We start from the raw sequence: 86,494 nt of genomic DNA, 5'->3' as shown, positions 1-86,494 counted from the left end.
CCTCCATAGCAATAAGGCTACCTTCGGGGAATTGTCTAATTTTATCGAGCAGCTTGTTTCTGTTAACCTTTTTGTTACTCATGACAGAGTTATCCATAAGACAAACACAAACTTGAAAAACATTTTTGGCTAAATCGATACCAATAACTTTAATATCCATGATGGAAACCTCCAGAACTATTTGTCAGCTTTAAGCTTGGCATAATACTGCAAGCTTAGGTGCTGAGGCGTCCATCACATCACTACACAATGAGTGGAACTACATAGATGTCATGTATAGAAAACTTGAAAAACGATACGTGTTTTCTCCGTCATGTATATTTTTTGTGGAAAATTATACATATTGAATCTCTTAAGTATAAAAAAGAGCGAAATTTATCTATATAAACTCGTTTGTTTTACTTACTACTGGCGCCACTAAATATTTAGAGCAACTGGTCGAGTGCGGATTTTTAACTAAACAAAAAGTGGGGAGCGCTAATTATTACATTAACGTCCCCTTGTGGCTGTTGCTGATTGCCCACAGCTAAACTGAGTTGAACCAATAGCGGCACTGACTATTTTTCAGTGCCTGCCTGCCTTCCAACCAATCTCTTTAACCAATCGCCAGTTTGGTTTCTGCGTAGCGCAGTTTCTTGGTCCTTGGGCTGGCGAGGAAGTAGGCGAGTACGAGTGGGCCGAGGCGACCCATGAACATTATAAAAATGATGATTGCTTGGCCTAGAGTCGTTAAGTTGCCTGTCAGACCTCGGGACAAACCGACTGTGCCCAGTGCTGATACTGCCTCAAAGACGATATCAATTAACGGTGCGTTTTCACTTAATACCAGTGCGAAGATGGCTAGCCAAGTGACGCCAATGGAGATCATGGTTAGCGCCAAAGCTTTGCTGACAGTGTCTTTGGGGATCTCGCGCTTAAACACATAAATGGCTTCATCGCGGCGTAAGTAGCCATAAGTTGCCAAAATCAGCACCATAAAGGTGACCACCTTAATGCCACTGGCGGTGCTTAATGAGCCGCCGCCAATAAACATCAATACCAGCATGAGTAGCGTTGTACCATCTTCGAGTTGGTCAATTGCTAGTGTATTAAAGCCTGCGGTGCGCGGTGTAACGGCTTGAAACCATGAGGCTAACCATTTACCGAGTTCGCTTAAGGGCGCCAAGGTATTGGGGTTGTTGTACTCAATAAAGTAAATCGCAATCACGGCGACGGCGTTGATAATCATAGTGCCTGTGATCATCATGCGGCTGTAAACGCTGAGTTTTGACCAACGTTTGTTCCTACGAAGATCTATCCACACCGAGAATCCAAGGCCACCTATGATGAGCAGGCCCGTGATGGTGAGATTAATGACAGGATCGGCAACATAGGGCATTAGGCTGTCGGCACTGAGGGCAAAACCTGCGTTGTTAAAGGCGCTGATGGTGTAGAAAAAACCGTGGAATAAGCTGGTTTGCCAGCCGAGTTCCTGACTCCAGTACACGGAAAGAATGGCCATGCCTACGGCTTCAACCAGTAAGGAAAACACTAACACTGATTTTGCCGTTGACACTAGAGTCGATGTATCTGTTTGATTAAAAGCCTCTTTTGCGACTGTTTGGTGTAAAAAACCAATTCTGCCGCCAATGGCGATCAAGGTGACAATGGCGAAGGTCATCAGCCCAAGTCCACCGCATTGAATTAACAGCGCTATGACGATTTGCCCAAAGGGCGTAAAAACAGTGCCAGTATCGACAACAACCAGCCCAGTTACTGTTACTGCCGAGGTGGCCGTGAACAGACTTTGTAGCCAAGTAATAGAAGATTCGGTTGCTACCGGCAGTTTGAGTAAGCAAGTGCCTAAGATGATCAACAATGCAAAGCTCACGCTTAGGATAAAGGGCGGTGCGCCTAACAACTTTTTACTCGATTTGGGTTTATGCTCAATCGCCATGATGGAGGGATGCCATTGAACCAAGTTACACCAACCTTGGCGCTAGGTATTTGAGCTCAGTACGGCTACCGCAGAGCAGTAAGGCGTCATTCGTTTGCAGGATAAATTGACTATCAATTTTGCTGAAAACCGTCAGATCCCGCTTAACCATAATGGCGGCGACTTTGCCTTTAGGATTGCGTATCACATTGCTTTTTACATCATCTTTAACATCATCCTGTGCAGCGCCGAGGAGTTGGCTGACAGTGGTTTGATTAAGGTGAGGCTTGATATGGATTTCGACCACATAGAGACCATCACCAATCGGCAGGAAATTGTTCACCATAGGATAGTTGAGTGACTGGGCGACACGTATGCCCATTTCTTCCTCTGGATGTATGATGCGGGCGACGCCGAGTTTAGAGACGATAGTGTGATGGGCTTTAGTGCTGGCCTTGACCCAAATGACTTCTACGCCTAGATTCTTGAGCGCCAAGGTGCACAGCAAACTTGATTGCATATCTTCGCCAATTGCGACCAGTACGGCTTCACTGTTTGCGAGGTCTAGCTCACGTAGTGCGGCTTCGTCGGAACAATCACAAATAACCGCTTCGGTTAAGTCTTCTACGTATTTTTCCACCATTTTAGGGTCACTATCCACGCCAGTGACCGTGTGGCCTAAGTGGATCAATTCTAGGCTAGCGGCGACACCAAATCGCCCTAAGCCAATAACGGTAAAATGTGCCATTAAAATATCCTTTTCTAATTTATAACAGATGCTTATCTATTGTTTGTTAAGCGATAACCTAGGCCCGCTTCTGTCTTAATGAGCTGCTGCTCGCTGCTGTCATTGAGTTTTTTACGTAACTGACTGACTAAGATCCGCAGATAATGACTGTCTTCTTGATGGGTTTTACCCCAAATATCCCGTAGTAACTCAGTTTGTTTAACGAGCTGACCAGGGTGAGACATTAAGGTCTCCATCAGGGCAAACTCCTTTTTGGTTAAGGCGATTTCTTGCTGATCGAGCCAAAGCTGGTGGGTACTTTTTTGCAACTTAAGTGCGCCAAACTGCAGTAAATCACTTAATGGCGGTTCATCGACTAAATCGCGGACTAAAACCTTGATGCGCGCGATTAACTCCCTGATCCCAAATGGCTTGCTGAGATAGTCATTGGCGCCTGCTTCCAAAAGACGAATTTTTTCTTCCTCTTGATCGCGGGCGGTTAAGATAAGCACCGGCACTTTGTCACTCTGACGTAGGGTTTGCAGCAAGCTGATGCCATCACCATCGGGTAGTCCAAGATCGAGCACTAACACGTGTGGCTGCTGCGCATGATATTGCGCTAGGGCTGACGCAATCGAGGCGGCGCCATGATATTCGAATCCTTCCGCTTCTAACGATATCCGCATAAAAGTGTGGATTTGCGCTTCGTCATCGACGACCAGCACCTTATAAGCCATTTATTCCTCTCCCTTTTTTATCGGCAATGCGATACGAATAAGGCTGCCATGAGCGACAGGTTCGGCGCTGATCTGGCCACCATGGGCGGTAATTATGCCCTTAGCAACAGCAAGCCCAAGGCCCGAGCCGCTATCGGTTGAGGGATGCTGGCGATAAAAGAGTTCAAAAATTGCCTGCGCCTGAGCGGGTTCTATGCCAAGACCCTCATCTTGGATATCTAACAGTAACGCATCGCCCTGCTGATACGCCTTTACTATGACTTGCTTATCAGAAGGCGAATAGCGCAGCGCATTATCCAATACATTAAAAATAGCTTGCTCAATCAATGAGCTGCAGATCATCAGTGACGGTAGATCGGCCTCACTCTTGATGATAATGCGCGGCTGCGTGGCTGGAAAACGGGCAATAGCTTGATGCAATACATTCATTATTGCGTCTTCACTCAAGCTAAACTTGAGGGCGCCGTGTTGTAACTTAGTGGCTTGCAGCAGGTTTTCGATATATTGGTGCAGGCGATGGCTTTCGGCGGCCGCGCTATCAATCAGCTCATCCTTTTGGTCTGGGCTGAGCTTAGGCATGTATTCCTTTAAGGTGGTGAGCGTGCCTATGATAGTGGCGAGTGGGGTGCGTAAATCGTGGGAAACCGACAGCAAAATACTGTTGCGTAACTGAGCTTGTTCGAGAGCATCTTGCTGACGTCGATAGTGTTCGGCTAATTTGCTGGTGGTGAGGGCGACAAGCAGAAACACACTGAGATTGAGAATGTCCTCAAGATTAAACATCTGTAGTGAATAACGTGGTGTGGTAAATAGAAAATTAAAGCTGGTCGCCTCAAACACTGCTGCAAAATAGGCCAAGTTGGCGTTGCATTGTAGGGCTACGGCCACTACGGCCAATTGTAAAATCAGCAGTACGGCGATAGTCGAGTTTGAAAAGTGATCGATAAAGGCGCTGCTGAAAATGGCCGTCACTAGCACTATGAAGGTAAATAAAGTCGGGTGCGAGCGCCAGTATTGTGTCATGGGAGCCGCTATGGATGAAGTCATGAATAGAAAGACGCATATAAAGAAAGTGCCTGTACTTTAGCAAAGGCATTTTAAGATAGCGCGTAAAAATGTCGTAAAATTTGTAACCTTGTGAGTGGTTTAGCTTGCACTTAGCTTAGGCAAATCGAGCTTGTTCACATCACACTTTGGGTGAATGATAAGGCTTACCGCATACACTTATGTTGTAAGCCTTAACCCTGGCGCAGGCCATTACGTAAGATGCCAAAGCGCTTATCCACCACTAACCCAGAGTTATTGACCTGCCTGTCATTGAGTTGTCCGTCATTGAGTTAAGCATCACCAAGGTATTGGTGGGGGCACTAAGCGTTTGCCACTATAGCCAGTAACAGCGGCGAAGCGGGGATCTTCGGCTTCCCAATCTGTCTGTGCTTTGACTATTTCATCTTTGCTATGGCCGACAAAGTTCCACCAAATGCTGACAGGCTCAGCCAGTGGCGCACCACCAATCAGCAGTATTCGACAACCCGCCTCGAGTTTTATGGTAATGGTTTCGCGTAGCATGCCAAGGTAGGCGAGGTGGTTATTATCAAAACTGTCATCCTCGATTTGGAAGCGGCCTTCCAGTGGCATGAGGGCATATTCGAAACTAGGGTCGAGATTCAGAGTGAGTTCAGCGTCATGGGCGGCAAACAGATCGATAGCAACGATAGGTGAGAAGTGTAATGTGGGCGCCTGTTTATGATGCCAACTGCCAATCAGTAGGGTGAATTCGACGCCTGACTCGTGCCAAGTCGGCAGCTCTGGGTAGTGATCGAATCTCGGAGTGGTATCTTTGTGTTCCAGTGGTAAGGCTATCCATAGTTGGGCTGCGTGCATAGTGTGATGACCCGCTATCGACTCTTCGGTGTGGGCTATGCCGTGTCCGGCTGTCATCAGGTTAACTTGTTTTGGGCGGATCACTTGAGCACTGCCGAGGCTGTCCCTGTGCATGATTTCGCCTTCGAGCATCCAAGTAAAGGTTTGCAATCCAATGTGTGGATGTTGGCCGACGTTTAACTGCGGGCCGTCGGTGATTGGGCCAATATGGTCGAGAAAGCACCAAGGGCCGATAAGGCGGCGCTCTTTTTGTGGAATAGCCCGTGCGACAGGTATGCCGCCGACATCACTGATTTTAGGGGCTATCCGTTGAGCTTGAATGCGGCCATTTTCAATAGGACATTCCTTAGGGCCACCATAAAACTGTGCTTGTAGTTCACTCATGTTCGCTCCTTATTCCATTACTAGGGCATGCTCAGTTCAGTTTGGCTCGGTTCAGCGCAGCTAAGTGTGAACCTAGAATCTCGCATGGGGGTGATCTCATATTGCATTCGAGCCGAAGGTTTTAGCTTCGGGTATTCCAGTCGATTTTGCAAATTGTGGCAGTGACCTGATAGAGGGCAATTGCACTTTTTAGTGGTTAACTTAACGTGTTTTAGGATCTTCAAATTGTCCTTCGATACACTTTGATAGCCTAATTCAAGTACGAATGTGTGACTGAGCCCGCGTGAATGGGACTTTTATCTGTCCTTTACTTTAGCAAGCCTGTATTTATGTGGGCATTAGCGTTTGATGTTTTACTCGAGCCTAAATACGAGTGTTTGACAAGTTTGGGGCTCGGTGATTTTTATCATCCATGTCTTACGTTGGATCTGCAAAATCGAGTCTATCTTTTATGGGAGCTTGTGTTGGCGGCAAAGCCTGTCTTCACCCTAATCCATTCAGCGTACAGGCTTAACACTCATAAATATATCATTGGTAAATATAACGTTGGGCTGTGATTCAGCGTGATAGATCAAGGGGAAAGCGTGCTCGAAAATCAAATGATGTTACTGGCGGTATTTGAACGGGCGGCCTTGATGCTGATGACCTTGTTCTTTTTAACCCGCACTCGACCGTTCCAGCGTTTATTCCAAAAGCGTAATCACACCCCCGCAGAGCTGGTCTCTGTGGCGGCGATATTTTGCTTATTTGCGGTGTTCAGTACTTATACCGGTATTGAGGTTGAAGGCGCGCTGGTTAACGTGCGGATTATTGCGATTATTTCCGGCGGGATTTTATTTGGCCCTTGGGTCGGCATTTCCGCGGGCGTGTTGTCGGGGCTGCATAGATATCTGATTGATATGGATGGCGATACTTCTATCCCGTGTTTAATCGCCAGCATTATTGCCGGTCTAATGGCTACCTGGATTTACTACAAATGCCCCAAATCTAAGTTATGGATTTATGGCATTGTGGCTGGCATGTTGTGTGAAACACTGACCATGTTGTTGATTTGGCTGCTGACAGAGCCGCACCAGGTGGGTGTAGAGATTGTGAGTCACATTGCCTATCCCATGATTGCGGGCACTGTGTGTATCGGACTGATTATCAAGCTAGTGCAAGACCTCGACGATGAGAAAGAGCTCATTGCCGCCAAGCAGGCCAAGCTCGCGCTGGATATTGCCAACAAAACCTTACCCTTTTTCCGCAAGATTGACCGCCATGCCTTAGAGCAAGTTTGCGCTGTGATCCGCAATGAAATCCATGCCGATGCTGTGGCTATTACCGATACTCGCGATGTGTTGGCCTATATGGGCGTTGGCAAAGATTACTACGAGGTCGATGGTCATCAAGCGATTAGCGAAATGACTCAAAGGGCGATAGAGCAAGATCAAAACATTATTAACAATGACTTACGCCAATATCATTTATCGGATTTTCATTCGGTCATCATAATCCCGCTGCGCGAAAACGGCACTGTGAGTGGCACGCTGAAGATTTACTATCGCAATACCTATCGTATCACTAGCTCGTTGCGGGAGATGGCTGTGGGTTTGTCGCAGCTGATTTCGACCCAGATGGAAGTGTCGCGTATCGAGCAACTGCAAGAGATGACCCGCAAGGCGGAGTTTACGGCGTTGCAGAGCAAGATTAATCCACATTTTTTATTTAATGCCCTCAATGCGATTTCTTCTTTGATCCGTATTCGGCCACAGCAGGCGCGACAGTTGATTGCTAATCTGGCCGATTATCTGCGCTATAACTTGGCTAAAGGCGATGAGCTGATTGATATCCAAGAAGAAGTGAAGCAAGTCCGTGATTATGTGGCGATCGAGCAGGCGCGTTTTGGCGACAAGCTTGAAGTGATCTTCGATGTCGACGATGTGCATTTTTGTGTACCTTGCCTCTTGTTACAGCCGCTGGTGGAAAACGCGATTTTGCATGGCATTCAGCCGCGTAGTGCACCGGGCAGAGTGACGATAGAAGTGAAAAAACTCGATGCAGGCATTCGCGTCGCCGTGCGCGATACTGGCTATGGGATCCGCCAAGAGGTGATTGATGGTGTAGCTGCTGGCCGTGTAGAAAGCAGCAGTATCGGGCTGATGAATGTGCACCAGAGAGTGAAGTTATTGTACGGCGAAGGTTTGCAGCTTAAACGGCTCGAGCCGGGGACTGAAGTCAGTTTTTACTTACCGGAAAATGAGGCGCAAGTATGTTAAAAGCCATCATAGTTGAAGATGAATATCTCGCCCGTGAGGAGCTAGAGTATTTAGTGAAGAGCCACAGTGAGATAGACATAGTGGCTAGCTTCGAGGATGGCTTAGAGGCCTTTAAATATTTGCAGGATCACGAGGTCGATGTGGTGTTTTTGGATATCCAAATACCGTCCATTGATGGCCTCTTGTTGGCGAAGAATCTGCATAAATCGACCCATCCTCCCCATGTGGTGTTTGTTACTGCCTATAAAGAATTTGCAGTAGAAGCATTTGAGCTCGAAGCTTTCGATTATATTCTCAAGCCCTACAATGAACCGCGGATCATCAGCTTATTGCAGAAGATTGAACAGGTGGGACGACAAGCACCAAAGCCGCAACATGAGGCCGCGAGCAACACCAGTCGAACCGTGAATTTAGTCAAAGGTGAGCGGATTATCGTCACGCCCTGCGAGCAAATTTATTATGCCGAGGCCGATGAAAAACTCACTTATGTGTACACCCGCTCCGACCGTTATGTGATGCAGATGACCATCAGTGAGTTTGTCAGCCGTTTGCCTGCTGAAGGCTTTTTCCGCTGTCACCGTTCCTATTGCGTCAATATCAACAAGATCCGCGAAATCGTGCCTTGGTTCAATAGTACTTACCTGATCCGCTTGCATGATTTGTCGTTCGAGGTGCCCGTTAGCCGTAGTAATATTAAGGCTTTTCGACAGCTGATGAGGCTGTAATTGTCATTCATTCCTGCAGATCTGTATTTCATGCCTTAATTGATCGGCGCGAATCGCATCTCTCTTATAGTGGACTCAATTCCTGATCCCCTAAAGCGAGATGCATCATGACTAAAGAGATGAACCGTACTCGGTACCTGACCTTAGTTGGTACTATTATCACCCAGTTTGCACTCGGCTCAGTTTACACTTGGAGCCTGTTCAATGCGCAGTTGGCCGTTAAGCTCGACGAACCCGTCAGCCAAGTGGCATTTGTGTTTGGTTTGCTGAGTTTGTCTTTGGCCGTGGCATCTTCCATGGCGGGCAAATTACAGGAACGTTTTGGCGTACGTAATGTCACCTTAGGCGCAGGCCTGTTACTCGGCGTTGGATTCTTACTCACTGCCCAAGCCAGTAACTTGATGATGCTTTACCTGTGCGCAGGGATTTTAGTGGGCTTTGCCGATGGCACTGGCTACTTGATGACCTTGTCTAACTGCGTGAAGTGGTTCCCCGAACGCAAAGGGCTGATTTCGGCGTTAGCGATTGGCGCTTATGGTCTAGGTAGCCTCGGATTTAAATACATTAACGTGCTGTTACTCGAAAACACTGGCCTTGAAACCACCTTCCAACTGTGGGGCCTGATCGCCATGGCGCTGGTGTTATGTGGCGGTATGTTGATGAAAGATGCGCCTGCACAATCAGCCGCAAGTCAGCAGGCCGAAAGCCGCGACTTCACCCTCGCAGAAGCCATGCGTAAGCCGCAATACTGGATGCTGGCGCTGATGTTCCTGTCTGCCTGTATGAGTGGTTTGTATGTGATTGGTGTGGCTAAAGATATCGGCGAGAAGATGGTCGACTTGCCTGTACTGGTCGCCGCCAATGCTGTTGCTGTGATTGCTATGGCGAACCTCAGTGGTCGTTTAGTGCTGGGTATTCTGTCGGACAAAATCCCCCGCATTCGGGTTATTTCGCTGGCGCAGATCATCACCTTAGTCGGTATGGTGTTACTGTTGTTCATTCCTTTGAATGCTAACCTGTTCTTCGTCGCGGTCGCCTGCGTTGCCTTTAGCTTTGGTGGCACTATTACTGTCTATCCATCACTGGTGAGCGACTTCTTCGGCCTGAATAACCTGACTAAAAACTATGGCGTTATCTACTTAGGTTTCGGTATCGGCAGTATTATCGGTTCGATTGTCGCCTCGTTATTTGGTGGATTTATTGCAACCTTTAACGTGATTTTAGTGCTACTGGTGGTGGCGTTAGTCATGTCATTAACCATTCGTATGCCAGAGCCCAAAATTCCTGCGTCAGCTAAGAGAGTGACTAAGAGTACATCTCGCTTAGTGAATATGACGGCTGAATCTGCATAGGCGCAAGCTAAGCTTTTCTTCTTTAGCCAAAAGCTAACATAAAAAATCCGCAGCCAAATGGCTGCGGATTTTTTACTGTTTATCCCGTATTTTATGGGCGAGGTTGTTACTCACGTTTAGGCTCGCTGACTTATCTATGTGATTACACTTTTGATGTTAGCTCAGTGCAGCCTCTTTTTTATCACACCAACAACAGGTAACTTGATAGCCTTAAAGCGTTATTCAGGATGTGTTGATGTTAACGGACCCTCTTTTTTGGTTGGTGGCGATACCTGCAGTATTGATTACTGGGATTTCTAAATCAGGTTTTGCGGGTGGCGTGGGCGGATTAACTGTCCCGCTATTGGCGCTGGCCATTAGCCCTGCTACAGCGGCAGCAGTCATGTTACCACTGCTGATTTATATGGATTTTTTAAGTGTACGATCATGGTGGGGGCAACATAATCCGCGTCATTTATGGATACTATTGCCCGCGGCGGTTGTGGGGATTTTTATCGCTTATCTGTTGTTCGATCGATTAAACGAAGATTACTTACGGGTGATTCTAGGCTGTGTGTCCTTAGGTTTTGGTTTGTATGGTTTGATCCTTGGGGATAAAACTCAAGCATCACCTTCACCTCTGGTTGGGCGCTTGTGTGGCTTAACCGCCGGATTTACGAGCTTTGTTGCCCATGCGGGCGGGCCGCCACTCAACGCTTATTTGTTGCCGCTGCGTTTGGCTAAGGCAGAATTTTTAGCCACTGCCGTGGTGTTTTTTGCTGTGGTAAATCTGGTCAAGCTTATCCCCTACAGTTTGCTTGGGCAGATTAACCAAGAGAATATTTTAGTTTCTCTGTTACTGGTGCCGCTGGCATGGCTAGGGGTAAAGCTAGGTTTGTTTATTCAAGATAAAGTTAACGACAGGTTATTTAAGCGCATCATCTTGATTTTAATGGTGCTGGTGGGCGTGCGTTTATTGTGGACGGCGTTATAGTTTTAAGCTTTGGGTTACATTAGTCTGCTAGAGTGCGCGGGTGTTGGGGCATTTTGATCCCCAGCCGCCCTGAATTTACCTGATAAAAACTCAAAATTACGTTACTGTGAAATCTGCCTGCAATGAGTTTGAAGCTATGAAACGATTACTGATAGTTATCTTAGCCTTAGGCCTTGGCGCTTGTGCTAGCGCGCCAGAACCTAAGCCTGTGGTAAAGCAAGTTGAACCCGCCACGGTTTGGAACGATAGCAATATCTCCGAACTGCATTCTGAGTGGCGCGGTGTGCCCTATCGTTTAGGCGGTGGCACTAAGCGGGGCATAGATTGCTCGGCCTTTGTGTCGGTCGCCTATCAGAAGATGTTGGGTATGACACTGCCGCGCACGGTTGAAGAACAGCAAGCCCTAGGGAAACCTGTGCCGAGAAATCAACTGCGCAAGGGCGACTTGGTATTTTTCAAGACAGGTTGGAGCACACACCATGTCGGCATTTATGTGGGAGACGATAATTTTCTCCATGTTTCCACTAGCCAAGGGGTGAAGATTTCGAGCCTGCATAACAGTTATTGGGCGTCTAAGTATTGGAATGCACGGCGAATTTAGCACATCTTCTTTATGCACTTTCTTTTTGCACTTGGGCTGATGAGTTAGCGGAGACAATATGTCCTTAGAGCCTGCGTTATCCCAGAGTGACCCTTTACCTACTTCTGTTTTCCTCGCCATTTTCTCCGCCGTATTCTTGCCCATGTTTTTGGCCGCGGTTGATCAAACCTTACTCGCGACGGCGACGCCAGCCATAGTTGAAGATCTTGGCGGTCTGCGCCAAGCCTCGTGGATCACTATCGGCTATATGCTGGCGATGGCTGCTTCTGTGCCGATTTATGGCTGGTTAGGAGATAACTTCGGTCGCGCGAAAATCCTGATGATCGCCTTAGTGATTTTTGCACTGGGCTCTATCGTTTCGGCGAGTGCAGGCACTATGGACCACATGATCGCCGGACGTATCTTGCAGGGCATGGGCGGTGGCGGTTTGATGAGTTTGTCCCAATCCTTAATTGGTGAGTTAGTGCCCATTCGGCAGCGGGCGCGTTTCCAAGGCTATTTTGCCGCTATGTTTACCCTCGCGAGTGTCGGCGGCCCTGTGATTGGCGGGATTGTGGTGCATGCCTATTCGTGGCATTGGCTGTTTTGGGCGAATATTCCACTGGCTATGCTGGCCGTATGGCGGCTCAATGGCTTACATAAGCGCAGCGTTAAACCCGTTCGCCAAGGCAAGTTTGATTTAGTGGGCGTGGTCTTGTTTCCGGCTATTATCACCGCGCTGTTGTATTGGTTATCTATGGCGGGGCAAGAGTTTGCTTGGCTTTCTGCGACCAGCTTAGGTTTTGCCGTCTTTGTGGTAGTTGGCATTTTAGGCTTGTTATTGTGGGAACGGCGATTGGCGAGTCCGTTTCTGCCGTTAGATTTACTGGCGAAGAAGGCCGTGTATATGCCACTGCTAACGGCGGCGCTGTTTGCGGCCTGTTTGTTTGCGATGATCTTCTTCCTGCCGATTTATCTGCAGGTGGGCTTACATACTAATCCCGCTAAAACTGGTTTACTGCTCTTGCCTATGACCTTCGGTATCGTCACTGGCTCGACGATAGCAGGCCGACTGTTAAGCAAAGATGTGGCGCCTAAGTGGTTACCGACCTTTGGCATGAGCTTAGCTTTTATCGGCTTGTTATTGATTAGTTTTGTTCCGCCCAATGCCAATGTGATCGGCGGCTTAGGTGTATTGGTCGGAATAGGGCTAGGGACTGTGATGCCGAGTGTGCAGCTCGTGGTGCAGAGCGTGTCGGGCAAGGCGCGACTCAGCCAGATCACGGCTATGGTGTCGCTATGTCGTTCTATGGGCGCCGCTATCGGCACTGCGTTATTTAGTGTGCTGCTTTATAGTCTGCTGCCACTCAAGGGTTCAGAGCTTGGCATCGCCACCATTAAAACTCTGCCGACAGAGGTGGTGCATCACGCCTTCCAATATGGATTTATGGCCGCTGCGGGTGTGGCATTGTGCGCCGCGATAGTCGGTTTTTTATCCCCTGCGACGGCATTAAAAGATCATGATAGCGAAACTGCGCAGTAAGCCTAGATTTGCAGGTGCACGACCCATTTAAGCCGTGTACTATTTGCGCTGAGCCGTATTTTTGTGGCCTTATTCGATTCCAGGACATAAGCATGACAATAACAAAACACTGGACCCTAAAGAGCATAGCCAACGAGTTGGGTGTCTCTAATGCCACTGTGTCTAACGCGTTTAATCGCCCCGATCAATTATCGGAAAAACGTCGTAATGAAATTTTAGCGGCTTGCACTAAGTTGGGTTATTTCGGACCAAATAAAGCGGCTCAATCCTTACGTAAGGGCAAGTTCGATACTGTCGCCTTGGTATTGTCGGACAGCGTGGAATACATGGTGTCCGATCCCGTCGCCAGTAAATTTATGAAGGGCGTGGCCTCTGTCTTGGAGCAAGAAAAGCTCAATTTGCTGCTGTTTTCGGGCAGCTCAGACAGTGTGAATGCGGTGGCTGACTTTGTGGATGGTTTTATCTGTTATGGTCGCCCGCGCAATGCCCTGTTAGCCGAGCAGTTAAAGCAGGTAAAGAAAAAGGTCGTCACCGTCGATTTTGATATCCACCGCAATGCATCAGTGAGCATAGACAATAAGTTAGCCGCCTATGAAGTGGCAAAACTGGCATTGCAATCGCCCGCAGACAATGTCGCCATTTTAGGGTTACGTTTGCTCGATACCCACTTAACTTGCCGCGTGTATGATTTAAATTTGTTAGAAATCGATACCTCTGTTGCCCATCAAAGATTACAGGGTTACTTGCAAGCGATTGAAGAAGTGGGCGTTGTTCTGGGGCCGGACCGCATTTGGAATATCCCCGAGAGCAATGCCGACTATGCGGCGATAGCGGCAAAAGAAGCGCTGAACTCGACTCCGCGGCCGAATGTATTTTTATGTATGAGTGACTTAATCGCCTTGAGTGTGCTCGGTGAGGCGCAGGCCATGGGGCTGAGTGTTCCCGAAGATGTGCGAGTCGTGGGCTTTGATGGCATAGATGAAGGCACACGTTCAAATCCGCCGTTAACGACCGTCTATCAATACTCTGAGCAGAAGGGCCGAAAAGCGGCGCAAATGTTTGTCAGTGATGCCGTGCATGCGGAAGTTTTGGGCTATGAATTACGCCTCGGTAAGAGCTGCTAATCGCTACATCTTTTAACTAAAAAAGGCGCATTCAATGCGCCTTTTTGCTATCTAAAAACTATGTCGCTTAGCTTGAACTTAAACCTAAGCTCAAGCCCGAACAGGAACGCAAGCTTATGCTTGAGCCAGCAGTCTTGATAACGACACTTGTGTCTCTTTACCTTGCTTATCTAAAAGGATGATTTGGCCATCTTTATTGGCAAAGTCGAGGGTGAGGCTCGCCTGCGAATCGGCCGCTGTCCAAGACAAGGTTAATGTGCGTTCTGCCGATGCCATTGTAAAGCGGCCATCGAAGGCTGAGCTGCTATTGCGCAGTTTAATCAGCTTCGTTAGCGCCTTAACGACAGGTTTGTGCATGGCTTGCTGCACTTTTTCACGATTCAAATAAGGGCGATTAATATCGCGGCCGACGTGAGTCCGGTTAAGCAGCGCCATATCGTTCGGGATTGCCAGCAGACCCGCGTAATACACCTGCGGAATCCCTGGTGCGAAAAACTGAATCGCCCGCGCCATCAAATAATCGAGGTCATTCTGGCCGAGTGCATCGTAATAGGTGCAGTTGATTTGATACAAATCGACGTTGCTGGCGGCCGCGCCTGTGGCCTGTAGACTCTCGCCCTTGCTATTGCCATGTATGGTTTCAACCAAATTATCGATTTGATTTTCGGTCAATAATCCGCGCAAGCCATCCATAGGGCCGACGTCGATAATGCCGATACCGTCGTGGGTGTCGAGTACGGTAATGCAGTTGCGTGGCGCCATTTCCAGCCAATGGGTCAAGGCTTGGCAATCTTGGCTAAACAGCGTGTGCAAGATGAGCGGTGGCAGGGCGAAGTCGTACACCATGTCGACCCGCTTGGCGATCTCGACCTGAGTCATGTGGTGCGAATGAATTTCGGCCAGCGTTGTCATACCTAACGCATTGGCTTGCTGGGCTAACTTATCCACAAACTCGAAGGACTCTTCAATCATAAAGCAGCTAGTGCCGGGCTTTTTAATCGCATAGCCCGCCGCATCTAAGCGGATCAGATTCACTTTACTGTGGTCGAAACGCGCCAGCACTCGGTTTAAATAATCTTTACCTGCGGTGGAATGAACGTCGATATCGATTTGATTGCGGGTAAAGGTGGTCCAAAACTCTTCGGTCGAGCCATCGGCTAAGGTGTAAGTGCTAAAACAACTTCCCGGACGTGGGCGATAGATAGCGGCTTGATCTTGCTCGCTTAATCCATCAGGGAATACCTTGTCTTTGGTTAAAAATAAATCCCAGTAAGCCGATTGCTTACCGTGCTTGAGTACGTCTTTAAATTCGGGTGACTCGGCGGACATATGATTAACGATAAGGTCTGCCATGATGTCGTAATCATCACCAATGCGTTTAACGTCATCCCAATTGCCTAAGCGTGAATCGACTTGTACATGGTCTATCGGATCGAAGCCCGCATCACTGCCGTCAATGGGAAAATAGAAAGGCAAAAGATGCACGCCGCCGAATAGACCTTGCAACTCGTCATCGAGTAGTGCTTTGAGCTCCTTGAGCCCGGCATTGGTAATTCTGTCGACATAGGTGATCAGTTGCACTTGGTTTTTCATACTTTGCCCACGCTTGAGTTGTCTTTTTAGAGTAAAGGTTTATGGCAATCCTTTAATTGATTGCACAACTAAACTTAATCGATTAAGTTGTATATTTAACCAATATGAAACATTATTCAAGTGGTTTGTTGGATTTTTGAGTTAGTCTCAAGTTTTGGGGGAGGCTGGCTCACTGCTGTACACAAAAGCCGAAACCTTTTCAGCATGCTGTCACTGAGCTGCTGAGAGCGAGTAGGTATAATAACGATAAGGTGAAATGGTATGGTAAGTGATTCAAAAGGTTGCGATAACCGCAATCATACCCGTATTCGGGTACTCACATATTTAATGTTTTTCATGTTCGCTATGACCTCTGATGCCGTGGGCGTCATTATTCCTGAGTTGATATCCCAGTTTGGTTTGTCCATGTCGCAGGCCAGTGCCTTCCATTATATGCCGATGATTTTTATCGCGGTGAGTGGACTGTTTTTAGGCTTCTTGGCGGATAAGATAGGGCGTAAGTTAACCATTCTATTGGGGTTATTGTTATTCGCGCTCGCCTGCTTCATGTTCGCGCTGGGGGAATCGTTTTACTATTTCTTGTTCCTACTCGCCTTTGTCGGCACGGCGATTGGCGTCTTTAAAACCGGCGCGCTGGGGCTTATTGGCGATATCTCGACTTCCTCAAAACAGCATTCGAGCACTATGAATACGGTAGAGGGCTACTTTGGTGTCGGTGCCATGATAGGGCCGGCCATCGTTAGTTATTTACTGATCAGCGGCGTCTCTTGGAAGTATCTGTATTTTGGCGCGGGTTGCTTCTGTTTAGTACTGTGTTGGTTAGCTTATCGGGCGGATTATCCGCAAATCAAACGTTCCTCGACGGATGCCATTAACCTTGCCAGCACCTTTAAGATGATGAAAAACCCTTATGCATTAGGGTTCTCGCTTGCGATAGGTTTATACGTTGCCACCGAAGTGGCGATTTACGTGTGGATGCCGACCTTGCTGCAAAGCTATCAAGGTGATTACACCACACTGGCCGCTTATGCCTTGACGATCTTTTTTACCCTGCGTGCGGGTGGGCGCTTTTTAGGTGGCTGGGTGCTCGATCGCTTCCCATGGCAGCAAGTGATGTTCTGGTTTAGCTTCGCGATAAGTGCTTGTTATCTTGGTTCTATGATCTACGGCATTGAAGCGGCAGTCGTCTTGTTGCCCTTGTCTGGGCTGTTTATGTCCATGATGTATCCCACGCTTAATTCTAAGGGGATTAGCTGTTTCCCCGTGGATCAGCACGGCTCTGTGGCTGGGGTGATTCTGTTTTTTACTGCCGTGTCCGCCGCCGTTGGGCCCTTGTTGATGGGGTTAGTGGGCGATATTTTCGGTCATGTTAAATATGGCTTCTACCTCGCCACTGGTTTTGCCATTTTGTTGTGCTTTCTGAGCGGATTTAATCTCGTTAAAGATCCTGCCCGTCATTTGTTAACTTTCGATGCGCACTAATTTGGGCTGTGACAGAAAATATTTTTCTGTCACATTTATTCAATTAATCAATATGTTGATATGTTACACCCAGAGTGCGAACCAAAATTGTGCAAAAAACACACTTGCTTTTTGTTATTAAGTTGCTAACTTGCTAACTTAATCGATTAAGTTGATTCGAGGTTCAGTTCAATATGACCTTGAGCAATCACTAAGATGGTTCTTCGATTAATCACAATTCGGTAGATGTAGCTATGGGGAGATAGGGCTGCATCTCAAATATGGGTGGGGACATAAAAATGATAAAAAGCACATCACAGAAATTCTTGTTAAGTACATTGGCCGTGTTGGTGAGTTCTCACCTTTGGGCAGCCGACGCACCACAACAGGAAGAAGCCAAGAAAGACGCGTTAGGTTTAGAAAGAATTACCGTGACTGGTGTTGCCCGTGGCACTCGTGTTATGGATTCGAGTGTGTCAGTCAGCAGTGTGTCACTGGCTGAGCTTGAAGTGAGTACGCCGCGTTCATCGGCCGAAGCATTCCGTATTATTCCGGGGATGAAGGTCGAGTCTACTGGCGGTGAAGGTAACGCTAACATAGCTGTGCGTGGTTTACCTGTGGCGTCTGGTGGTGCTAAGTTCCTGCAAATTCAAGAAGATGGTTTGCCAATCCTACAGTTTGGCGATATCGCCTTTGGTAATGCAGACATCTTTTTACGCTTAGATTCAACAGTGCAAACCATTGAATCTATCCGTGGTGGCTCGGCATCGACTGCGGCCAGTAATGCGCCCGGCGGCATTATCAATGTGATCAGTAAAACGGGCACCTCGGATTCGGGCAGTGTTGCTACTACTTTAGGGCTGGATTACGACACTTTCCGTACCGACTTTGAATACGGCACTAGCATCAACGACAGCCTGCGTTTCCATGTGGGCGGTTTTGTGCGTACGGGTGAAGGCCCACGCGACGCTGGCTATAACGCAAACAAAGGCGGCCAGATCAAAGCTAACTTAACCAAAGAATTTGATAAAGGTTATGTTCGTCTGTATTTCAAACATTTAGACGATAAAAGCATTGGTTACTTACCTATGCCTATGTACTCGGATGGCAGTTCAATCCCAGGTTTTGATGCGAAATCCGATGCGATTCAATCCGCGTATTTCCAGTCAACTTTGAGCTTAGCTGCCGATGGCGAACGTCGCCGTGGCGATATGCGCGATGGCATGAATCCAGTGGTCGATTCTGTCGGCTTAGAGGCATCCTTCGATTTAGGTAACGATTGGCAGGTTGAAAACCGTTTCCGTTTCTCCGACGTGAGCGGCAACTTCATCGCGCCATTCCCAGCCGAAGTGGCTAACGGTAGCGACATTGCCACCAGTATTGCAGGCACTGGCGCTAAGTTGATTTACGCCAATGGCCCTAATGCGGGTAGTCAGATGGACGGTTTAGCCATGCGTATCAATACCTTTGATGTGCAGATGAATGACTTTGGCTCAATCGTAAACGATTTTAAATTGACTAAAACCTTCGACGATACCAGCGTGACCTTAGGCTATTACAATGCCACCCAAAACATCGGCATGAGTTGGATGTGGAACTCTTATCTGATGGAAGTTAAAGGTGATAATGCCGCGCTATTAGATGTGGTTGCCACCGATGGCACTGCCTATTCTGACAATGGCCTCTATGGTTATGGCGTGCCTTACTGGGGAAATTGTTGCCAACGCAATTACGATACCGACTACAGCATTAAAGCGCCTTACCTCGCGTTAGCCTCGAGTTTTGGTGACTTATCGCTTGATGCCAGTGTGCGTTATGACAGCGGTGATGCGAGCGGTAACTACGCCGGTAGCGTGCAATCGCAAGTGGATATGAATCTCGATGGGGTGATTTCAATCCCTGAGCAGAGCGTGTCTTCTATCGACAATGCGAATCCTCAGCCAGTAAATTACGATTGGAGCTACACCTCTTACTCATTAGGCGCTAACTATCAATTTGCCAGTGACTTAGCCGCCTTCGGTCGCTTGAGTCACGGTGGACGCGCCAATGCCGACCGTCTGTTATTTGGTAAAGTGCGTGCCGATGGTTCAGTGGCGAAGGAAGATGCGGTTGATATCGTTGACCAGTACGAGTTAGGTGTTAAGTACCGTTACGATGATTTGTCTGTATTTGCGACGGCATTCTACTCAGAAACCGAAGAGCAAAACTTTGAAGCCACGAGCCAACGTTTCTTCGACCGTAAGTACAAAGCGAAAGGTATTGAAATCGAGTCGGCCTATTTCATCGGTGACTTCGATTTTAGAGGTAACCTAACCTGGACCGATGCTGAGATTGCTAAAGATGCATTGACGCCAGAAGTGGTGGGTAACACCCCAAGAAGACAGGCTGACTTTATCTACTCTTTGATGGGCCGTTACAACTTTGACCAAGGTTCAGTGGGCGTTAACTTAATCGGTACCACGGATTCTTATGCTCAAGATAATAACGACTTAAGTTTCGACGGCTACAACCAAGTGAATGCCTTTGCAACTTACAATCTGACCGAAGCCATGAGTGTGTCTTTAAACGTCAACAACTTGTTTAATGTCACAGGTATTACTGAAGCGGAAGAAGGCTCAATCCCTGATAACAATATCATCCGTGCCCGTACCATAAATGGCCGCACCACGAGTGCGACGCTTAAATACGAGTTCTAAGCGGATCTTGCTACAGAAACTGTTTTTACAGAAAAAATGCTAAGCCCAAAACAGCCCATGAAAGTGGGCTTTTTGCCTGCTACAGAATGCAGAATATAGAATACAAAGTTGGAGTGGAAATGACGGTATTACTCAGTTTTGGTGAGGTGTTAGTGGACTTGCTGCCAACCGATGCCACGGGCAAACATCATCAGCCGATTGCGGGTGGCGCGCCCGCCAATGTGGCCGTGGGTTACGCTAAACTCGGCGGTAAGAGTTATTTTGCCGGCGGCATCAGCGCGGACCATTATGGCGTTATGTTAAAGCAAGCCTTAGCGGTTCAGGGCGTGGCGACCGATTATCTTGCCGAAGTGCCTGGCGCTGCTACTGCGACTGTGCTGGTCAATTTAGATGAACAGGGTGAACGCACCTTTGAGTTCAATCGAAATGGCACCGCCGATATGCGCTACAGCAATCAGCATTTCGACCATATTCCATGGCAGGGTATTGATATCTTTCACCTTTGCTCTAATACCTTTACTGAAACTGCCATCTTTAACACTAGCCTTTATGGTGCGCGTTGTGCCAATGCATTCGCGACTTTAGTGAGTTTCGATGTGAACCTGCGTTTATCCCTGTGGCAGGACACGTCCTTGTTGGCCGAGCGGGTTGAGCAGTGTTTTCGTTACACCCAAGTGCTGAAAATGAGCCGCGAAGAAGCGGACTACTTAGCGTTAGCGCGGGATAAGAGTTTTGAAGATTATCTGCAGTTTTGCCTCGCCCAAGGGGTTGAGGTGATTTTGGTCACCGATGGTGCCAATCCAGTACAATGCATCACAGCGCAGCAAAGGTTTAGCGTACCCGTTCCCAAAATCTCAGCCGTCGATACCACGGCGGCAGGCGACAGTTTTATCTCAGGTTTTCTGTTCGCCTTAGGCTTAGATCTGGAATACGATTTAAGCCATTTGACCTTGAAACAAAGGCTAGAAAGCAAAGAACACTTAGAGGTGGCGGTAGTGTTTGCTACTCGCTGCGGCGCGATTACCTGCGGGCAAAAGGGCGCGTTTCCCTCCTTACCTACGTTGGCGCAGGTTAGCTAAACTTTACTGCATTAACGATAAAATCCAAGGCGAGCCTGTTGAGTTTGCCTTGGATTTTTTATCTTTTAGATTTTCCGCCCACCATTTTTCAATAGCATAGCGCGAACCCCATCACGTTTTAGTCGCCCCCTTTTCCGAGCATTTATGCTATTTTAGCTGCGGCTTAAGGTCGAAGCTGTAGCGGCTTCTTCCATGCTTGATGTCGACAATTTTCACTTCGGCATGTTTCATTTCAACATCACTGGGGATTTCCTATGAGCAAAGCAAAAATCGGTATTGTGACGGTAAGCGATCGCGCCAGCGCGGGGATTTATGAAGATATCTCAGGCAAGGCGATTATCGACACACTCAACGACTACCTCACCAGCGAGTGGGAGCCGATTTATCAAGTGATCCCCGATGAGCAGGATGTGATTGAAGCGACGCTGATCAAAATGGCTGACGAGCAGGATTGCTGCTTGATTGTCACTACCGGCGGCACTGGCCCAGCGAAACGCGATGTTACCCCAGAAGCCACTGAAGCCGTCTGCGATCGCATGATGCCAGGCTTTGGCGAGTTGATGCGCGCTGAGTCATTGAAATTTGTCCCCACTGCCATTTTATCGCGCCAAACCGCAGGTTTGCGTGGCGATTCTTTGATTGTGAATTTACCCGGCAAGCCAAAATCGATTCGCGAATGTTTAGATGCCGTGTTCCCCGCCATTCCTTACTGTATCGACTTGATGGAAGGCCCGTATTTAGAGTGCAATGAGTCGGTTATCAAAGCATTCAGGCCTAAGGCTAAGTAAGCTTCTATCTAGCTTGTAAAACAATAAGGCCACTGAAATTCAGTGGCCTTATTGTTTTGTTCGTTTAGGGCTCATAACTGATTAATCTGTTGCTTTAGCTCGTACTCTGGCTCTGTCACTATTTTTTCAAGTACTTGTACTTGTACTCGCTCGATCAGTGCTTGGTTTTGTAGGCTGAGTTGAGTCACTTTATCCTTAAGATGGCTATCGTCTGCGGCGCCTACTCCAAATTGGCGCGCTTTTAGATAGTGCTTAAGCATCTCAGTAGCACTCATTCCTATGATGAAGGTGACCATAATCACCATTAAGACATATTCGTTTTCCATAACAAACTCCCGTAGTTATTGAGGTTTTCAACTTGGAGACGATTTGGTGATCGCCGCCAAGTTGAGCAATCGATTTACCTTACAAACCGAAGATTACTTTTTCACTCTTGAGCGACCTTTCCATGCCAAACGCCAGCAATACCGCGATGGCGAGTGTGCCTAAGGTCGAAACCAGTAACTGCAACATGGGCAAGTCTTTACCTTTGATAAAGTCCATTAATGCCTGTTGCTGACCCGAGACCGGCAGCCACTGCAGCATATCTGGCGCTATGTTGTAACTTGCGGCCATCGACAGGGCTAAGGGCACAAACAGCACCATAGTCAGATAGGACTGAGCTTCCTTAAAGGTTTTCGCCATAAAAGACACAAAAAGTTGCAGACAAGCGGCCATTAACGCGACGGGGATGCCGACCACTAACATCAGCAGCATAAATTCTGTGGTGATGTTGACGCTAAAGCCTAATTCCTGCCATGGCACAAAGGCGTAGGCGATTTTAGACACTAGCAAAATCAGCACTAAACCGAGCAGAGCGAACAGGCTCACCGCAATAATTTTTGACAGTACTAATTGGCGAGTGGTCAGCGGATGGCTCAGTAGCAGGGCCAAGGAGTTACGTTCGCGCTCACCGGCACTGGTGTCGATCGCTAGGTTCATCCCCGAGATAAATACCGAGTAGATCATAGTGAAAATGGCGATACCTAAGATCATCCCACCTTTAGAGTCTGTAGTGGCTTTGTCTTGCACATTCACTTTAAGCGGTTGCACCACGCGCGGGTCAATACCGCGGGCGATTAAACGTAAACTGCCCATTTCAGCGCTGTAGGCCTGCAGTTGCTTCTCGAGTCTGCGAATCGAGTTCTGTAATTTCTCTTCAGAGTTATCGGCCACGATAGTGATTTCGGCGCTTTTGCCTTGGTTCATCTGCGCGGCATAGTCGGTGCTGATGATCAGTTCTATTGCTTTAAGGTCTTTGGCGTCAGAGCCATCGGCTGCGCCTTGAGTGATGCCTTTATTCGATAAAAATCTTACTAAATCCGGTGCTTTATCGGGATTTTTAATAGTGATTTTCAAATCATCGGGGCTGGTTAGCTGGCCAATTAACACCATAAATAGGCCGCACATGATCAGCGGCGTGCCTATGGCGTAGTAGAGACCCGCCATCACAGAGCGCTTATCGCGGGCGGCATCGATGAGTTCTTTACGAACCATAGCCATTATTTTATTCATGCTGTCATTCCCTTATCCATGATCTTATCTATCTGAGCTTGTACATCATTGATGCTGCCTGCATTGTTGTTAGTTTGAGTCATCATGCCGCTATCCCTTCATCCGTGCCGATAAGTTGAATAAAGGCTTCTTCGAGTGAGTCTTTGCCAGTTTGAATGCAAAGCTCAGTTGGGCTGCCAATGGCGACGACTCTGCCTTGGGCCATGACGATCACTTGGTCACACAGCGCGGCGACTTCCTGCATCACGTGGCTAGAGAACAGCACGCAATGTCCTTGATTTTTAAGATCGATAAGAATGTCACGCAGTAGGCGAGTGCTCATCACATCCAGCCCACGTGTCGGCTCGTCGAGGATAATATTGCTCGGGCTGTGGACGATTGCCTGTGCGAGGGCGGTTTTCATTCTTTGTCCTTGGGAAAAGCCTTTGCAGCGGCGATCGCTAGTGTCCTCGAGGCGCAATTTCGCAATCACTTGGCTGGTGGCTTCCTTGGCCTCCTTGGATGATAGGCCGCTTAGCTCGGCAAAATAGCGAATGTATTCCCGTGGTGTTAAGCGTTCGTACAGACCAAAAGGGTCGGGGAATAGCCCGAGTTGCTGTTTAGCGCCAATAGGGTCGATGGCGACATCTATGCCTTCGATTTCAGCCTTGCCGTTATCGGGTTTCAGCAGGCCAAAAATCGTGCGTAAACAGGTGGTTTTACCTGCCCCGTTCGGGCCGAGTAGTCCTGTGATTTGGCCGTTTTGTGCGACGAAACTTAAGTCATTCAGCGCCTGCACGTCACCGATGCGCTTGGAAAGATGGGATACTTTAATCATGGCTTATTCCTTAGCTCCAGTGCTGGCGTGATCATCTGTTGTCGTGGTTTTTGTGCTGGTCGCATTAAGCGGTTCTACCGAGCTGGCATTTAAATAAAAGCTGCGGCGCACATCTTTGTTCAAACATTCGCCGTCGAGATCGTTGACTGAGCCCGAGCGAACGAGATCGGCAATCAGGTTATTGGCGCAGGATTGATAGGCCACACCGTGGGTCGCATAAGGAGCGACAAAGTGTTTGGCATTGGTGAGTTTTTCCATGGCTAACTCGCCCCAGCTTGGTGGGGTAGCGGGGTCGATTTCGCCGGATAACAACAAGGTCGGAATGTTGCTGTTAATGGGCTCGCTAAAGTTGTTATCGACCGCAGGGACTTTCCATATTGAACAAGTCGCCTCTAAGCCTTCGAGCATGGTTCTGCCCATAAAGGATTTTTTGGCCTGCTCGTGCATGGTTGGGGTAATGCGGTGCATATCTTCGCCACAGACCACAGAGGCGTGCATGCCCATCGCCATGCCTGCATTGTCGATAGTGAGGGCATAGAGGCCGAGTATAGGTTGGAAGTTGTTTTTCGATGCTTGATGAATCGCATGGGGCAAGAGGGCGCGCACATTGGCTTGATACAGCGCCATGCGGATCGAGCCAGAGAATTTACCGCGCGTCATGGTCAACATGGTTTTTTCTCCCGTGACGGGATCGTAAACGTTTTCCATCACAGGGCCAGTGGCGAGCTTAGCGTCGACTCGCTCAAAGTCTGCTTTTAACAGGGGAAATTGACTGTTACAGGCGGCGGTTGCTTGGCAATCCTTAAACAATAAGTCGAAGCCACGATCAATCGCCGAGCCAATTTCTAATACGCTTTGCTGCATGGGCACTATGCCGTCTAAGGTCACTGTGGCTAAGTGCTCTGGATATAAACGCATGTAAAGTTGCGCCATGCGAGTGCCGTAGGAGATGCCGTAAATATGCAGTTTTTTATAGCCTAAGTGCGCACGTACGGCTTCGAAGTCTTTAATCGCATTGAGGCTACCGTATTGGGTGACGTCGGCATCGATTTTGGCTAAGCATTTTTGTGTTTCGGCTAAGGTATCGGCATTGTCATCATCGAATGACAGTGGAGATTGCGCGCCTTCATCGCAGGCCAGCACATTCGAACGGCCTGTGCCCCTTTGATCGATCAGTAAAATATCCCGCTGTTGGCGGACTTTGCTCAGCATGGCATCGAAACCTGCCGCATTCTCTATGGCCGATTGTCCTGGGCCGCCTGCAATTGCCAGCAAGGCTTCTTCATGGTTGTCATTTTTCACCGCAGGCAAAACAACGTAATGCACTTGGATCTGTTTGCCATCGGGTTTGTTAGGGTTTTCTGGCACAGTCACAAAACCGCAGTTTAGGCGATCGGAAACGCCTTCTACATAACAAGTTTCGATCTTATTAGCGATATCTGCCGTCGCTTGTGTCTCTTGGCTTTTCACATCACTCGCCCACGTCGCCGTACTTGCCATTGCCAGTATGAGGGCGCTCATTCTCAAAGTACGCGTGCGCCATGTGGCACCATGCCGTGGCTGAGTTGGCACAAGGCGTTGAACTGTGTTGCTTAACTTCCTGTGTGTCATGCTATGTATCATGCGCGCTTTCCTTTTTGCATTTCAGGACGAGTGTGTTAATTTAAATACCAGTGTATCGGTGTATCAATGTATTAATACAGTGTGTAAAGGCTAATGTTAGAACTTTTAAATGTCAACCCCAGCAGTGGTGAACCCATTTACAAACAATTACACGAACAAGTCGTGCGTTTAATTGTGGGCGGTCAACTGCAAGTGGAAGACGTATTACCCTCAGTGCGCCAGATTGCCGAGCATTTAGCGGTAAATCCCATGACAGTTTCCCGCGCCATTCAACAGTTGGTTGACCAAGGTTGGCTCGAACGTCGCCGCGGCCAAGCGACAAAAGTTGCGTTGCGAACTGAGACTATGGCATCGGGTATTAGCCTGCTCGAACCCCAGATCTATGCCCTGTTGTCGCAGGCAAAGCAGTTAGGTGTCAGCTTGCCCGAGTTGCTGCAACTGCTAAATGAGCGCTGGCAAGATTAGAAAGTAATGTACCGATAAATAGCATAAAAAGGATGAAATTCGATGGACCCAAAGCGCACGCCAATACTTGAATTTAACCGAGTGAATAAAGTCTTTCGCGGTAAAGGCGCAGGTGAAAAGTGGGCGCTTAAGGATTTATCGTTAACTTTGTCGGCGGGTATGGTGGTGGGGTTATTGGGGCAAAATGGGGCGGGTAAATCAACCCTAATGCGCTGTGCCTTGGGTGTGCTCACACCGGATTCTGGCAGTATTGTTACCTTAGGTGAAACGCCCGAAAATTTAACCTCAAAGGCAAAGGAGCGTTTAGGTTATGTACCGCAGCAACCTTTTGGTTATGAAGGTTTTACCATTGAACGCGCCCTCGATTTACACCGCAGCTTTTATCCCAATTGGGACATGCAATTAGAGCAAGATTGGTTGGTACGTTTCGAGTTAGATGTGACCCAACAGGTGCAACGTTTATCGGTTGGGCAAAGGCAATCATTAGCGTTAATTATGGCGATGGCCTATCGCCCTGAGTTGTTAATCCTCGATGAACCCGTTGCCAGCCTCGACCCTATAGTCCGGCGCAAGTTTATGGTCGATTTGTTCGATCTTGCCCTCGAATCTGGCTCTGCCGTGCTGTTTTCATCCCATATCACCTCTGATTTAGAGCGAGTTGCCAGCCATGTGGCATTGATTAAACTGGGTGAGTTAGTGCTGTTTAAGGAAATCGATGCCCTGCGTGAAGAAGTGCGTTTGTTAACACTCGCGCCCGAAACTGTTTTGCCCGAGTCAATTACAGTGCTGAGCCGTGTTGGCGATTCGGTGCTGGTGGATTTAGGTGAGCACAGCGCGTCAATATCAGGTGTGTTAAAGAATGAAGCTTTAAACTTGGAGCAACTGTTTATGGAGCTACACAGATGAGTGTGGCGCACCATAAGCAGATACAAGTCGCGAAGGGCGAAAGAACGAGTCCACGAATGAATCCTTTCAAGGGCATGCTGCGCTTTTGGTGTTTTGATATCGGCAGTGTGAGCTTTTTAGGTACGGCTATACTGGGGGTGATCTTAGCTTGTATCGCCGCAGTTTATGGTAAAAATGATAGTGCTGAACTGTTATTTTCTATGGGGATTATCTCAAGCTCGGCGGCGGTTGCATGGCAACTCATACGTCTGATGGCGAATGAATGCGCACCGTTAATTCCCCATTATCGTCGCCATATCTACATTCAAAGTGTCACTGTTTTAGCTAGCGTTTTTGGCATAGGAGTCTTGTTCTGTTTGGCTTTAGGTTTGACGGCTAGCCTAGCGAGCTTAGTGCTGGCTTTGGTGATGAGTTTAACTTTTATTTGGCTTTGTTTACTCTGTACTCAGTGGTTTTATGCTTCGTTTTTGCTCTTTGTCTTAATGCCATTTATCCCATTGATTGCAGAGCACATTCCCCTTTGGCTAAGTGCTATTGCCCTGCTGATTTTAGGTATGCTGATTGCGCGTGCATGCCGTGTTTTACCTTGGCGTGCTGAGGCGAGGACGGTATATCTTAATGGTCTCGAAATGGGGTGGTTTTGGCTGCCGAATCTGCAATCGATGCGTATCTTGAGTCGCTTCGAGCGTTATTTGCATCCCACCAATTTTTTTATCGGCCCTATGTTGACGATTTTACTGCTGCTATTGCCCGTAGTCTGCTTAGTGCTTGGGCTGTTGTCGCATCAATTTCATTTGAATATCCCTGTATTATTGTTTTTGGCGCAGTTCAGCGTGATTAGTTGTTCGCTGGTGCATTGGAGCCGAGTGCAACGCTCGCGCTCGACAGAAACCTTATTGTTGATGCCAGGGTTTGATGGTCGAAAAGGACTCATAGCAGCATTTTGCCTTGGACAGCAAAGACTCCTGAATGTGGTCGTCGGCATTATGCTGGCGTGTAGTTTGCTGTTGGGCTGGCTCAATGGTGATCTGAATATGCAGTTAGTGGGTCATCTGGTGCTCAGCACTTACTGGGCCTGCGCCTTGACGTTAGGTTTTGGCTGTATGTGTCGCCGAGTTTTGCATATCACGCTCACTATGATGGTCGTCGCGGGGCATTCCCTGTGGGTGTCCATCAGCCTTACGTCTTTAAGTGATGGCGGCAATTTAACTAATTGGTTGCTATGGGATCTACTCTTAATACTGCTTGGGCAAGCGGTGCTGATTTGGGGCAAGAAAATCCTCTGGAAGGGCGATGTTATGAGGGCATGTTGACGTTTCGAAATTAAATTTTGTTCGCTCTGGCAAGTAAGTGAAACCAAGAGTGGTACGCCGCTAAAGGCTATTTACAGCGTGATTTGGGCGACATTTGCACAACATTAGAGCAAAAACTCTTAGTTTTTATTTGGCCTTCAGGTAGAATGCTGCAAAAGCGGTACACTTGTAAGCTAAAAAGGTGAGTCTCTTATGTCTCTCGATCAATATCATGTTATTCGACTACTACAGCAGCAGAGCGAGTCTTTAAAAGACGCAGTAGCGCTGGAAGGTTTTGAAATGGCCGCTCCTTGGTATCAGGTGAGTTGGCAAGCCTTCGACCAAATCAGCAGTAAAATTGCACAAGTGTTGATCGAACTTGGCGTACAAGTGCAAGACCGTTGCGTTATTCTGGCGCAAAACTGCCCGCAGTGGACTTGTGCCGATGTCGGCACTCTCAAAACTCGTGCCGTTGTAGTGCCAATTTATCCCACCAGTACAGTCGAACAGGCGAGCTTTATCGTTAACGACGCCACCGCTAAAGTGATTTTTGTTGACGATGCTAAGCAATACGCCATGGCGTGTGAGTTGCAAGCCTTATGCCCAAGCCTAGAGCATGTGATTGTATTCGATGCCAGCGTGACACTCTCTGCCGATAAGGCCAATCAGCATTGGCATCTAGATACCCTACTGGCGGTTGACACTCAGTTAAACATTGAGCAAGAAGCCGAGCTTAATCAGCGTTTACATGCTGCAAATCTCGATGATTTACTGACCTTAATTTATACCTCCGGCACGACGGGCGATCCTAAAGGCGTGATGCTGGATTACCGTAATATGGCGTCTACCATACGCCAGCACGATCAAAAATTGGCCTTCCATTCTGGCGATGTGTCTTTGGCATTTTTGCCATTGAGCCATGTATTTGAGCGCAGTTGGAGTTTCTACGTCTTGTGCCGTGGCGGCCATAACGTCTATCTGCAAAATACCCAAAGAGTGAAAGAGGCGATTAGCGCCGTGCGTCCACATACCTTGTGTGTGGTGCCGCGTTTCCTCGAAAAAGTGTATAGCGCCGTACAAGATAAAGTCGCCAAATCTGCCGACGGTCGTAAGAAGTTGTGTGCTTGGGCGATGCGCGTTGGCCAACGTCAGTTCGAAGTCGGCCAAGGTCGTGCTAAGGGCGGATTGTGGTTGTCGCTGCAATGGCGTTTGGCGCACAAGCTGGTATATAGCAAGCTGCAAGCCGTGCTTGGTGGCCGTTTGAAGTTTATGCCTTGCGGTGGCGCAGCCTTAGATGTGAATGTAGGTAGTTTCTTCCATGCGATTAATATTCCAGTACTTTGTGGGTACGGTATGACAGAAACTAACGCGACTGTGACCTGCAATACCTTAGGTAATCGAGTGCCGGGTTCCAATGGACAACCTTTGCTGGAAACCGAAATTAAGCTAGGTAAGGACGATGAGATTTTAGTCCGCGGCGCGACTGTGATGCGGGGCTATTACAATCGTCCTGAAGATACCGCCGCTGCGTTTGAAGATGGTTGGTTAAAAACCGGTGATGCAGGGCGTTTCGATGCGAATGGCAATTTATTTATTACCGATCGTATTAAAGAATTGATGAAGACCTCCAACGGTAAATATATCGCGCCGCAAAGGGTTGAGGGCGCCGTTGGCTGTTGTCCTTTTATCGAGCAAGTGGCGATTATTGCCGATGCGCGTAATTATGTGACCGCTTTGATTGTGCCAGCGTTTGAGTCACTGGAAGCGTGGGCGAAGGACAAAGGGCTGAAGTATGAGTCACCTTTAGAATTGCTGCGCCATAGTCATGTGGTTGAGCATTTTGAGCAACGCTTAAAGCAGTTACAGCATGAGTTGGCCGGTTTTGAACAAATTAAAAAGTTCACTCTGTTGCCTGAAGCGTTTTCGATGGAAGCGGGTTTAATCACCCCAACGCTCAAGCTGCGCCGCAAGATGATTTACCATAAATATGCCCATGAAATAAATGCTATGTACAACAACTAATTGTTAACTTGTTGTTGCTAAAGGGCCGCAGAAGCGGCCTTTTTTTTATCTACTACTTCCTGAAGTGCTTTTCTTCGCTTAAAATTCGCCCCGTTTACTGGTGCGCATGAGGCGCGAGGCGTCGGTATAAAAGGTGTAGTTAAATGGAACTTTCGATTCGTAGTTTATTCACTGCAGCGAGTGCGGTGTTGTTATCTTCTTTAACTGTCATTCCTGCAGCTGACGCTGAGGATCACGACAAAATCGTCCATGGCCCAGTGGACTTGCCTAACGGGCAATGGCTCAATTTCTATCAAAAAGATCATAAAGTGTGGGGCGAAATGCTCTATGGCGATGCGCCCGGCGTGCGTCTTGATGATTATGGTTCTGCTGAAGTGGTTGCGGTTTTTTACCTCGATTTTGATAAAGGTGGCACCAAAGAAGTGGTTGTCATGCTTAAAGATGCCGATGGTCAGCATTTACGGGGCTATGGTTTTGAAGGAGATGATCTCACAAAACTCCCCCGTCTACAGGTTGTGCTTGATGAAGTGGCACCAACCTTAACCTCGTTTACCGTGGGTAGCGTTCGCAAAGTGTTAAGCCAAATTCCGCCGCAACAATATCGTATGACCTATGATGTTGACGCGATTGAAGATCCCGCCATTAAAGCGATTGTCGATGGTTCTACTAAGCTCAAGCCGACCTTAGTGGGTTATCGTAATTCCGAAGGTTCCCCCGTCGATGTGAAGACAGCCGTCGAATATAAATTACGTTATCCACTCACTCGTAAAGATAAAGATGCCCAAGGTAATGAGCATCAATATAGCCTTGTGACCACCTTTGATCGCAGTGGATATAGTGAAGAAGATGGCAGTTTTGTATTGGTGAGCGTGGCCTTTGAGGCCGATGACTTTGATTGGCTTAAAAGTGGTGGTGCCGTGATCCCTAAAACTGGCCCATCCTACGATTTTATGAGTATGAGCATGGCGAGTACTTGGGCAGGGCTTGCCAGTGAAAGTCATTATGCCCAAGGCGTGCTTGATGGCCCGTATGCGGCCTACGATGGTCGCAATGGTAGCGTGGTTTACTCTGGTAACTACAAACAGGGCAAAAAAGTCGGTAAGTGGATGGAGACAGAGAACCAAGCCATTTATTGGGAAGGCGAATATCTTGACGGTAAAAAGCAAGGTAAATGGATTGCACAGTCGATGTTCGATGAGGCCGATAACTTTGGTTTTGCCCATTACAATCAGGATGTGCTCGACGGCCCCTACGAAGTCTATGAGCCCGATTATGACTCCAGTGCAGAAGGCGATAAGCGATTAGTGGCAAAAGGTATTTATCTTAATGGCGTAAAAGATGGCGAGTGGCTTGAGGCTGATGGCAGCAAAGGCCAATATCAAAAGGGTGTCAAACAAGGTCCTTGGGTCGATAAAGTGACGAGCGGACATTTCCGTGATCAAGTTGGTGAAGGCGCCTATCTTGCCGGAAAACGCACTGGCCTTTGGGTATTTAAAGCCGAAGATGGGACTCGTACCGAAGTGAACTATGTCAATGGCTTACGTCAAGGAGAGTCTAAATCATTCGACAAAAATAATCTGATGTTTAATACCCGTCATTATGAGCAGGGTCGCCTTAATGGTCAGAGTATTTGGTATTCAAGTCCTAATGTCGTGGTGGATATCGCTAATTACCGCCAAGGAGAGTTGGATGGCCAGCAAATGCGCTTTAATCCCCAGAACGGTGAGCTGACTGAACTAACGAGTTATAAATTCAATGAAGCGGTGACGCTTAAGCCTTCGCACGATGAATGTAGTATGCGTGAGAATCCCTACTCAGATGATTGTGAAGGGGTGATTAATGGTAAAAATGAAGCAATTTCATCGATAAAACACGGTGAGCAGCGCGAATATCATAGCAGCGGCTCCTTGTATAAATTGGCTTATTACACCAATGGCGCTGTAGATAAAGAATATCAGTTTGATTCCAATGGCCGTTTATTAAATTTAAAAACGTACAAAGCGGGTAAGGAATACGGCCCAAGTATCAGTTATTCCACTGATGGTGGTTACTCACTCTCCCGATATGGTCACCAAGTGAATAACCGTGTCTCTGGCCCCCATTACAGTTTCTATCCCAATGGGCAATTAAGAAGCCTGTGGAACTACTGCCAGCAAGAAGGCGAAACCTGGAACGGTGAACCTTACTACTGGGATAACGCCATTGCGCGCTGCGGTATACAGCGCGAGTACTTTGATAATGGTGCCGTGAGTTGTATTGAAGACCTCGATAGCAATTATGCCGTGGACAAAGTGTGTTACGACATGAATGGCAAGATAGCGAATGAAATGCTGCGTATCGATGAACAGCATGTGATCCACAAGCGCTACATTAACGGTGTCATCTATTCCGAAGAGCCGGGTTTTGCCGATTACTCACATATCACTAAGGGCCGTAAGATTTATCACTTAGAGAACCCAAAAACTCATGGGGTGTATAAGTCTTATAAAAATGGCAAGTTAGAATACGAGAAAATGTATGATATGGGTAAGGCTGGATGCCTTAAAAAGTACGATGCTAACGGCAAGCAAACCCCAGAAACGGCGAGTTGTCAGTTTTAAAATGCTAGGTTTGGGCTAGTGGCTAGAACCTGTTTGGCTTAGGATAATGGATGAGTTTGGTGGTTGGTTTCATTGCGATAATCACCACGCTCTTCCATTCATAAAATAATAAAAAGGAAGTTTGCATGTCAGCCACAGAATACAGTCTCGAAATCAATCCCAGATTTACTGAAACCGACGGCCTCGGCCATATCAACAACACTGTTATCCCCGTATGGTGCGAAGCGGCGCGCACGCCAATCTTTGAGATTTTTAATCCCGAGTTAGATTTGCATCAGTGGAACTTAATCGTCGCGGGGTTTACCGTGGCATTTATCGCGCCGACTTACTATGGCAAGAGTGTCACAGTAAAAACCTATGTCAGCCGTATCGGTAATAGTAGCTTCGAGCTGACCCAAACCTGTTGGCAAGCGGGCAACAAGACCGCCGAAGTAAAAACTACACTCGTACATTACGATTACAGCAGTGAAAAAAGCCGCCCGATTCCTGAAGATATCCGCGAAATGCTCGCGAATCTGAATGGTGAAAGTGCTTAGTCTGCTTACTCTTTCGGTCAGCGTAATTGCAATTGCGCTGCTGAAGGGTTAATTTGTCGACCCGTTAACTGTGATGCAGATCACTTATCTGTATTGCTTAATTTTTATCGGTTCGGATTAACCATGAGATTCTATTTTACCCGCATGCGATCGAAGGACATTTGTCCACCAAGACAACCACTTAAAAAGATTGTGTGGTCATGGGTGGGGGCTTTCTGTGGCATTTACTTGGTTGCGAGTCTCGCAAATTATATGAGTGAAAACCTCGTCGACACTATGTTTGTCATTGGCTCGTTCGGCGCGTCGGCTGTGCTAGTGTACGGTGCACCGTTGGCGGAGTTTTCTCAGCCGCGTAACTTGATTGGTGGCAGTGTGTTATCGGCCTTAATTGGGGTCGCAGTGTACCAAGTGTGTGGCGATTATGTGGTGCTGTCGAGCGCCTTAGCGGTATCCCTGTCTATCGCATTCATGTACCTGACTCGCACTCTTCATCCTCCGGGCGGCGCAACGGCATTGATTGCCGTGATTGGCGGTGAAAACGTGCATCAACTCGGCTTTCTTTACGCGTTAATGCCAGTGTTCCTCGGCTCAGTATTACTCTTACTGGTCGCGCTGGTGGTCAATAATCTCTCCACCGATCCCAAGCGCCATTACCCTGTTTATTGGATTTAGCGAACTCGTTTTTAAATCTGCCTATTTTAAAAACTTCTGTACATACCAGCAGGTGGCTTGGATAGTAAACTCTTGGCCTTTAGCCCACTTTAAGCCGTGGCGCACTAAGCGTTCGGCAAGGCCTTTACCGCGCAGTTCGTTGGGGACAAAGGTGCGGCTAAAATCGATATCCTGGCCTGATAATCGGTATTCCAACACGGCTTCATAGCCATCGACAGGGATAATAAAACGCTGTTTATCCTGTTGATGTTCAATGGCTATCTCGATATTTTCGTTATCTGACATACATGCTTCCCTCAAGGTATGGCCTAAAGTGTGCTGGCAATTCGTTATCGATTTGAATAGCTTAAGCGACTTCGTGCTGTTTGAGAATCGCCAGCAGTTCTGCCGGTAACTCGGCTTTTTTGCCCGTTGTAAAGTTAAACATCACCGCGACTGAAGTGCCTAAGGTGGTTACTGCCTGCTGCTGTTTACTAAAAGCCTGATAATGCATGGTAAATCTATCGCTGTGAATATCGCTAATACTGACACTCACCAATAAAGTATCGGGGAAAGTCACTGGGCGTTTATAGCGAGCCTGATTTTCGCTGATTACGGGGCCAATACCGGATTTATACAGAGTATCTAGTGGGAAGAGGCGATTAAAAAAGTCGATACGTGCCGTTTCAAAATAGCGGAAATACACCACATTATTCACGTGTTGCAGGGCATCCATTTCGCCCCAAGCGACGGGGATTTCGGTGACTATAGGATGCTGTGCGAGAAACTTTTCCATTGCCTGTTCTTGTACACCTTCTTGCAACTGTTGTTTAAATCCCATGATAAAAATCCCAAGTTAAAACGCTCGTTTAAGCGGCCAGACTAGCAGCATAAGATTGCTGCGACAAGTCTTGGCCTAAGCTGATACTGTGGCTGATAATGGCAAGCAATGCCGATATGAGTAATGTCTTTAAAGGGTTAGGTTGAGCTATGTATATTGGACAAGCGGCAAAGCAAACAGGGCTGTCGATAAAAGCGATTCGCTTGTATGAGGAGTGGGGGCTCATCGACACTCCCGCACGTCAGGGGCGTTATCGTATTTATAGTGCGGCGGATATTAGGCTGTTGTTGCTGATCAAAGAGGCCAAAGCCCTCGGCATTAAGCTTGCCCAACTAAAAGATTTACTCGAACAAGGCGATAAGCATGCTCAGTTAGCCACAGTGCAGACTTTTTTGTTGGGTATTAAAGCGGATTTTTTACGCCAGATAAGTGAGTTAGAACATAAAGTCACTCAGTTAGATGCCTGTATTGATGGGCTCACCTCCTGTGAGTCGCAGCTGTTACCTTAGGTCTTGACTCTCCCCTTAGGGGCAGAGTTTATGCTATTTGCCACATTGACAGTTATGGAGTTTCATCGTGGCAAAAAAGATTTTAGTGATCTGTGGTAATCCTAAGGCGCAGAGTTTTTGTGATCATCTGGCTCAAACCTATGCCCAAGCGGCGGCAGATAAACACTCAGTGAGAATCGTCAAACTAGCTGAGCTGAATTTTGACCCGAATCTGACCTATGGTTATCGTCAACCTCAGCCACTCGAAGCCGATTTGCTAGCGTTTCAAGCGAATATCCAGTGGGCGGAGCATGTGGTGATTGTCACACCGATTTGGTGGGGCGGTATTCCTGCTAAGTTTAAAGGCTTAATCGATAGGACATTTTTATCTGGGTTTGCATTTCAATATGAGAAAGGTAAATTGATACCCGCTAAGTTGCTGCGCCATAAAACTTCGCGAATTATCATGACTATGGACACGCCGCCTTGGTATTACAAGTGGTTTCAAGGCGCTCCCGCGCTCAAACAGCTTGATACTACCACCTTAGTATTTAGTGGTTTTAAGCGGGCTAAGTCCAATATGTTGGGGCCAATGATGAGTGCTAAAGAGCCGCAATTGCAACAATGGCGAGCGTTGGTGCAGCGGCTGGGGAATTTAGGTTTATAGAATTTAGCGAAACAAGGAGTGGGGCGTGATTAAACAAGTGGGCAATACTCTTATTCAGCCAAAACACAGAGCGTCCTGCCATTGTGGTGCCGTGGTATTGGAGTTGTCATTGCCTAATGGCATCGAAAATCCACGCCGTTGCGATTGCTCTATTTGTCGCCGTAAGGGCGCAATGGTTGGCTCTGTGCCGCTGGCGGGGATTAAGATCCTCAAGGGTGAGGATGCGCTGAAACTCTATGAATTCAATACAAAAACTGCCAAACACTACTTCTGCTCTATCTGCGGTATTTACACCCATCACCAGCGACGTTCCAATCCCCATGAGTATGGTTACAACATTGGTTGCCTCGAAGGGGTTAATCCATTCGATCTCGAAAATGTGCCCACGAATGATGGCGTTAACCATCCTGCGGATCGTTAGATTATGAACATAGGTCAGTTTGCTGCACTCACAGGACTGTCGGCGCATACGCTCAGGTATTACGAGAAAATTGGCCTACTGCAGTCTGTCGTGCGAAATGGCAGCGGGCATCGTGATTATGCGGCGAAAGAAGCGGAATGGATTGGGTTTATCAATCGCTTAAAAGAAACGGGCATGCCGTTAAAGCAGATATTGACCTATGCCGAGCTGCGTGCCCAAGGCGATGTAACCGCTGGCCAGCGACAGCAGTTGCTCGAGCAACATGCAACACAATTGGCTGAGCGTATTCGCCAAGAGCAGGAGCATTTGGCTGCCCTTAAGCAAAAAATTCACTATTACCAAACTCATTTTTAGTGGCTAAGCTCAGTCGCTAACATTTGTGGTTAAATGCTAAAAAGCTAATAGTATTTACTTTTCTATTTGCTTGCTTGTGCCTCTAGTCGGTGAGTTAAGTAGAGGGGCAGTTTTACTGATCCGTATTGCCTGTGTCATCCATCAATGAACCATTGACTTAGAGTTAACTCTAAGGTTTAGGCTGCTTGCTGTGATTTAATCCAACAGGAGCTAAAAATGAGTAATCAAAGATATGTGCAGGGCCTCGCTAAACTGACTGAAATCGACGGTGAGGCGGGGGAGAAAGTCATCCGCAGTCTTGCCGATATTTGCCCTGACTTAGGCAAGTACATTATTGAATATCCTTTTGGGGATATTTATCAGCGTGAAGGGCTCGACCTTAAGACGCGGGAGCTAGTGACAGTTGCCGCACTCACGGCGCTAGGGCATTGTCAGCCACAGTTAAACGTACATATTAATGGCGCATTGAATGTGGGTTGTACGCCGCAGGAAATTGTTGAGGTGATATTGCAAATGTCGGTTTATGCTGGCTTTCCTGCTGCACTTAATGGCATGTTTGTCGCTAAAACCGTATTTTCCGAGCGGGAATTAAGCGTCGTTTAGTTAGTCCTGAGTCAGGTTTATCGATTTGCAAAAGTGACCATAAGGCCGCTTTGATTTCCTCTCTCAAGTTCATTTTAGTTGGATTTAAACGGGCGATGGGGTGTTGCAGAGCTTTCATTCGACTCTAAACAGAACGTTCGACTTTGGCTAGAGAATAGCCAAAGTGACCAATATACCGAGATTGAGTGGCACAGTTGCCAACACTGTGCTTTGCACATTACAGTGGCAAATGTTGCCCGTCTTACTATTTCAATGGAATGTAAAATAATAATGAATTTAATAGGTTACATTGGGTCAGCTCGCCAATACTTGCGAAAGCTCAGTTTACCATCACTGAGTGAAATCCGTTTAGGTTTGGGCAAATTTTGGCGCTGTCTTATCCAAGGGGTGGCTAAGTTATCCTTTGCGCAAAAGCTGTATCTTATTGCTTTGATATTGGCTTTTAGTAGCGAGTTAATGGGGTTGGTCGCTGTGATTGCCGTAATCGCTATGGCCATCGAGTTTTGGCCTGTGTTCGAGCGGGTTTGGCACAGTTTGGCGGGCAAAGCTGTGTTGTTGCTGTTTTATGCGATGATTGCCAACTTTGCTTTGGGCTGGTCTGGCGCGATAGTTAACGAAGTGGTTGGGGTCTCAGCAAGCGATCTCAATTACACCCATAACTTAGCGATTCTACTCTATATGCCCGCTTGGTTTTTGATGGTAAGCGCGATTGTGCTGCTGGCATTGCAGTTGATTATTCCTATCTATTTAATATTGATCTTTTTGCTTAAACCTTTAGGCGTCAAATCGTTACGGCTTACCTCGCATACTTCATTCCGTAAAACGACTTTTTTGATCCGTATCGTGCTAGCGACTGTGGTTTTGTATCACTTGAGCCTGTTAATTGATTTAGAGACGCGCATTGAAACCTCATTTGGCAACTTTATTACCTCTCCCCAAGAAGCCGCTAAGCATGCGCCTCGCGAGCCTAAATCGGGACGGTTGCCGGATGCGACCGATGTGTTGACGGTACCGATTGTAGAGCTAACTCAGACTGCTCTTGACTCTGAAAGCGATAAATCGAGCAAGGCTGAGAATAGTAATGATGACAGCGAGCTGGAAGAGGAAGATCGCAAAAAGGCCTACGCCTCGGTGCGAACTCAATATCAGTACTTAGTGCGGCAATGGCTAGCTACGTTCGCATTTTCACTTGAAGCCAATGGCCGCTCGCGTTGTAAAAAGCCTGCCGAGTCGAATGTGATTGAATTAAATGATTACGAGATTTTGCTGATCACACCCGATAAGAATGCGGATTATGGTTATCGTTTTGAGGTGGAAAAATGTATCTCGGCCGCGTTTCCGCTGGCGGTGAAGGGTAATTGAGTCAATTAATAAAAAAGCGACCACAAGGTCGCTTTCGTTTTATCGGCTAAATCAGCTTGAGCTGACTGAGTCGACTATCGTGTTATTCAACCATCACGTTATTCAATAATCGCATTATTCAATCAGCAGCTCATCGAAGCTGCTGATTTTGCGGAACTCGCCAGTGCGTTGCTTGCTGTCGCGAACCATTTGGCAGGTCATCATACCCGCAGCGTCAGCAGCCTTTAATTCTTCAATAACATCAGACACAAACAGCACTTGTTTGGGGCTTAAGCTGATAGTGTTGAGGATATTGCAGTAAGCCTGCTTATCTAATTTGTTGCCCGTACGGGTGTCGAAATGGCCGTTAAACATTTCAGTTAAATCGCCGCCGTCACTGTGGCCGAACAACAGTTTTTGCGCGTCGACTGAGCCGGATGAAAAACTGTAAATACGCAGGTTTTGTGCGCTAAAACGTTTCACCGCTTCAATAAAGTCCGGGAAGATATGGCCCTTAAATTCGCCATGGGCATAGCCTTGCTTCCAAATTAACCCTTGTAAGGTTTTAAGTGGCGTAGCTTTACGGTCTTCGTTGACCCACTGTTGCAGTATCTCAGTTACACGCGCTAAGTCAGCCTCGGGCTCTAGGGCGATATCTTTAGTGTCACAAATACAGTTTTCAACCAATACATTGTGTTGGTTCTGTTCTAAAAAGTCTGGCAAGGCTTTGACAGAATAGGGGAATAGTACATCTTGGATAAAGTTTAGGTCTGTCGTGGTGCCTGCTGTGTCTACGACTATGGCTCTGATACCCATAATGTTTTGATACTCCACAATATGTTGGCTAAAAAATGCAACTCCGATCCTAAGCGTTATTGGTGAAATTGGCTAGTCTATTTCACCCAAACACATGGGCAAATTGTGGGTGATATCACTAAGCGATAAGATTGAAATTTGATTAATCTAGTAATTTTAAAAGCTTATCCACTGATTATCCGAGAAAACACTAACTTGTTACTGGATTTCATCTCGTTTATTGCGCATAAGTTTGTGGTAGACATAAGACTATGGTCTTAATAGCTAAGGGAAATTTAGGCTGCTATTGTAGCTAATGTCTCTTTACTCCTTTATACCTTGCATGCTGTGGTTTTCGGGAGACGAGATAGCATATTCACCTGCGAATAGAGAGACCTTACATGAAATATTTACCCGCACTTGGCTTTGGTATCCTATTAGCCTTATTGAGTTTTATCAGCTTCTCATTGGTCGCCAGCGCAGGTTATATGTTGGACATGTTGAGTGCGGTGCCTCACCTCTCGCATAACAGTGTGGAGTATCTTTTGTTGGCGGCTCATGATGCGAGTTTGCTGATATTGCTTGCAGGTTTAGTGCTTTATGCTTACCACAGGATCTTTCCTAAACTTCCCTTCGATTGGTTTACCGCTGTGCTTATCCAAATGCCCCTTGGCTTGGCGGTACTGGTATTAGATGGTTTTACTTTAAACCTGTTTTCATTCAAAGGTTTTGCACTAACGTTGACCACTTTAGCCGCTTCATTTGGGGTGTTAAGCCTCTTTTGGTTGCTCCAACGCAGAGCTAAGCGCTTCGAGGCGAGGTTGAGTAAATAAGCAGAATTTACAGAACATAGCGTAGGCGCAGTGCCGTTTGTTCAACAGGGGATAACGCGAGCCACTGTTCTCGGATTTCCACTGCTTCCTGCGGATAGTCGGTAATGAGTACATCGGCTCCCAGCGCCAACATGCGCAGCATTTGCCGTGGATTATTTACTGTCCATACATGCACTTGCTTACCTCCTTTGTGTGCTCTGGCGATAAATTTTTCGTTAGTAATCGATTGATTGACCGCTAAGAATTGTGTATTCGCCTTAATGGGATCGCCAATGGATTGAGTGACGATAAGGCCTGTGTGAATGGAAGGGTCGAGTCGTTGCACTTCTTCAATGGCTCTTGCTTCGAGCGATGTAATCACCACTTGTTGTGTCATTTTCTCTTGTTGCAATAAGGCGACAACGGCCTGCGCCAAGCTGGGATCGGCTTGATTATATTTAAGCTCAATGTTCAAACCGATTTTGTTGCGTGCCTCATTAAGCATCTCTAGTAGTGTTGGTACGGATTCCCCTGCAAAGGCAGCACTGTGCCAGCTCCCCGCATCAAGTTGTTGCATTTCGCTCGCACTGAGGTTGGCAACTCGCCTGGGATCGCCCGCTATGCGCATCAAATCAGCATCGTGCAATACCATTAAGGTGCCATCGGATGCCGTTTGCACATCGATTTCGGCATAATCCGCCTTTTCTGCAATCGCTAAACGCAAAGCCGCAAGGGTATTTTCTGGTGCCCTAGCAGCGCCAGCACGGTGGGCAGTAATCAGGATTTCATCCCTTTGTGGTTCACTATTGAGGGCATATACCCCTAATCCCAACATGATTAAAAAAGTGCCGACCAACATCCCGCTTATTGTATAAAGCGACAGTTCAGACGTTCTTTTTACCGTTTGTCGCCCAAGGCGTTCTAACCCTGCGGGTTTTTCTCCCAGCTGGCGGTATAGCAGCAATATGATAAAGGCTTCCCCAAACATTCCGAGTAAGGACCATGCCGCACTGAGCATAAAAATCAGTGCAGAGACGAGGGCCAATATGGCTAATTCTGCCGAAAGTGTCAGCGTAACCCTATCGAGTAAAATATCGGCTCCCCAGGAGATCAGCAGCATTAAGGGATACACCAAAGCACCTATCCTCAACCACCAACCCGCAGCGTGCCACATAATCGGGCGTTCATTGCCTGCGCTTAATTGCCAACTGCGTTTGAGTGCCGTCAAAGCATCGGTCGTTTCACTCACAATAATCGTCAGTGAAAAGGCCGCTTTGGCCCACAGATATAAGGCAACAAGGACATAGATTATCGCTAAGAAGGCCATACTCGTTAAGGCGAGATACCAGTCTATAGGCTTGAAATACAAGTAGTAATTGATGTCGTGTCCCTGTAGAAACACGCTGAAAATCAGATATCCTAACCCGATAAAAGGTACGCTGAGCAGCAATAAGCAAGCCGCATAAATGCTACCAAGGCGGATAAATACGGGTAAGCGCGCTGTCGCGAAAATCAGCGCCCGCACTGGGCCAATGGGAATATCGTATAACCCAGATGCTGCGAGAATCGTGACTCCAGCACGTTGGGTAAAAAACACGGTAAAGCTGCTGAATAGAGTAATGACCATAAACAGCAAGCCATAGGGAGACATGGCGAAGGCGATTAAGTCGTAATTGGTGATGGTGACATTGCCCGTTTTGGCAATCAGATGGCGCAGTAGCCAACCAAAAGACGGGACGATAATACCCGCCGACACTAAGGTGAATAACAGTTCAAATTCAATGAGTTTTCTACCGCAGCGACGAATGGCTTTAAGCGTGTCATGCCAGTAACTGTGTTCAGGATTGAGCATGCAGCTTCCTTAATCGTGCGAGTTTAGGACTGTAATTTAGCAGCGTTTCTGGTTGACGGTTAGTCATTCGTGCAATGTTTTAGGTGTGGGTAGTTCGTTAAAGTCTTCTTCTCAATGATTTTACAGAAGACCTATGGGTACCGGATTACATTCGACAATGATTAACAGTTCTGCTGAGTGGCTACTCAAAGCGTTGAATATCTCTTGGCCAACCAGATTCTAAGGTGGCAACTCTTCAGTGGGGCGTTGCATAGTTGACATGCATGTCAATAGTGTCGATAATGTTGGCAACAACTAACCCTTCTGTCACGCGTGGCATTGCGACCCCTGATGGTTGGGAGATAAAGCCGGCGAAAGCCGGTTTTTTCATATCTAAAGGAATATACTAGTTTGAAAACAAGGGTTTATGTCGATGGATATAACTTGTATTACGGTTGTTTAAGAAATACTAGCTATAAATGGTTAGATTTAAAAAAATTATTCCTTACCTATATTCTCCCCAGTTCCGTTCCGTTTCCATACACAGTAGATCCTATTTCGATTAAGTTTTATACTGCGAAAATTTTAGAGAAAGCTGGGCGAGCCCATGATTCTGTCGCTGATCAAGATGCTTATCATAGAGCATTGCGCATGGCCTATTCTGATAAGAGTGTTGAGATTATCGAAGGATATTATTCGATAGATCAAGTTTCTGCTTATTTGATTGATTCTAATAATCCTAATGTCTGGCCGAGAAATTGCCAGCGTGCGAATATTTGGAAGTTAGAAGAAAAACAGAGTGATGTTAATTTAGCATTGGATTCAGTTGTAGATGCAATACTCGATCCTGAACTTGAACACATTGTTTTTGTAACGAATGATACCGATATCGTCCCCGCATTACGTAAACTAAAGCAAGTAACAACAGCTAAAATTGGTCTGATTATCCCAACTCGAAAATTAGAAAGAAGTCCAAATGCAGATTTAGCCGAGCTTGCTGATTGGACGAGGACTCATATTACTACTGATGAATTGAGTCTTTCACTGTTACCTCGTTCGATTACTGGGTTAAAAAAATCTGTGAATAGGCCTATTTCATGGTTTGGTCAACCAGCCATTGTTAATGATATTTTACATGTTTTAGAAGAAGTCATTCCTAGTCCTGCAAAAAGATGGAAATGGTTAGACGAGGTAAAACCTAGTCCAGAGGGATTACCTGTTTTAAGTGATATCCCAAGTAATTTATTAGACTTTGAAGAAACTGCTTTGGATGTTTTAATACATGCAAGAGCTTATGTTGAATACCGAAAAAAAAGTAACTGATTCACTCTGTACCAGACTGACTCATCACACCGCTAAAACCCGCCATTGGGCTCTACATTTGCTATTAGAACGCATTTTTTTACCCTAAAATGAATCAAATTCCTTAAGAACGGATTCAAGTAACTTTGATGACGGCACATTATCAACATAACGAGTTTGTGATGGTGGCGCAGTTTCCTGTAACGCAAATTGCATCAGGCTAATGGCCAAACTAGGTCATCAATATGCACGGGAGTTGATTAGATTAAGCACTGGTTTGTAAGTGACCGTTCGTGACAGGGAGGTCACGGTCGAGCCCTCAAGGATGAGTTTATGGCGCGTCACTGGAAAGCCAGTGCTTAATCATTTTCTGATTATTTGCACATTGCCGCACACTCAGTACAGGGCTGCTTAGTTGACACAATCAACTAATCTCGATATTGTTGATACAGTCAACTATATCGAGAGCCTTCTATGTCGTCATTGTCACTCAGTGAAACCTTACACAGATTAGTGCATGCCTACAAAAAGCAATTGCGTAGTGATATTGCTGCACAAGAGATTGATTTACCTGTCACTCATATCCGTGCCTTGAAGGGGGTTTGTCGTAATCCTGAATCGACGGCCCAGTCTACCGCCCTGCGTATGCAGCGGGATAAAGCACAAATTACCCGTGTTCTTAATGAGCTACAGCAGAGCGGGTTGATCACTAAAATCGATAACCCTAAGGATGGCCGCAGCCAGTTACTGCGACCCACGGCTGAGGGGGAAAAGATCATGACTCAGATCAATGCCTCAGAACGTAAAACCGTGGCGCGCATGACACAGGCGCTCAGTTCAGCCGAAGTTGATACTTTTATTAAACTTGCCAATCGGATCAGTAAAAGTGTGGATGATGCCGCTGCCGCCAGAAGTGAAACTGATTGCCTTACTCAAAAAAGACCATCTAGTAAGCCAAAAGATACGGCTGGAAAAGGAGCCATTGAGTTGCGCTTAACGGCAGAAAACGCAATAGGAGAAAATCATAATGAATAAACCTGCACCACGTGAGCTAGAAGTGATCCGCTCCACTTATATTACTCCGCATATGTTACGCATCACCTTAGGCGGTGCGGGATTGGCTGGATTTCCTGCCGATCAAGAGAGTGCCTATATCAAGTTGTTATTCCCACAAGCGGGTGAGCGTCCATTAATGCGAACCTACACAATTCGCCAGCAACGCAATGATGAAATTGATGTGGATTTTGTACTGCACGATACTGACGGCCCCGCATCGAGTTGGGCGAAATCGGTGCAGGTGGGCGAACTCATTCAAATTGGCGGACCCGGACTTAAAAAACTGATCAACTTTGAGGCGGATTGGTTTTTACTCGCAGGTGATATGACAGCCTTACCCGCAATTAGCGTGAATCTGGCAAAATTGCCAAACAATGCAGTAGGTTACGCTGTGGTAGAAGTGCTAAGTGAAGCAGATATTCAACCTTTAGTGCATCCTGAACGCGTCGAGCTGCATTGGGTGATCAATCCTGAAGCCGATCCCGAAGGTCGCCCTTTGGTCGAGCGAATTGCCCAATTACCTTGGCTTGCTGGCGAGCCAGCCGTGTGGATTGCCTGTGAATTTAACAGCATGCGCGCGCTAAGAAGACACTTTAAGCAAGCGCATTCACTGCCCAAGAGCCATTTTTACACATCGAGCTATTGGAAAATTGGTTGTAATGAGGGCGAGCATAAGCTGGTAAAACAAGAAGATGAACAGTTAGAAAATGGGACTAGTGTTTAAATCAAGATAAGGTCGCCAAGTTTGATTTAGCGACCTTATCTAACCTTTCGCTTATGCCGTTTTTGCTGCTGATGCACCTATTATTGATGCATTTAGGCTACTGGTGAACTAGCTTGCCATTCTTCACCACATCTTTGCAGGGATTGACGCCGTAGCTGTAGGCCAACTGTGCAGGCGTGGCGATATCCCACAGACAAAAATCGGCTTGTTTGCCAACGACTAAACTGCCAACAGTGTCTTCAATTCCTAGTGCTTTGGCGGCATTTAAGGTGAGTCCTGTTAGGGCTTCTTCTGGTGTTAAGCGGAACAAGGTGCAGCCCATATTCAGCATCAACAGGGTTGAGCAAATGGGGGATGAACCTGGGTTGAAATCGCTGGCGAGCACCATAGGTACGCCGTATTGGCGCAGTAAATCGATAGGTGGTTTTTGGGTTTCCCGCAAAAAGTAAAACGCGCCTGGCAACAGTACGGCGCAGGAGCCGCTTTCACTTAAGGCTTTTACGCCTGCCTCATCTAAATATTCGATATGATCCACAGACTTAGCACCAAGACGTGCGGCCAGTGCGCTGCCACCCATATTAGTTAACTGCTCGGCATGGAGCTTAATCTCTAAGCCCGCCGCTTTGGCTGCGCTGAGTACCCGTTCGGTTTGCTCAAGGTTAAAGGCGATATTCTCGCAGAACACATCTACCGCATCGGCGAGGTTTTCGGCGATCACTGCGGGCAGCATCTTATTGATAATTAAGTCGACGTAGCCGTCGCTATTGTCTTTATATTCTGGCGGAATCGCATGGGCGCCAAGGAATGTGGTCTTCACATCTACGTGGTGATGCTTGCCGAGCTCGCGGGCGACACGGAGGATTTTCAATTCAGTTTCAGTATCTAAGCCGTAACCCGATTTGATCTCAACCGTAGTCACCCCTTCTTTGGCGAGCGCATTTAAACGCTGACGGCCGAGTTCAAATAATTCTGCTTCATCCGCTTCGCGGCAAGCTTTAACGGTTGAAATAATGCCGCCACCTGCACGAGCAATTTCTTCGTAACTGGCGCCCTGTAGGCGTAACTCAAATTCATTGGCGCGATTACCGGCAAAGATTAAGTGGGTGTGGGCGTCAATTAATCCTGGGGTGATCCAACCGCCTTTGCCCCTGTAAACGGGAATTGACAAAACATCGAAGGCGGGCAGTTCGCTGCGGGGGCCAAGCCAAGCAATTTTGCCATCTTTTACTGCGATGGCCGCGTTGGTGATCGCACCATAAGGTGCTGATACGGAAGGGTCCATTGTGGCTAAGTTAACGTCTATCCAAACCTGATCCCAAGACATGTATTCCCCTCGCTGTGCTGGCAGATGTTAACCAAGTGATTAACGGTTTATTAAATTTATGTGAGCTGGCTTGTATTTACTTGTATATACAAGCTAGGATTGTAGCCGCAATTTTGAACGTTTGAAAGAGTGAATAGCACCTAGATTCTAGGGCTTTATATTGAGGAAATGTTTTGGCTACCCCTAAGTTTGCAGAAATTAAGCAATACATTATCTCCTCTATCGAGTCGGGTGAGTGGGAAGAGCATGCTCGCGTGCCTTCTGAGAATCAGCTTGCCGATTTGTTTACCTGCAGCCGAATGACGGCGCGACGTGCGCTAACCGAGCTGACAGATAGCGGTGTGCTTGAGCGTTCTCAAGGGCTAGGCACCTTCGTCGCAGGGTGTAAATCCCAGTCGTCTATATTGGCGATCCGCAATATTGCCGATGAGATAAAAGACCGCGGCCACGGCTATAGCGTGCAGCAATGGGTGTTAGAACAAGTCGTGGCGAGTACGAGTATCGCAATTTCCCTTGGGCTTGAGCACGGTGCGACAGTCTTCCATTCGATCTTAGTGCATTGCGAGCAGGGCTTACCGTTGCAAGTTGAAGAGCGTTATGTGAATCCTGAGCTGGTACCCGATTATTTATTGCAGGATTTTACCCAGCAGACACCCCACGAATATTTGTCCCAAGTGGCACCGCTGACCGAGGCGCATCACACGATTGAAGCGATTATCGCCAGTGAAGCATTACAGCAAAGGCTCGAAATCCCCGCCACTGAGCCCTGTTTACAGATTTTACGCCGCACTTGGTCACGCCAAGGCGTCGTGAGTTTCGCAAAATTAGTTCACCCAGGTAGCCGCTTTAAACTCGGCGGCCACTTAACCTTTAGTAAGTAACGCCAGTGGCGTGATCAACAGATGTAAATCAGTAACTTAAATAGCTGCACCCTTATAAGTTAAAAGATAAAAACACAATAAAAATAATAGTGCTAACCCGTATTAGCGAGTTCGAGTTAGTACCACAGGTTGAAAGAGGAAAATTCAATGGATAAGCGCCACGACCCAAGCCGCCGTATTATTGCACCGCATGGCACACAATTAAGCTGTAAGAGTTGGCTCACCGAAGCGCCAATGCGTATGTTAATGAACAACTTACATCCCGATGTCGCCGAGCGCCCAGAAGACTTAGTCGTCTACGGCGGTATTGGCCGCGCCGCCCGCGACTGGGATTGTTATGACAAAATCATCGAAGTCTTACAACGCCTCGAAGACGACGAAACCTTATTAGTGCAATCGGGCAAACCTGTGGGCGTATTTCGCACCCATGCTGATGCACCGCGCGTGCTGATTGCTAACTCAAACCTAGTGCCACATTGGGCTAACTGGGAACATTTCAACGAGTTAGATAAGCTAGGTTTGGCCATGTACGGCCAGATGACCGCAGGTTCGTGGATCTACATTGGTACTCAAGGCATAGTTCAAGGCACCTACGAGACTTTCGTTTCTGTAGCGAAACAGCACTTTGAGGGTATCTCCAAAGGCAAATGGATCCTCACTGGCGGGCTAGGTGGCATGGGCGGCGCGCAAACGCTGGCGGGCACTATGGCGGGCTTCTCGGTGTTAGCCTGTGAAGTCGACGAGACCCGCATCGATTTCCGTTTGCGCACCCGCTATGTCGACAAGAAAGCCACTTCGCTCGATGAAGCATTGGCGATGATTGAAGCGGCAAACCAAGCTGGCAAGCCAGTATCCGTTGGCTTACTGGCAAATGCCGCCGATGTGTTTGCCGAACTGGTTAAGCGCGGCGTTACTCCTGATGTCGTAACCGACCAAACCTCGGCCCACGATCCATTAAACGGTTATCTGCCGCAGGGTTGGACTATGGCAGAGGCCGCAGCTATGCGTAAAACCGACGAAGCTGCTGTGGTTAAGGCGGCAAAAGCCTCGATGGCGGTGCAAGTACAAGCCATGCTCGATTTGCAAACTGCCGGCGCAGCAACGCTCGATTACGGCAACAACATTCGCCAAATGGCGTTTGAAGTGGGCGTTGAAAACGCCTTTGATTTCCCAGGCTTTGTGCCTGCATACATTCGTCCGCTGTTCTGTGAAGGCATTGGCCCGTTCCGCTGGGTAGCACTGTCTGGCGATCCAGAAGATATCTATAAAACCGACGCTAAAGTGAAAGAGCTTATTCCGGATAATCCACATCTGCACAATTGGTTAGACATGGCACGCGAGCGCATCGCCTTCCAAGGTTTGCCTGCGCGTATCTGCTGGGTCGGCTTAAAAGATCGCGCCCGTTTAGCGTTAGCCTTTAATGAAATGGTCAAAAATGGCGAGTTGTCGGCGCCCGTGGTGATTGGCCGCGATCACTTAGATTCTGGCTCTGTTGCCAGCCCGAACCGCGAAACCGAATCTATGCTGGACGGCTCAGATGCGGTATCCGATTGGCCATTATTGAATGCATTACTCAACACCGCTAGCGGCGCAACTTGGGTGTCTTTGCACCACGGTGGTGGTGTCGGCATGGGCTTTAGCCAACATTCGGGTGTGGTGATTGTGTGTGACGGCACAGATGCGGCGGCCAAACGTGTTGGCCGTGTGCTGTGGAATGACCCAGCGACAGGCGTGATGCGCCATGCCGATGCGGGCTACGAGATTGCGAAAAACTGCGCCAAAGAGCAAGGCCTCGACTTACCTATGCAAGAGTAGCCGATGCTAACTTCTTAAAATAACAATAATAACTAAAAGCTTGGAGCTAAAAATATGAAATCTGTGAATCACTTAGTGTTAACGCCGGGTAGCTTGAGCCTAGCGCAATTACGCGAAATCAGCCGCCATAAGCTGACACTCGAACTCGCGCCAGAGGCCATTACCGACATCAACACCAGTGCGCAAATCGTGCAAAAAGTGCTGGATGAAGGCCGTACCGTTTACGGCATCAACACGGGTTTTGGCTTGTTGGCCAATACCAAGATAGCGCCCGAAGATCTGCAATTGCTGCAACGCTCAATCGTGTTGTCGCACGCCGCAGGTACGGGCCAATACATGCAAGACGCCACAGTACGTTTGATGATGGTGTTAAAAATCAATTCATTAAGCCGTGGCTTCTCGGGCATTCGTTTAGAAGTGATTAACTTCTTAATCAGTTTAGTGAACGCCGAAGTGTATCCCTGCGTGCCAGAAAAAGGCTCTGTTGGCGCCTCGGGTGACTTAGCGCCACTGGCGCACATGTGTTTGCCTATGCTGGGTGAAGGCGAAATGAGCTATCGAGGCGAGTTAATTTCTGCCGCCGAAGGTTTAGAAATCGCTGGTCTCAAGCCAATCGATTTAGCGGCCAAAGAAGGGCTGGCCCTGTTGAACGGCACTCAAGCGTCGACTGCGCTGGCGCTGGAAGGGTTGTTCCACGCCGAAGACTTGTTCGCAGCAAGTTCAGTGATCGGTGCCATGAGCGTCGAAGCTGCTATGGGCAGCCGTAGCCCGTTTGATCCTCGCATCCATGCGGCGCGTGGTCAGAAAGGTCAAATCGATTCGGCCATGGTCTTCCGTCATCTACTGGGTGAAGAGTCTGAGATAAGCTTAAGTCATGCTAACTGTGAAAAGGTGCAAGATCCTTACTCACTGCGCTGTCAGCCACAGGTGCTGGGGGCTTGCTTGACCCAAATTCGTCACGCTGCCGATGTGTTAGGCACAGAGGCCAATGGCGTAACCGATAACCCACTGGTGTTCCAAGATACAGGCGATATCATTTCTGGCGGTAACTTCCACGCCGAACCCGTGGCTATGGCGGCGGATAATCTGGCGATTGCGATTGCTGAACTGGGCTCCATTGCCGAGCGTCGTATTGCACTGCTAATCGATTCTAGCCTGTCGAAACTGCCGCCATTTTTGGTGAAAAACGGCGGCGTCAACTCAGGTTTTATGATCGCTCAAGTCACTGCGGCAGCTTTGGCGTCCGAGAACAAAACCTACGCTCATCCGGCATCAGTTGACAGCTTGCCAACATCGGCTAACCAAGAAGATCACGTCTCTATGGCGACCTTTGCTGCCCGCCGCTTGCGCGATATGAGCGAAAATACCCGTGGTGTACTGGCAATTGAATTGTTAGCGGCGGCTCAGGGTTTAGATTTCCGCGCTCCTTTAGCCCCAAGTGCTGCAGTGGCTAAGGCTAAAGCCGAATTGCGTGAAGTCGTCGCCTATTACGATAAAGACAGATACTTCGCGCCAGATATCGAAGCCGCGACAGATTTGTTGTATACAGCGAGCTTTAACACTTATTTGCCAGCAGGAACGCTAGCCAGCTTTTAGGCGTTTGTTTTAGTTTAATGGCTGAACAGGTGTTTACTCCGCGGGAATAGGCTGCACTGAGGTGCTTTTGTTATCGCGCCCAGATTTTGCACCTCAATGTGCTAAAAATAAGCGTTAAAAGGCAAAATTTAAGGTGCAGGCAGATTGCTTGTGCCTTTTTCTTTGGTTTTTATCTGCTTTTCCTCGATCTTTGTCTTTGCCATTTTGGTGTGTTTAACACCGCAGACTCTGCACTTTTTGCCCTAATCTTTACATTGTCAGTTTTTGTGGCTGTCTATCCCTCTAGAAACCGTTACCTTTGTGTTTTTATCCGCCATCATTATGCATATTTGAATGCATATAATCATTTTTAATAACCATAACCCTATGATGTGGGACAATATGGGGTTGTCATGTTGGACAAATTGTCTTTTACAGTTTATTGGTTTTTAATTCCTATTTTTGTGCTTTTATCATTGATAAATGGTCTTTGATGCTTTGTTGTTAATGTTTTTTGGAGTTAAGTTCTGTGGTTGTTTATTTGAGATCTTGATCTCATGTCATTATTTGTTATCTATTTCTTCTTTGGGGATAATCTTAAATTAAGTGTGGTCTTTAGTAGGACTCACTCAATCGGTTGCCATTTTTACCACAGCAACCACTAGACTCATAACGACAAGAGTGTGAGAGGACGCAATGAACAGACGCCAGTTTTTTAGACTGTGTGCTGCCGGAGCTGCCACCTCAGCAATTTCAGCGTTGGGATTGATGTCCGAAAAGGCCTATGCGGCCGTTCGAGAATTCAAACTCATTAGCGCGAAAGAAACCCGCAATAACTGCTGCTATTGCTCAGTGGGTTGCGGATTGCTGATGTACAGCAAAGGAAGTAACGGCAAAAACGCCGAACAAAGTATTTTCCATATCGAAGGGGATGCAGACCATCCAGTTAACCGCGGGGCCTTGTGTCCTAAGGGTGCTGGTCTAGTGGATTATGTGAACAGCCCTAATCGTCTTAAATATCCTGAGTACCGTGCGCCAGGCAGTAATGAATGGACTCGTATCAGCTGGACTGAAGCTTACCAACGCATCGCCCGTCTGATGAAGAATGACCGTGATGCTAACTTGATTGAAAAGAATTCTGCTGGGATGACGGTTAACCGTTGGCTTAGCACTGGGATGATGACCTCGTCGGCGATGCCGAATGAAGGCGGCTATATCACCCAGAAATTTGCACGGGCACTGGGCCTAGTTGCAATCGATACTATTGCGCGTAACTGACACTCTCCAACGGTAGCAAGTCTTGCTCCGACATTTGGACGTGGTGCCATGACCAACCACTGGATCGATATTAAAAACTCTAATTTGATCATTATTATGGGCGGTAATGCTGCAGAGGCTCACCCTGTCGGATTCGGCTGGGTTACAGAAGCTATGCAACATAACAACGCTAAACTTTTGGTGGTCGATCCTCGCTTCACCCGTAGCGCCGCTGTAGCCGATTACTATGCGCCGATCCGCTCGGGCACAGATATCGCCTTCCTGCTCGGGGTGATCCGCTATCTTATTGAAACCAAACAAGTGAACTACGACTATGTGAAGGCTTATACCAATGCCAGTTACATAGTGCGCGAAGACTTCTCTTTTAGTGAAGGTCTGTTCAGTGGTTTCGATGAAGAAACAGATAGCTACAATAAAGAGTCTTGGTACTACGAGTTAGACGAACAGGGTTACGCGAAAATCGATCCTAGCTTCGAACATCCACGCTGTGTGTGGAACTTAATGAAGCAACATGTAGAACGCTATGACTTTGAAACAGTAAGCAATATTACCGGTACGCCGATTGCGGACTATGAGATCGTTTGCCAACAAATTGGTAGCACTCATACCCACGATAGAGCCGCGACCTTTATGTATGCCTTAGGTTGGACTCACCACAGTAAAGGGGCGCAGAACATTCGCTCTATGGCCATGGTGCAGTTGCTGCTGGGTAACATTGGGGTGTTGGGCGGTGGTGTTAACGCTCTGCGCGGACACTCGAACGTGCAAGGCGCGACCGATATGGGTTTATTGTGTCAAAGCTTGCCCGGTTACCTCAAGTTACCGAACGAAAAAGACATTAATCTTAAAACCTATCTCCACAACTATACCCCTGTCGCTCTGCGTCCGGGTCAAACCAACTATTGGCAAAATTACCCTAAATTCTTTGTTTCACAAATGAAGAGCTTTTGGGGCGATAACGCTACGGTTGAAAATGACTTTGGTTATGACTGGTTGCCGAAATGGGACAAGCAGTACGACTTTACTAAACACTTAGATATGGCTTTCCACGGCGAAGTGAATGGCTACATTATCCAAGGTGTTAACGCCATTAACTCTATGCCAAACCGTAATAAGGTACTCAAAGCCTTGAGTAATCTTAAGTACATGGTGGTGTTAGATGCCTTGGCAACGGAAACTGCAACCTTCTGGCAAAATGCCGATGGCTTCAATGAAGTCAATCCCGCTGAAATCATGACTGAAGTGTTCCGTTTACCTACGACATGTTTTGCCGAGGAAGAAGGTTCCATCGTCAACTCTGGCCGTTGGATGCAGTGGCATTGGAAGGGAGCTAACCCGCCGGGTGAAGCCAAGCCAGATGCTGAGATTCTCTCTGGCGTCTTAATGGCAATGCGTGAACTGTACAAACAAGAGGGCGGTAAGCTGCCTGAACCAGTGCACGCGATGAGCTGGAATTACCACAATCCTCACTCACCGCACGCTGAAGAAATCGCTCGCGAGCTTAACGGTAAGGATCTCGTGACTCAACGTCAGCTCAGTAGTTTTGCTGAACTGAAAGCCGATGGTAGTACCGCCAGCGCCTGTTGGATTTATGCGGGTTCTTGGACCGAAGAAGGCAACTTGATGGCTCGCCGTGACAACCATGATCCTTCCGGTAAAGGTGTTACTCCGGGTTGGGCATTTGCTTGGCCAGCAAACCGTCGTGTGCTGTATAACCGCGCTTCTTGCGATATCAACGGCAAACCTTGGGATCCAAAACGCACTATCGTCGAGTGGGTTGACGGTAAGTGGCACGGTATCGATGTGGGCGACTTCAATATGAAGTTAACACCACAGGAATCCGCTGGCCCCTTCATCATGCAACCCGAAGGTGTGGGTCGTTTCTTCGCCCTTAAATTATTGGCCGAAGGTCCGTTCCCTGAGCACTACGAGCCGATGGAGTCGCCTATTGGGTTGAACCCGTTACACAAGGTCACCAGTAACCCTGCGGTACGTATGTTACCGGGTGTGAAGGAAACCTTAGGCTCCCATAAGGACTTCCCTTATGTGGCAACTACTTACTGTGTAACTGAACACTTTAACTTCTGGTCTACGCATGCTCGTTTAGCTGCGATTTCTATGCCTGAAACCTTCGTCGAAATCGATGAAATGTTAGCGGCAGAAAAAGGTATCGCCAATGGGGATTGGGTCACTGTCAGCTCTAAACGCGGCAGCATTGAAACCAAAGCCTTAGTGACTAAACGGCTACAGCCGTTAAAGGTAAATGGCCAGTTAGTCCATACCGTCGGGTTACCCCGTCACGGCAGCCATAATGCACTCACTCGTAAGAGTTACTCCTGTAACGTACTCACCACGGAAGTGGGGGATGCAAATACACAGGTGCCTGAGTTCAAAGCATTTTTGGTTAACATCACTAAAGCGGAGGGGATCTGATTATGGCATCACAAGACATTATCCGCCGCTCCGGTACTTCAGCGGTGACGCCTGCGGCAAAGGGGCGTAATTCATCAGAAAAGGTCGCCAAGCTGTTCGACGCCACTAAGTGTAATGGCTGTAAAGCCTGCCAAGTGGCGTGTTCTGAGTGGAATGATTTACGGGAAGAGGTGGGCACCTTCCAAGGCAGTTACCAAAACCCTATGTCGCTATCGGGCCAATGTTGGACCCTGATGGAGTTCCATGAGGTGATGGAAAGCAACAAGCTGCGTTGGCAATTTACCCACTCGGCCTGTATGCACTGTGCTGACCCTGCCTGCTTAACGGCCTGTTCGACCTCGGGCGCGATTATCCAGCACGCCAATGGTGTGGTGGACTTCGATTCGGACAAATGTATCGGCTGCGGTTATTGTGCCAGTGCTTGTCCCTTTGATGTGCCCAAAATAGATCCTAAGGATAACAAGGCCTACAAGTGCACTATGTGCTCTGACCGTTTGGCTGTGGGATTGGAACCTTCCTGCGTTAAGTCCTGTACCACAGGGGCGCTGCGTTTTGGCACCCGTGAGGACATGTTGTTCTACTCGCAAAAACGGGTCGAAGAACTGAAGAAAAAGGGCTTTGCTAAGGCAGGACTGTATAACCCTGAGGGTGTAGGTGGCACGGGTATGATGATGATATTACACGATATCAATCAGCCCGAAAGCTACAACATGCCTGATAACCCGCAGATCCCACTGTCACTCACTCTGTGGCAGGACTGGGTCAAACCTTTAGGTACTATGGGCATTCTTGCCACTGCCGCCGTCGCTTGTCTGCATAAGATCACCGTCGGTCGCAACATAGTCGAAGAAGACCAACCGGGTTATCAACCGCCAGAGGAAGAGGCTAAGCAGGAAGAGGGGGCCGACAAATGAGCAAGCATGATAAGCAAGAAATGATAGTGCGTCACAAGCTGTTCGATCGCATCTGTCATTGGTTCATTGTGGCGGTTGGCCTAGTGACATTTCTCACTGGCTTTTCCTTCTTCTATCCGTCGTTTCAATGGCTTGGGGCGATAGCGGGCACACCGCAATTGGCGAAGTTTATTCATCCCATTGCGGGCTTGATGATGTGCTTACCTCTGATGTTGATGTTGGTGCGTTACTACAAACACAACAAATGGGAAAAGCACGACCTCGCTTGGATGCTCGCCATTAAGGATGTGATGTTCGAGAACGAGGAGAAAATCCCGCCTATCGGCCATTACAACCCTGGGCAAAAGGTATTGTTTCGCGCCTTCGTGCTGACATCTATCACTTTAACGGTGACGGGAATCATCATGTGGCAGCCTTACTTTGCGCCCTATTTCTCAGCCACTGTGGTGGGTTGGGCCATTCTGTTGCACGCCATTTGTGCGCTCATCATGTTGATTTTTGTGATGGTGCATTTCTGGATGGCGACATGGGTGGAAGGGTCGGTTACGGGCATGCTTTACGGCAAAGTCTCTAAGGCTTGGTGCCGCAAACATCACCCTGTGATGTTGGATGAACATTCGGACGTGGAGAAACATTAATGAGTCATACAGCCGAGATACCTCTGGCCCAAGGCAGCGAATCACCGCTGGAACTTAAACCGTTAAAAGCGGCAGATCCCCAAGCTGTGTATCACAGAAGGGCGCAGCGTTTGCTGTCATTGGCCAAGGACTCGCCGCTGGCTGACTACTTTGAGCTATGTCGCCGTTTGGTCTCTATACAGGCCAGGTTAGCGCAGGAGGCTGACTTCGGTAAGCTTCTCGCTTGGGGGAAAGATGAGGCGACTCCGCTTTCCCTTTTGGGCTCAGAGGCAGATAGCTATTGGCAAGGACTGCTACAGCAACTGTTAAGTGATTTGTTGCCGCAGGTGGATGAATCCATAGCTCGGGTAGTGCGTTTGCTGATGCAGCAATCGCCCAAGCAACTGAGTTCGTGGGGGCGTTCACTACGCCAAGGGCATGTCAGTGAAGTGCCTGCCCGTTTTAGCTTATTCATCTGGGCGGCGATGGGCGTTTATTGGTCGCATTGGGCACCTATGGTCATCAAGCGGATGGATCAGCGCAAGGTGGCGCAGCAGAGTATGTGTCCCGTGTGTGGATGTCATCCGGTGGCGAGTGTGATTGTCGATCAGCCTCGAGCTGGTTTGCGCTATCTGCATTGCAGTCTGTGCGAGAGCGAATGGCATTACATTCGTGCCCATTGCACCAGTTGCGGTCAGGACAAAGAGATGACGATTTGGTCGCTAGATGATGCCAAGGCTCAAGTGCGGATCGAAAGCTGCGATGAATGTCATGGCTATACCAAGATGATGTTCGTCGAAAACTCGCCGTCTATGGATGTGGCGGCAGACGATCTCGCAACCTTGATGTTAGACAGTGAGCTAAATGCTAAGGGCTTTGGTGCAACAACACTGAACCCACTGCTACTGGCCCACGAAACCACGTAAGCCACATAGCTTAAACAAATGCGGGAGGGAGTCGGGTTGCTGATCCCTTCCTGCTTTTTATAAACCAATGGCAATAATATAAACAAAATGACACAGATGATGACCCAAGCACCTGAAACACTACAAGTTCTGTACCGAGCTTTGCCTTCAATGGATAGCCTACTTGCAGAGCCTAGTTTTGTGGTATTGCAGCAGTCCTACGGCAAAGCGGCAGTAAAGGCCGCACTGGATACCCAGTTAAAGGCGGCGCGCAGCTTAATCGGCCGCGAGCACCGTTTGCCGACATGGTGTGGCGATCTTGCGCAATTGCACAGATGTTTGGTTGATCAACTGTCTAATGATTACAGCCACAGCTTAAAACCTGTGTGGAATCTCACTGGCACCATATTGCATACCAACCTTGGCCGAGCGCAGCAGTCAGAAGCGGCAATTCGAGCTGTCACTTCTGTTATGCGCTACCCCACACCGCTGGAGTTTGAGCTTGCGGCTGGTGAACGTGGTCACAGGGATAATGCAATCAGTGCTTTAATCCAGCGCTTAACGGGTGCCGAGGCTTGTTGTGTCGTGAATAACAATGCCGCAGCTGTGTTGTTGATGTTGTCAGCGGTGGCTGCGGGGAAAGAAGTCATCGTCTCCCGTGGTGAGTTGGTGGAAATTGGCGGCGCGTTTCGTATCCCTGACATTATGCGCCAAGCGGGCTGCACCTTAGTCGAGGTCGGCAGCACCAATCGGACTCACCTTAAGGATTATGAGCAGGCCATTACTGAAAATACCGCTGCGATAATGAAGGTCCACACCAGTAATTATCATATCAGTGGTTTTACTGCCGCAGTGGAGGAGGCAAGGCTGGGTCAGTTATGTCGTGAGCGTGGCATATCACTCATTTCGGATCTTGGTAGCGGTTCACTTACTGATCTGCGCCGCTTTGGTCTAAAGCAAGAACCTACGCCCCAAGCCATGCTAGCCGATGGGGTCGATTTAGTGAGTTTTTCCGGCGATAAACTATTGGGTGGCCCTCAGTCTGGTTTGATCGTTGGCAAACAGTCGCTGATTAAGCAGTTACAGAGTCATCCACTAAAGCGCGCCCTGCGTTGCGATAAGCTGATTTTGGCGGCGTTAGAAGCGACATTGATCCACTATCTTCACCCTGAAACCTTAGACATTGAGCTGCCTATTATGGCGAAATTTGCCCGTAGCCAAGAGACGTTATGGCAGATTGGTCGTCGCTTACAGCAAGCTTTGGTTCCACATTTTGAACCTTGTTATCGCATTGAGTTAGTCGAGTGCCAAACACAAGTCGGCAGTGGCTCACAGCCCGATACTTTTTTACCCTCAGTGGCGTTGTGTTTTACCGCACTCAATGGCGGTAGTTTAAGTTTGTTAGAACAACAATTTAAGCAGGCGGCACGGCCTATCATAGGTCGCATGAGTCAGGACCAACTCAGGTTAGATCTGCGCGGTCTTGATAGTGAAGCCGAACTCCTCGCCGAGTTGAGCACTTTAGGTGTGCAGTTGTGATCATTGTTACTGCGGGTCATGTCGATCATGGCAAGAGTACGCTTATTCGCGCTTTTACTGGGATGAATACCGATCGTCTGCCGGAGGAAAAACGCCGCGGTATGACGATCGATCTTGGCTATGCGTTTATGCCACTTCGAGATGGTTCGCGCCTTGCTTTTATTGATGTGCCCGGCCACGAAAAATTTATCAACAACATGCTGGTGGGCGTGAGTCATGCTCGACACGCCCTGTTGGTGATGGCCTGTGACGATGGCGTAATGCCGCAAACCCGTGAGCATTTGCAAATTCTTGCGCTATTACCTTTGCACAGTTTGACCTTAGTGCTAACTAAGCGGGATTTAGTTGATAGTGGCACGGCGGCACAGCTTGTCGCCGATGGACTCACTTTGCTCGCCGAGTATGGCATTGAGGCCAGTGGTGTTTTTGAAGTGTCGGCGAATGGCACCGCCGACTTAGCATCCAATGGTGTGGCGGCGCTGAAGGCGCATATTCTTGATTTAGGTAAGCAAGAGTCAAAGCGGGCGGAAGATGCCAGCAGCTTTAGGATGACGCTCGATCGCGCCTTTAGTGTGAAAGGTGCGGGTTGTGTCGTGACGGGCACAGTGATCAGCGGCAGCGTATGTGTGGGGGATAGTCTTTTTAGCTCAGGGCAAAAGGCCAAACTCAGAGTGCGAGGCATACATTGTCAGGGACAAGAAGCACAAAGGGCTGTCACGGGTACACGCGTAGCACTCAATTTAACGGGTGTCGATAACCATAGGGAGCCAGAGCGTGGCGATTGGCTGAGCAGTTTACCTCAAGCAGAGCTTTGTAGTCGCCCTGTAGTGCACATTCGAGCCTTCGATTTTTTAGGCTGTGAGCCATTAGTGCATTGGCAAAATGTCCACTGTCACCATGGCGCCGATCATACTTTAGGTCGAGTTTCCCTGTTAAATGAAGCTGATGAAGAAGGCTTCTGTCTGGCGGAGTTAGTACTCGAAAAGCCACTACTCCTATGTCAGGACGATCGAATTGTCCTGCGACACATTGGGGGTAAACAGACTTTAGGTGCGGGGCGAGTGTTGGCGTTGAAAGTCCCTAATCGTAAGAAACGTACGCCTGAACGAGTCGCGAGATTACTGCAATTAGCACGCTTGGATAATCCTGCCCATGTGGTGGCTTTACTCGGCCAAACTCAGGCGCTAGAGCTTGATGAAATCGCGTGGCGTTGGCAATTAACTGACGAAGGGCTGGCTATGCTGTTAGCCCAAGCGGGTTTAGTCCGTTTTGGGGCATTTGCTATAGCGACAAGTTTACTTAAGCAAGAAAAACAACAGTTTATTACTTTACTTCACGAGTTCCATCAACAGCATCCTGACCAACTTGGGCTTGGGCGTAATCGCTTGCAGCGCATGAGCCACAGCGCTTTGCCGCCCGAATTAGCCAATAAAGTGCTCGACACGCTTTGCCAAGAAGGTCGCATGGTGCTGCGTGGTGCCTTGTTGCAGCTCGCTGAACACAAAATAGTGCTAGATGCTGAGGCTCAGCATTGTTGGCAGGCGCTTGCGCCTTGGCTGGCACAGCAAACAGCCCCTGTATGGGTCACCGAAATGGGCGAATACCTTGCGCTAGAACCTGCCAAATTAAGGCTGCTGTGTTTCCAGCTGGTGCAGCAGGGATTTATTACTGCTGTGGTGAAGGACAGATATTTGCTTAGCGAACAAATCTGTTACTACGCCAGCTTAGTGCGTACTCATATTGCAGAACACGGCAAGCTCGAAACGGCAGAATTTAAAGACATGGTTGGGCTTGGGCGTAAGGTGAGTATTCAACTGCTTGAGTTCTTTGACAGAAGTGGTTTTACCCGTAGGAAGTATCGCAGTAATAGCCGAGAAGTTCGGGATGCCGAGTTGTTTTTTTCCCATGAGAATTGGCGGAAGAACATAGGAGTCGAACCTACCCAGGACTGCTGGCAGCCCTACCCGGATTTGAAATCCGGACGCCTCACCGGAGACGACGTTCTTCCAATAGAAGACCTAGGGATAGTAGAAAATGCGTAAAGATGATTCAAGGCGATTCTTATTTAGTTTATGGGTTTGTGATACAAGTCTTAAATTGTCATCAAACTAATTGTTTTTATTTGGTTTTATAGTTTTAAAGGGGCGCTATGGAATATCATTCACATGAAGTGGTGACAGAAAGAAACGTGATCTTGTTAGAACATGGGCACGCATCTGAGCTGACAGACTACTTAGCTAATGAAGTGCGGGTCGCACTGGTCTATAACGGCATAGCGCATACCGTGATGTTAGCCAGCCCTCAAGATTTAGAAGCCTTCGCTATTGGTTTTACGTTATCTGAACGTATCGTTTCCCATATCAATGATATCAAAGGGGTGGAGCTCGAGTTCACCAGTGAAGGCGTGTTGATCCAAGTGGAAATCAACCAACGATGCTTTATGGAACTCAAGCAACAAAGGCGCAATATGGCGGGGCGCACAGGTTGTGGATTGTGCGGTGTTGCCCAGCTCGAAGAGGCCGTCAAGCCTGTGATGCGGGTGGACTCAGATGCTAGATTCGATATCGAACACTTACAGGTCGCACTTGGGCAAATTAAAGATAATCAACAACATTTTAAGCTGACGGGCGCCACTCATGCGGCCATGGGGCTTAACCATCAAGGACAGATCATCGCCGCCTATGAGGATATAGGCAGGCATATCGCACTAGACAAGCTAATTGGCGCCTTTTCCGCTCACAATGTGGAGCGTCCAGTGGCCGTATTGCTCACCAGTCGCGCGAGTTTTGAGATGGTGCAAAAGGCCGCTAGTGCCAATATCCAAATTCTGTTTGCTATGTCCGCCGTGACTTCACTGGCGTTGGAATTAGCAGAGAAAAGCAATATCACGCTTATCGGTTTTTGCCGTAATGGCAGGGCAACGCTTTACACCCACGGTTATCGCCTGTTGGGGCAGCAGTGTGTCAGCTTAGCTAAAGCCATTTAAGCGTGAGGCCACTTGTGATTGAAGTTGTCGAACGACTTCAATCACACTGGCACACAGGTTATAAGCGCATTGCGCTTATTTTTTATAGTCTCGTTCATTAGGGTAATGACATGACATGGCAACAATTTAAACAAGAATATTTAGTCCGTTTTTGGGCGCCTATGCCAGCGGTTATCGCTGCGGGTATCCTTTCTACTTACTATTTTGGTTTGACCGGAACCTTCTGGGCCGTTACTGGGGAATTCACTCGTTGGGGTGGTCATTTACTGCAGTTTTTAGGTGCAGATCCAGAAACTTGGGGTTATTTCAAAGTCATAGGTCTGCAGGGCTCTCCTCTAGATCGTATCGACGGCATGATGATTATCGGTATGTTTGGGGGTTGTATTGCTGCTGCGCTTTGGGCCAATAACGTCAAACTGCGTATGCCACAGAGCCGTATCCGTATTGCTCAGGCACTGATCGGCGGCATTATTGCTGGCTTTGGTGCCCGTTTAGCTATGGGTTGTAACCTTGCCGCCTTCTTCACGGGTATTCCGCAGTTCTCTTTACATGCTTGGTTCTTTGCTTTGGCGACCGCAGCAGGCTCTTACTTTGGTGCAAGATTTACCTTACTGCCGATGTTCCGTATTCCGATAAAACTGAAAAAAGTCGATAAAGCGACTTCAATCAAGCAGGACGAAAACCAAGCTAGACGTCGTTTCCGTATCGGTATGTTGGTGTTTGTAGGCATCGTCGGTTGGGGGTTATTGACTATGTTCAATGCACCAAAACTCGGCATTGCTATGCTCTGTGGTGTTGGTTTTGGTTTATTAATCGAACGGGCCCAAATCTGCTTTACCTCAGCGTTCCGCGATATGTGGATCACTGGTCGTACTCACATGGCGAAGGCGATTATCTTAGGCATGGCGGTCAGTGCGATAGGTATTTACAGCTATGTGCAACTGGGTGTGCCACCTAAGATCATGTGGGCTGGCCCTAATGCGGTGATCGGCGGCTTACTGTTTGGTTTTGGTATTGTACTGGCTGGTGGTTGTGAAACGGGTTGGATGTATCGTGCAGTCGAAGGTCAAGTGCATTTCTGGTGGGTGGGCTTAGGTAACGTGTTGGGTTCAACCTTACTGGCGTATTACTGGGATGATATCGCTCAGCCATTAGCAACGAACTGGGACAAAGTTAATTTACTGACCAGCTTTGGCGATAAAGGCGGATTATTGCTGACCTATGTGCTGCTGGGGCTCTCCTTTGGCGCTATGTTGCTGTGGGAGAAACGTTTCTTTGCTCGTAAGGCGAAGCGTGATGAACAATTGCTAGCGGAGGCGGCGTAATGGCTCAATATATTCCAGATTATCAACTCGATATGGTGGGTGAACCTTGCCCTTATCCCGCAGTGGCTACCCTTGAGGCTATGCCAAAGTTAAAGCCCGGTGAAATTCTCGAGGTGATTAGTGACTGTCCGCAGTCTATTAACAACATTCCCCTCGACGCTAAAAATCATGGTTATAAAGTGCTGGAAATTGAGCAGAATGGTCCGACTATTCGTTATCTTATCCAGCGTTAATCACTGACCTTCGCGATTATGAAAACAAAAAAGCACAAACTTATGTTTGTGCTTTTTACTATTTCCTCAGGAAATACAATTAGCTTCTTCAGTAAAAGTTTCTTTCAGCTAATTGGGCAAATTCAGGATTAGCCTTGGCAATCTACTGGCAGATATTCATCCGGAATACCGTTGCTGCTGCAAACCCAAGTGATATTATTTTGCTCATCAACTTGAGGCGATAGATAGACTTCATAGCCTTGATAATCCCCGAGTGCTTCGCTTCCTATAAAACCGACTATGCCATCTGTGTACAGATTAAATGTCGCAATCTGCTCGTCCGTGAGTCCAAGCACATCCAATTCGGTTGGCCAAGCTTTGTTGGTTTGATAGTAACCGACTAAGATGTCAGTGATCGGTGCCAGTGCTTGATGTTGCTGGTCGATACTGGCAATAGCCAGTGCCGCATCGGGTACATTCAATGCTGCTGGTGTGGCTTCGGTCGTGGTTGGCGCCTCATAACTCGTGGCGGCACCCATTTTCTCTTGATAGTCCTTATACGCTGGCAACGCGACTGCTGCAGCAATACCAATAATCGCAGCGAAGATTATCAATCCACCGCCTGCTGTGCCTAAACGTGGCATAAAGAAGCTGAGTACATAGGCCCATGCACTGCGTGATGGCGGTGCATATTCCACTCCTTGTGCTTTGGCTTGGACTCTCGCCATGCGCTTGGTCAACCAAGGATAGCTGCCATTAAGCTCGTGCAGCGACATCCAAAAACCACTCGACTCACTGGCTTGGCGGATATATTGATCCACATTCATACGTTTCCATTGCTCGACACCAGCGGCTAACACAGCAACGGCATTTGTGGCTGAACGTAAGCTGTTGCAGCAACGTAATCCGTGGAGATCGCAGGTATATTCACAGGCGCGAGAATAAGCCGCACCCACTAAAGGTAACCAAGTGGCGAAGACTAAGAAGGGCGCTTTACCTATATGATTGCGGCGAATATGGCCTAACTCGTGGCCGATATAGAAGTTGAGCGCATCTTTATCTGACTCAAGCGCATCCACAATCGATGAAAATAGCACTATATAGTTGCGACCGAGGAAGCGTGTCGCCAGTGCGTTTAACATGCCATCAGCTGCCAATAAGTAAGCGCGTGGTGGCTCGCGCATTTCTAAACGTTCGCAACACGCTAAATATTGTTTATGTAATTCAGGAAATTGCTCTGCATTGATTTCGACAGCCGTGCCTTTTAAGTAGCTGATAAAGGCGGAGTGGCTAAAGAGATAAATAATGAAAAACATCAACACATAGAGCAGCGCCATGCCAAAAGTGCCTATGATCAATGCCGCCCAGACGATCCCAGAAATAATAGCTAACAGAGTGAACAGCGATTTTTCCTTCGAATAGACAATATCTGTCATTTGAATGGGATTCTCGTTCCCTGCGGTAATAACTTGTTCCATGTTGATCCTTTTCCTTGTGAAGAGACAAACGGCGTGAAAGTAGTCAATTTTACTCGAAAATTCAACCACTATCGTGTGCAAAGCAAAAAATTAACCGTTTTGACATTCAGTTTAATCAGCTATGCGCAAATTGGAGTAGGTCGATTTCATCAGGATTTTGTGGTTTTTTGGCGCTAGAGAGTCCGATTATGCAGGCGGACACAGATTGGTAAGTGGCTCTTAGTCTCTGGGCATTTTCCTCGCAGCGCACTAGAATTAGGTGTTTTCGCAGCATATCGGCTGAGGGTTAAGTCTTAAGTTAGAACCGAGATAAAAGTAAATCACATCACTATGAGTGCACTTTAAGGCATGGTTCTTCAAGGCATAGTGCTTTGAGTCAGGCTCGGTTAAGCCTATATAGGGTTAGCTATGGTAAGCGTTAAAACAAACCACAGAAATACAAAGGAATTGAGATGGCTAAGTTAACAAATAAGATGATAAGTAATCGATTGGGTTTCAAATGGTACTGTGCCGCAGGCGTGATGGTTAGCGCGTTAAGTGCGGGAGTAATGGCGGCTAATGCACCTTCTTTTGACTGCACGAAAGTGAATGCTGGCAGTATTGAAGACATGGTCTGTAAGGATGCGGGGCTGAACCAACTTGATAATCAGTTAGCTAAGGTTTATAGCCAAGCGCTTGAAAAAGCGAAGAATGAACAACCTCCTACTTTAAAGGCGATGCAACGTGGTTGGGTGAAAGGCCGTAATGAATGCTGGAAGAGCGACGATAAGCACGCGTGTATTGAATCTAGCTATCAAACCCGCATTGCCGAACTGCAGGCACAATATCGTTTAGTCGACATGACCGGCCCAGTGTTTTATGCCTGTGACGGCAATCCAGCTAACGAAGTGGTCGTGACTTATTTTAAAACCGAACCTGCAACCCTGGTTGCTGAACATGGTGATAGTACTTCATTAATGTTTGTGCAACCCAGCGGCAGCGGCGCTAAGTATCAAGGCCGCAATGAAAGCCTATGGGAACATCAAGGCGAAGCTAAAGTAGTTTGGGGCTACGAAGCACCAGAAATGACCTGTAAACTGGTGACCAAATAGGATTGATTTAAGGTCGCCATGAAACAAGCTCTCGTGCATATCGCCTTAGTCGTAAGAGATTACGATGAGGCGATTGATTTTTATGTGAATAAATTAAAATTCGAATTAGTTGAAGACACTTATCAAGCCGAGCAAGATAAGCGCTGGGTCGTTGTTGCCCCACCGGGTTCTAAGGGCGCTTCTATCTTGTTAGCGCGGGCGTCTAAACCTGAGCAGTTCGATTTTATCGGTAATCAGGCGGTGGTCGGGTGTTTTTATTTTTAAATACCGATGACTTTTGGCGTGATTATCGCCGTATGGTCGCCGATGGCGTGGAGTTTGCGCGCGAGCCGCAAGAACAAGACTATGGCACAGTCGCTGTGTTTAAAGATCTCTACGGTAACTTATGGGATTTACTGCAATTGAATGATGAACATCCTATGGCTCACAGGTTAGCGTATCGGGAGCCAGGATTAGAAGTTAACCCCTAATCCTAAGGTGTAGCTGGTATCTCTCGTATTGCCTATCACTGTTTTAGTGTCATTGAAGTCATATTTAAATGACAAATAAATCCGCTGAGTTAACAGATATTTAAGTCCTACTGTCGAGTTTGAGATGTAATCAATCGAAGGCATATCTGGGAAGGCAATTTGCAGATCGGCATAGGACTCTAAAATGCCACCAAACCAATATTGTTTATAGTTAAGTGAGGCCGCCCAAGCATTTAGTTCTAGTTTAAAGGACTGTTGTTCAAGCCAAAAATGGTTGTAGGTTACGACGAAGTCTAATTTATCGCGCCCAGCACCCCAAAAGCGATAACCAGGACCGAGCCCTGCATAATAGCTATGGCTATCGATGCCGAGTTTATCTTCTTCATAAAAATCTTCCTGACGTAACAGCCAATGCTCATTGAGCAGATAGTCTAATGAATAATGTCCTTCGAGGGTGTTGCGCTTAGTCACGTCATCTTCGGTTTCGTAGCGCACTTCGGTCTTGATATTATGTCGCCATTGCAAGGTTTCCGCTGTGATATCGCCTTTGATATGTAGCTTCTGACTATTTTTCTTGTTTTTGGTGACATCAAGTGTGGTTTCTACACTACCGTTAAAATTCCAATCTGAGTTTGCATAGTGCTGCGAGAATCTCAACTCACTCACGGGAGTGTGCTGGTTATTAATTAATACCATGCCATGTTCATTAGAGGCTTGAATTCTTATGTCCTGTATGGAACGACTGACACTCCAAGGTCTAGTCTCTGTGACTTCGAGGCTGAGAATGGCACTGCGTTGAATGGTAATTTTAGGGGCATAACTGGTGTTGATGATGAGATTTTGATCGTTAAACTCTTTAATTTCACCGCTAATTTTATCGCCATTGAGCAAAAAAACTGTGTCGGCATAACACAAGGGGCTGACACTGCAGAGCGTAGCAACAAGGTACAATGCTGGATTGGATATCAGATTATGCATCTTGCTCGTGGGCTCAAAATAAAGGGAGAGTAAGTGTTGTCATTCTACTCGAACACAGGCTCTACAAAGCAATAACATTTGATAAAAGTGTTGATAAGGGATTGAAAACGGGTTCGCAATCCCTTACTTCTTTGCCCGTTAGCGTGAGTTAATTTCGGTGATTTTGAGGTTAATGAGCTGCTTCTGCCATTGGGATTTATCTATGCCTTCGACCCAAATGACGCTGCTTTTACGCTGTTCGCCTTTGCGTAGATAGGTTTCAGGCATGCGGAAAATGGCTTCCCACACTTCGAGTTTTTCGGTTTTGAGCAAAGTACCATTATCGGCGAAGAAGCTAGCTTCAACTTCAACTAAGGTAACGTGTTCATTGCTGGTGCTGGCGAGATCGAAGCTGAGTCCGAGTTTGTCGCCTTTCCATTGACCTTCAGCAAAGCTGACTTTGATCCCATCTTTTGCCGTTGAGCCTAATAGCTCAGGTTGGGTAATCGCAGTGGCGGTCAATGTGGTGACTGGCGCAGCAACAGTTTGAGTGGTAACTGCGGCACTTGGGACACTGGCAACATTGCTCGATGCACTTGCTACGGCTGCAGCGGCTAGGGCATTGGGCGCGGCTTTGGTTTCAGTGATCACGTATTCCCAGGTAAAGTCGTCTTTGAGTCTGACTTGGGCGCCATTTTCTAGGGTGATATTGGCTACGTCGGCCGCCATAACCGATGATGTTAGCAATAACAATGAGCTAAGTGCGCTAAGGCGTAATGAAGTGTGCATTAATTTTCTGGCTCCGATATCCGTCTGAGTCAATATTCTGCCCTAACATAAACAATTTGCCGCATGTTAGTCACTGTCTAAGTCGTGTTTTGATGAATAAAGTGGATTAATGGCGAGATTTTAACGCTAGTACAGATTGAGCTAGCTGACTGTGGCACTATTAGATAGGTGTACATGAGCGGTATGCTCAATGAATAAAGTAACAGGAGATTAAGATGCAGATGAAATATGGAATTTATGGCTTAGTGATTGGATTGGCATTTAGCACTGTCACTTTGGCTGCTGAAGCACCGAAAGTAGGTTGCGCGGCGAAATTAGATGCCATTAGTGCCGAACTTGCCCAAGCAAAAGCGGCAGGTAATAAGCATAAAGTCGCGGGACTTGAAAAGGCCTATGACGAAGTTTCAACACATTGCGACGATGATAGCTTATACGCCGAGCGAGTCGCTAAAGTTGAGGCCTTAGAGGAAAAACTCACCGAGCGCCAAAACGAATTGGCCAAAGCCATAGAAGAAGGTCGTTCTATGGATAAAATCAACAAGAAACGCAATAAAGTCGCCGAAGTCGAGGCTGATCTTGCTAAGGCGCGAGCCGAGCTAACGCAATAAATAGCTCAAGCCCAAGTTCAAGCTCAAGCCCAATCGCTAGGAGCTTAGCCCGCGTAACCTATGCTTAAAATAGTGGATTCTGTGCTGGAGTTATAACCGGCACTCAGTATGAAGTGTTCAGTGATTCGATATCTTAGCCCAGCTTCTGCGCCCCAATGGGTTGTTTTATCTTCTTCCCATGTGGGTTTGCCATCGACAATTTTGGGTGAAATGTTATTCGTGTAAGACACAGTGCTGATATAGCCGCTGCCGCCGGCATAAAAGCTTAAATCTGCCGTTAAGCTGTAGCTTAAGCCTAAGCGGAAGAGGCTTTCTTGGCGATAGGACTGCGCGGGTTCTGGCACGATAATATCGGTTTCACGACTGCGGGCATAGCCTAGGTAATAACCCCATTGCTGGTAATTATTATCGAAATGATAGGGGGCAATTGTAATGCCATAGAGATTATCTGTGGCAGGAATATAATCGAGCATAAGGGCAATATAAGGTGCATTGGCAGTTTCGTCTGATTTATCTGGCCTAACTAATTGCTTAGAAGTGCTATATTCGGCCGCTTGAAGCGGTTGGCATAGGCTCAGGAGTCCAATGCTAAGACAGGCTAGCGTATATGAATGACGACACATGGGATGGTTTCCTTAGGGATAGGGGAAATATTGTTCATTTTCCTGTGTGCGGGGTCAATTCAAAATGCTAAAATCTCTTTTAAAATAAGTATTTGTAAATATTTTGTGTTTTGATTTGAGTGTTTTCTAGGGTGGCATTTAACCGAGGTCAACTCGGCAGTTACCTTTGTATGGGTTTGTTGCGCTAGCACCTACGTTGGAGTGAAATTGTGGATCAGGAAATAAGGCTCGAAATTTCGGCATGGTTAGCGGGCTTTGGGATTGATAGCCAACCCTCTGATGGAATATCGACCACAGTTATGGTCATTGCTTGCTTACTGTTAGCGAGCATCGCTTATTTTATTGTCCGACGCGTGGTGATTCGGGCGGTGAATATGGTGATCCTGCGCTCTAAGGCGACGTGGGACGATGTATTCATGCGTTATAAGGTGCTTGAAAAGCTGGCCATGCTTGTGCCCGCTATCGTACTTAATCTATTGGTGCCCATCGCGCTGACTGAGCATCCATTGTTAAGCGGGCTAGTCGACCGATTACTGAGTATTTGGTTAGTGGTGCTGATTATCCGCGCTATGTATGCAGGTATGGATGCGGTTGATGAAATTTCAGATGTGAATCTGGTGAGTCGGCGCTTGCCTGTTAAGAGTTTCGTACAGTTAACTAAGCTATTTTTATTCTTTGTTGGGATTATCGTTTCTATCTCAATCTTGGCCGATCAATCACCTGTGTACTTCCTCAGCGGCTTAGGTGTGGCAACGGGTTTTGTGATGTTAGTGTTCCGCGACACTATCTTAGGTTTTGTGGCGGGCATTCAGTTAGCGGCTAACCGTATGGTGAGTAAAGGCGACTGGATCCAGATGGATAAATACGGCGCCGACGGTGCGGTAGAAGAAGTCTCGCTGACCACAGTGAAAGTGCGTAACTGGGACAAAACCATCACTATGATCCCTGCTTATGCCTTAGTGTCGGATGCGTTTCGCAACTGGCGGGGTATGTCTGAGTCGGGCGGTCGCAGGATCAAACGCGCGATCAATATCGATATCAACAGCATAAAGTTTTTGACCGAGGAAGAGCGCGAACGTCTCAGTAAGATCAATTGCTTAAAAGAATATTTTCCCGCAAAAATAAACGAAATTCGTGAGTCGAATGCCAGAGTGTCGGATCTCGATATGAAAGTGAACGGCCGCCATTTGACTAACGTCGGCACTTTCCGCGCTTATCTGCAGGAATATTTACAGCGTCATGATAAAGTCCACAAGGATATGACTTTAATGGTACGCCAATTAGCGCCGACTACTGAAGGGTTACCGATCGAGATTTATATCTTCACCAATGATACTCGTTGGGCGTTTTATGAGGCGATACAAGCGGATATTTTCGACCATGTGTTTGCTGTATTACCTGAGTTTGGCCTGCAGGCGTTCCAAGCGCCCACCGGCAATGACATTCGCAGTTTAAAGTCTGTTAAGGTCGACTAGTTTGATGGCTGTCGATGATTATCGATTTAGTTTCGAGAGACAAGAATCGCGGCTAAGGTGATAAATACACCGCCGCTGGTTCTGTCAAACCAATGCAGCTTGTTGCTCGCCTTTAGGCTGGGCGCAAGTACATTGGCCATGCAGGCATAAACCATCACAAAGCTAAAATCCACCACGGCCCAAGTGACTGCAAGAATGGTCAGTTGCGGTAATTGCGGCGCGGCAAGATTGATAAATTGCGGAAATAACGCGGCAAAAAACAGTAAATCCTTCGGATTACTGATCCCCACTAGAAACGCCTGCTTATAAAGCTGCCAAGGCGTACCTTTGCCCTCTGACGGGCTAACTTCAAGGGCTTGAGCTTGGTTTTTCGTCAATAACAGCTTAATACCTAAAAATACTAAATAGGCCGCGCCGCACCATTTGAGCAGGGTAAAACCGTATTCTGAGGCGCTAATAATCGCCCCCAGTCCTGCCGCTGACGCCATCATTAAGATTAAAGCGGCGCTAACACTGCCAAGGCCTGTGGCTATGCTGCGCATCTTGCCGAAGTGGATCCCATGGGACATAGACAACATAGCGATAGGACCGGGTGAAATCCCAATCAATACAATGGCAAAGAGATAGAGTAACCAAGTTTCGGGTTGCATATTTGCTGCTCTAAATGGAATAAATGTTAATGTTTAGCACTCGCGATAAAATCAGGGATCACCTTGGGATGACGGCCTTTAATGGTGCGATAGAAGCTCAAAATCTCTTGCATGTCGGTCACGATATCGTCACTGGGTTGCAGTGGTGTGCGGATAACGACAGTGCGGCGGCTAAAATCTAAGCCAACGGGTGTAATGGGTACTTGGGCCTTGCTGGCGATATGATAAAAGCCGCACTTCCAGCGCGTCACTGGGCCGCGGGTGCCTTCTGGCGCTAGCGCTAACTTGTAATCGGATTTTGACTCAAACAGCTGCACGGCGGCATCGACTAAGTTGTTATTCTTGCGCCGATCCACCGGACTGCCGCCAATGGCGCGGAAAAACCAGCCCCAAGGCGGGATAAAGAGTTGGTGTTTGCCGAGAAAGTGAATGCGGATACCTAGGGCGGCACGGGCTAAAATGCCGACAATGAAGTCCCAGTTACTAGTGTGCGGCGCAACTATGATGATGTATTTAGCACAGTCGGGCAGTTGGCCTTCTATCTGCCAGCCTGAAGTTTTAAGTAGCCAACGGCAAAGTGGTGTAAACATAGTTCGGTGCCCAGAGTCGAAAAATTAATAATATCATCAGCTTTTTTAGATTTTAAACTGGCTTAAACAAGATAGTCTGTACTGAATTCGGTATAGTACAGTTTAACCTGATTGATTGTGGGGGAATGATACTATGTTGAAAAATGGACTATTAAACAAGGTTATCTGGCAGCGTGTTTTTGCGGCGCTGTTACTCTTGCTGACTTGTCATGTTAATGCGGTGCCGACGGATGAAATTACGCAGATGCTTAAAGGCCAAGAAGACGCCTGGAATCGCGGCGATCTCGATGCTTATATGCAAGGCTATTGGAAGAGTGATCAACTGCGTTTTGTCTCTAATGGTAAGTTTCGTTTTGGCTGGGAAGAAACTCTCGCTGCCTATAAGAAAAATTATCCAAATAAAGAAGCGCTTGGTGAACTGAAGTTCACTATCAAAGAAATAAAAATGCTCAGTAATTACGCCGCTATGGTTGTTGGGCGCTGGGATTTACGGCGGATAAAAGATGCCCCAACGGGCGTGTTTACTCTGTTGATTGAAAAAATCGACGATCGTTGGGTGATCACTATGGACCACAGTTCAGACTAAACCGTGTCCTTTACACTCAGTGCTGCACAGCAGTTCAAATTAGATTTGCGATAATAAACAGTCTGGTTTGGTGGGCGGCTCGGCGGGCAGAGTTAAATGGAAATCCTGCTGTCCAAGCTGTCTACCTTTGCCATCGTATCTCACTTCGGTGAAATGCATACCGCCCTCAGCATCTTCAAGCAGAATGCTGGTGGAGCGGGTGCCATAGTCGGGGTGACGAATATAAATCGCAGCTAAACGCCGTTCCCACTCGATCCCGACTCCCGTATTCGGCAGCTCATTATCTTGCGGCTGGGAATCGTCTTTCATTAGTTGTAACAGTACTTGCACTTCTATACTGCTGGACTGGCTGATTGCCGCTTCTAATGCCTGCTGTCCCTTCGCCATTTTCGGCCAAATATCATCGAGTGCACCATTGCTAATGGCATGAAATCCATCGGCAAGTTTTACTGTGTCTTTATTGATACTGTTAAAACAATATAAGTCTGTACCTTGGCCGAAGATGAGATTGAACGGCTGATAATTGTCGCTATGTTCAACGAGCCAATTAGGGCACACGAGCGATCCTGAGTTGAGCGTCATAGTAATCAGCTCGCCACGACTCCGCATGGCTTCAGGGTTCTTTTGCGGAACGCGCAGATTGGTTACGCCTGCGATTTGTCCTTGTCTATTGATGCCAAACCAAGTGCCACCGGCCTGCAGATCTTTACCCGCGAGTATGTTTTCTTCCGGCGGCCAAAAATGCGCTGGCACAGTTGGTCTATGATGAAACTCATCGCGGTTGGCACAGATGATTAAGGGATACTTAGGATGGGCATTAATGGCGACAAAGAGTATGCACATAGCAGGCTAAATTAATCCAAAGGTAGATTAACTTAGCCTGTCTGCTCACAAATGAACAGCGTTAGTGGTGCGAGTGCTTATCCGTTTTTGCGTGTTCATGTGCATGTTTATCAGCACTAGGTGTCACAACAGATTTCTGCTCGTCTGTGTGCGAAGCGCTAGATTCATGAGTATGTGTATTCTCGTGGGAATGGCTATGGGCGTGGCTGTGCGAATGACTATGCGCATGAGCTACCGGTTTGCTGAGCATTAAGCGGCGTAAAAATTTACGTGGACCTAAGCGCAGTAAGCTGGCAGCAAACAACCCTGAGAGGATCAGTAGTGCAATTAAGTTCACGACTTCAGGCAAGGTAAATAAGGAGAACCATAGTGGTAAGCGTAAGGCTGCGGCTAAACTCAGCGCAATAATACTCAGTAATATCGCCCTTTGCGTCCATGTCATTAACTTAAGCTGAGCTATGTTGAGCACAGGTGCTGCAATCAGCGGCATCATAATCGCGATAGGATTCCAACCACTATAAGCCAGTGCAAGAGCGAGTACGGCGGCGCCTAAGTTGCAGAAACGCATTGGTAAAAATACAAGCAATAGCACAACAACCTGTAGCAATGGATTGCTTAAGGGCATTGAAGGGTGGCCAATTAAATTCACTAATACTAGGCTAAGTAAAATCCAAGGTGCGCTGCGATCGACTAAATGAGCAAAGCCGAAACGCAGTGAATTGCTGGGTAATTTAGTGTGTGGATCGGTAATGGTGACGTTAGCATGGCTTAAATATGCACTCAGAATAAACACTACAAGCAATTGGAATAACGCTAACCAAGGGCCGAGAAGTAGAGCTGTGATCACTAAGGCTTCAGGCCCTGCTAAGCGTTGGAACCAGCGACGGGCTAAACTGCCATCCTGCGGCGTCAAACCTAATTTAAAGCGCAGCGCAGCCGCACCATAGCTTAGCAGCAACACGGGTGCGAGCTTTAATAGCCAAGTCATTAATTGCTCTGTGCTGTGATCATGGTGGGCATGTTCGTGGCCGCCTGAATCCATTAATAGCAATATCACGAGTAAACCGATGCCGAGCAAACTACCTATGCCAGCTTGGTATTCATATTTGCCTTGCGTATCACTTTCATGCTGACCATGGGGTTGATGTAGTACCACATGCAGAATTGTGCCAGTAATAAAGGCTTGTAAGTAGACAGTGTCATCGATATTTAAATAAGGAAGTAGTTGCTCACCGGCGAAATAGCCTATGCCTGTAAATAGCATCTGGGCTGCAAAGATCATGAGTGTCCAACGTGTTCCGAGATGGGGTTTAAGTATCCACCATACTGCAAAACCGACGGGTAATTGGTGGAGTATGACACCAAGAGCTAGCAGAATGGAGTTATCGTCTTGCTGCGCCAAAACCATAGCGGTGCCATCGGTGATGGTATGCAGTAATAAGCCACCAATACCCAAGAAAAGCGTAAAATTATGGGTGACTTCTGAATAACGGTGAAATAGGCGTTCGCTGGCGGTAGGCCCCCAGATGCCGAGGAGTACAAAGATGATCGCAAGCATGCCACCATGCTCGAGTAATTCTGGCAAGATGTGGATCAGCACTAATCCGCCTAATGAGACGAATATAAAACCATCGAGACCCTTTTGTAAGCCACTACTCGATGAGAAGTAGCGATAAAACAGAGGGCCAATTAAGAGTGCGATACAGCTAGCAAGAAGATAGAGCATGGATTCCACGGAAAATTTGCTGAAAAAACGCCATAGTATACCAGCTGTAAAGCAAAGTGAGCAGTGACTTGCAGGCAATTTACTCAACTGACATTTTATACTGTGTTTTGAAGGGGAGAATTTTATTCACTTTGGCCATTCTGCGGAGAAATTTTCAGATCTAACTCGAGAAAAGGTACTATACCCAAGCTACCTGAAGATACGAGTTTCAGAGCGCCTAGGGTGCTTCAATTCAAGGCGCATCAATGACAGAATGTCGGCCACCTTTTGAATTGTTGCAACACGGAAGTGGAGCTCCCTAGGCGCTCCGTTCCGGCGGGTTGTAACGTACTTTATGCCGTGTTGGTTATTTTTAACTTAGCCCACTAGGTCCGCAAATAACCGCCTTGCCTAAAGTGCGTTACATTCCCGCTGAATCCTGCATCTTCAGGTTGTTTGGGTATATAATATCGGCTTATGTTGGCTTGGGTGTTGATACGTTAAATGGATATATTTTCTGCTGCGGTAATGTTGTTTCTGATCATGGACCCTTTGGGGAATTTGCCGATTTTCGCATCGATTCTGCGACATATCGATCCCAAGAAACGTCGTAAGGTACTGATCCGCGAGTTACTTTTCGCCTTAGTGATCATGCTGTCTTTCCTTTATGCGGGTGAAGCAATTTTAAGTTTCTTAAATCTTCGTTCCGAATCTGTGAGTATTGCAGGCGGTATTATTCTGTTTTTGATCGCGATTAAGATGATTTTCCCCCAACCCGGTGGTGTCGTTGGATTAGCCGCGGGAGAAGAGCCTTTTATCGTGCCTATGGCTATTCCCTTGATGGCGGGCCCATCGATTCTTGCAGCCTTGATTTTACTGGCGCATACCGATAGCTCACGTATGGGCGATTGGACCATAGCGTTAGTGTCAGCTTGGGGGGCGAGTGCGGTGATCTTAATGTTTTATAAACTTTTCACCCGTGTGCTGGGGGAAAAGGGGCTCACAGCAGTCGAGCGTTTGATGGGTATGGTGCTGGTCATGATCTCAGTGCAAATGTTCCTCGACGGTATTTCAAACTATCTGAAAACCGCTGGCTAACTTTATCTAGTTTGATCAAAACGAAACCGTATTAACGTTGTTAATGCGGTTTTTTTATGGCTGAGATTTGGCTTGGAATTGAGTCAGCACAGAGGTTTGCTGAATATTTGCTGACAAAAGTGCAAATCTTACCTGCGAACAGGTGTATCAAGTTGTTACTGAGGTGCAGTGCTGCTAATGTCGAAAACTCTGTCTCTATCACTTGAAGACGGATAAACCCTGAGTAGGTTACTAATTAAAGGCAATTTGTCTTAATACAAAGAGACACTAGTCTTAATAAATAGAATGGCGTAAACGGCGTTAGCTGTTACAGAAGGATGTTAAAAATGCGAAGTACAAAAGGCGTAACAGCGTTTGGACTGATGTTGGCATTGATTAGCGGCGCGAGTATTGCCGCTCCGAATCATACGCCTGCAGATGCGGGTGTGATTAATAAAGATCGAATTTTATATTGGTTGATTAAGCGTGGCGAAGTGGCCGCCGATGCCAGTGATAGCGTAAAGCAGGAGGCGATAGAAGCTTATATTCATCGCGCCACTTTGGCACAACCCAAAGCGCCGCGCATCGAAGTTGAAGCTGAACATGCGCGTCTACAAAGAGCTAAGTCATCGCAAATGATGCGCTCATCCGCACAGCGTTTACAGGCCGATGCGGATGTAAAGAAAACCGTAAAAGTGCTCACGGTATTAGTGGATTTTGCTGATCTAAAACATGATAACAATGGCTTAAAAGCGGGGGATACAGACATGTATTACCCGAGTTATCCTGCGTCCCACTACAAGGAATTACTCTTTTCGCCTACGGGCTTCAAAGGTCCACAGGGGCAGACGTTAGATTCGGGGTATCAATATTATCAAGCGGTTTCTGGGCAAACCTTCTCCTTTACTGGGGATGTGAAGGGCTGGTATACCGCCTCGCAAAATGCTGAATACTATGGTGTTAATGATCCAGATACCCGTAGTGATTCACAGGTCGAACAATTGGTAAAAGAAGCCGTATCTCAAGCTGTTGCAAATATGTCTGCAGCTGAGTTGGCGAGTTATGATGTTGAAGACCAAAATGATTTGAACAATAACGGTAATTACGATGAGCCCGATGGCATTATCGACCATGTGATGATTTTCCACTCTAGCGTAGGCGAAGAGGTCGGCGGCGGAAAACTAGGATCGAGTGCGATATGGTCGCATCGATATTATGTCGACCAAGCAACCAATGGTTATGCGCTTCCTGGTACGAACAAAAAAGTATTCGGTTATACAATCCAGCCTATCGATGCGGCAACGGGCGTGTGTACCCACGAGTTTGGCCATGATCTAGGTCTGCCTGATGAGTACGATACCTCTGAAAATGATAAGAAAGACGGCTCGCCTGTGGGGCTATGGTCTTTAATGTCTGGTGGTAGTTGGGCTGGTGCTATTCCTGGCGCTCAGCCGAGTGGTTTTAGTCCTTATGCTCGATCTTATCTACAGAAAAGATACAAAGGTAAGTGGTTGAATGAACGTGAAATCACCTTAGATAGCATTCCCAAATCAGGCATGGAAGTGACGTTGAATGAGGCGGTTAATCATCAGGCGGTTAATCAGATCTCTATTCCGCTCCCTCTTGTGTTAATTCCTTTTAAAACACCTTATCAGGGCAGTTATCAGTACTATTCTGGCCAAGGAAATATGCTGAATAACAGCATGAATTTTAATGTTAATTTACCTGCCGTAACCACAGATAAACTGATTCTGAGTATGAAGGCTAGTTGGAGTATTGAGCCTAACTATGACTACATGCAGGTGAAAGTGGATGGTGTGGCCATTGCGGGTAATTACACTAAGTCGAACAATGCAATGAATAGTGCTCGTCATATCATCACTGGTGAATCGTCTGCGCTTGCTCAGGCGGAAGGTCGCGATGCTTGGGTAACATTAGAATATGATTTATCAGCATATTCTGGAAAATCTGTTGCTGTCGAAATCAACTATGTCACTGATGATTATACCTCTGAGTCAGGGATCGCTATTGATAACATCAGCATTAAACAAAATACCACTGAGTTATATAGTGATAACGCTGAAGTCGCGGATAAAATGACGTTTTACGGCTATAGCCGGATTAAGGATTCTCGTCCGGATCCCAAATCTCAGTCTCGTTATATTATCCAGCTGCGTAGCCATAATGGTGTCGATGCGGGTTTGAAAGCAAAAAGCTTTGATCCCGGAGTTTTACTCTGGTTAGAAAATTTTAGCTACAGTGACAATAACGTTTCAGACCACGCTGGCCATGGCTTGATTGGCGTGATTGATGCTGACCAAAATATGATTGGCACTCGCTCTACCGACGTACAAATTCGTGATGCGGCCTTTAGTACAGTAAATCAAACCTTCTATTTGGAGGACAATCATCGCGATGCTGTCAGCCTGTTCGATGACAGTTTTGATTACAGCGCGCCACTACAGCCACAGTCAGGTATGGTGTTGCAGCAGCTAGGGTTGACAATGCAGGTACTATCTCAAGCCAGCAACAATAGTACTGCGGTTATTCGTCTTGCTAATGCGAACTCTGATGCTATAGCGCCGTTAACTGTCAGTTTTGGTAAGACAGTTAGTCAATTAGCGGTGAACTTCACCAGTAACGTTGATGGTGGTATGGGAGTATTAACCTACGCTTGGGATTTTGGTGATGGCACGACAAGCACTGTCACGGCGCCAACCCATACCTATGCGAAGGCGGGCACTTATACTGTGAAGCTTACAGTGACAGATGCGCAAAATACTAAGGCGATTAGCAGTTCGACGGTAACGGTTGTTGCACCTGTTACGCCTCCAGTAACTCCGCCGGCCAGTGAGAGTTCAGGTGGCGGCAGCTTAGGTTGGTTAAGCCTTGCTTTCCTTAGCTTATTGACTTGGCGCCGCCAGTTAAATGTGCACTAAGTTGATTGTTTGAAACACGAACAAAAATGCCTCTGATCTAGAGGCATTTTTTATCTGTCTTGAGGCTAAATTCTGACTAAGCTTTGGATGAAGTCTAAAGTTTACAACTGACGGATAGCTTGCTCGGCCGCTGGCAGAAAGATTTCGCTGACGATCATTTCATGCTCACCGTGATGGAAATAGCGGCGGCGTCCCCAGAGTGCATGTTCGACACTTTGATCTAAACTTTCAGCTAAGTGGGCAAGGCGACTACAGGTTTCGAAACTGGCAACTTCGATTCTACCGGGGATGAAGTTATCTTGGCTAAACAGTAATTCACCTAAGGGGCGAGTACCCAAACTAAGGAAATCCATTTTGCGCTCGGCCATTAATTTTTCAGGGATTAAGGTTCTGGCAAATACCCAAGGTATCGAGTCGAGGCAAAGCAAGACTTCACGGATCCATACAGCACCTTGCTGGGGATATTCGCCCTCTAAGGGAGCATGCAGTCCTTCGCCTAGTACCTTTACTTCAAATTGAGCGCAGCAAGTTTTGAGTTTTTGCGTTAGGCTGCCAGTGGCAAGCAACCATTCTTTCAAGGGCGATTTGGGGAGTTTGTCGGCTAGATCGGCTGAAAACCACTGAATAGATTCACCATAGGGAAAGCTTAAGCTAGTCACATTCATTAAATACTCGTTACAATATAAACAAACGTCGGCAGTCTAGCATGTCGCGACGCGAGCATATATACCCAAGCTACTTCCAGATACGGATACTGCATCTTCAGGTTGTTTGGCTATATAGATTGGGAAGTTTCTTCCATTACCATTATTGTTTTAGGGAGCCGTAAGTCGCTATGAAAAAATTACTCTCAGTCTGTCTTATCCTGTTTACAAGTGTTTTCAGTGTTTATGCGGCCGATGAAAAAGAAGCTGCACCTGCAGCAGCAACCCCACCTACGGGTGAGTATGCCTACTATGGTTTCGAACCCGAAATTGTCACTAACTACATTTCTAATCGCAAGAAATTGGGTTTTGTGAAGATTAGCGTTGAGTTAATGGTAAAGAGTCCAGATGATCTAGTGACAATTGAGCTCCATAATCCATTATTGCGAGCCGCAATTGTTGAAGTGTTAGGCAATCAATCGGAAGAGAAGATTAAATCACTCACGGGTCGTGAAGAGATTCGTCGAGAGTGCTTTGAAATGGTCAACAATTTGATCACCAAAGAAGCTGGCAAACCCTTGATCGTAAACTTATTGTTTACCTCTTATCTGTACGATTAATTTACTGCCCCATTCCATGGGCTGACTTAGATCGGCCCACTGCGTTACAAGAGCTATTATGTCAAAACCTGCCGTTAAACCCGTCCAATTAGTGACTGCGAAACGCCTAACGAGTACAGCCAACATTGGTCATGCAAAAACTAAAGCACCAAAGCAGGCTAGAACTGAGGTGAAAGGCAAAGTGAAGTCGGTCAAAAACAGGCCTAGTGCTGAGATCAAAAAAGCTTTGCATCCTCGAAATGTACACTTGAACGGCTATGATTTTCCGGCGCTGATGAGTTCATTCCCTAAGCTAAAAGCCTTTGTTCGACCCACGCCTTATGGGGCTTTATCGGTCGATTTTGCCGATCCGTTAGCAGTTAAAATCCTTAATGCGGCGCTACTGAAACACCATTATGGGATTGAATCTTGGGATATTCCTGATGGAGCGTTATGTCCTCCTATTCCCGGTCGAGTCGATTATTTACATTATTTAGCAGACCTTCTAGCCGAAGGCGATGATGTATTTGCTTTGGATAAAACTAGGGTATTAGATATCGGCACTGGCGCAAACGGTATTTATCCCATATTGGGTTGCCAAGTATACGGTTGGCAATTTGTCGCCTCGGATATTAATGCCCATTCACTCAGTAATGTGCAGAGTATTATTGAGCAAAACCCAGTGCTGCAAGGGCAGATAGGTTTACGATTACAGCCAAATGACAAGGCGGTCTTCAAGGGAATCATTCAAGCCGGAGAATGTTTTGCGTTAACCCTGTGCAATCCGCCATTTCATGCCTCTATGGCTGAGGCGAGCGAAGGTACAAAGCGTAAGGTGAATAATCTGCAGCTCAATCGGGGTGGCTTGGTAAAGGCTGCGCCTAAGCTGAATTTCGGCGGTCAAGCGGCTGAGCTTTGGTGCCAAGGCGGTGAACGACAGTTTCTAGCGACTATGATCCGTGAGAGCCAAATATTTGCAGATCAATGCTTATGGTTTACCAGTCTAGTGTCGAAGAAGGAAAACCTGAAACCTTGTTATCAAGCCTTAGCGCAGTTGAAAGTCGATACTGTGAAAACGATTGAGATGCAGCAGGGTAATAAAATTACGCGGGTTTTAGCGTGGAGCTTCCAGTCAGCAGCTAAGCGCAAAATCTGGCGCGGTGAACACTTAGCCCGTTAAGACTGTTGGGTATGACCCAATTAAGTACAGCTAACAAAACAGGCGCTAATGGCGCCTGTTTTTATTAAAAGTAAAAATAGCCACAGTTACTGTGGCTTTTCTTCCTTATGATCGCGACGGAATAACGCCCACTCTTCAATTGCTTCACCGCTGGGTAAGGTGCAGATCCCATGTTCACCTTCAGCGGTTTTCTCAATTGTTAAGTTGCCGCCAATGGAGACACAATACTCAGAGGCGGGATTGGCTATTTTTGCTTGTTCAGTATCACTGCATCCGACTAATACCAGACTCGCCAGAAGTGGAGCAGTAACAAGCAGGAATTGGATTTTCATAGACACTCCTTGGTGAGTTATTTTCGCCCTAAAATCCGCAGGATCCGTAGGAACAAGTTGATGATATCCATATACAAAGCGGCGGCGCTATCGATGGCATTATCTATGGTTTTAGGGATTTGATTCGCTCGTCCCCAGTCATAACCAATATAACCGCAGAAAATCAGCACGACTATCCAATCTAAAATGCCGTGGTGAGTATTAAAGATAAACACTTCAATCAGTTCGACGACGATAACGAGCAATAAAGCAATCGTGAGTGCGCCGGAAATTTTTTGGAAAAAGGCGGGGAAGAGTGTGCCTAAACACATCATGGCTATGGTCACTAGCCCTGTGATACGAATGGCTTCAGTCACCAATTCGGGATCGTATTGACTGACCACCATATTGATAATTAAGCCGAAGGGCACGACCACAAAGTTGTAGCCAATAAAACTGACAACGGGGTTAGTCGATTTTTGGAACAGATAAATCCCAAAGAAACAGGAGGCGAAATAGCCGATAAAGAAAATCCAAGGATTAACACTGGCAATCGCCTCTGGGTCGATATTGGTGACCATCCAATAGTTAACGGCAAAACCCCAAATTAGCGTGAGGCCGATAACGAGGTTGTAAATACCTGCACCAACTATGGGGTCGTCTGTGGTCATGCGGTCAAATACACTGTTTTCCGAATCCATATGTTTTCCTTGTGATTTCCTTATTTTAACGGGCCATTAAGCGTCATCAGTGTTGAGTTATATGACGGCAAATTAAGCGGTGGCAATTAAGCTAGTGTAAATAAAGCCGTTTTTCAAGCGAGAACAACCTAAGCCCCTTTAGTGCCACAAACACTGCAGCGGACTTGTTTTGGTAACTTCATCTCGCGAAACTCCATCGTCATCGCATCTATCATCAAAATGCGTCCCGCTAAGGTTTTACCCATGCCAGTAATCACTTTGATAGCTTCAACCGCCTGCAAACAACCTATCATGCCGACGACAGGGGCTAGGATACCCGATTCAACGCAGCTCAGTTGTTGCTCGCCAAATAGGGCGCTAAAGCAATGATAACAAGGCGTTTCGCTGTGATAATCGAACACAGTGACCATGCCTTCCATCCGAATTGCCGCGGCAGACACTAAGGGTACTTTATACTTAAAACAACTGAGATTAAGTTGCTCGCGCACACTGACATTATCGGTACAGTCGAGCACTAGGCCGTGATCGGCGACTAGGGCGTCAATCTCATAATCATCTAATACGGCATTGATAATATTGATCTTAATAAAGGGATTGAGCTGGCTGAGGCTCTGTTTAGCCGATTCGACTTTAGGCTGGCCGACATTGGCATCTTGATGAAGCACTTGGCGCTGCAAGTTGGATAATTCAACTGTATCAAAATCGACCAGTGTCAGTTCACCAATACCCGCAACTGTCAGGTACTGGCTGGCGGCACAGCCCAAACCGCCAGCGCCTATCATCAGCACTTTGGCTTGTTTTAAGCGTTCTTGACCGTCGATATCCATAGCCTTGATGGATATTTGGCGGCTGTATCTTAAGAGTTCGCTGTCGCTGAGAATATCTTTTGGCACATTCATTGGGATTTTCCTAGCAAAGCACGCTGTTAAATGGCTCGACAGTCACTTGGGTGCCAGCGGGAGTATCACCTTGGAATTGCTCCAATAAAACGAAACAGTTTGCTAAGCTCATCGAAGTCAACATGCCAGAACCTTGGCTACCAGTAATGGCAACTTCAAGTTTACCTTGTGCATTACGGCTTAAAATGCCACGTTGATATTCGACGCGGCCCGGTTGTTTACGCACGGGCGTGGTGAGCGTAGCGTCTAACATCAAAGGTGCAACTGGGGTTAACCCCTGCATCTTGTTCAGTATTGGCCAAACGAGTTTGTAAAACGTCACCATAGAAGACACGGGATTCCCCGGTAAACCACAGAATATCGCTTTGCCGATACGGCCCATGGCGAAGGGCTTGCCTGGTTTGATGGCGAGTTTCCAGAAGGTAATTTTGCCTTCCTCATCAAGAATTTGTTTAGTGAAATCCGCTTCACCGACCGACACGCCACCCGAGGTTAATACCATGTCGGCTTGGCTGGCAGCATGGCGAAATGCCTGACGTATGGCTTCAGGATCATCGGCAATCACGCCTAAATCGAGCCATTCCACGTTAGCGCGGCTGAGTAAACCTTGGATCGAGTAACGGTTTGAATCGTAAATTTGTCCTAGGGCTAATTCGCTGCCAACGGGACGCAGTTCATCGCCAGTGGAGAAAAAGGCCACTTTAAGCTGACGATAAACTCGCACTTGGCTAACGCCAATCGTGGCCAACACTCCGAGTTCGGCGGCACCAATTTGAATGCCAGCACTGAGCACTTTAGTGCCTTGGGTGAGTTCTTCACCGCGGCAACGCACATTGGCGCCTTGCGCCCTAGGGTGGCGGATATGAATAATCTCTCCTTCAACCTCGGCTTCTTCCTGCATTTGCACTGTGTCATAACCTGTAGGCACAGGCGCGCCTGTCATGATCCGCACGCAGGTATTAGGTTTGGCTTCACCTTTAAAACCATGGCCAGCGAAGGAACTGCCGATAAGGCGCAATGCGGTCTGATTGGTTTGCGTATTTAAGTCGACAAAACGGAAGGCGTAGCCGTCCATAGAGGAGTTGTTAAAGGGCGGCAGGTCGATGCAGGAAGCTAAATCTTCTGCTAGGACGCGGCCAAGGGCATGGGGAAGCAATACGACTTCGGTGTCTGACACTGGGCTAACTTGCTCGAGCAAAAGGGGAATAGCTTGATCTGGATGCATTAAGCTAGGTTGCGAACAAGGATCGGCTGTTACGGACATTAGGGTCTGCCTTATATGCAATGGGTCGTAATGACGCTGAATGAATTTCCACCTGATTATGACTGGCTATTATGCCACGGTGATCTGGGATGGCTATGATTTGCATGTGAGTTTCTGTGATAGGCCAGTCAGTTTTTTCTGCCACTTTGGGCGATAACCTCGCTAGAAGTCACACAATTTACTGCGCTAATTCGAGGGTTGAACGCGAGTCGATGAACAAATGAAAATCATTTTTATCAATGAATCATTAACTTAGCAAGAAATCCAAAGGTAAATTTTGTTGCTTTTGTCGACCCCCTTGATGACAATGTCCCCCATGATTCAGTTCGAATGCAAAAGAGGATTTACTATGCTGTCTGCAACTATGATCGAAAAGTTGAATGAACAAATTAATATGGAGTTCTTCTCCTCAAATTTATACCTGCAAATGAGTGCGTGGTGTGAAGATCAGGGATTTGAAGGCGCAGCTAAGTTTATGCGTGAGCACGCGGATGAAGAAATGGGCCATATGCGCCGTCTGTTCACGTATGTGAGTGAAACCGGTGGCTTACCTTTGTTAGGTGCGATTGCGGCGCCACAGTCACAGTTCGATTCTTTACTGGCGTTGTTTGAATTAACCTATGAGCATGAGCAGCTGATTACCCGTCAGATCAATGCCTTGGCCCATGCCGCATTTTCGAATCAAGATTACTCAACCTTTAATTTCTTACAATGGTATGTCGCTGAGCAGCATGAAGAAGAAAAGTTGTTTAAGTCGATTGTCGATAAGATACGTTTAGTGGGCGAAGATGGTAAGGCACTGTTCTTTATCGATAAAGATTTAGCTAAGCTAGCCTCTAAGGGTGGCGAAAGCATAATGAACGGTCAAAGCCAAACACAGGCTTAAGCCCGTTTTATTTGCCACAAAAAAGCAGCCTAGGCTGCTTTTTTGCTCTTTATCGTTTTATTTTTTATAAGCTTAGATATTCACGCATTTATCTTGATAGCCATCATTCAACAGTGCTGTGTGCTTGATGCGTAGCAAGGGAGTGATCTCGTTGAAGGGGAGCGGTTTGGAGATCAAATACCCTTGAGCGAAGTGACAACCTAAATCTCGTAGGAAGTGCCACTGTGCTTCGGTTTCTATGCCTTCAGCAACTAACTCCATTTCTAGGCTTTGCCCCATCATGACAATCGCTTTGACTAAGTTGGCGTTCGAGTTATTTTCGAGGGCATTTTCCACAAAGCTGCGGTCGATTTTAATCACTGAAATCGGGAATTTTTTCAGATAACTCAGGGAAGAATAACCCGTACCAAAGTCATCGATATAGATTTGCGAGCCTAAATGACGAATAGACTCGAGCGTGCTCAAGCAATGGCTGGCATCGCCCATCAGCATGCTTTCAGTGATCTCAATATGCACATTTCGTGGGTTAACGTGGTGGCGGTTGAAGCACTCTTGCAACACTTGGTCGAACCCCATACCGCGTGTATTGATACATTGGCGGCTGGAAACATTAATCGCGACATTGATATTTAAGCCACTTTTCTGCCATTGCCTCAGGTCATGCATGGCTTGGTTGAGCACCCATTCGCCCATAGGCTCTATCAGTCCGGTTTCTTCGGCTAATGGGATAAATTGATCCGGCGGGATCAACCCAAGCTCGGGATCTTGCCAGCGGATAAGGGCTTCGACGCTGCAGACACTTCCG

The 86,494-nt window shown here is 47.3% G+C and carries 78 protein-coding genes, 1 tRNA gene and 3 pseudogenes (1 of these 82 running past the window's edge); 51 read left to right on the top strand and 31 right to left on the bottom strand.

Translation table 11 applies throughout. The features are described 5' to 3' along the window. A pseudogene (locus L5M11_RS11950) lies at window positions 1-160 on the bottom strand (IS110 family transposase); the annotation flags it as partial. Between the two features lie 217 nt (window positions 161-377). Here L5M11_RS11950 and L5M11_RS23975 point away from each other — a divergent pair. Next, complete coding sequence (locus tag L5M11_RS23975) at window positions 378-530, top strand: hypothetical protein (protein ID WP_394474123.1); 153 nt, start codon at window positions 378-380, stop codon at window positions 528-530. A gap of 65 nt (window positions 531-595) precedes the next feature. On the opposite strand, the gene L5M11_RS11945 is transcribed toward L5M11_RS23975, so the two are convergent. The 5 genes from L5M11_RS11945 to L5M11_RS11925 all read right to left on the bottom strand — a co-directional run bounded on the left by L5M11_RS11945 (window position 596) and on the right by L5M11_RS11925 (window position 5,647). Further along, window positions 596-1,960, bottom strand: a complete 1,365-nt coding sequence (locus L5M11_RS11945; RefSeq protein ID WP_263192177.1) for a TrkH family potassium uptake protein — start codon at window positions 1,958-1,960, stop codon at window positions 596-598. Window position 1,961: 1 nt separating this feature from the next. Beyond that, complete coding sequence (locus tag L5M11_RS11940; protein WP_263192176.1) at window positions 1,962-2,663, bottom strand: potassium channel family protein; 702 nt, start codon at window positions 2,661-2,663, stop codon at window positions 1,962-1,964. 32 nt (window positions 2,664-2,695) lie between these two features. After that, on the bottom strand, window positions 2,696-3,379 hold the full coding sequence (locus L5M11_RS11935) for a response regulator transcription factor (protein WP_131524531.1): 684 nt from the start codon (window positions 3,377-3,379) through the stop codon (window positions 2,696-2,698). Next, on the bottom strand, window positions 3,380-4,426 hold the full coding sequence (locus tag L5M11_RS11930) for an ATP-binding protein (protein WP_105250906.1): 1,047 nt from the start codon (window positions 4,424-4,426) through the stop codon (window positions 3,380-3,382). A 297-nt stretch (window positions 4,427-4,723) separates the two neighbouring features. After that, a complete protein-coding gene (locus L5M11_RS11925) occupies window positions 4,724-5,647 on the bottom strand; it encodes a pirin family protein (protein WP_263192175.1) in 924 nt (307 codons plus the stop codon). 584 nt (window positions 5,648-6,231) lie between these two features. Between L5M11_RS11925 and L5M11_RS11920 the strand changes: the two genes are divergently transcribed. From L5M11_RS11920 to L5M11_RS11890, 7 genes are all read left to right on the top strand, one after another. Next, window positions 6,232-7,905, top strand: a complete 1,674-nt coding sequence (locus L5M11_RS11920; RefSeq protein WP_317629874.1) for a sensor histidine kinase — start codon at window positions 6,232-6,234, stop codon at window positions 7,903-7,905. After that, the gene (locus tag L5M11_RS11915; RefSeq protein WP_263147244.1) at window positions 7,899-8,630 is read left to right on the top strand and encodes a LytR/AlgR family response regulator transcription factor; all 732 of its coding nucleotides are present in this window, start codon (window positions 7,899-7,901) and stop codon (window positions 8,628-8,630) included. Before L5M11_RS11920 ends, L5M11_RS11915 begins: the two co-directional genes overlap by 7 nt. Before the next feature lie 107 nt (window positions 8,631-8,737). Beyond that, window positions 8,738-9,982, top strand: coding sequence for an MFS transporter (locus L5M11_RS11910; RefSeq protein WP_263192174.1), 1,245 nt, complete (start codon window positions 8,738-8,740; stop codon window positions 9,980-9,982). Between the two features lie 235 nt (window positions 9,983-10,217). Next, window positions 10,218-10,955 carry a sulfite exporter TauE/SafE family protein gene (locus tag L5M11_RS11905; protein WP_263192172.1) on the top strand — a complete coding sequence of 246 codons (738 nt, stop codon included), beginning with the start codon at window positions 10,218-10,220 and terminating at the stop codon, window positions 10,953-10,955. Window positions 10,956-11,091: 136 nt separating this feature from the next. Then, window positions 11,092-11,556 (top strand): NlpC/P60 family protein, encoded by a 465-nt coding sequence (locus L5M11_RS11900; RefSeq protein ID WP_006083761.1) that lies wholly within the window; start codon window positions 11,092-11,094, stop codon window positions 11,554-11,556. A gap of 58 nt (window positions 11,557-11,614) precedes the next feature. Further along, entirely contained in the window at window positions 11,615-13,078 is a 1,464-nt protein-coding gene (locus L5M11_RS11895) for an MFS transporter (RefSeq protein ID WP_263147234.1), read from the top strand. Window positions 13,079-13,170: 92 nt separating this feature from the next. Beyond that, complete coding sequence (locus L5M11_RS11890) at window positions 13,171-14,202, top strand: LacI family DNA-binding transcriptional regulator (protein ID WP_131524537.1); 1,032 nt, start codon at window positions 13,171-13,173, stop codon at window positions 14,200-14,202. Window positions 14,203-14,316: 114 nt separating this feature from the next. Here the strand turns inward: L5M11_RS11890 and gtfA are convergent, their stop codons facing one another. Continuing rightward, entirely contained in the window at window positions 14,317-15,795 is a 1,479-nt protein-coding gene (gene gtfA / locus L5M11_RS11885; protein WP_212601158.1) for a sucrose phosphorylase, read from the bottom strand. A 261-nt stretch (window positions 15,796-16,056) separates the two neighbouring features. Between gtfA and L5M11_RS11880 the strand changes: the two genes are divergently transcribed. The 4 genes from L5M11_RS11880 (at window position 16,057) to mog (ending at window position 21,819) form a co-directional block, all read left to right on the top strand. Further along, a complete protein-coding gene (locus tag L5M11_RS11880; protein ID WP_263192170.1) occupies window positions 16,057-17,277 on the top strand; it encodes an MFS transporter in 1,221 nt (406 codons plus the stop codon). 278 nt (window positions 17,278-17,555) lie between these two features. Then, on the top strand, window positions 17,556-19,952 hold the full coding sequence (locus L5M11_RS11875; RefSeq protein ID WP_263192169.1) for a TonB-dependent receptor domain-containing protein: 2,397 nt from the start codon (window positions 17,556-17,558) through the stop codon (window positions 19,950-19,952). Between the two features lie 119 nt (window positions 19,953-20,071). Then, window positions 20,072-21,031: a carbohydrate kinase family protein gene (locus L5M11_RS11870; RefSeq protein WP_263185057.1), complete on the top strand. Its 960-nt coding sequence runs from the start codon at window positions 20,072-20,074 to the stop codon at window positions 21,029-21,031. Between the two features lie 254 nt (window positions 21,032-21,285). Further along, window positions 21,286-21,819: a molybdopterin adenylyltransferase gene (mog, locus tag L5M11_RS11865; RefSeq protein WP_105250920.1), complete on the top strand. Its 534-nt coding sequence runs from the start codon at window positions 21,286-21,288 to the stop codon at window positions 21,817-21,819. 71 nt (window positions 21,820-21,890) lie between these two features. Here mog and L5M11_RS11860 read toward each other — a convergent pair whose 3' ends face one another. The 4 genes from L5M11_RS11860 to L5M11_RS11845 all read right to left on the bottom strand — a co-directional run bounded on the left by L5M11_RS11860 (window position 21,891) and on the right by L5M11_RS11845 (window position 25,813). After that, a complete protein-coding gene (locus tag L5M11_RS11860; RefSeq protein ID WP_263192167.1) occupies window positions 21,891-22,145 on the bottom strand; it encodes a hypothetical protein in 255 nt (84 codons plus the stop codon). 79 nt (window positions 22,146-22,224) lie between these two features. Next, on the bottom strand, window positions 22,225-23,373 hold the full coding sequence (locus L5M11_RS11855; protein ID WP_263183928.1) for an ABC transporter permease: 1,149 nt from the start codon (window positions 23,371-23,373) through the stop codon (window positions 22,225-22,227). A gap of 82 nt (window positions 23,374-23,455) precedes the next feature. After that, complete coding sequence (locus L5M11_RS11850; RefSeq protein ID WP_263147213.1) at window positions 23,456-24,190, bottom strand: ATP-binding cassette domain-containing protein; 735 nt, start codon at window positions 24,188-24,190, stop codon at window positions 23,456-23,458. Between the two features lie 3 nt (window positions 24,191-24,193). After that, window positions 24,194-25,813, bottom strand: a complete 1,620-nt coding sequence (locus tag L5M11_RS11845; protein WP_263147210.1) for an alpha/beta hydrolase — start codon at window positions 25,811-25,813, stop codon at window positions 24,194-24,196. A 93-nt stretch (window positions 25,814-25,906) separates the two neighbouring features. Between L5M11_RS11845 and L5M11_RS11840 the strand changes: the two genes are divergently transcribed. The 7 genes from L5M11_RS11840 to L5M11_RS11810 all read left to right on the top strand — a co-directional run bounded on the left by L5M11_RS11840 (window position 25,907) and on the right by L5M11_RS11810 (window position 34,306). Then, on the top strand, window positions 25,907-26,278 hold the full coding sequence (locus L5M11_RS11840; RefSeq protein WP_131524556.1) for a GntR family transcriptional regulator: 372 nt from the start codon (window positions 25,907-25,909) through the stop codon (window positions 26,276-26,278). A 42-nt stretch (window positions 26,279-26,320) separates the two neighbouring features. Further along, window positions 26,321-27,184, top strand: coding sequence for an ABC transporter ATP-binding protein (locus L5M11_RS11835; protein WP_263192166.1), 864 nt, complete (start codon window positions 26,321-26,323; stop codon window positions 27,182-27,184). After that, window positions 27,181-28,497: an ABC transporter permease gene (locus tag L5M11_RS11830; protein WP_263142265.1), complete on the top strand. Its 1,317-nt coding sequence runs from the start codon at window positions 27,181-27,183 to the stop codon at window positions 28,495-28,497. Before L5M11_RS11835 ends, L5M11_RS11830 begins: the two co-directional genes overlap by 4 nt. A 192-nt stretch (window positions 28,498-28,689) precedes the next feature. Beyond that, on the top strand, window positions 28,690-30,498 hold the full coding sequence (locus L5M11_RS11825) for an AMP-dependent synthetase/ligase (protein WP_263192165.1): 1,809 nt from the start codon (window positions 28,690-28,692) through the stop codon (window positions 30,496-30,498). 143 nt (window positions 30,499-30,641) lie between these two features. Next, on the top strand, window positions 30,642-33,098 hold the full coding sequence (locus tag L5M11_RS11820; RefSeq protein WP_263192163.1) for a toxin-antitoxin system YwqK family antitoxin: 2,457 nt from the start codon (window positions 30,642-30,644) through the stop codon (window positions 33,096-33,098). A 125-nt stretch (window positions 33,099-33,223) separates the two neighbouring features. Then, window positions 33,224-33,634 (top strand): acyl-CoA thioesterase, encoded by a 411-nt coding sequence (locus L5M11_RS11815; RefSeq protein WP_168826862.1) that lies wholly within the window; start codon window positions 33,224-33,226, stop codon window positions 33,632-33,634. A gap of 123 nt (window positions 33,635-33,757) precedes the next feature. After that, entirely contained in the window at window positions 33,758-34,306 is a 549-nt protein-coding gene (locus L5M11_RS11810; protein WP_198573880.1) for an HPP family protein, read from the top strand. A gap of 21 nt (window positions 34,307-34,327) precedes the next feature. Here L5M11_RS11810 and L5M11_RS11805 read toward each other — a convergent pair whose 3' ends face one another. Together L5M11_RS11805 and L5M11_RS11800 are read right to left on the bottom strand one after the other, a co-directional pair. Next, the gene (locus L5M11_RS11805; protein WP_263192162.1) at window positions 34,328-34,591 is read right to left on the bottom strand and encodes a GNAT family N-acetyltransferase; all 264 of its coding nucleotides are present in this window, start codon (window positions 34,589-34,591) and stop codon (window positions 34,328-34,330) included. A 61-nt stretch (window positions 34,592-34,652) separates the two neighbouring features. Further along, window positions 34,653-35,081 (bottom strand): acyl-CoA thioesterase, encoded by a 429-nt coding sequence (locus L5M11_RS11800; RefSeq protein ID WP_263192180.1) that lies wholly within the window; start codon window positions 35,079-35,081, stop codon window positions 34,653-34,655. A 194-nt stretch (window positions 35,082-35,275) separates the two neighbouring features. Here L5M11_RS11800 and L5M11_RS11795 point away from each other — a divergent pair, with 194 nt between their 5' ends. The 6 genes from L5M11_RS11795 (at window position 35,276) to L5M11_RS11770 (ending at window position 39,021) form a co-directional block, all read left to right on the top strand. Further along, entirely contained in the window at window positions 35,276-35,635 is a 360-nt protein-coding gene (locus tag L5M11_RS11795) for a MerR family transcriptional regulator (RefSeq protein ID WP_263192160.1), read from the top strand. A gap of 67 nt (window positions 35,636-35,702) precedes the next feature. Further along, window positions 35,703-36,281, top strand: a complete 579-nt coding sequence (locus L5M11_RS11790) for an NAD(P)H-dependent oxidoreductase (protein WP_263192159.1) — start codon at window positions 35,703-35,705, stop codon at window positions 36,279-36,281. A gap of 25 nt (window positions 36,282-36,306) precedes the next feature. Next, the gene (locus L5M11_RS11785) at window positions 36,307-36,702 is read left to right on the top strand and encodes a GFA family protein (RefSeq protein ID WP_105250932.1); all 396 of its coding nucleotides are present in this window, start codon (window positions 36,307-36,309) and stop codon (window positions 36,700-36,702) included. Between the two features lie 3 nt (window positions 36,703-36,705). After that, window positions 36,706-37,056, top strand: a complete 351-nt coding sequence (locus L5M11_RS11780) for a MerR family transcriptional regulator (RefSeq protein ID WP_263169376.1) — start codon at window positions 36,706-36,708, stop codon at window positions 37,054-37,056. 216 nt (window positions 37,057-37,272) lie between these two features. Then, a complete protein-coding gene (locus L5M11_RS11775) occupies window positions 37,273-37,659 on the top strand; it encodes a carboxymuconolactone decarboxylase family protein (RefSeq protein ID WP_263142254.1) in 387 nt (128 codons plus the stop codon). Between the two features lie 270 nt (window positions 37,660-37,929). Continuing rightward, window positions 37,930-39,021 (top strand): hypothetical protein, encoded by a 1,092-nt coding sequence (locus tag L5M11_RS11770; protein WP_212601144.1) that lies wholly within the window; start codon window positions 37,930-37,932, stop codon window positions 39,019-39,021. Between the two features lie 114 nt (window positions 39,022-39,135). On the opposite strand, the gene mtnC is transcribed toward L5M11_RS11770, so the two are convergent. Further along, the gene (mtnC, locus tag L5M11_RS11765; RefSeq protein WP_105253037.1) at window positions 39,136-39,816 is read right to left on the bottom strand and encodes an acireductone synthase; all 681 of its coding nucleotides are present in this window, start codon (window positions 39,814-39,816) and stop codon (window positions 39,136-39,138) included. Window positions 39,817-40,196: 380 nt separating this feature from the next. Between mtnC and L5M11_RS11760 the strand changes: the two genes are divergently transcribed. Further along, entirely contained in the window at window positions 40,197-40,628 is a 432-nt protein-coding gene (locus L5M11_RS11760; RefSeq protein ID WP_263192158.1) for a hypothetical protein, read from the top strand. Window positions 40,629-40,635: 7 nt separating this feature from the next. Here L5M11_RS11760 and L5M11_RS11755 read toward each other — a convergent pair whose 3' ends face one another. Beyond that, a complete protein-coding gene (locus L5M11_RS11755) occupies window positions 40,636-42,459 on the bottom strand; it encodes a glycerophosphodiester phosphodiesterase (RefSeq protein WP_263192156.1) in 1,824 nt (607 codons plus the stop codon). 390 nt (window positions 42,460-42,849) lie between these two features. Here L5M11_RS11755 and L5M11_RS11750 point away from each other — a divergent pair, with 390 nt between their 5' ends. The 3 genes from L5M11_RS11750 to L5M11_RS11740 all read left to right on the top strand — a co-directional run bounded on the left by L5M11_RS11750 (window position 42,850) and on the right by L5M11_RS11740 (window position 45,520). Then, complete coding sequence (locus tag L5M11_RS11750; RefSeq protein WP_263192155.1) at window positions 42,850-43,761, top strand: NYN domain-containing protein; 912 nt, start codon at window positions 42,850-42,852, stop codon at window positions 43,759-43,761. Window positions 43,762-44,214: 453 nt separating this feature from the next. Then, window positions 44,215-44,775, top strand: a complete 561-nt coding sequence (locus tag L5M11_RS11745) for a MarR family winged helix-turn-helix transcriptional regulator (protein WP_263192153.1) — start codon at window positions 44,215-44,217, stop codon at window positions 44,773-44,775. Beyond that, window positions 44,768-45,520 (top strand): siderophore-interacting protein, encoded by a 753-nt coding sequence (locus L5M11_RS11740; protein ID WP_263192152.1) that lies wholly within the window; start codon window positions 44,768-44,770, stop codon window positions 45,518-45,520. The genes L5M11_RS11745 and L5M11_RS11740 overlap by 8 nt, the downstream gene beginning before the upstream one ends. A gap of 97 nt (window positions 45,521-45,617) precedes the next feature. On the opposite strand, the gene hutI is transcribed toward L5M11_RS11740, so the two are convergent. Beyond that, window positions 45,618-46,844 carry an imidazolonepropionase gene (gene hutI / locus L5M11_RS11735; RefSeq protein ID WP_263192151.1) on the bottom strand — a complete coding sequence of 409 codons (1,227 nt, stop codon included), beginning with the start codon at window positions 46,842-46,844 and terminating at the stop codon, window positions 45,618-45,620. A gap of 173 nt (window positions 46,845-47,017) precedes the next feature. On the opposite strand from hutI, the gene hutC reads away from it, so the two are divergent. The 9 genes and pseudogenes from hutC to selB form a co-directional block, all read left to right on the top strand. Next, window positions 47,018-47,725 (top strand): histidine utilization repressor, encoded by a 708-nt coding sequence (gene hutC, locus L5M11_RS11730; protein WP_263192150.1) that lies wholly within the window; start codon window positions 47,018-47,020, stop codon window positions 47,723-47,725. A gap of 147 nt (window positions 47,726-47,872) precedes the next feature. Next, a complete protein-coding gene (gene hutU / locus L5M11_RS11725) occupies window positions 47,873-49,540 on the top strand; it encodes a urocanate hydratase (RefSeq protein ID WP_263183228.1) in 1,668 nt (555 codons plus the stop codon). A gap of 54 nt (window positions 49,541-49,594) precedes the next feature. Then, window positions 49,595-51,136, top strand: a complete 1,542-nt coding sequence (gene hutH, locus L5M11_RS11720; protein WP_173242519.1) for a histidine ammonia-lyase — start codon at window positions 49,595-49,597, stop codon at window positions 51,134-51,136. Between the two features lie 675 nt (window positions 51,137-51,811). Next, window positions 51,812-54,826 carry a formate dehydrogenase-N subunit alpha gene (gene fdnG, locus L5M11_RS11715; protein ID WP_173496974.1) on the top strand — a complete coding sequence of 1,005 codons (3,015 nt, stop codon included), beginning with the start codon at window positions 51,812-51,814 and terminating at the stop codon, window positions 54,824-54,826. A 2-nt stretch (window positions 54,827-54,828) separates the two neighbouring features. Further along, window positions 54,829-55,740, top strand: coding sequence for a formate dehydrogenase subunit beta (gene fdxH, locus L5M11_RS11710; RefSeq protein ID WP_317629873.1), 912 nt, complete (start codon window positions 54,829-54,831; stop codon window positions 55,738-55,740). Then, entirely contained in the window at window positions 55,737-56,378 is a 642-nt protein-coding gene (locus L5M11_RS11705) for a formate dehydrogenase subunit gamma (RefSeq protein WP_011982054.1), read from the top strand. The genes fdxH and L5M11_RS11705 overlap by 4 nt, the downstream gene beginning before the upstream one ends. Then, the gene (fdhE, locus tag L5M11_RS11700) at window positions 56,378-57,283 is read left to right on the top strand and encodes a formate dehydrogenase accessory protein FdhE (protein WP_263169345.1); all 906 of its coding nucleotides are present in this window, start codon (window positions 56,378-56,380) and stop codon (window positions 57,281-57,283) included. Before L5M11_RS11705 ends, fdhE begins: the two co-directional genes overlap by 1 nt. Before the next feature lie 96 nt (window positions 57,284-57,379). Further along, window positions 57,380-58,801: an L-seryl-tRNA(Sec) selenium transferase gene (selA, locus tag L5M11_RS11695; protein WP_263192178.1), complete on the top strand. Its 1,422-nt coding sequence runs from the start codon at window positions 57,380-57,382 to the stop codon at window positions 58,799-58,801. Further along, a pseudogene (selB, locus tag L5M11_RS23970) lies at window positions 58,798-60,645 on the top strand (selenocysteine-specific translation elongation factor); the annotation flags it as partial. The gene selA and the pseudogene selB, both read left to right, overlap by 4 nt. A gap of 69 nt (window positions 60,646-60,714) precedes the next feature. On the opposite strand, the gene L5M11_RS11685 reads toward selB, so the two are convergent. Further along, window positions 60,715-60,809 (bottom strand) — tRNA-Sec (locus L5M11_RS11685). A 141-nt stretch (window positions 60,810-60,950) separates the two neighbouring features. Here L5M11_RS11685 and fdhD point away from each other — a divergent pair. The 3 genes from fdhD (at window position 60,951) to yedF (ending at window position 63,345) form a co-directional block, all read left to right on the top strand. After that, window positions 60,951-61,787 (top strand): formate dehydrogenase accessory sulfurtransferase FdhD, encoded by an 837-nt coding sequence (gene fdhD / locus L5M11_RS11680; protein ID WP_107946194.1) that lies wholly within the window; start codon window positions 60,951-60,953, stop codon window positions 61,785-61,787. Between the two features lie 110 nt (window positions 61,788-61,897). Then, window positions 61,898-63,112, top strand: coding sequence for a selenium metabolism membrane protein YedE/FdhT (gene yedE / locus L5M11_RS11675; protein WP_263192147.1), 1,215 nt, complete (start codon window positions 61,898-61,900; stop codon window positions 63,110-63,112). After that, a complete protein-coding gene (yedF, locus tag L5M11_RS11670) occupies window positions 63,112-63,345 on the top strand; it encodes a sulfurtransferase-like selenium metabolism protein YedF (RefSeq protein WP_107946196.1) in 234 nt (77 codons plus the stop codon). The genes yedE and yedF overlap by 1 nt, the downstream gene beginning before the upstream one ends. A 128-nt stretch (window positions 63,346-63,473) precedes the next feature. Here yedF and L5M11_RS11665 read toward each other — a convergent pair whose 3' ends face one another. Continuing rightward, entirely contained in the window at window positions 63,474-64,802 is a 1,329-nt protein-coding gene (locus tag L5M11_RS11665) for a M48 family metallopeptidase (protein ID WP_113941250.1), read from the bottom strand. A 452-nt stretch (window positions 64,803-65,254) separates the two neighbouring features. Here L5M11_RS11665 and L5M11_RS11660 point away from each other — a divergent pair, with 452 nt between their 5' ends. Continuing rightward, the gene (locus L5M11_RS11660) at window positions 65,255-65,893 is read left to right on the top strand and encodes an MliC family protein (RefSeq protein ID WP_263173727.1); all 639 of its coding nucleotides are present in this window, start codon (window positions 65,255-65,257) and stop codon (window positions 65,891-65,893) included. Window positions 65,894-65,911: 18 nt separating this feature from the next. Beyond that, a pseudogene (locus tag L5M11_RS11655) lies at window positions 65,912-66,363 on the top strand (VOC family protein). Here L5M11_RS11655 and L5M11_RS11650 read toward each other — a convergent pair. Next, window positions 66,346-67,341, bottom strand: a complete 996-nt coding sequence (locus tag L5M11_RS11650; RefSeq protein WP_263192146.1) for a DUF481 domain-containing protein — start codon at window positions 67,339-67,341, stop codon at window positions 66,346-66,348. The pseudogene L5M11_RS11655 and the gene L5M11_RS11650 overlap by 18 nt on opposite strands. A 138-nt stretch (window positions 67,342-67,479) precedes the next feature. After that, on the bottom strand, window positions 67,480-68,109 hold the full coding sequence (locus tag L5M11_RS11645; protein ID WP_168826904.1) for a DUF3157 family protein: 630 nt from the start codon (window positions 68,107-68,109) through the stop codon (window positions 67,480-67,482). 215 nt (window positions 68,110-68,324) lie between these two features. Here L5M11_RS11645 and L5M11_RS11640 point away from each other — a divergent pair, with 215 nt between their 5' ends. After that, window positions 68,325-68,717: a DUF1090 domain-containing protein gene (locus L5M11_RS11640; protein WP_263192144.1), complete on the top strand. Its 393-nt coding sequence runs from the start codon at window positions 68,325-68,327 to the stop codon at window positions 68,715-68,717. Window positions 68,718-68,761: 44 nt separating this feature from the next. On the opposite strand, the gene L5M11_RS11635 is transcribed toward L5M11_RS11640, so the two are convergent. After that, entirely contained in the window at window positions 68,762-69,340 is a 579-nt protein-coding gene (locus L5M11_RS11635; RefSeq protein ID WP_263192142.1) for a porin family protein, read from the bottom strand. Window positions 69,341-69,549: 209 nt separating this feature from the next. Here L5M11_RS11635 and L5M11_RS11630 point away from each other — a divergent pair, with 209 nt between their 5' ends. Further along, window positions 69,550-70,815 carry a mechanosensitive ion channel family protein gene (locus L5M11_RS11630; RefSeq protein WP_219251716.1) on the top strand — a complete coding sequence of 422 codons (1,266 nt, stop codon included), beginning with the start codon at window positions 69,550-69,552 and terminating at the stop codon, window positions 70,813-70,815. 26 nt (window positions 70,816-70,841) lie between these two features. On the opposite strand, the gene L5M11_RS11625 is transcribed toward L5M11_RS11630, so the two are convergent. Both L5M11_RS11625 and L5M11_RS11620 read right to left on the bottom strand, forming a co-directional pair. Beyond that, window positions 70,842-71,465 (bottom strand): LysE family translocator, encoded by a 624-nt coding sequence (locus L5M11_RS11625; RefSeq protein WP_263192141.1) that lies wholly within the window; start codon window positions 71,463-71,465, stop codon window positions 70,842-70,844. A 26-nt stretch (window positions 71,466-71,491) separates the two neighbouring features. Further along, window positions 71,492-72,055, bottom strand: coding sequence for a lysophospholipid acyltransferase family protein (locus L5M11_RS11620; protein WP_263147135.1), 564 nt, complete (start codon window positions 72,053-72,055; stop codon window positions 71,492-71,494). Between the two features lie 133 nt (window positions 72,056-72,188). On the opposite strand from L5M11_RS11620, the gene L5M11_RS11615 reads away from it, so the two are divergent. Next, window positions 72,189-72,641 carry a YybH family protein gene (locus L5M11_RS11615; protein WP_105250965.1) on the top strand — a complete coding sequence of 151 codons (453 nt, stop codon included), beginning with the start codon at window positions 72,189-72,191 and terminating at the stop codon, window positions 72,639-72,641. Between the two features lie 39 nt (window positions 72,642-72,680). Here the strand turns inward: L5M11_RS11615 and L5M11_RS11610 are convergent, their stop codons facing one another. Continuing rightward, window positions 72,681-73,484 (bottom strand): NRDE family protein, encoded by an 804-nt coding sequence (locus tag L5M11_RS11610; RefSeq protein ID WP_263147131.1) that lies wholly within the window; start codon window positions 73,482-73,484, stop codon window positions 72,681-72,683. Between the two features lie 61 nt (window positions 73,485-73,545). Beyond that, window positions 73,546-75,210 (bottom strand): metal transporter, encoded by a 1,665-nt coding sequence (locus tag L5M11_RS11605; protein ID WP_263147276.1) that lies wholly within the window; start codon window positions 75,208-75,210, stop codon window positions 73,546-73,548. Window positions 75,211-75,693: 483 nt separating this feature from the next. Here L5M11_RS11605 and L5M11_RS11600 point away from each other — a divergent pair, with 483 nt between their 5' ends. Both L5M11_RS11600 and L5M11_RS11595 read left to right on the top strand, forming a co-directional pair. Beyond that, window positions 75,694-76,287, top strand: a complete 594-nt coding sequence (locus L5M11_RS11600) for a YhgN family NAAT transporter (protein ID WP_011848195.1) — start codon at window positions 75,694-75,696, stop codon at window positions 76,285-76,287. Window positions 76,288-76,613: 326 nt separating this feature from the next. Continuing rightward, the gene (locus L5M11_RS11595) at window positions 76,614-79,205 is read left to right on the top strand and encodes an immune inhibitor A domain-containing protein (protein WP_263192140.1); all 2,592 of its coding nucleotides are present in this window, start codon (window positions 76,614-76,616) and stop codon (window positions 79,203-79,205) included. A gap of 101 nt (window positions 79,206-79,306) precedes the next feature. On the opposite strand, the gene L5M11_RS11590 is transcribed toward L5M11_RS11595, so the two are convergent. Beyond that, window positions 79,307-79,870, bottom strand: a complete 564-nt coding sequence (locus tag L5M11_RS11590) for a chorismate--pyruvate lyase family protein (protein ID WP_212600815.1) — start codon at window positions 79,868-79,870, stop codon at window positions 79,307-79,309. Between the two features lie 170 nt (window positions 79,871-80,040). Here L5M11_RS11590 and L5M11_RS11585 point away from each other — a divergent pair, with 170 nt between their 5' ends. Next, a complete protein-coding gene (locus L5M11_RS11585; protein ID WP_105250969.1) occupies window positions 80,041-80,469 on the top strand; it encodes a flagellar basal body-associated protein FliL in 429 nt (142 codons plus the stop codon). 58 nt (window positions 80,470-80,527) lie between these two features. Next, complete coding sequence (rlmF, locus tag L5M11_RS11580; RefSeq protein WP_263192139.1) at window positions 80,528-81,628, top strand: 23S rRNA (adenine(1618)-N(6))-methyltransferase RlmF; 1,101 nt, start codon at window positions 80,528-80,530, stop codon at window positions 81,626-81,628. A gap of 86 nt (window positions 81,629-81,714) precedes the next feature. On the opposite strand, the gene L5M11_RS11575 is transcribed toward rlmF, so the two are convergent. The 4 genes from L5M11_RS11575 to glp all read right to left on the bottom strand — a co-directional run bounded on the left by L5M11_RS11575 (window position 81,715) and on the right by glp (window position 84,803). Further along, complete coding sequence (locus tag L5M11_RS11575; RefSeq protein ID WP_263192138.1) at window positions 81,715-81,960, bottom strand: DUF333 domain-containing protein; 246 nt, start codon at window positions 81,958-81,960, stop codon at window positions 81,715-81,717. 17 nt (window positions 81,961-81,977) lie between these two features. Continuing rightward, window positions 81,978-82,640, bottom strand: a complete 663-nt coding sequence (locus tag L5M11_RS11570) for a Bax inhibitor-1 family protein (RefSeq protein WP_168826929.1) — start codon at window positions 82,638-82,640, stop codon at window positions 81,978-81,980. 128 nt (window positions 82,641-82,768) lie between these two features. Beyond that, window positions 82,769-83,539: a molybdopterin-synthase adenylyltransferase MoeB gene (moeB, locus tag L5M11_RS11565; protein WP_263192137.1), complete on the bottom strand. Its 771-nt coding sequence runs from the start codon at window positions 83,537-83,539 to the stop codon at window positions 82,769-82,771. Between the two features lie 10 nt (window positions 83,540-83,549). Continuing rightward, window positions 83,550-84,803: a gephyrin-like molybdotransferase Glp gene (glp, locus tag L5M11_RS11560; protein ID WP_173242548.1), complete on the bottom strand. Its 1,254-nt coding sequence runs from the start codon at window positions 84,801-84,803 to the stop codon at window positions 83,550-83,552. 349 nt (window positions 84,804-85,152) lie between these two features. On the opposite strand from glp, the gene ftnA reads away from it, so the two are divergent. Beyond that, window positions 85,153-85,689 (top strand): non-heme ferritin, encoded by a 537-nt coding sequence (gene ftnA, locus L5M11_RS11555; protein ID WP_263147114.1) that lies wholly within the window; start codon window positions 85,153-85,155, stop codon window positions 85,687-85,689. Window positions 85,690-85,761: 72 nt separating this feature from the next. Here ftnA and L5M11_RS11550 read toward each other — a convergent pair whose 3' ends face one another. Then, a protein-coding gene (locus tag L5M11_RS11550) for an EAL domain-containing protein (protein ID WP_263192136.1) crosses the window boundary here: on the bottom strand, window positions 85,762-86,494 show its end. The gene runs 2,492 nt beyond the window's last position; only the last 733 of its 3,225 coding nucleotides appear in the window; its start codon lies beyond the right edge, outside the window; its stop codon occupies window positions 85,762-85,764.

It is taken from the genome of Shewanella sp. SM87 (genome assembly GCF_025653705.1).
GTDB classification, from domain to species: domain Bacteria; phylum Pseudomonadota; class Gammaproteobacteria; order Enterobacterales; family Shewanellaceae; genus Shewanella; species Shewanella oncorhynchi.
The sequence above is the reverse complement of the archived record's forward strand: the minus strand, read 5'-3'. Positions and strand labels throughout refer to the sequence as shown.

Coding starts and splice junctions, on each gene's coding strand:
- L5M11_RS11925 (WP_263192175.1), bottom strand. CDS start 5,647: ATGAGTGAACTACAAGCACAGTTTTATGGTGGCCCTAAGGAATGTCCT.
- L5M11_RS11770 (WP_212601144.1), top strand. CDS start 37,930: ATGAATTTAATAGGTTACATTGGGTCAGCTCGCCAATACTTGCGAAAG.
- L5M11_RS11940 (WP_263192176.1), bottom strand. CDS start 2,663: ATGGCACATTTTACCGTTATTGGCTTAGGGCGATTTGGTGTCGCCGCT.
- L5M11_RS11635 (WP_263192142.1), bottom strand. CDS start 69,340: ATGTGTCGTCATTCATATACGCTAGCCTGTCTTAGCATTGGACTCCTG.
- L5M11_RS11780 (WP_263169376.1), top strand. CDS start 36,706: ATGAACATAGGTCAGTTTGCTGCACTCACAGGACTGTCGGCGCATACG.
- L5M11_RS11575 (WP_263192138.1), bottom strand. CDS start 81,960: ATGAAAATCCAATTCCTGCTTGTTACTGCTCCACTTCTGGCGAGTCTG.
- L5M11_RS11615 (WP_105250965.1), top strand. CDS start 72,189: ATGTTGAAAAATGGACTATTAAACAAGGTTATCTGGCAGCGTGTTTTT.
- L5M11_RS11590 (WP_212600815.1), bottom strand. CDS start 79,870: ATGAATGTGACTAGCTTAAGCTTTCCCTATGGTGAATCTATTCAGTGG.
- L5M11_RS11915 (WP_263147244.1), top strand. CDS start 7,899: ATGTTAAAAGCCATCATAGTTGAAGATGAATATCTCGCCCGTGAGGAG.
- L5M11_RS11875 (WP_263192169.1), top strand. CDS start 17,556: ATGATAAAAAGCACATCACAGAAATTCTTGTTAAGTACATTGGCCGTG.
- L5M11_RS11645 (WP_168826904.1), bottom strand. CDS start 68,109: ATGCACACTTCATTACGCCTTAGCGCACTTAGCTCATTGTTATTGCTA.
- L5M11_RS11900 (WP_006083761.1), top strand. CDS start 11,092: ATGAAACGATTACTGATAGTTATCTTAGCCTTAGGCCTTGGCGCTTGT.
- L5M11_RS11805 (WP_263192162.1), bottom strand. CDS start 34,591: ATGTCAGATAACGAAAATATCGAGATAGCCATTGAACATCAACAGGAT.
- ftnA (WP_263147114.1), top strand. CDS start 85,153: ATGCTGTCTGCAACTATGATCGAAAAGTTGAATGAACAAATTAATATG.
- L5M11_RS11930 (WP_105250906.1), bottom strand. CDS start 4,426: ATGACTTCATCCATAGCGGCTCCCATGACACAATACTGGCGCTCGCAC.
- hutU (WP_263183228.1), top strand. CDS start 47,873: ATGGATAAGCGCCACGACCCAAGCCGCCGTATTATTGCACCGCATGGC.
- L5M11_RS11935 (WP_131524531.1), bottom strand. CDS start 3,379: ATGGCTTATAAGGTGCTGGTCGTCGATGACGAAGCGCAAATCCACACT.
- moeB (WP_263192137.1), bottom strand. CDS start 83,539: ATGAATGTGCCAAAAGATATTCTCAGCGACAGCGAACTCTTAAGATAC.
- rlmF (WP_263192139.1), top strand. CDS start 80,528: ATGTCAAAACCTGCCGTTAAACCCGTCCAATTAGTGACTGCGAAACGC.
- hutH (WP_173242519.1), top strand. CDS start 49,595: ATGAAATCTGTGAATCACTTAGTGTTAACGCCGGGTAGCTTGAGCCTA.
- L5M11_RS11595 (WP_263192140.1), top strand. CDS start 76,614: ATGCGAAGTACAAAAGGCGTAACAGCGTTTGGACTGATGTTGGCATTG.
- L5M11_RS11650 (WP_263192146.1), bottom strand. CDS start 67,341: ATGCATAATCTGATATCCAATCCAGCATTGTACCTTGTTGCTACGCTC.
- L5M11_RS11640 (WP_263192144.1), top strand. CDS start 68,325: ATGCAGATGAAATATGGAATTTATGGCTTAGTGATTGGATTGGCATTT.
- L5M11_RS11855 (WP_263183928.1), bottom strand. CDS start 23,373: ATGAATAAAATAATGGCTATGGTTCGTAAAGAACTCATCGATGCCGCC.
- glp (WP_173242548.1), bottom strand. CDS start 84,803: ATGTCCGTAACAGCCGATCCTTGTTCGCAACCTAGCTTAATGCATCCA.
- L5M11_RS11835 (WP_263192166.1), top strand. CDS start 26,321: ATGGACCCAAAGCGCACGCCAATACTTGAATTTAACCGAGTGAATAAA.
- L5M11_RS11760 (WP_263192158.1), top strand. CDS start 40,197: ATGAAATATTTACCCGCACTTGGCTTTGGTATCCTATTAGCCTTATTG.
- L5M11_RS11830 (WP_263142265.1), top strand. CDS start 27,181: ATGAGTGTGGCGCACCATAAGCAGATACAAGTCGCGAAGGGCGAAAGA.
- L5M11_RS11610 (WP_263147131.1), bottom strand. CDS start 73,484: ATGTGCATACTCTTTGTCGCCATTAATGCCCATCCTAAGTATCCCTTA.
- fdhE (WP_263169345.1), top strand. CDS start 56,378: ATGAGTCATACAGCCGAGATACCTCTGGCCCAAGGCAGCGAATCACCG.
- L5M11_RS11850 (WP_263147213.1), bottom strand. CDS start 24,190: ATGATTAAAGTATCCCATCTTTCCAAGCGCATCGGTGACGTGCAGGCG.
- L5M11_RS11810 (WP_198573880.1), top strand. CDS start 33,758: ATGAGATTCTATTTTACCCGCATGCGATCGAAGGACATTTGTCCACCA.
- L5M11_RS11905 (WP_263192172.1), top strand. CDS start 10,218: ATGTTAACGGACCCTCTTTTTTGGTTGGTGGCGATACCTGCAGTATTG.
- L5M11_RS11625 (WP_263192141.1), bottom strand. CDS start 71,465: ATGCAACCCGAAACTTGGTTACTCTATCTCTTTGCCATTGTATTGATT.
- L5M11_RS11840 (WP_131524556.1), top strand. CDS start 25,907: ATGTTAGAACTTTTAAATGTCAACCCCAGCAGTGGTGAACCCATTTAC.
- L5M11_RS11860 (WP_263192167.1), bottom strand. CDS start 22,145: ATGGAAAACGAATATGTCTTAATGGTGATTATGGTCACCTTCATCATA.
- L5M11_RS11910 (WP_263192174.1), top strand. CDS start 8,738: ATGACTAAAGAGATGAACCGTACTCGGTACCTGACCTTAGTTGGTACT.
- mtnC (WP_105253037.1), bottom strand. CDS start 39,816: ATGGGTATCAGAGCCATAGTCGTAGACACAGCAGGCACCACGACAGAC.
- L5M11_RS11775 (WP_263142254.1), top strand. CDS start 37,273: ATGAGTAATCAAAGATATGTGCAGGGCCTCGCTAAACTGACTGAAATC.
- L5M11_RS11845 (WP_263147210.1), bottom strand. CDS start 25,813: ATGATACATAGCATGACACACAGGAAGTTAAGCAACACAGTTCAACGC.
- L5M11_RS11820 (WP_263192163.1), top strand. CDS start 30,642: ATGGAACTTTCGATTCGTAGTTTATTCACTGCAGCGAGTGCGGTGTTG.
- L5M11_RS11795 (WP_263192160.1), top strand. CDS start 35,276: ATGTATATTGGACAAGCGGCAAAGCAAACAGGGCTGTCGATAAAAGCG.
- hutI (WP_263192151.1), bottom strand. CDS start 46,844: ATGTCTTGGGATCAGGTTTGGATAGACGTTAACTTAGCCACAATGGAC.
- gtfA (WP_212601158.1), bottom strand. CDS start 15,795: ATGAAAAACCAAGTGCAACTGATCACCTATGTCGACAGAATTACCAAT.
- L5M11_RS11745 (WP_263192153.1), top strand. CDS start 44,215: ATGTCGTCATTGTCACTCAGTGAAACCTTACACAGATTAGTGCATGCC.
- L5M11_RS11815 (WP_168826862.1), top strand. CDS start 33,224: ATGTCAGCCACAGAATACAGTCTCGAAATCAATCCCAGATTTACTGAA.
- L5M11_RS11660 (WP_263173727.1), top strand. CDS start 65,255: ATGGCTAAGTTAACAAATAAGATGATAAGTAATCGATTGGGTTTCAAA.
- fdhD (WP_107946194.1), top strand. CDS start 60,951: ATGGAATATCATTCACATGAAGTGGTGACAGAAAGAAACGTGATCTTG.
- L5M11_RS11585 (WP_105250969.1), top strand. CDS start 80,041: ATGAAAAAATTACTCTCAGTCTGTCTTATCCTGTTTACAAGTGTTTTC.
- L5M11_RS11600 (WP_011848195.1), top strand. CDS start 75,694: ATGGATATATTTTCTGCTGCGGTAATGTTGTTTCTGATCATGGACCCT.
- L5M11_RS11570 (WP_168826929.1), bottom strand. CDS start 82,640: ATGGATTCGGAAAACAGTGTATTTGACCGCATGACCACAGACGACCCC.
- L5M11_RS11740 (WP_263192152.1), top strand. CDS start 44,768: ATGAATAAACCTGCACCACGTGAGCTAGAAGTGATCCGCTCCACTTAT.
- yedF (WP_107946196.1), top strand. CDS start 63,112: ATGGCTCAATATATTCCAGATTATCAACTCGATATGGTGGGTGAACCT.
- selA (WP_263192178.1), top strand. CDS start 57,380: ATGATGACCCAAGCACCTGAAACACTACAAGTTCTGTACCGAGCTTTG.
- L5M11_RS11880 (WP_263192170.1), top strand. CDS start 16,057: ATGGTAAGTGATTCAAAAGGTTGCGATAACCGCAATCATACCCGTATT.
- yedE (WP_263192147.1), top strand. CDS start 61,898: ATGACATGGCAACAATTTAAACAAGAATATTTAGTCCGTTTTTGGGCG.
- L5M11_RS11895 (WP_263147234.1), top strand. CDS start 11,615: ATGTCCTTAGAGCCTGCGTTATCCCAGAGTGACCCTTTACCTACTTCT.
- L5M11_RS11705 (WP_011982054.1), top strand. CDS start 55,737: ATGAGCAAGCATGATAAGCAAGAAATGATAGTGCGTCACAAGCTGTTC.
- L5M11_RS11870 (WP_263185057.1), top strand. CDS start 20,072: ATGACGGTATTACTCAGTTTTGGTGAGGTGTTAGTGGACTTGCTGCCA.
- L5M11_RS11620 (WP_263147135.1), bottom strand. CDS start 72,055: ATGTTTACACCACTTTGCCGTTGGCTACTTAAAACTTCAGGCTGGCAG.
- fdxH (WP_317629873.1), top strand. CDS start 54,829: ATGGCATCACAAGACATTATCCGCCGCTCCGGTACTTCAGCGGTGACG.
- L5M11_RS11800 (WP_263192180.1), bottom strand. CDS start 35,081: ATGGAAAAGTTTCTCGCACAGCATCCTATAGTCACCGAAATCCCCGTC.
- L5M11_RS11890 (WP_131524537.1), top strand. CDS start 13,171: ATGACAATAACAAAACACTGGACCCTAAAGAGCATAGCCAACGAGTTG.
- mog (WP_105250920.1), top strand. CDS start 21,286: ATGAGCAAAGCAAAAATCGGTATTGTGACGGTAAGCGATCGCGCCAGC.
- L5M11_RS11605 (WP_263147276.1), bottom strand. CDS start 75,210: ATGCTCTATCTTCTTGCTAGCTGTATCGCACTCTTAATTGGCCCTCTG.
- L5M11_RS11665 (WP_113941250.1), bottom strand. CDS start 64,802: ATGGAACAAGTTATTACCGCAGGGAACGAGAATCCCATTCAAATGACA.
- L5M11_RS11755 (WP_263192156.1), bottom strand. CDS start 42,459: ATGCTCAATCCTGAACACAGTTACTGGCATGACACGCTTAAAGCCATT.
- L5M11_RS11825 (WP_263192165.1), top strand. CDS start 28,690: ATGTCTCTCGATCAATATCATGTTATTCGACTACTACAGCAGCAGAGC.